Origin of the sequence: Acinetobacter bereziniae LMG 1003 = CIP 70.12, from assembly GCF_000368925.1 — a bacterium.
Classification (GTDB): domain Bacteria; phylum Pseudomonadota; class Gammaproteobacteria; order Pseudomonadales; family Moraxellaceae; genus Acinetobacter; species Acinetobacter bereziniae.
On record NZ_KB849755.1, the window covers coordinates 623667 to 713220 of the forward strand.

75 protein-coding genes and 1 pseudogene (1 of these 76 running past the window's edge) are annotated in these 89554 nt (G+C 37.9%); 27 read left to right on the forward strand and 49 right to left on the reverse strand.

Features of this window, described 5'->3' with window-relative positions:
* Window positions 1-168 carry the 3' portion of a response regulator transcription factor gene (locus tag F938_RS04795; RefSeq protein ID WP_005029890.1) on the forward strand. 531 nt of this gene lie to the left of the window's left edge, so only the last 168 of its 699 coding nucleotides appear in the window; its start codon lies off the left edge, out of view; the stop codon is at window positions 166-168.
* Here the strand turns inward: F938_RS04795 and F938_RS04800 are convergent.
* From F938_RS04800 to dctA, 8 genes are all read right to left on the reverse strand, one after another.
* Window positions 161-1483 (reverse strand): sensor histidine kinase, encoded by a 1323-nt coding sequence (locus F938_RS04800; RefSeq protein ID WP_005029894.1) that lies wholly within the window; start codon window positions 1481-1483, stop codon window positions 161-163. The genes F938_RS04795 and F938_RS04800 overlap by 8 nt on opposite strands.
* Window positions 1484-1530: 47 nt before the next feature.
* Window positions 1531-2580 carry an SAM-dependent methyltransferase gene (locus F938_RS04805; protein WP_004831335.1) on the reverse strand — a complete coding sequence of 350 codons (1050 nt, stop codon included), beginning with the start codon at window positions 2578-2580 and terminating at the stop codon, window positions 1531-1533.
* A gap of 8 nt (window positions 2581-2588) precedes the next feature.
* On the reverse strand, window positions 2589-3368 hold the full coding sequence (locus F938_RS04810; protein ID WP_005029896.1) for a DUF1295 domain-containing protein: 780 nt from the start codon (window positions 3366-3368) through the stop codon (window positions 2589-2591).
* A 38-nt stretch (window positions 3369-3406) separates the two neighbouring features.
* The gene (locus F938_RS04815) at window positions 3407-4603 is read right to left on the reverse strand and encodes an SAM-dependent methyltransferase (RefSeq protein WP_005029898.1); all 1197 of its coding nucleotides are present in this window, start codon (window positions 4601-4603) and stop codon (window positions 3407-3409) included.
* Window positions 4600-5394 (reverse strand): DUF1365 domain-containing protein, encoded by a 795-nt coding sequence (locus tag F938_RS04820; RefSeq protein WP_005029900.1) that lies wholly within the window; start codon window positions 5392-5394, stop codon window positions 4600-4602. The genes F938_RS04815 and F938_RS04820 overlap by 4 nt, the downstream gene beginning before the upstream one ends.
* A gap of 8 nt (window positions 5395-5402) precedes the next feature.
* Window positions 5403-6677, reverse strand: a complete 1275-nt coding sequence (locus F938_RS04825) for an NAD(P)/FAD-dependent oxidoreductase (RefSeq protein WP_005029902.1) — start codon at window positions 6675-6677, stop codon at window positions 5403-5405.
* Window positions 6674-7663, reverse strand: a complete 990-nt coding sequence (locus F938_RS04830; protein WP_005029905.1) for an acyl-CoA desaturase — start codon at window positions 7661-7663, stop codon at window positions 6674-6676. Before F938_RS04830 ends, F938_RS04825 begins: the two co-directional genes overlap by 4 nt.
* A 493-nt stretch (window positions 7664-8156) precedes the next feature.
* Window positions 8157-9485, reverse strand: coding sequence for a C4-dicarboxylate transporter DctA (gene dctA, locus F938_RS04835; protein ID WP_005029908.1), 1329 nt, complete (start codon window positions 9483-9485; stop codon window positions 8157-8159).
* Between the two features lie 451 nt (window positions 9486-9936).
* Here dctA and mutS point away from each other — a divergent pair, with 451 nt between their 5' ends.
* The 4 genes from mutS (at window position 9937) to F938_RS04855 (ending at window position 14792) form a co-directional block, all read left to right on the forward strand.
* Window positions 9937-12591 (forward strand): DNA mismatch repair protein MutS, encoded by a 2655-nt coding sequence (gene mutS / locus F938_RS04840; RefSeq protein ID WP_005029910.1) that lies wholly within the window; start codon window positions 9937-9939, stop codon window positions 12589-12591.
* A 141-nt stretch (window positions 12592-12732) separates the two neighbouring features.
* Window positions 12733-13269: a GNAT family N-acetyltransferase gene (locus F938_RS04845; RefSeq protein WP_042066225.1), complete on the forward strand. Its 537-nt coding sequence runs from the start codon at window positions 12733-12735 to the stop codon at window positions 13267-13269.
* A 339-nt stretch (window positions 13270-13608) separates the two neighbouring features.
* Window positions 13609-13932 (forward strand): ferredoxin FdxA, encoded by a 324-nt coding sequence (gene fdxA, locus F938_RS04850; RefSeq protein ID WP_004831407.1) that lies wholly within the window; start codon window positions 13609-13611, stop codon window positions 13930-13932.
* A gap of 140 nt (window positions 13933-14072) precedes the next feature.
* Complete coding sequence (locus F938_RS04855) at window positions 14073-14792, forward strand: D-Ala-D-Ala carboxypeptidase family metallohydrolase (RefSeq protein WP_005029915.1); 720 nt, start codon at window positions 14073-14075, stop codon at window positions 14790-14792.
* A 418-nt stretch (window positions 14793-15210) separates the two neighbouring features.
* Here F938_RS04855 and F938_RS04865 read toward each other — a convergent pair whose 3' ends face one another.
* Both F938_RS04865 and F938_RS04870 read right to left on the reverse strand, forming a co-directional pair.
* Window positions 15211-16743 (reverse strand): pyridoxal phosphate-dependent decarboxylase family protein, encoded by a 1533-nt coding sequence (locus F938_RS04865; RefSeq protein ID WP_005029918.1) that lies wholly within the window; start codon window positions 16741-16743, stop codon window positions 15211-15213.
* A gap of 3 nt (window positions 16744-16746) precedes the next feature.
* Complete coding sequence (locus F938_RS04870) at window positions 16747-18120, reverse strand: diaminobutyrate--2-oxoglutarate transaminase (protein WP_004831411.1); 1374 nt, start codon at window positions 18118-18120, stop codon at window positions 16747-16749.
* Window positions 18121-18622: 502 nt separating this feature from the next.
* Between F938_RS04870 and F938_RS04875 the strand changes: the two genes are divergently transcribed.
* From F938_RS04875 to F938_RS04885, 3 genes are all read left to right on the forward strand, one after another.
* Entirely contained in the window at window positions 18623-19327 is a 705-nt protein-coding gene (locus F938_RS04875; protein ID WP_004831412.1) for an SIMPL domain-containing protein, read from the forward strand.
* A gap of 217 nt (window positions 19328-19544) precedes the next feature.
* Window positions 19545-21749, forward strand: a complete 2205-nt coding sequence (locus F938_RS04880; RefSeq protein WP_005029921.1) for a TonB-dependent receptor family protein — start codon at window positions 19545-19547, stop codon at window positions 21747-21749.
* Window positions 21750-21891: 142 nt separating this feature from the next.
* The gene (locus tag F938_RS04885; protein WP_005029922.1) at window positions 21892-22659 is read left to right on the forward strand and encodes a sulfite exporter TauE/SafE family protein; all 768 of its coding nucleotides are present in this window, start codon (window positions 21892-21894) and stop codon (window positions 22657-22659) included.
* 26 nt (window positions 22660-22685) lie between these two features.
* Here F938_RS04885 and F938_RS04890 read toward each other — a convergent pair whose 3' ends face one another.
* The 4 genes from F938_RS04890 to F938_RS04905 all read right to left on the reverse strand — a co-directional run bounded on the left by F938_RS04890 (window position 22686) and on the right by F938_RS04905 (window position 26065).
* Window positions 22686-23114, reverse strand: coding sequence for a hypothetical protein (locus F938_RS04890; protein WP_005029923.1), 429 nt, complete (start codon window positions 23112-23114; stop codon window positions 22686-22688).
* A 36-nt stretch (window positions 23115-23150) separates the two neighbouring features.
* A complete protein-coding gene (locus tag F938_RS04895) occupies window positions 23151-23792 on the reverse strand; it encodes an SMI1/KNR4 family protein (protein WP_005029924.1) in 642 nt (213 codons plus the stop codon).
* Window positions 23793-23890: 98 nt separating this feature from the next.
* Window positions 23891-24985, reverse strand: a complete 1095-nt coding sequence (locus F938_RS04900; RefSeq protein ID WP_005029925.1) for a fatty acid desaturase family protein — start codon at window positions 24983-24985, stop codon at window positions 23891-23893.
* Window positions 24986-24997: 12 nt separating this feature from the next.
* Window positions 24998-26065, reverse strand: coding sequence for a ferredoxin reductase (locus tag F938_RS04905; protein ID WP_005029926.1), 1068 nt, complete (start codon window positions 26063-26065; stop codon window positions 24998-25000).
* A gap of 140 nt (window positions 26066-26205) precedes the next feature.
* Between F938_RS04905 and fabR the strand changes: the two genes are divergently transcribed.
* From fabR to F938_RS04920, 3 genes are all read left to right on the forward strand, one after another.
* Window positions 26206-26901, forward strand: a complete 696-nt coding sequence (gene fabR, locus F938_RS04910) for an HTH-type transcriptional repressor FabR (protein WP_005029927.1) — start codon at window positions 26206-26208, stop codon at window positions 26899-26901.
* 43 nt (window positions 26902-26944) lie between these two features.
* The gene (gene dapB / locus F938_RS04915) at window positions 26945-27769 is read left to right on the forward strand and encodes a 4-hydroxy-tetrahydrodipicolinate reductase (RefSeq protein WP_005029929.1); all 825 of its coding nucleotides are present in this window, start codon (window positions 26945-26947) and stop codon (window positions 27767-27769) included.
* A gap of 591 nt (window positions 27770-28360) precedes the next feature.
* Window positions 28361-29377 carry an AI-2E family transporter gene (locus F938_RS04920; RefSeq protein WP_004831423.1) on the forward strand — a complete coding sequence of 339 codons (1017 nt, stop codon included), beginning with the start codon at window positions 28361-28363 and terminating at the stop codon, window positions 29375-29377.
* Between the two features lie 85 nt (window positions 29378-29462).
* Here the strand turns inward: F938_RS04920 and F938_RS04925 are convergent, their stop codons facing one another.
* From F938_RS04925 to F938_RS04935, 3 genes are all read right to left on the reverse strand, one after another.
* Window positions 29463-31157 carry an AMP-binding protein gene (locus tag F938_RS04925; RefSeq protein ID WP_005029930.1) on the reverse strand — a complete coding sequence of 565 codons (1695 nt, stop codon included), beginning with the start codon at window positions 31155-31157 and terminating at the stop codon, window positions 29463-29465.
* 807 nt (window positions 31158-31964) lie between these two features.
* Window positions 31965-34802 (reverse strand): RNA polymerase-associated protein RapA, encoded by a 2838-nt coding sequence (gene rapA, locus F938_RS04930; RefSeq protein WP_005029931.1) that lies wholly within the window; start codon window positions 34800-34802, stop codon window positions 31965-31967.
* Window positions 34803-34941: 139 nt separating this feature from the next.
* Window positions 34942-35586, reverse strand: a complete 645-nt coding sequence (locus F938_RS04935; RefSeq protein ID WP_010590944.1) for an RluA family pseudouridine synthase — start codon at window positions 35584-35586, stop codon at window positions 34942-34944.
* A gap of 307 nt (window positions 35587-35893) precedes the next feature.
* Between F938_RS04935 and F938_RS04940 the strand changes: the two genes are divergently transcribed.
* From F938_RS04940 to F938_RS04950, 3 genes are all read left to right on the forward strand, one after another.
* Complete coding sequence (locus F938_RS04940) at window positions 35894-36595, forward strand: YidX family protein (protein ID WP_005029934.1); 702 nt, start codon at window positions 35894-35896, stop codon at window positions 36593-36595.
* 285 nt (window positions 36596-36880) lie between these two features.
* Entirely contained in the window at window positions 36881-37453 is a 573-nt protein-coding gene (locus tag F938_RS04945; RefSeq protein WP_005029935.1) for an SRPBCC domain-containing protein, read from the forward strand.
* A 1-nt stretch (window position 37454) separates the two neighbouring features.
* Complete coding sequence (locus F938_RS04950; RefSeq protein ID WP_004831433.1) at window positions 37455-37883, forward strand: MerR family transcriptional regulator; 429 nt, start codon at window positions 37455-37457, stop codon at window positions 37881-37883.
* Window positions 37884-38975: 1092 nt separating this feature from the next.
* Here F938_RS04950 and F938_RS04955 read toward each other — a convergent pair.
* On the reverse strand, window positions 38976-39545 hold the full coding sequence (locus F938_RS04955; protein WP_005029937.1) for a TetR/AcrR family transcriptional regulator: 570 nt from the start codon (window positions 39543-39545) through the stop codon (window positions 38976-38978).
* Between the two features lie 259 nt (window positions 39546-39804).
* Here F938_RS04955 and F938_RS04960 point away from each other — a divergent pair, with 259 nt between their 5' ends.
* Complete coding sequence (locus F938_RS04960) at window positions 39805-40653, forward strand: hypothetical protein (RefSeq protein ID WP_005029939.1); 849 nt, start codon at window positions 39805-39807, stop codon at window positions 40651-40653.
* A 345-nt stretch (window positions 40654-40998) separates the two neighbouring features.
* Here F938_RS04960 and F938_RS04965 read toward each other — a convergent pair whose 3' ends face one another.
* On the reverse strand, window positions 40999-41640 hold the full coding sequence (locus F938_RS04965; RefSeq protein ID WP_005029941.1) for a cation efflux transmembrane domain-containing protein: 642 nt from the start codon (window positions 41638-41640) through the stop codon (window positions 40999-41001).
* 172 nt (window positions 41641-41812) lie between these two features.
* On the opposite strand from F938_RS04965, the gene F938_RS04970 reads away from it, so the two are divergent.
* A complete protein-coding gene (locus tag F938_RS04970) occupies window positions 41813-42217 on the forward strand; it encodes a Cd(II)/Pb(II)-responsive transcriptional regulator (protein WP_004831437.1) in 405 nt (134 codons plus the stop codon).
* A 50-nt stretch (window positions 42218-42267) separates the two neighbouring features.
* Here F938_RS04970 and arsB read toward each other — a convergent pair whose 3' ends face one another.
* Together arsB and F938_RS04980 are read right to left on the reverse strand one after the other, a co-directional pair.
* Window positions 42268-43296 (reverse strand): ACR3 family arsenite efflux transporter, encoded by a 1029-nt coding sequence (gene arsB, locus F938_RS04975; protein ID WP_316249727.1) that lies wholly within the window; start codon window positions 43294-43296, stop codon window positions 42268-42270.
* A 33-nt stretch (window positions 43297-43329) separates the two neighbouring features.
* Window positions 43330-43653: an ArsR/SmtB family transcription factor gene (locus F938_RS04980; protein WP_004831439.1), complete on the reverse strand. Its 324-nt coding sequence runs from the start codon at window positions 43651-43653 to the stop codon at window positions 43330-43332.
* A 102-nt stretch (window positions 43654-43755) separates the two neighbouring features.
* On the opposite strand from F938_RS04980, the gene arsC reads away from it, so the two are divergent.
* The 3 genes from arsC to F938_RS04995 all read left to right on the forward strand — a co-directional run bounded on the left by arsC (window position 43756) and on the right by F938_RS04995 (window position 46010).
* Window positions 43756-44184: an arsenate reductase (glutaredoxin) gene (gene arsC, locus F938_RS04985; RefSeq protein WP_005029946.1), complete on the forward strand. Its 429-nt coding sequence runs from the start codon at window positions 43756-43758 to the stop codon at window positions 44182-44184.
* A 164-nt stretch (window positions 44185-44348) separates the two neighbouring features.
* On the forward strand, window positions 44349-45749 hold the full coding sequence (gene trhP / locus F938_RS04990; RefSeq protein WP_005029949.1) for a prephenate-dependent tRNA uridine(34) hydroxylase TrhP: 1401 nt from the start codon (window positions 44349-44351) through the stop codon (window positions 45747-45749).
* A gap of 9 nt (window positions 45750-45758) precedes the next feature.
* On the forward strand, window positions 45759-46010 hold the full coding sequence (locus F938_RS04995; RefSeq protein WP_004831442.1) for a YfhL family 4Fe-4S dicluster ferredoxin: 252 nt from the start codon (window positions 45759-45761) through the stop codon (window positions 46008-46010).
* Between the two features lie 185 nt (window positions 46011-46195).
* Here the strand turns inward: F938_RS04995 and F938_RS05000 are convergent, their stop codons facing one another.
* A complete protein-coding gene (locus F938_RS05000) occupies window positions 46196-47080 on the reverse strand; it encodes a LysR substrate-binding domain-containing protein (protein ID WP_005029950.1) in 885 nt (294 codons plus the stop codon).
* Window positions 47081-47194: 114 nt separating this feature from the next.
* Here F938_RS05000 and F938_RS05005 point away from each other — a divergent pair, with 114 nt between their 5' ends.
* The gene (locus tag F938_RS05005) at window positions 47195-47863 is read left to right on the forward strand and encodes an FMN-dependent NADH-azoreductase (protein WP_005029952.1); all 669 of its coding nucleotides are present in this window, start codon (window positions 47195-47197) and stop codon (window positions 47861-47863) included.
* A gap of 143 nt (window positions 47864-48006) precedes the next feature.
* Here F938_RS05005 and ahpF read toward each other — a convergent pair whose 3' ends face one another.
* Window positions 48007-49572 (reverse strand): alkyl hydroperoxide reductase subunit F, encoded by a 1566-nt coding sequence (gene ahpF, locus F938_RS05010; protein ID WP_005029953.1) that lies wholly within the window; start codon window positions 49570-49572, stop codon window positions 48007-48009.
* 407 nt (window positions 49573-49979) lie between these two features.
* On the opposite strand from ahpF, the gene F938_RS05015 reads away from it, so the two are divergent.
* Window positions 49980-50600 (forward strand): DsbA family oxidoreductase, encoded by a 621-nt coding sequence (locus tag F938_RS05015; RefSeq protein ID WP_005029955.1) that lies wholly within the window; start codon window positions 49980-49982, stop codon window positions 50598-50600.
* Between the two features lie 92 nt (window positions 50601-50692).
* On the opposite strand, the gene F938_RS05020 is transcribed toward F938_RS05015, so the two are convergent.
* From F938_RS05020 to cxpE, 7 genes are all read right to left on the reverse strand, one after another.
* Complete coding sequence (locus tag F938_RS05020; RefSeq protein ID WP_004831449.1) at window positions 50693-51610, reverse strand: hypothetical protein; 918 nt, start codon at window positions 51608-51610, stop codon at window positions 50693-50695.
* Window positions 51611-51658: 48 nt separating this feature from the next.
* Window positions 51659-52768: a toxic anion resistance protein gene (locus F938_RS05025; protein ID WP_085944247.1), complete on the reverse strand. Its 1110-nt coding sequence runs from the start codon at window positions 52766-52768 to the stop codon at window positions 51659-51661.
* Window positions 52769-52822: 54 nt separating this feature from the next.
* Entirely contained in the window at window positions 52823-53605 is a 783-nt protein-coding gene (locus F938_RS05030; protein ID WP_004831452.1) for a hypothetical protein, read from the reverse strand.
* A 169-nt stretch (window positions 53606-53774) separates the two neighbouring features.
* On the reverse strand, window positions 53775-56213 hold the full coding sequence (locus F938_RS05035) for a CSLREA domain-containing protein (RefSeq protein WP_005029958.1): 2439 nt from the start codon (window positions 56211-56213) through the stop codon (window positions 53775-53777).
* A 10-nt stretch (window positions 56214-56223) separates the two neighbouring features.
* Complete coding sequence (gene rbtA / locus F938_RS05040) at window positions 56224-58032, reverse strand: rhombotarget A (RefSeq protein ID WP_005029960.1); 1809 nt, start codon at window positions 58030-58032, stop codon at window positions 56224-56226.
* A 176-nt stretch (window positions 58033-58208) separates the two neighbouring features.
* Window positions 58209-58916 carry a DnaA regulatory inactivator Hda gene (gene hda / locus F938_RS05045; RefSeq protein ID WP_004831456.1) on the reverse strand — a complete coding sequence of 236 codons (708 nt, stop codon included), beginning with the start codon at window positions 58914-58916 and terminating at the stop codon, window positions 58209-58211.
* 15 nt (window positions 58917-58931) lie between these two features.
* Window positions 58932-60134 carry a chloramphenicol efflux transporter CxpE gene (gene cxpE, locus F938_RS05050; RefSeq protein ID WP_004831457.1) on the reverse strand — a complete coding sequence of 401 codons (1203 nt, stop codon included), beginning with the start codon at window positions 60132-60134 and terminating at the stop codon, window positions 58932-58934.
* A gap of 135 nt (window positions 60135-60269) precedes the next feature.
* Here cxpE and purM point away from each other — a divergent pair, with 135 nt between their 5' ends.
* Together purM and purN are read left to right on the forward strand one after the other, a co-directional pair.
* Window positions 60270-61340, forward strand: a complete 1071-nt coding sequence (purM, locus tag F938_RS05055) for a phosphoribosylformylglycinamidine cyclo-ligase (RefSeq protein ID WP_004831458.1) — start codon at window positions 60270-60272, stop codon at window positions 61338-61340.
* An 8-nt stretch (window positions 61341-61348) separates the two neighbouring features.
* Window positions 61349-61981: a phosphoribosylglycinamide formyltransferase gene (gene purN / locus F938_RS05060; RefSeq protein WP_005029963.1), complete on the forward strand. Its 633-nt coding sequence runs from the start codon at window positions 61349-61351 to the stop codon at window positions 61979-61981.
* Between the two features lie 135 nt (window positions 61982-62116).
* Here purN and F938_RS05065 read toward each other — a convergent pair whose 3' ends face one another.
* Both F938_RS05065 and sppA read right to left on the reverse strand, forming a co-directional pair.
* Window positions 62117-62932 carry an alpha/beta hydrolase gene (locus F938_RS05065; RefSeq protein ID WP_026040298.1) on the reverse strand — a complete coding sequence of 272 codons (816 nt, stop codon included), beginning with the start codon at window positions 62930-62932 and terminating at the stop codon, window positions 62117-62119.
* A gap of 381 nt (window positions 62933-63313) precedes the next feature.
* Window positions 63314-64345: a signal peptide peptidase SppA gene (sppA, locus tag F938_RS05070; RefSeq protein WP_005029966.1), complete on the reverse strand. Its 1032-nt coding sequence runs from the start codon at window positions 64343-64345 to the stop codon at window positions 63314-63316.
* Window positions 64346-64540: 195 nt separating this feature from the next.
* On the opposite strand from sppA, the gene F938_RS05075 reads away from it, so the two are divergent.
* Entirely contained in the window at window positions 64541-65500 is a 960-nt protein-coding gene (locus F938_RS05075) for a lysophospholipid acyltransferase family protein (RefSeq protein WP_005029968.1), read from the forward strand.
* On the opposite strand, the gene F938_RS05080 is transcribed toward F938_RS05075, so the two are convergent.
* The 3 genes from F938_RS05080 to F938_RS05090 form a co-directional block, all read right to left on the reverse strand.
* Window positions 65471-67927 (reverse strand): DNA internalization-related competence protein ComEC/Rec2, encoded by a 2457-nt coding sequence (locus tag F938_RS05080; RefSeq protein WP_005029971.1) that lies wholly within the window; start codon window positions 67925-67927, stop codon window positions 65471-65473. The two genes, F938_RS05075 and F938_RS05080, sit on opposite strands and share 30 nt — an antisense overlap.
* Before the next feature lie 117 nt (window positions 67928-68044).
* Window positions 68045-68740: a lipoprotein-releasing ABC transporter ATP-binding protein LolD gene (lolD, locus tag F938_RS05085; RefSeq protein ID WP_005029973.1), complete on the reverse strand. Its 696-nt coding sequence runs from the start codon at window positions 68738-68740 to the stop codon at window positions 68045-68047.
* Window positions 68733-69968, reverse strand: a complete 1236-nt coding sequence (locus F938_RS05090; RefSeq protein WP_004831465.1) for a lipoprotein-releasing ABC transporter permease subunit — start codon at window positions 69966-69968, stop codon at window positions 68733-68735. The genes lolD and F938_RS05090 overlap by 8 nt, the downstream gene beginning before the upstream one ends.
* A gap of 22 nt (window positions 69969-69990) precedes the next feature.
* On the opposite strand from F938_RS05090, the gene F938_RS05095 reads away from it, so the two are divergent.
* Window positions 69991-70566, forward strand: coding sequence for a PilZ domain-containing protein (locus F938_RS05095; RefSeq protein WP_005029975.1), 576 nt, complete (start codon window positions 69991-69993; stop codon window positions 70564-70566).
* A gap of 22 nt (window positions 70567-70588) precedes the next feature.
* Window positions 70589-71212, forward strand: coding sequence for a LysE family translocator (locus F938_RS05100; RefSeq protein ID WP_005029977.1), 624 nt, complete (start codon window positions 70589-70591; stop codon window positions 71210-71212).
* A 349-nt stretch (window positions 71213-71561) separates the two neighbouring features.
* Here the strand turns inward: F938_RS05100 and F938_RS05105 are convergent, their stop codons facing one another.
* Window positions 71562-72398 carry an SDR family oxidoreductase gene (locus F938_RS05105; protein ID WP_005029979.1) on the reverse strand — a complete coding sequence of 279 codons (837 nt, stop codon included), beginning with the start codon at window positions 72396-72398 and terminating at the stop codon, window positions 71562-71564.
* Between the two features lie 80 nt (window positions 72399-72478).
* On the reverse strand, window positions 72479-73981 hold the full coding sequence (locus tag F938_RS05110; protein ID WP_005029981.1) for a flavin-containing monooxygenase: 1503 nt from the start codon (window positions 73979-73981) through the stop codon (window positions 72479-72481).
* A 109-nt stretch (window positions 73982-74090) separates the two neighbouring features.
* On the opposite strand from F938_RS05110, the gene F938_RS05115 reads away from it, so the two are divergent.
* Window positions 74091-74726, forward strand: a complete 636-nt coding sequence (locus F938_RS05115) for a TetR/AcrR family transcriptional regulator (protein ID WP_005029984.1) — start codon at window positions 74091-74093, stop codon at window positions 74724-74726.
* A gap of 111 nt (window positions 74727-74837) precedes the next feature.
* Here F938_RS05115 and F938_RS05120 read toward each other — a convergent pair whose 3' ends face one another.
* From F938_RS05120 to F938_RS05175, 12 genes and pseudogenes are all read right to left on the reverse strand, one after another.
* Window positions 74838-75353, reverse strand: coding sequence for a hypothetical protein (locus tag F938_RS05120; RefSeq protein WP_005029988.1), 516 nt, complete (start codon window positions 75351-75353; stop codon window positions 74838-74840).
* Window positions 75354-75474: 121 nt separating this feature from the next.
* Window positions 75475-75933, reverse strand: a complete 459-nt coding sequence (locus tag F938_RS05125; protein ID WP_005029990.1) for a lysozyme inhibitor LprI family protein — start codon at window positions 75931-75933, stop codon at window positions 75475-75477.
* A gap of 326 nt (window positions 75934-76259) precedes the next feature.
* Window positions 76260-77531: pseudogene (locus F938_RS05130) on the reverse strand (Glu/Leu/Phe/Val family dehydrogenase).
* A 36-nt stretch (window positions 77532-77567) separates the two neighbouring features.
* Window positions 77568-78488 (reverse strand): formimidoylglutamase, encoded by a 921-nt coding sequence (gene hutG, locus F938_RS05135; protein ID WP_005029997.1) that lies wholly within the window; start codon window positions 78486-78488, stop codon window positions 77568-77570.
* A 33-nt stretch (window positions 78489-78521) separates the two neighbouring features.
* The gene (gene hutI, locus F938_RS05140) at window positions 78522-79727 is read right to left on the reverse strand and encodes an imidazolonepropionase (protein ID WP_005029999.1); all 1206 of its coding nucleotides are present in this window, start codon (window positions 79725-79727) and stop codon (window positions 78522-78524) included.
* Between the two features lie 51 nt (window positions 79728-79778).
* Window positions 79779-81191 carry an amino acid permease gene (locus F938_RS05145; RefSeq protein WP_004831478.1) on the reverse strand — a complete coding sequence of 471 codons (1413 nt, stop codon included), beginning with the start codon at window positions 81189-81191 and terminating at the stop codon, window positions 79779-79781.
* Window positions 81192-81255: 64 nt separating this feature from the next.
* Window positions 81256-82794: a histidine ammonia-lyase gene (gene hutH, locus F938_RS05150; RefSeq protein ID WP_005030001.1), complete on the reverse strand. Its 1539-nt coding sequence runs from the start codon at window positions 82792-82794 to the stop codon at window positions 81256-81258.
* 90 nt (window positions 82795-82884) lie between these two features.
* Window positions 82885-84561 (reverse strand): urocanate hydratase, encoded by a 1677-nt coding sequence (gene hutU, locus F938_RS05155; RefSeq protein WP_005030003.1) that lies wholly within the window; start codon window positions 84559-84561, stop codon window positions 82885-82887.
* Window positions 84562-84799: 238 nt separating this feature from the next.
* Window positions 84800-85381, reverse strand: a complete 582-nt coding sequence (locus tag F938_RS05160) for a HutD/Ves family protein (RefSeq protein WP_005030005.1) — start codon at window positions 85379-85381, stop codon at window positions 84800-84802.
* Entirely contained in the window at window positions 85378-86130 is a 753-nt protein-coding gene (gene hutC, locus F938_RS05165; protein ID WP_005030007.1) for a histidine utilization repressor, read from the reverse strand. The genes F938_RS05160 and hutC overlap by 4 nt, the downstream gene beginning before the upstream one ends.
* A gap of 328 nt (window positions 86131-86458) precedes the next feature.
* Window positions 86459-88144, reverse strand: a complete 1686-nt coding sequence (locus F938_RS05170) for a ShlB/FhaC/HecB family hemolysin secretion/activation protein (protein WP_005030008.1) — start codon at window positions 88142-88144, stop codon at window positions 86459-86461.
* Between the two features lie 3 nt (window positions 88145-88147).
* A partial coding sequence (locus F938_RS05175; protein ID WP_005030010.1) for a YDG domain-containing protein occupies window positions 88148-89554 on the reverse strand: 1407 nt, incomplete at its 5' end.

The window sequence follows — 89554 nt, forward strand, 5'->3', positions numbered from 1 at the left end:
GAAATTATCATAGAACTTTGGGGAGATGCAGAACCTGAAAGTGATGCACTACGTAGCCATATTTATAACTTACGAAAAATGGTGGATAAGCCCTTTAATCAAAAATTAATTCATACCGTGTCAGGTGTTGGCTTAAAAATTTCTCTTGAACCTGATTCATTTAATTAAGATAAACCACAACGACCAGTCCTGTCGATGGTATTAACGCTATATCATTGTGAATACTCAAATAATAGAGGCGATCAAATAACTCTACACGCCAGCCTAATTGTTTACACAGCTTTTGCACCAGTTGGAGTCCAATACCGTGTCCTTTAGTTTGTAACCTTAATTGAGGGCTAGATAAATCCTGTACTTTATTATCATTGAGTAAATGAATACCTATACCGTTATCAGCAATCAGAACTTTGTTTTTTTGTATGATGATATCGATTTCTGATCCTTGGGAATAATTTAAGGCATTCCGTAAAATATTGCCGAAAACCATTTTTGTCATAGAGGGATACAACTGTCGTGTCTGTTCTGCTATCCCCTGATGAAGATTAATTTGTATTCCTTTCACTTGCCCCACACTTTCAAGATCAGTTTGTAATTCTTGTAAGATTTTAAATATTGAGCTGTGTTCTGGTGTAAGTGTGTTTGTCGTATTACGCGCAATTGCCAATAAAGTATCAACCAGTAACTGCATATCCTCTATGGTATTGCTCAAACGAACAAAGACTTTATTATCTCCATAACGAGCTTGGCAAAGCTGAACATTACCTTTAAGGACAGTTAAAGGTGTTCGTAATTCATGACTAACATCACGACTAAATTCACGCTCACGATGAATAAATTCACTCAAAACTTGATGGTATTTCTCTAACGCTTGTTTTAAATATTCTGCTTCCATATTTGCATCAGTACTAATATCCTTAAATGGTGATGCCCCTTTGTTCTGGTGATCCCAGTCAATATTTTCTAAAGCATTTGCAAGTCTAGTGATTGGAGAAAAATAACGACGTGCACGACGGTTCCACCACCAAAGTACGCTATAAAGCACAAACAAACTTAACATGAGAGGTGCCAATCCAAACAACCAAATCAGTTTATTGACATTACTTTCACCAAAAACTAAAAGGACATGCTGTCCATTACGCTCACCATAAACAGTCATACGCTCCTTGCCATCCACAAAATGACGGCCAACGCCTGGTGTTAAATGCATGTTCTGAAAACTATTTGGCGCTACCTTAGTCCAGCGATATCCATATAAATTTTTAGTATCAGGCAAATCTGCATTTGGATTACGCTCTACACGCATCCAATAATGTTCCATTTCCTGTTCTAGTGCAGTTTTCAACAAAGTGCCTTTAATCACCCACGCACTACATGTAATACCAATCACGATCGATAAAGCAATCAATCCGATTTGTAACCAGTAATATCGATTAAAGACTTCACCCAAGGGATGGGCACGCTTGCCCTTAAATAGTCTCAGCATAAATATGCTCCCTTGTGTGCCCCAATAAACAACACATTCAATTCAGATTATAAGACTTTCTTGCAAAACAAAAAATGACCAATAACCCATTCTTGTCCCTGTTCAAAACCAAAAAGTTCAGCACAAGCCATAAAAAAGATTCGCCAACGTTGCCACCATATTGCTGCATCTTTACCATAGGTTTGTTCGAATAATGGTTTTAAACTTTGATGTTGTCGGTCCATATTTTCAAGCCAAGCATTTGCTGTTCTTTCATATTGTTTACCTGACCATTGCCAATGCTGTTCTAATTGTAAGTGATCTTGAAAATGTAAGAAAGTCGATGCAGATGGCATAAGTCCACCACTAAAAAAGTATTTCGACATCCAATCATATTCATTTTTAATTTCAAATGGATAATGTAAAAACCGATGACAAAAAATGTGACACCACAATAATCCATCAGGTTTAAGCCAGAGATTTATTTTTTCAAATAACTTTTGGTAATTACGCACATGCTCAAACATTTCCACCGATACCACACGATCATATGCACTGGATTCAAGTTCTAATACATTGACATCACAGGTGATCACTTTTAAATGATTGTACTGCCGTAATTTAGCTTGTTCCTGAATATATTCACGTTGCGTTGCTGAGTTTGATACCACCGTAATGGAGGCATTCGGATAATGCTCAGCCATCCATAAACTTAAGGATCCCCAACCACAACCGATTTCCAAAATGTGTTGACCATCTTTTAATTTTGCTCGCTCGCAATAACATGCTAAAGCCAACGCTTCAGCTTCGTCTAGACTGGTTTGTGCATCTGTAAATAGACTCGCACTATATTTTAAGTGCTTTCCCAGTACAGACTGAAAAAATGCAGTGGGAAGTTCATAATGCTGCTCGTTAGCTTTGTCAGTTTCAATCGCAATTTCACTACGTTTAAGCATGTTCACAACATCCATGTAACGCTGACTACCCAATTCAGGATCATAACGTCCTTCTTGAATCAAACGCTTTTTACTTAAACTTCGGATCACCGCACGTATAGCTTGATCTGGGATCAGCCCACTTTCGACCAGCTTTAAAGATTGTTGAATAATATAATCCATATTTTGATCTACTCTTTAGGTTGCCACGGAATAAACATTGAGGTTCGTTTTTGATAATCCCGATAATTTTGACCACGATGACGTAATGCTTGCTGTTCGCTAAACGGAATACCCGTGATGTAATATAAAAATACCCACATCAGTAATGGATAAATCCATAGCAGATAAAGCCCAGCCGCTAATCCTAGAATAGGATAGGCAAACCAATGTAACCATTCAAAAAAATAATTCGGATGACGCGAATATTTCCATAATCCTTGATCCATGGTTTGACCATGATTATTTGGATTCTGTTTAAAACGATATAGCTGCTGATCGGCAGTGCTTTCACCAATAAAAGCCAGTAACATCACCAGTGCGGCTGCAATCTGTGCCCAATAGATCCATTCATTCCACTGTGTATTTGGGGAACTGAGTAAAGATAGCATGGGATAAGAAAACAAAAGCGCGAGTCCTGCTTGAAACATAAAAAAAGCCAAGAATCCCAAATGTTTGAATTGCCCCATAGCACGGCGCATATTGGCATAACGACGGTCTTCTTCTGTTTCATGCCAGTAACGGCGAAATAAATGCCACGTCAGGCGTAAAAACCAAATGCTGCTTGAAAGTCCAATAAAGATACGTACACTTAGAGGTGCAAGATCCAGCAAAAAAGCAGCTAACATCACATTCAATGCAATACAGAAACTCCATGCTACATCGACTAAACCCGCACGATTGTTATAGCTTACGATGAGCCAACAGGGCAGCATAATCACGACATCAAGTAAAAACAATTTCAAAAACATTTTGCTTACTCCTTGATATATCAATGAATGCTTAGAAGTTAATAAATATTTGCTTCAAACAACATATGTACATCACTGATTACGCCCTCTTTGAATCCTCCTTCGCAATAACATAAATAGAAGTCCCACATCCGAATAAAATTTTCATCAAATCCAAGTTCAAGAACTTGTTCACGAGCAGCTAAAAAATTTTTCCGCCAAAGATGCAATGTTTGTGCATAACTTTGACCAATATCTTCCAAATGTTTTAAACGTAATTTTTGTTCGGATGCCGTTTGCGTTAATACGCTGATACATGGAATAAAACTACCAGGGAAAATATACCGTTTAATATAATCAACAGTTTTTAAAGCTTTTTTATAGCGTGCGTCTTCAATGGTAATGGCTTGAATTAATCCCAATCCTTTTGGTTTCAATAAATTACGACATTGTTTAAAATAAGTGGATAAATATTGTTCACCTACCGCTTCAATCATTTCAATTGAAACCAATTTGTCGAATTTACCGTCAAGCAAGCGATAATCTTTTAGTTGCACCTCTACCCGATGTGCTAAGCCTGCTGCTTCAATACGGGTCACGGCTTCATCATATTGTGCTTGTGAAATCGTAATCGTTGTTACCTTACAGCCATAATTTTGTGCAGCATAAAGTGCAAAACCGCCCCATCCACTTCCAATTTCGACCAAATGATCCATGGGTTTGAGTTGTAGTTTTTGGCAGATCAAATCTTTTTTATACTCCGAGGCTTGCTCCAAAGTCATTTCAGCATCTTTAAACACGGCACTCGAATACATCATTGATGGATCAAGAAATAATTTAAAGAAATCATTACTCAGGTCATAATGATCTGCGATATTTTTACGACTCCCCTTGATCGAGTTTTTACGCTTTTTATACCAAGCTTTTAAAAAAAATTGGCTCGCTTGAGCAATAATATTTTGATTTAATTGATCCAAAAGATCACGGTTACGTGCCAAAATTTGGATCAATTCAACCAAATGATTGGTACTCCAATAACCACGAATATAGCCTTCAGCTGCGCCTAGCACACCATACTTGAAGATCAAGTCCACCAATTTTTTATCATGAACCTGAACTACTGCTACTAACTCAATACTGTCACCGACAAAACCATTCCACACCCCGCTAAATATAATTTGACCATGACGGAGTTTTAACAAACTTTGTAAAATCAAAGGTAGAGAATCTTGTTCACTGGAAATAAGTGCTTTCATCGCTTTGTTTTTCCTTTTTGTTTATTCGGATGCCGATAAAATGGGACCTTTTTCTTCCATAAACGAAAAGCATTTAGATAAATTCCCGCCATCATTTTGAAAGGTTCAAAGACACTATGAATAGCATATCGATGCTGTTGTGAAGAAACTGTGATGGGGGTTAGTAAAAATCGCATAGTTGCATCAAATTGCAGTACATCTTGTTGAAAAAGCTGCATATGAATCACATTTTGTTGCGCAGAGAAATTAAAACTCCATTTGTAATTGATGTCCATTGGCATAAAAGGAGAAACATGAAATGATTTTTTAAACTCGAATTTATAGCTGTTAAATTGAGAATGTTGTACAGCTTTGTCACGACAGTCGTGTACATATACTTTACGTTCTTCCCATGGCGTGTTGGTGATTTCACTTAGAATAAATAGCGGCTTTTCACTGGCATCAAAAATAAAAAAGAATACCACTGAGTTAAATCGATAACCTAAAGTTCTCGGCAAGGCTAAAACTCGAATCTGTGTATCTAAACCTAGTAGACTATTGGCTTGTTTTAATAATATTTTTTCAATTTTTTGCCGAATTGTTCCATATTCTTCTATTAAAAAATCATTCGGATCAAGTTTGAGTAAATTCCAACGTTGTGATGACCATAAATAAGACTGCTCGGTAAAATAGTGGATTTGATCTGGGTCAAACCATAAATAATTTAACTTTGCTTCAAATTGATGGGACTTGGGTAAATAGCGTCGATGCCGGATCGAGGCTGGAGCTATAGCTAATTCAGTCAGCAACATGAGAACTCCTAGATTAGCTTTTCTATATGCTTCACAACTTGAGCTGCACTACGTACACCATCCTCGTGAAACCCCCATCCCCAATAGGCACCACAAAATGAGGTTCGATTTTGTCCATTAATCTCAGACCAGCGTCCTTGCGCTCCTATGGCTGATACATCAAATACAGGATGACGATACTCGCGCTCAACTAAAATCAGCTCTGGTTTAATGTCAAAATTTGGATTCAATGTAGCGAAAATTTGTGTTTGGCAGGACAAGTTCTGTAGTTTGTTCATCCAGTAGCTAAATGTGTAATGAACTCTTGGCTTGATATTTTGCGTATCAAAATTTGATTGATCTTGAGTAATATGTACATGCCAACTCGCCCATTGAGATTTCGACTTGGGCATAATTGTCAGATCATGATGTACCACCATTTTATTGTCTTGATAGGAAAATTTGGACAACACCTCCTGCTCTAATTCAGATGGATCATTTAATAACTTTAGACTGTCATCTGCATGACTTGCAAAAACCACCCAATCAAATTTTTGTGTCTCATACTCTGTTTGAACAATCACTTGATCCGTCAAACGAGATACACTGATTACTGCTTGTTTTTTAAACTCAATATTTGCAGACTGCTGTTGAATGGCTTCGACATAACGAGCTGAACCACCAATTATAGTTTGCCATTGAGGGCGATCTTTAAGCTGAAGCATTCGATGGTGTTGAAAAAAACTCACCACAAATTTATAAGGAATTTTTCCTACTTGATCAATCGGACATGACCATAATGCGCCACACATTGGATATAAATGCTCTTGGCGAAAAGCCTCGGAATATCCATTTTGATTTAGATAATCTTCAATACTTAAATTGATCTCAAGATCATTCACCACGACAGTTTTATTTTCTGAATAAAATTTAAAAAGATCAGAAAGCATGACTCTAAATTTTGATTTAAAAAAATTTTGTGGTCTACTTAGTAAAGAAATTTTTTTTGAAGGGTTATATTGTAAACCCGTAATTAGATTATTGACCGAAAAACTCATATCACTGTTTTGTGCTTTTACACCTAACTCAGCGATCATCTGGCTAAATAATGGATAATTATAATGATTGAATACGATAAAACCACTATCAATAGCGAGTTTTTGCTCATCAATAATCAAATCATGTGTATCAGTATGCCCACCAAAATACGTATTTTTCTCAAATATAGTGACCTGATGATGTTTTGAAAGTTTCCATGCAGCATACAGTCCAGAAATTCCTGACCCAATAATCGCAATTTTCATGAAGATTCCCCAGTTGAACTTTTATTGGTGTTTGTTTTAATGAAGATATTTACTTTAGTTGATGATTGAGCAATTTTACTGAATTCATAGACTCGTGCTGGTATTGGTTTCAATCCCCAGACTAAACCGATCCAAGACATCATTTTTAAAAGATAGTAAGTGATATCAATTTGCCACCAATAAAAACCTTGCCTAGCGCTCTCAGCATAATAATGATGGTTATTATGCCATCCCTCACCTAAAGTAATGATCGATAAAAATAAATTGTTTCGACTTTGATCTTCTGTTTCAAAATCTCGACTGCCATATAAATGTGCGAGTGAATTAATACATAAAGTGGCATGAATTAATAAAACTGTTGAAACAACAAAGCCCCAGACCAATAGTTGTAGACCTGATGTAGCAAGTGATGGATAGACAACGGCAAGCCACTCACCCAAAGCATAAATTGACACTGCGGTTAGCAGCACAATGATCAAGCTAAAACGATCTAACCACACCATTTCAGGATATTTCAGCCAATCTTTGACCACTTCTTTACGCGTGGCAAAATTATAATCATTTAAAAACCAGCCTAAATGGCTATACCAAAAACCATAGGTCGATGAATGTGGATCATGTTCTGTATCCGTAAACCGATGATGATAACGATGATGCGCAGCCCACCACAAAGGTCCACGTTGAGCACTCATCGTTCCAATCAACACAAAAACAAATTGAACTATTCGCGAGGTTTGGAACGTTTTATGTGACAAATATCGATGGAAAAATGCAGTAATTGAAAACATTCTTATCAGATAAAATAGCAACATGAAAGTGACAGCAAACCAAGATACCCCGACGTAAAATATACCGAGACAGGCAACATGCAGAATGATAAAAGGAATAATGCGTACCCATTGAATTTTCTTGCTTTCTGAAGAACTGGTCTGTACCTGAATCGGACGGGACCAACTGTCTATCCACTGCCTAACACGATTCAACATAGAGGTATCCTAATTTTCTAATCATTGGATTTTATATAAAGAAGTTTAATCAACCCGAAATGAAATTTATGTGAAGTAAATATTTTTTTTCATGACACTAAAACGTTAATGTAGATGACTATATCGGTCAATAACCCCATTTATTTTCATTCTATTGTTATAGCAATATCTTAATTAGTTTGCACATAAGGTTGCCATGCCCATACTTGGCTTATATAAAGTATTTAAAAATGTATTGTCTGATTCTCATCACTAAAGTCAAAGGTTATCTCCCCTCAAAATAATCGATTTATGTGCTAAACAGATCGTTAAGGTCAACCAACGTCAAAGTTAAGGTTCAATTAAATTGGGTGAGTGAAATCAAACATAGAAAGATAATTTTGAATAAATATTCAGAAAAAATAAGAAATGATCAGGAAATGGCTTTTACCTAAAGTAATTTGCTATTTCAAGAATGCCAATCAACTTTATTGGCATTCTTTTCATCGAATCATCAATATATTATGGATTTTTCATCAATAGGTTTTAATTGGGGTGGTGTTTGAACTAGCTCAGACTTAGCCCAATTAGGATCATTTAGCATACGTTGTACCTGTTGAACATCTACATCTTTTTCCCAAGAGCCAATGACTAAGGTAGCAACACAGTTGCCAATTAAGTTACTGACTGCTCGAATAATTCCGATCACCCAATCTATTGAAAGAATCAGCACTAAACCAATTGCAGGTATAATTGGAAAGCTGGATAACGTAGCAGCTAAAACAACAATTGCTGATGCAGGAATACCATGGGCACCTTTTGAAGTAAACAAAGTTATAAGCAAAATGATGAGTAAGTCTGAAATTGATAGATGAACGCCAGTAGCCTGAGCAATAAAAACAACAGCAAGTGTCAGGTAGATTGAAAATCCATCAAGATTAAAAGAGTATCCAGATGGAATAACAAGACTTACAGTTGTGTCTTTAATACCGAGTTTTTTTAATTTATACATGACTTGTGGTAACACCGAATCAGATGAAGATGTCCCACAGACAATCAAAATTTCTTCTTTAAAGTATCTTATGAATTTAAAAATGTTATACCCTAATAATTTTAATATGAGTCCAAGTATAACAACGACAAAGAAAATAACGGTCATATAGTAAATGAGTATCAAATAGCCTAGATTAACAAGCGTTGCAATTCCGAATTGAGCTACAGTAAAAGCGATTGCACCAAAAACGCCTATAGGTGCCAATTTCACAATAAGCGCCATTATTTTAAAAATAACTTGAGAAATCTTATCAATCAAAGATGCCACTGGATCCTTAGTATCTTTAGGAAGCATTGATAATGCAACACCGAACAGAATAGCGAAAACAACAACTTGAAGAACATCATTCCCTGTAAATGCTCCTACAGCAGTTTGAGGAATCATGTTTAAGAAAAAATCTGATACTCCAGTAACAGCATGAATATTCTCATTATATTTTTCCAACTGTGATGCATCTAATGTTGATAAATCTACATTCATTCCATGACCAGGTTTAAAAATATATGCAACAATGAGCCCTAGTACAAGTGCAATTGAGGTCATGACCTCGAAATAAATTAAAGTCTTTGCACCAACCTTACCTGCTTTCTTTAAATCGCCAGCACCATATATACCTAAAACAATCACGCAAAATATAAGTGGAGCAATAAGCATTTTAACTAATTTGACAAATCCTGTACCTAAAACTTGGAAATTCTTAGCAATTTCTGGAGAAAAATACCCAAATAAACATCCCAAAAATAAAGCAATAATGACTTGGGTAAATAAAGAATTTCTAATTAATTTCATAAATTAGCTCAATGATAGGACTAAATTAAGAAAAGCAAAATGGATGCCAACTCAAATAAGCCCTTTTGAGTTCTTTCAAATTTAGATTACAAATTACCAAAAATAGCCAACTTTTTAACTTGACTAATATTCTTCCCCCTTGTTTACAGCATCTTCTTTCTCATTTTATTAATGACCCGTGCAGATAGCGCCATCTTTCTTTTTGCTGTTTATTTCCTCACTCATCTCAGGATTATTTTTTATTAATCCTCCTCAATTTGCTAAGATGGAGCTTAGAGAAATTGAGCTAATCGTCTCCCCTTTGTTGATTTAATTTCAACAATCACAAGTACACTTCAAGGTATACTTCCGCTTTGATTAGTTCACATTCACTCAGAAAAATTGGATTCGGTTAGACGGCCAGGCTTTTTTAGATTTATATTTTTTGCTTAAATTCAGGGATTTCATGTACATGAATAACACAGAAATAACGGCTGACTTATCTTCTCACACGCCAATGATGCAGCAATATTTAAAAGTAAAAATGCAGCATCCACATTCATTAATGTTCTATCGCATGGGCGACTTTTACGAACTGTTCTTTGATGATGCAAAAAAAGCAGCCAAACTGCTTGGAATTACGCTCACGCACCGTGGAAAAGCCAACGGCGAACCTATTCCAATGGCGGGTGTACCTTATCATGCAGCTGAAGGCTACTTGGCTCGTCTAGTCAAAAAAGGCGAAGCGGTGGTGATCTGTGAGCAAATTGGTGAAGTCACAGGAAAAGGACCTGTTGATCGCGGCGTAGTCAGAATCATTACACCAGGAACGTTAACTGATGATGCCTTATTGACGGCAACACAATCCTCCAATCTTGTTGCCTTATGCTTTCAGCAAAATCAAATCGGTATCGCCTTACTTGACCTAAGTGCAGGTATTTTTAAAGTACAGCAGCAAGATTTTAAATCTGAAAATTTAGCGATTGAACTGGCACGATTAATGCCAAGTGAAATTCTAGTCGATGAAGACATTGTCGACCCGAATATTATTGAGCAAATAAAAAAACAAATTGAGTGTCCAATCACCAAACGTCCAAATGTTGATTTTAATTTAAATAATGCACAAAAAACCTTATGTGATCAGTTTGCCGTTTCCACACTTTCTGGCTTTGGGATTGATCATTTACCGCTGGCTAAAGCAGCAGCCGCTGCCTTGCTTCATTATGCGAAGGAAACTCAAAAAACAGCTTTACCGCATATTCGTTCAATTAAGTTAGAACAAAGTTCTGATTTCATTGCGCTCGATCCTGTCACACGTCGTAATTTAGAAATTATTGATCCACTCTTTGAACATGGAACATCATTATTTAGTTTGATCAATGATTGCCAAACTGCAATGGGCAGCAGATTGCTTGCACGTACGCTAATGCAACCTATACGCGATACACAAATACTCGATGAGCGTCTAGACGCCACAGATACATTGCTCAAAGGTTATCATGAAGCGCCTGTACGTTTAGTGCTTAAAGAAATTGGAGATATTGAGCGTGTTTTAAGTCGAGTCGCTCTTGGAAGTGCTCGTCCACGTGATTTGGTACAACTGCGTCAGGCATGCGCCCAAATCCCATTTTTAAGGCATGCCCTGCAACCCATTCTCAATACTCAACAATCTAAATTAATTGGACAATTAAATGAAGAATTGGGTGATTTTAATGGATTGCACCAACGTTTAATGTCAGCCATTGTTGAAAACCCTCCTGTTTTATTGCGTGATGGCAATGTCATTGCAGAAGGCTTTGATACTGAATTAGATGAACTTCGTAAAATCCGTGATCATGCAGGGCAATTTTTAATTGATCTGGAAATTAAAGAACGTGAAACAACGGGTATCAATACCTTAAAAATTGGCTATAACCGTGTGAGTGGCTACTATATTGAACTCACCCGTGCTCAGGCAGAACAAGCACCTGAACATTATATACGTCGCCAAACCTTGAAAAATGCTGAGCGTTACATTACGCCAGAGTTAAAATCCTTTGAAGACAAAGTGCTTTCCAGTGAATCTCGAGCATTGGCTAGAGAAAAGCTACTCTTTGAAATGTTGTTAGATGAATTAAGAGCAGACATTGCCAATTTGCAAATGATGAGTGCATCCATTGCACATATTGACCTATTGGCTAACTTTGCGCATCAAGCACGTTTAAACAATTGGAATCGACCAGAATATAGCCCCGAGATCGGCATTAAAATTACTGCTGGTCGTCATCCTGTGGTTGAATCATTAAGTAAAACGCCATTTACACCGAACGATACTCAACTCGATTTTAATCATCGTATGGCAATCATTACTGGACCGAATATGGGAGGTAAATCGACCTTTATGCGTCAAACCGCATTGATCAGTCTACTTGCCTATTGCGGTAGTTTCGTTCCTGCAAAAGCTGCAAAACTAGGTCCTATAGATCGTATCTTTACCCGTATTGGTTCTGCAGATGATTTGTCTACAGGTAAATCTACCTTCATGGTTGAAATGACTGAGACCTCTCAAATTTTGCACCATGCCACCAATCAGTCTTTAGTGCTGATGGATGAGGTTGGTCGGGGTACAAGTACTTATGATGGTTTGTCACTGGCTTGGGCATGTGTACTCGACTTAACTAAACGCATCAAATGCTTATGTTTATTCGCAACCCATTATTTTGAATTAACCGAATTATCAAAAGAAGTCGCAATTGATAATTATCACGTCACTGCTAAAGAATTGAATGGTAATTTGATTTTATTGCATAAAGTACAGCAAGGTCCTGCCAGTCAAAGCCATGGTTTACAAGTTGCAAAACTTGCAGGGATTCCTGCTGGAGTGATTAAAGAAGCACAAAAACGCTTAAAAATTTTAGAGAAGCAACAACAGCAACAATTGCAATCCGTTGTACAAAATGATCTATTTGCCAATGTTGACCAACCTGAACCTGAAACACAGGAGCAGATTATTGAAATTGAAAAAGTCATTGAAATTATTAAACCTTCTCCAGTGCTCGATACTTTGGCAAATATCGACCTAGATGATTTAACTCCTCGCCAAGCACTTGAACAATTGTATGCTCTGAAAGCTGCTTTAAAGTCATAGACCAATATCCCAGGACCTGTTTATTGTTTAAGCGGGTTCTGGAAAAATGTATTACAAGTAAACCGATTATCTAAATTCAAAAACATAAAGGTTTGATGTATAAAAAGTCATTAAAACCGATTTGAGGGCTGTAAAATTAAGATTTCCTTTAGACCATTACAATACGCTGAGATTGATTTAATTTGGCAACAGATTGATCGAAAAGAGTTAATCACACATATATATCTACAACACAGCCAACAACTTCAGCGTATTGACTGCTTTTATGATGTTCAGTGTTGGGATCAGTATCATCTAGAAAATGACCCACCTTTGATCAAACATCTTTGCCAACAAGGTGCAATTTGCATAGGTGGCTTTACTCCGTCAAATCAACTCATCGCAGTTCAGGTCGTATCAAATCAAAAAATTACTGATTATCCTCAAGCGAAGCTACTGCAATATTTTTATGTAGATGCCCATCATCAAAGTCATGGCATTGGCAGTCAGTTAATGCAAACAGCCATCACATCAGCAAAAAAATTAGGTGCAAAACAACTCTATATTTCAGCAACTCCCACTCAACGTACAGTCGATTTTTATCTCAAGCAAGGCGCAAAGCTTTTAGAAAAGCCTGATCATCAACTCTGGTCTTTAGAACCTGAGGATATCCATTTAATCTACAATCTCAGCGAATAATCCATATAGAGAAATATAGTCAACGATCATTCAGTCTAAACAGACAGCAGGTTCGGTTTATTTTTCAAGCAATAAAATGATTTTTAGGTTTTTTCAATATTACAGTTATGCCCTATTTTTAATATGCTTAGCATTTTTTTAACTATACTTTCTCTATAATTATTACTCATACTCACATAAATGAGAAATACATCACAAAATAAACCTTCTTACTATAAAAAAAATTGATTCAGCAGGTTCTTCTATATTAAATATCAATAAAAGCAATTGTTACTTTGTCGCGTTTTCCCTAAAATACACCATTATTAATTAGAACCATATTTTTAGGTAGCTGACGCCATGACCTTTGTTGTCACTGAAAATTGTATTAAGTGTAAATATCAAGACTGCGTAGAAGTATGTCCAGTAGACTGTTTTTATGAAGGTCCGAATTTCCTTGTGATTAGCCCAGACGAATGTATTGACTGTGCATTATGTGAACCTGAGTGCCCTGCAAATGCAATTTTCTCAGAAGATGAATTACCTGAAGGTCAAGAAGTCTTTATTGAATTAAACGCTGAACTTGCACAAAAATGGCCGAACATTACCCAAATTGGCGATCAACCCGAAGATCGTGAAGAATGGAATGGTAAGCCAGACAAATTACAGTATTTAGAAAAATAAGTATTGTTCTAAAAGATCAGCTTAGGCTGATCTTTTTTGCATTTAAATATGTAATTTATACATTTATTTGCAATTTATTCATAATACCCAACCTAAACTAGACTAGAATACTCCGTTACTTGCTTTAGCTAATATTGAGAATGAAATTTATTTTGAAAGGTCTACTTGCTGTCGGTGTTACTACAATGATTCTGGCCGGATGTACATCTTCCCCTCAAAAGAATCCAACAATTAGCACACCGCATGGTCAACGTATTTATATTCCTGAAGAAAAAATTACGATTGAACGACCCATCCCACAAAAAACCATGCCCGCCTCTTATCGTCAATGGTTAATGTATGGTGACAACCAGTCTCGTGCGCGTGGTTATGAACGTTTTCTTGAACAAAACAATGCAGGAAATATTATTCCAAGTTTTGAATTATTTAAAACTGCACGGGATTGGGAAAAATGCGGTAAATCAGAATATATGATTCCAAGTCGAGAGCTATGGAATAATCAATTACCGACATTGAAAGTGTTCAAATATCTGGTTGCATCTAAAGTTTTAACAGACTTTACGGTTACTTCAGTTTATCGTGACCTACCATTGAATCAATGTGCGGGTGGCGCTGGCTCTTCACGTCATTTATTTAATTCAGCCATCGACTTTCGTATAGGTCCTGAAAACCCTCAACCTGAAGATTATGCTTATATTGAACACACCAAGTTTAAACTGTGTCAATTTTGGGCACAGTATGGTCAGAACTTAAACATGGGCTTAGGTCTATATGCTTCAGGACAAATCCATATTGATACTCAAGGTTATCGTACTTGGGGACCTGACTTGACCCGTAATAGCTCAATGTGTAATTTTTAAGTCAAAGTTCAATTTAAAAGAGATCGATAAGATCTCTTTTTTTATGACCAAGTATTTGATCATAAATGAAGCTTATGTTTCTATATGAACTTTAAAAACTAGGTGATCAATTCGTTTTTGTGCTTTTAGGTTCTAGATGGTTACCCTACCGTGGGGTGACATGGATGTCACCGTTGGGTGGAGGTATTTAAACTTTGAATGCAAGGTGTAGCATTGCAAGCTTCTTTACAAGCAAATAATTTATTCTTACAGGAAATTAATTTAATCAAAAGAGATTATATTCTTGCGTCTGAGTTCTTTGACAGGTTGACTATATTTTTGATCAAAACACCTTTAAATAAAAAACGCCCAATGAAATTCATCGGGCGTTTTTTGAAATAAACAAAGTCTATTTCATTTCAATCAACATAGTTTAAACCTAGTCAATTGCAGGCGTATATGTACCATCAGCGATTGCTGCTTTAATACGATCGGCTTCTTCCAATACCAAAGCAAGAAGATTCTTCACGTTGTCTAAAGTCGCAACTGGGCTTAAAGTGGTCATTTTCAAAGATTGAACCTGCCCCACTTTAGTCACACCAATATTGGCTTCACCACGTGCAAATAATTCATCTGCAACGTTTTGATTCAATGTATCCAGTAATTCCACAGGGTAATTCTCTGGAACGACACGGAACAACACCGATGCAAATTGTGGATCAACCAGCATTTCCAAACCAGCAGTAGCATTGATGTAATCTGCCACTTCGCGAGTAAGTTTAACGCCATGATCAATCATTGAACCATAAAGCTCTTCACCTAGGTTTTCGATGGTCATCCACAATTTTAACGCATCGAAACGACGCGTTGTTTGTAGAGACTTCGAAACAAGGTTTGGTACGCCATGTTCTTCATCATAAGCCGAATTTAAATATTCAGCTTCATAATGCATGAAACGATAGTTCGCTTCATCTTTCAACAAGAACGCACCACATGAAATACTTTGGAAATAGTGCTTATGGAAGTCTAAGGTGATCGAATCAGACAATTCAATACCATCAAGCATTGATCGATAGTCATTTGATAAGATCAGTGCACCACCCCATGCTGCGTCGATATGCATCCACGAGCCATATTTATTGGTGATTTCACGGATTTTTTTCAATGGATCAATCGCACCAGCATCGGTTGTCCCAGCAGTCGCAACAACACAAGCAACAATTTTGCCTTCAGCCTGTAAATGCGCCATGGTTTTTTCTAGCGCATCGACATCCATCTGTGCATTTTCATTGACCGGTACAGTCACAACCGACTGAAAGCCCATACCCATCATCGCCATGTTCTTTTGAACAGAGAAATGTGCATTTTCAGAGCAAATCACTTTGACATTACGCATCGCTTCGTTTGGAACACCGTCACGTTGAACAGACCAAGGACGACCATCCTCATCTTTCCAATTCTTGGCAATGCACCAGTCACGCGCCAACAGTACACCCATCAAATTAGACTGTGTACCGCCAGAAGTGAACACCCCTGCTTGACCTGCACCATAACCTACTTTTTGACGCAACCAATCGATTAATTGAACTTCCATCAATGAGCCTGCTGGGCTTTGATCCCAAGAGTCCATTGACTGGTTTGTGGCATTAATCAGCACTTCAGCAATTTGACTGGTCACCATCGTTGGACAGTGCAAATGTGCTAAAGAATGTGGGTGATGTACTTTTAAACTTTTATTGAGGAAAAGTTCAACCATACGCTCAAGCGACTGGTGAAGTCCTAAACCTTGTTTAGACGGCGCAAAAGAAATCGCTTCACGAAGTTCTTTGATACTTCCGCCTGTGTACATTTTATCGTTTTGCAACCATGCTGCGACTGCTTTAGTCGCCTCAGCCATTGCTGACTCATAGTCAGCAATAGATTGAGCATCATTGCAGAGTAACGCTTTACGATGTTCTGCAAAATCTACCATAAATCAAGCGCCTCGAACTGCAACAAGAGCTTCTGCAACAGCTTTCTTAAAGCGCGCAATTGCATCTTCACACTCTTCTTGAGTAATGATCAACGGACAAAGTAGACGGATCACCGTACCACTGCGACCGCCTTTTTCTAACAATAGTTTATTGTTAAAACATGCTGTTTGAATTGCAGCTGCCAATTGTGAATCAGCAGGAAGCGAACCCATATGATCTGCTTGCTTACGCTCATCCACAATTTCAACACCGATCATCAAACCGCGACCACGAACATTACCAATACATGGGAATTCTTGGGCTAATTTTTTCAATTCAGCTTGTAAGAAATCACCACGTTCTTGTGCATTTTTCGCCAGATTTTGCTCTTTGATTGTTTTAATCGTTGCAAGACCAGTACCCATAGCAAGTTGGTTACCACGGAAAGTCCCCGTGTGACCTGCTGGCTGCCAAGCATCAAACTTACGTTTAATCCCTAATACAGCCAATGGTAGGCTACCACCGACTGCTTTTGACATCACCACAACATCAGGTTCAATACCTGCATGTTCAAAGGCAAACATTTTACCTGAACGTGCAAAGCCTGCTTGAACTTCGTCTAAAATCAATACGATATTATGACGTTCAGTCACTTCACGGATTTTTTGCAACCATTTTGCAGGTGCAGACACAACACCACCTTCACCTTGAATCGCTTCAAGGATTACAGCAGCAGGTTTGGTCACACCGCTTTCGACATCTTCAATGAAGTTCTCGAAATAATAGGTAAGGGCATCTACACCTGCTTCACCGCCAATCCCCAATGGGCAACGATATTCATGCGGATATGGCATAAATTGTACGCCTGGCATCAAGCCATTCACCGCATTTTTAGCAGATAAGTTACCTGTCATCGCTAGTGCACCATGTGTCATACCATGGTAACCACCAGAGAAACTGATCACAGTACTACGACCAGTATATGTTTTTGCCAACTTAATCGCTGCTTCTGTACCATCTGCACCAGATGGACCACAGAACTGTAGACAATACTCTTCTTTTCCACCTGGGAGTTGTTCAAGTAGTGCTTCAGTAAAAGCATCTTTTAAAGGCGTTGTTAAATCTAAAGTATGTAAAGGTAAACCACTTGCTAAAGTGTCTTGAATACTTTTAATCACCGCAGGATGGTTATGGCCTAAAGCCAATGTTCCTGCCCCAGCTAAACAATCGAGGTACTTTGTACCTTCAACATCGGTAACCCAACAACCATGTGCTTCCGCTATCGCTAACGGTAATTTACGTGGATAACTACGAACATTCGATTCCATCTGACTTTGGCGAGTCAAGTAGTATTCGTTTGTGGAAGTGGCAGCAGGATTTACAGAAGTAACGCTCATATCGAATTACCATCTCTGATATGGGTTGAAAGAAATAAGTCGGGTGACTTGTGGTCCTTTGACTCGGTGCTTTATAGAAATCTAGTTAGAGAGCTTTTAATATTCATAACTAGGAGCGCGATAATACAGTTTTTTACAAGAAAATAAATAACTTTTATGTACTTATCTACTCTCCATTTATCGAAAAAAACATTTAGCTCAATCCAGTTCAAGTATTATTATCATACTATGTGACAAAGCAAAGAAAAGTAGACAATTAAAATCACGTTACCTATAAGACACGATCTTATACAAATCCAATAGTCTATAAGTGCGTAAACAATTCATTTTAAAAAATTTTTAAATAAAACATTATTGCAATTTCTATGTAAATTATTACAAATGCACCACAAAATCCGCCATAGTTTTTCCACAAACTACCATTATCATCAAAAACAGATTCAATTTATACAATATATCTTTTGGTCATAAAATTTAATCAAACAATTTTTAAGGATAACTTATGCGTTACTTAGCTTTAACCACTTTACTTCTGGGAACTACACTGAGCACAATGACAATGGCAGCTGATAATGATCCGCTAAACTACAACATCGTAAATGTTCAAGCAGATGCGACACGTCAAGTGTCTAATGATGAAATGCATGCCGTACTGTTTATTGAAAAGACCAACAAACAGCCTGCCGAGCTTTCCGCACAAATCACTCAATTAATGAATCAAGCCATTGCGATCTCTAAAAAATATCCACAAGTTAAAGTCGAAACAGGTTCACAAACCACCTATCCTGTATATGACAATGACAATCAAAAGTTAAAAGATTGGCGTGGTCGTGCTGAAATCCAAATCGAAAGTAAAGACTTTAAAGCAGCAAGCCAACTAATCAATGAATTGCAAAACAGCTTCCAAACCCAGTCTATCAACTTCACAGTGTCTGATGAACAACGTAAAAAAGTTGAAAATGAATTAATGGTTGAAGCTTCGAAAAACTTCCAGCAACGTGCGCAAATTTTAACGCAAGCATGGAACAAATCGTCTTATAACTTGGTGAATATCAACATCAATACCAGCAACTCTTATCCACAACCGATTTATGCCGCACGTGCATCTATGGCTAAGTTTGAAGCTGCTGATGCTGGTGGACAAAATATGGCTGCTGGTGAGTCGAAGATCACAGTAAATGCCAATGGTTCTATCCAGTTTAAATAATCTCGTTGATTTAACTTTAAATCAGATTCATAGAAAAATCAGATTTATAGAAACCGTGCTTAGGCACGGTTTTTAAGTCTTTATGCCTAACAATTTGATTGTTTATTACAAATTCCACTTATTTTAACCAAACCATAGTTTTAAATGATAATCATCATGATTTAAAAATAACATTGAACAGATTAAGATACGCACAATTCCAAATTTTTAAGCGCATATGAATATTTCGATTCACAACACACGCTGTCACTCAGCGTTCAAACCAAGCCCTCTGAGTCTTGCGATTGCAGTTTCATTCAGTTTTATATCCGTAGCATCTTATGCAGAGGATATCCAAGAAGATACGCCTAAAGCACTTAAAACAATTACCGTCCAAGCTGAAGGAAATTGGCTTGAAGAGGCCAATGCTGAAAAAGTGCATAAACATGCTGGTGCACGTAGCATTGTTGATCGTAAAAAAATGGATGAATCTGCGGTGACCTCCATTCGTGATGCACTCAAGCAAGTTCCTGGTGTGCAAGTTCAAGACAGTAATGGTACTGGTGGAAGTGATGTATCACTCAATTTAGGTGTACGCGGTCTCACCTCTCGTCTCTCGCCACGCTCTACAGTTTTGATGGATGGTGTTCCATTATCCTTTGCACCTTATGGACAACCACAATTATCTATGGCACCTGTGTCAATGGGTAATATTGAATCTATTGATGTCGTTCGTGGTGCAGGTACAGTTCGCTTCGGACCTCAAAATGTCGGAGGCATCATCAACTTCAATACGCGTGCAATTCCTGAGAAATTATCAGGTTCAGTTGGCTTAACAACTGAGTTTGCTACAGGGACAGACCAACTGAAGTACAGTCCAAACCTATTTGTTGGCGGAACAATGGAGAATGGTTTAGGGCTTGCCTTACTCTATTCTGGAACCAAAGGGAATGGTTATCGTGAAGCCAATAATGACATTGATATTGATGATGTGATGTTGAAATCTTCATATCAGTTTAATGACCAAGATGCTTTGGCGGTCAATCTGCATCATTATGAAGGTCGCGGTGAAATGCCTGAGGGTTTAACCACCGCTGACTATGCAAAAAATCCTTACCAATCCAATCAATTTCGAAATTATTTTGCAGGTCGACGTTCTGATGTTTCTGTGAAATATAGCCATAAAGACAAACTGAATAATTTTGAAATCTTAGGCTACTATGTCGATTCTTTCCGTACCAGTGATCTAGAGTCTGCCATTGAAGGTACTGCAAATAGTCGAATTAGCAACTCTCCACGTGATTATAAATACTTTGGAATTGAGCCACGTTATTCACGTGCCTATAGCTTGGGTAATATGAACAATGAAGTGACTGTAGGCTATCGTTATTTACAAGAAGACAGTTCTGAATTTTCAGGCCGTACAACACCATATAACACGACAACAGGCATACCAGGCGAACGTTTAGCCAATACAATCAGCGAAGGTGGAACCAAAGCTCATGCGCTCTATATAGATAACCGTTTTGGATTAGGCGCGTTTACCATTACCCCGGGTGTACGTTTTGAATCGATTAAAACACATAATGATTATAGCGCTTATCAAAGTGGAAAATTCATCAATACAGTACATCCAAAAATTAAATCGGATGAATTTCTACCAAGCTTAGCATTGCAATACAATTTCAATGATCAATGGAATATCTTTGCCAATGCTGCTGTTTCCTTTGGTCCCCAACAATATAATCAGTTAGCAAAAGTTGATGCAGGACAAGCCGTTACGACACTAGATGGATTACACCCTGAAAAATCTAATAACTATGAAATTGGTACCAAATACCTTGGCAATGGTTTAAACGCAGAACTCACTGTATTCTACTTGGACTTTGACAAAGAACTGATATTAGAACGTCCTGATAATATTGGTACAGGGATCTGGACCAATCTAGGTGCAACCAGTCATAAAGGTATAGAGTTGGGCTTAAATTACGATTTTGGGCATCTCTATGACATGCTTGAAGGTCTGAAAGTCTATAGTAATTATACCTATACCAAAGCTGTCTCAGAGGCTGGAAAATTTGAGGGCAAAGATCTCCCTTACTATTCACGCCATGTGGGGAATTTAGGTCTGAGCTATACATTTGACAAATGGTCGGTCAATGCTGATATGTTTGCTCAATCTAAACAACATGCACCTGGCTCAGGTAATATTTATCAAACTGTAGAAAGTGCAGATGGTCGTATCGGGGACATACCTGGATATTCGACTTTTGCTGTGCGTACAGGCTATGATTTTGGTGAAGATTTTTATGGTTTAAAAATCGCAGCTGGTATTAAAAATGTATTTGATAAAGAATATTTTACTCGTTCCTCTGATTCAACAGGTGGAAAGTATGTAGGGCAACCACGCACTTTCTATTTGCAAACTTCAGTTAATTTCTAATCAGGTTGGCAAATCAGTTTAGAATTTCAAATTGTTTTTAATTTAAGCACAAATCTCAAAACATGAGATTTGTGCTTTTTTAATTACTTTTATTCGAATATCTTTTATGATTGTTTTCTTAAAATAAGTTAGAACTTCTGTAATGGAATACGAAACAATACTGCTGAGTTTGGGGTTCTTTGCGTTTTGCGCGGGTTTAATTGATGCTGCCGTGGGTGGTGGTGGATTAGTACTCCTACCTGCGTTAATGCATGCTTTTCCGACTCGAAGTTTAGCCACTGTTTTTGGAACCAATAAAATTATTGCTATGGCAGGTACAGTGTCATCTGCATTTGCTTACTTTAAGAAAGTGACTATCAATTGGAAACTTATCTTGCCGACCATGTTGGCAGCATTTATATTTTCATTCTTCGGTGCGATGTCTGTTTCCTTAATTCCAAAAGAATTGATGCGCTATATCGTATTCTTTTTGCTTATCTTGATTGCAATCTACACTTTTGCCAAAAAAGATTTAGGTAAGATACACACAGTTTTACAAACTGGAAAAAAAGAAATTGCACTTGGTCTATTTTTTGGTGCATTGATTGGTTTTTATGATGGAATTTTTGGACCAGGTACAGGTAGCTTCTTGCTGTTTTTGTTTGTTAAAGTATTTGCTTTTGATTTTCTAAATGCCTCAGCTTCTGCAAAATTGGTCAATGTTGCCACCAATATTTCCGCAATGTTTTTCTTTATTCCCGCAGGGCATATTTTATGGATGGCAGGAATTATTTTAGCCGTATGTAATGTACTCGGCTCTCTCGCAGGAACCGCCCTCGCCTTTAAATATGGGAGTGGTTTTATTCGAATTTTCTTTCTGATTCTTTTGATCTTTCTAATTGGACGTATGGGATATGATTTATTTTTCTAATCCAAATCAACCCTTCAGATCTGCGTTTAGATCGGTTCCCGATGTAAAATAATAGCGTTATAGCCATAATCTAAACTTGAACACTCGACATCAAGCCTATCCCCCCTTTGAGGGTTTTGTTCAAAGGCGACACTCCATAAAAAATTTGGATCTTGTTCAAAGATATAACAAAGTTCAATACAAGAGATATGATTAAATGCATGATATCGGATTGAGTTTAATTCACCATTGCTTAAATCCAAGGCAGAAAATTGCTGAATATACTGTTCTCCAAATTGCACCAAATCTGTAACCAAAGGTTCAGCAAGTTTTAAAAAGTCAAACTGTTGCTCAGGAAATATCTCGGCATATTCATTTGGAATCAATACATCAACCCATTGATTTTCAATGCTGGCAAACCAATGCTGGAATTCAGAGACATACTGGAAATCTTGAAGTTTAGGAAATTTAATCATTCACCTCTCACACAGTGCTTACAACACAATTAAAACTTACTCAAAATCAGGGCGTGCCCATCGTTCACTCATATGCCAATTAATGATATCAATCGTTGGATCAGTTTCTAGAAATTCATTTTCATCTTCTAATGCCTCTTCATTCAACTGATATAAGTCAGCTTGTAAATCCTGACAAAACTGTTGGAGTAAGTCATCAATCGAATTGGCAACCAAAATCCCCACGTTATAATCATGATCAATAAAAATGACCTGCCCACTGACACCTAAAGCTGTCGGTGCTAAGTCCAAATATAAACCAGTTCTTCCACCGTCATGTGCAAACTGAATCCAATCTCGATGATAAGCATTACTTGGGTTAATTTGCGGATCGGCATGTTCTAACACAAAAAGCTCATCCACAAGATCTGCAAGCTCTAGTCGTCTATTTTCAATTGTGGCAAGAGATAAAAACGCCATACCATAAAACAAACTTCCAAGGTTCTCTTCTTCATTCATACCATTATGCCAACGGTAGAGTGCTTTAAAATCTTCTGGCAATGTTCTTGAAATCTGATGTTCAAAGCCTTCAATCTCGACACTGTTTGCCGCAGGATTCAATGACTGCTTGGCAATTTGTGGCGCATGCTGTTCTAACCAGCTTTGTATATCTTCTAATTGTTTTTGAATCATTTTCATTATTCGCGGAAATAACCTTTGACTAGAGTTTACTCAAAAAAATCAAACAATGACAATAAAAAAGCCACTCAAAAGTGGCTTTCATATTAAAGCATTCATTATTTTTTAAATGGAAAAGCATATTTCACAATACGTCCGAGTACCTGACCATACTGCTTAAACAAACTGGCATTGTTGTAGTTCAAACCATATTTTTTACATACAGCTTCCACTTTAGGTGCCATTTTACGATAACGGCGCGCAGGTACTTCTGGAAATAAATGATGCTCAATCTGATGGCTCAAATGCCCTGTTAAAATATGGAATGCTTCAGACCCTGTGAGATTTGAAGAACCCCGAATCTGACGCATATACCAATGACCACGGCTTTCATCCTGTAAAACAGTTTTAGGAAAAACTTCAACATCTTTGGTAAAGTGACCACAAAAAATGATACTAAATGTCCAAATATTACGAATACCATTTGCCACTAAATTACCAGTAAATACTGGCAAAGCAGCTGGACCAGCAATCAAAGGAAAAAATAGGTAATCTTTAAAAAACTGCTTACCGATTTTTTTCTGTGTTGGTTTCCATTCTTCTTTAAATTGCACCCATGTTTTTCGCTTATAGATTAATCTTCCGATTTCAAGGTTTTGGATCGCAACCCCCCACTGAAACAATAAGCAGAAAGGAATTGCGTATAAAGGCTGAAGCAGAAAACCCGGCTTCCAACGTTGTTCTGGAAACAGGCGTAGCAAGCCATAACCAATGTCATCATCCATGCCTTTAATATTGGTATAGGTATGATGTTTATAGTTATGGGTTTGACGCCAATTGTCAGACGTCCCCACAATATCCCATTCGTAAGTTGTTCCTTTAAAACGTGGATCATTCATCCAATCATATTGCCCATGCATGACATTATGACCAAGTTCCATATTTTCCATGATCTTTGCAAAGCTGAGTAAACCTGTCCCTAATAACCACGCGGGTGGAAACCAACCTGCAAACAAACAGGCACGTCCTAAAATACTGCTATAGCGAATAGCGGCATATACTTTTTTAATGTATTTGGCATCTTTCTCGCCAATATCATCCAGGACTTCTTGCTTAATCGCATCCAACTCTCGTGCAAGTTCATCCAACTCAGTCTGACTCAGTTCACGATTTTTGGTATTTTTAAAATATTGAATTTTAACTGGCATATTCATGGTAAAACTCGCTTAAATATCAATCACTAAATCAGTCTGAGCTGTATTTACACAGATTCTCAGTAAATTATTTGGTTCCGCATTCTCTTGACCATTTACCAAGTTTTGCGTTGCGCCCTGTACTTTATTGCATGCACATTTATTGCAGATTCCCATTCGACAGCCATGTTCTGGTTTAACATTTTGCTGTTCTAGACCGACTAAAATTGCCTGCCCTTTTGGAATTGCTATCACTTTATTGGATTTGGTTAAAGTAACATTTACAAAGCCTGTATCATCTGATTTTACAGGGCTTAAACTAAATGCCTCACTTCTAAATTGTTTGGCATTTTCAAACAACTGTTCTGCTGTTGCGACAAAACCTGATGGTCCACAGGCATAGACTGTACTCAGTTCTAAGTTTTTAATCAGGTAGAGATACTCTGTATTCAAACGTGTATCCGCTGGTGCTTCTTGTGTATAAAATACATCGAATTTAAATTGCGGATATTGCTGTGACAATTGTTCAAAATATTGCTGAAACACCACATCACTTTGCTTTTTAACCCAATACAGTAGATGTACAGGCTGTTGATCCATTTGATGTTTCGATAATAAAGCCTGAATCAAACTGTACATCGGTGTGATGCCACTGCCCGCTGCCAATAAAATCAGTGGATGTACCGTTTCAGGAAGCAGCATATCGCCATAAGGTTGACCAAACTCAATGATGTCACCGATTTGGATATGATCAATCAACCATTGACTAACAACACCTTTTTCAACTTTTTTTACAGTAAGCAAGACATGTTGTTGATCCAGTTGTGTCAGACTATATGTACGCTCATAGCGTCGACCGTTGACTTCAACCACGACTGGATGATGTTGACCTGCCTGCCCCATTTTAAAATGACGATTCGTTTTAATTTTTAGACTTACAGTGTCTGCAGCTGATTGTTTCTTTTCAACAATTTCCCCTAATGCTTGTTGAACAGACCACAAAGGATTAATTTTTTGTAGCCAAAAATTGGCAGTATCATTCCCCAATACCATATCAAATATAGACGTTACAGGAGATTTTTGCTTTTCAATAGCGTGCATGTTGAGCTCACCATCTGAGTGAATTTTAATTATTATACACATGTATATATATTTGTATATATAACCGTATTGTATCTAGACATTTCACTTATGTAATCGCAACCGCTATAATGAAAAATATTTTAAAGATTTGATAATTTATGAATCCAACGTCAGCATTACCTCAGAACGCCTCTTCTGTTCAAGATCAAATTCATGAGCTTGAAAAAGTTTCTGTACGTACCGTTGGACGCAAAGCAACCATTACCAAAGAAGAATTATTCCAAGCAGCATTAAATTTAATTGGTCCACAAAAAAGTATTTCTTCACTGAGCTTAAGAGAAGTTGCTCGTGAAGCCGGGATTGCGCCGAATAGCTTTTATCGACACTTTAAAGACATCGATGAATTGGCGATTGAATTAATTGATCGTTCAGGTGTGGTATTGCGTCAAATTTTGCATGAAGCACGCATCAAGGCCGTAAGACAAAGCAGTATTATTCGTAGTTCTGTAGAAGTTTTTATTGAACAATTAGATGCCGATGAAGGTAATCTAAGCTTATTACTGCGTGAAGGCTATACTGGATCAAAACAATATAAATTGGCTGTTGAAAAACAGTTAAATTACTTTCAACAAGAATTACAGGAAGACTTGATTCGAATTGAGCGAATTAATCACAGTAAACTGACTCATCCTGATTTAGTGGCTAAAGCCATTACACAGTTGGTCTTTAATATGGGTGCGAATGTGATTGATTTGCCAGCCGCTGAACGCAAGGAAGTTGCGGAGCAAACCATGATTATGATTCGGATGTTACTTGAAGGCTCTCGTCATCTGGATGAAGCACAAATTAAATAATCCCTTTACTTCAACGACCTCATACCATTATAAGCATCCAATAATGAGCAAAAATCAACAGAATATCCGCGTAGGTATACTTGGTGTGACAGGTAGAATGGGACAAATGCTTGTTCAAGCATCTATTCAAGCTGGATTACACATTACGGTTGCGACAGGCAGAGCCGGAAGTCCATCTATTGGTCAAGAACTCGGTACATATTTCAATCGAGACTCCTTAGATGTCATCATTTATGAAGACTTAGCAGCAGTTATTCAAAATTGTGATGTGGTGATTGATTTCACCACAGCTGAAGCTTTGTCTCATCACCTTGAAACCTGTCAACAAGCAAACAAACCAATCATTATTGGTATTACAGGTCTATCTAAAGCATTGAATCAGCGTATTGTAGAAGCAGCTCAAACAATCACTGTTGTACATTCAGGTAATTATTCCATAGGCGTCAATTTATCAGTCGACTTGGTACGTGTAGCAGCACAATTACTCGGGCGTGATTTTGAAACTGAGATAATTGAAGCCCACCACCGCCATAAAATAGATGCCCCATCAGGGACAGCCTTGATGTACGCTGATGCAATTTCCGAAGTAAGGCAGACATCTCTCTCTGATTTCGCTGTTTATCAGCGCTTGGGCAATCAAGCTGAACGAGATCCACAAAGTATTGGATTACAAGCAATTCGGGGAGGAGATATCGTGGGTGAACACAGCACGATTTTTTTTGGTCATGGTGAGCAAGTTGAAATCAAACATATTGCAACCAATCGTATGAATTTTGCTACGGGCGCTGTTCGCGCAGCAGTGTGGAGCATGACTCAACCATCTGGTTTATATGATATGCAAGATGTCATCCATTTTCATCCAGATTAGCATTTCAATGCCAACTCACTTTTAAATTTCCATCTAGAGCTTCCATTGAGAACTCAAGCCATTTAAATCTTTATGCCGGAATAACTTTAATAACTTAACGTGAGTTCGACGCAAGCACACCTTTAACTTATTGAAAAACAATAAATTTATGCGGAGTCTTGCTGAGTTTTCATCCATTTTTTGGATCAGCCTGCGGCTCGCCATACTTGTATCTTTTGTTTTGGCATGAGGAGCGAAGCTCCGCAAGGGCAACCATCTTGCGCAGCGGTATCGCTGCTCACCGCAAAACTCGTCAACCACCAGCAATACATATAATCAGTCGCAGAAACAATATCTTATAAAAGTAGTCCTGCCTCGAACAGTTGCGGATGACGTTTCTGAGTATCATATTTCATCAAGGATTTTTATCGAACTCAGGTTAACTTAGCAATAGTGAAAGAATATATTTCATTCAATATTGATGCAAAATATTTCACATAGAATTAAGATTCATATATAAAAATAGTTGTTGTCGTCCAAAGCTAGAGCGGTTTAAATTTAGTTGCGGTTTTTATGACCCATACATCAATTGTATAATTGAGCCAAATTCACATGAAAATGTTAAATGATCGTCAAAGCATTATTGCAAGTTATTTGCTTATGCTGATCTTTTTGTCTTTACTCATTCCACTACATTTACTCGCATCTTTTTTTGCAGGATTTGTTGTTTTTGAAATCATTAACAGTCTAGGCACGGTCACGGAAAAATATATTGATGGTCAACGAGCACGACTGACCATCAGTATTGTACTCGCGATCATTATTATTTCTCTGATTGTATTGAGCATCACTGGTCTTATCAGTTTTGTGCAACATGATTTGCAAGGTGCTGGAATCCATGCCATTAGCGATCAAGTAGATCAAACACTACAAAAACTGCAACTTGAAGTTGCCCAGTATTTCCCAAGTTTTATTCCCTATTCTTTAACTGAATTAAAAGACCAAACCTTTGATCTAATTAAAGATAATTTATCAACTTTAAAAAATACTGGAACTGGTTTTTTACATAACTTAGCCACGATGCTCATCGGGATGATTGTCGGAATACTGGTTTCATTAAATCGCCTACATCCGCAACCTGACCAACCTGCATTTAAACGAGCCATGATCACTCGGATTGAAAATCTTTCCAGCTCTTTTAAGAATGTAGTTTTTGCTCAATTTAAAATCTCATTGATTAATACTTTCTTATTTTTGCTGTTCTCACACCTACTGCTCCCTGCTTTTGGTGTACAGTTGCCCTTTGCCAATACATTAGTGATTCTGACATTTATTTTTGGGCTTATTCCAATCGTTGGGAACTTACTCTCCAATACGATTATTGTGATTGCAGGCTTGACCATTTCAGTATCCACAGCCGGTATTGCACTGCTCTATTTGATCTTTATTCATAAACTTGAATATTTTATCAATGCAAAAATTATTGGAACCAAAATCCATGCAGCATCGTGGGAAGTATTATTGGCAATGCTGGTTTTTGAATCTCTTTTCGGACTTGCAGGCTTAATTATTGCACCTGTTTTCTATGCTTATCTCAAACTTGAGCTTAAACAAGCTGAAATGATTTAAGTAGAATGCAAAGTAAAACCTCATTCATTCAAAAGACGCTTTAAAGCGTCTTTTTTACAGGTTTGATTTGGTCGTTTTCAAGCAATTATTCCCAAACAATCTCTTGCTTTTGTTGCGCCCAATTATCCAGAAATGGTGCATAACGGCTTTCAATCTTATTACGTTTAATCTTCATTGTCGGTGTGAGCAAATCATTTTCCATAGTCCATGGCTCATTGACAATCACAAAGAAACTCAGCTTTTCATGTGGCTCAAGCTCTTCGTTGATTGTCGTCCTTAAAGTTTTTAGTGTATTTTCAATATCATCTTTTTGTCCATTCTGCTTTAAATGAAGCCGTATATCCTCTGCCAACATGATAAAAGCAACAGGCTGTGGTTGGCTCGAACCACCCACACATACAGACTCAATTAAAGCATTGTTCCCCAATTTCTGTTCTGTCGGAACAGGCATGACATATTTTCCTTTAGAGGTTTTAAAAATGTCTTTAATCCGCCCTGTGATTTTTAAACGCCCTTGTTGATCAATTTCACCTAGATCACCAGTACGTAAAAATCCATCTGCAGTGATATCTTCTGCTGTCTTTTCTGGATTTTTATAATACCCCAACATGGTTCCTGGGCTTTTTACTAAAATTTCGCCATTTTCATCGATTTTACATTCTACCTTCGGTTGCACATGCCCAACATAGCCCATGGCAAACTGTCCTACTCGTGTGACATGCGAATAGCCACAGTTTTCAGTCATTCCATAGACTTCGAGCAATTCCAAGCCTAAATTCCTGTACCACATTAAGATATCAATCGGTAAAGGTGCTGCTGCTGTAAAAGCATAACGCACATGATTTAATCCCAATTTAGTTAATAATTTCTTTTTGAGTAAATTGCCTACAAGCGGAATTTTGAACAAAACTTTTTGGACATGTAGAGGAATTTTTTCATTAATTCCTAAATAAAATTTTGTCCAAAGCCGTGGAACTGAAAAGAATAAGGTAGGTTTAGCACGATTTAAATCTTCTATAAACGTTTCTAGCGAATTTGCAAAATAAACAGTGAATCCACACACCATCAACGAGGTTTCAATAAAAATACGTTCAGCCACATGAGCCAGTGGTAAATAAGATAATGCTCGGTCATTCTCATTGACTTGATAGATGGTTTTAAGTTCCCGTGCACCTGCCAAAATCGTTCCAAAGCTTTGCATTACCCCCTTGGGTGCACCGGTACTTCCCGAGGTATAGACGATGGTTGCCAATGTATTTTTATCTGGTAAAGCAGGGTCTTGCAGCGGTTCAGTCGTCTGAACAATCTCATTCCATGAGGGTGCATCATATTCAGGTGATAAATTTAGCGTGATACATGGCAAATCTTGTGGAATGACGGGTTTGACTTCATTCCAACTGTCTGCTTTGCCGTCAAGCTTTCCAATAAACAATAATTTTGCTTCGCTGTGATTAAGTACATAGGTCGCACCTTCAGCATTTAATGTCGGATAAAGTGGTACAGAAACATAGCCAGCCATCCAAATCGCTAAATCTGCCATGATCCAATTTGCGCTATTTTTTCCATAAATCGCAATCGCACTTTGTTCAGGTAATCCCAAGGATTGCAGGTAAGCAGCCATTCGTCGAACTTGTGATGCAACTTCAGACCATGTATAAGACACCACCTCCCCATTGGCAAGCGGCTGAACAAATGCCTGTTTTTGCGGTAAATGTTTTTCCCAGTGAAGTAAATAATGCACATGGGTATCATGAAACTCAACAAAATCCTTGTTTTCCATATCGTTTCTTCCATTTATTGTAAGTTTTTATCTCTGGTAGAGGCTTTCAGCTTTAAATCTGATTGATGAATATGTGAAAAAAATATTGGATGAAAAAGTGACAATGTACAAACAAACTTCAATCCATATTCAATCCTTGAAACGGAAAGCACTTTATTTTAATAGCATAAAATGAATTGAGATGTATATATAAATTCGCTAATTATTTACGGTTGATACTGGCTCAATCATAGCCCCCTACTCAAACATGATATCTCACTGATAAAATATCAGGTGCTACAATTAAGCTAGCACATTGTGTTTTAATTTTTTAGTCACAATCATACCAATCAATATGATTCACTTAATATAAATGAAATAAGCTTTGCTTTTTCTATCAGCCAATTTTACTTATCGTCGCTATCGCGGTTGGCGACATGGATGTCGCCGTCGGTCAAGGGCGATATGGATATCCCCTTTGACTGACGAAAGATTTTTGTTACTTTTCATCTCTGAAAAGTAAAGTATCGCCTACGCGAATCAATTTAAACTTTAGATGTAAAGCGTGGCATTGCAAACTTTATATCATCAAGCAATATATTGATTTTATCGGTCTAAAAATTATATTTACTGTATGATTTTTTAATAGACTCACTATATTATGCAAGTTTTCTTTAATGGTATCACTCAAAACAAAAACAGAATGTATTTACTTAAAACTTATTCACCAGCAAACAATTCATCAATGCATTGATCCTATAAATCTCCATGAATAGATACAAAAAAGCTCCCGAAGGAGCTTTTTTAATACAACAATTAGAAATCGAATTAAGGTTTAACCACGACCAATACTTGAATGGCTTCTGGTGTTACGGACAAGCCATCCAATAAAGCTAAACCTTCTTTCTGAAATTTCTGTAAACGTTGAATTTCATCAGTACGAATACTTGGATTAAATTGTTTTAAATAGCTCAAGCGATCAATTTCATATTGCCATTTACTACCGTAAATCTCTTTCGCTTGTTCTTTAAGTTGTGGTAATGCACCTTTTGCAATATCAAGCGCTTGAGCATAACGCTGCTCAATCACTTCACGACGAGCTTTAACCACTTGGCGACAGCTATTACTATCTAAATGATGCAAATACGGCTTAATGATTTCTGGATCAAGCTTCGCGGTAATGTCCTGACCTGTTTCAGTCAATAGAACACGAATCAATTGCGTCGGTAAACTTGATGGAAGATTCAAAGCTTTTGGTGCAATCACATCTACTTTAAACCAAACCTCTAACAAGATCGTCCCTTGTTTAAGCGCATTGGTTTTAAGAATTGCAACATTGGTACTGCCAAAAGATTGAGTACGAATGATTTCCATCACACTTTCAGTGAAAGGATGCTCCAGTGTTAAATATTGTGCATCTTCACGAATCTGTGCCTGATCACGATAGAATGTCGCAGTCATGCCTTCTTCATCAATATCCAAACCTTGCACTTGCATCTGGTCTGTCGGTTTGATGATGACAGTACCGTTACTTTGCTCATCGAAATCAATATTGGTCGATGCCATAAAACGCTTCATGAACATCGGCAATAAAGTGTTGTCATCATAGTCTTCTAATGCAGTGACAATCTCCTGCGCCACGATCGGACGGCATGAATTGTACTCTAACAGACGGTCACGACCATCTTGCAACTCTGCTTCAAGCGCTTGACGCTGTACATTGACCGCTTCAAGCAAGTCTTCGAAAGCCTGTCCTTTATCTGCCAATAAACATTCTTTTAAATCAACAATAAAGTTTTCTTGCAGCGTTTGCGCTGTTGGCGAAATATTACTGAAAATGTTGAGTGCTTCATTATACCAACGGAACATACGCTCTTGTGCAGTACCAATCAGATAAGGCACATGAATCTGAATACGATTTTCTTGTCCAATACGATCCAAACGTCCAATACGCTGCTCTAATACATCAGGATTTGCAGGCAAGTCGAAAAGTACCAGATCCGAAGCAAACTGGAAATTACGTCCTTCCGAACCAATTTCAGAACACAGTAAAATCTGTGCACCATAGGAATCTTCAGCAAAGTAAGCCGCAGCTTGGTCACGTTCCAACAAGGTCATACCTTCATGGAACATTGCTGTACGAATCCCTGCATGGATACGTAACGCATTTTCAAGCGCTTCAACGACTGGACCACTACGTGCAATCAACAACACTTTTTTATGCTTTAAATCTGAACGCAAACGCTCCATGAGCCATGTCACACGTGGATCAGTTTCCATCCACGCGCCATCAAGCTGTCCTTCTTCCGGCCACATTTGCTCACGTAATTTACCATCTTTAGACCAGTTCTCTGGTGCAGGCAAAGCTGCTGGCTGGCAATCACGTCCAGGAAAACCTTGAATCGCTTCTCGTGTATTACGGAATAAAATACGACCTGTACCATGACGATCTAAAAGTTCATGAATGGCACGGAAACGGTGTTCAGGTTGATCTTCAATTGGATGACCCAATAGTTTTTCAACTGCTGCCAAATGTTCAGCTTCAAGAGGCAAATCAGACATCAATACTTCAGCGATTTTCGCAGTATGATGATATTGCTCTTCTTCATCCAAGAAGCGATCAAGTGAACTAAAACGTTGTGGATCAAGTAAACGTAAACGCGCAAAATGGCTTTCTACACCTAACTGCTCAGGTGTTGCAGTAAGAAGCAATACACCTTCTGTCTTTTCAGCAAGCTCTTCAACCAAATCGTAACGATCGTTGCCACCCTCTTCCTCACTCCACATCAAGTGATGAGCTTCATCGACAACCAGCAAATCAAAACCTGCTTCAATCGCTTGTTCACGCAAGTCATCATGGTCGATCATCAAGTCTACAGAAGCAATAATACATTGTTCAGTCAAGAATGGATTGAGTTCAGGATCGTGTTCTTTGATCGAAGCTGTACGAGTCAAATCAAACAGTGAGAAATTTAAATTGAAACGGCGACGCATCTCAATCATCCACTGATATTGCAGTGAATCTGGCACCAAAATCAAAATACGTTCAGAACGACCTGTTTTAAGCTGTTGATGAATGATCAATCCCGCTTCAATAGTTTTTCCTAGACCAACTTCATCAGCCAATAACACACGTGGGGCAAAGCGTTTACCCACTTCATGTGCAATATAGAGTTGGTGAGGAATCAATCCAACTCGTGCGCCAACCAAGCCACGTAAAGGAGAGGTTTGCATATTGGCTTGCATCTGCATTGCCTCAATACGCAAGTCATACCATTCCTTATAATCAATTTGGCTTGCGAGTAAGCGCTCTAAAGGTTTTGATAGTTGAATTTGCGCACCAATACGCGTTTCATTCAATGCCTTTTTCTCTTGCTCACCATTGTCCAAGGTACGAATCACGTTATAACGAATCACACCATTGCGGTCATCAAAGGATTCGACAATCCATTTAATCCCTTCTTGATCTTGAACTTCATCATTAACATTGAAAACAATACGAGATAGAGGTGCATTATTACGTGCATAGACACGAGTTTCGTCACTTTTCGGAAAAAGAATACTGATTGAACGTTCATCGACATCAATCAATACACCTAAACCTAACTCAGTTTCTGTGTCCGATAACCAACGTTGACCTATAGCAAATTGTTGCAATTTTTCCACCTTTATCTCATGTTAGGGCTGAAACATGGTTGCTCAAATCAGGAGAATATTTGAACAAAGTTTACACCCATTACGCAATACTTTTTGACATAAAGCTCATTAAATTTTGAGCGACTTAATTTCAACTTAAAAATTTTGACTAAAACGGAACTGGACAATCAAATTGTACAAGCTCCTCTGTTTTAGGATGATGAAAACTGAGTTGTTGTGCATGTAGACATAATCTTGGCGTAAGCTGCTGCTGTTCTACGGTTGCATATAAAGTATCACCAATAATGGGATGACCTAAATATTGCATATGTACACGTAACTGATGTGACCGTCCTGTAATCGGTGTTAATTGCACCCGAGTTACAGCCTGTTCTTGAATATGAAAATGCTCGATTGCTTTCCAGTGTGTTAAAGCTGGCTTGTTATGTGCTGGATCTACAATATGTAAAGGAGGATGTTCGGGATCATACACCACAGGAACATCTACAGTACCCTCACCTGCTAAGGTTCCTGCAACAACGGCTTGATAAATTTTAGCGGTTTGGCGCTCTTGAAACTGCCGCGAAATGGTTTTCTGTCCCCATTTGCTTAACCCAAAAACTAAAATACCAGAAGTATCACGATCTAAACGATGAATGAGTAAAGTCTTGGCTTCGATTTCTAATAATCTATTGATCACACAATCTTGTAAATCTGCTGTTTTTCCAGGAACAGTGAGTATGCCTGCTGGCTTATCAATCACCATAAAATCATCATCAAGATGTATCAGGTGTTCGGTTAGAAAATTACTCAAAGTTCAGTTCCAATGATCACGCAAACAAGCAGGCAATTCTAAGAATCTTGGACTAAAAATACAATCAAAATTATCTGATTTATTCGATTATTCTAAAGAAACAATAATAAATCGTACAATTATGCAAAAATCATCTGAAATTCTTTAAAGCAATCATGCGTCAAGATACTTTTTGCCAATCTATTTGTCTCAAATACAGTAAAATCATTAAAAAAATAATTTTTAGCTTATTTTTTGGTAGCTTAAAATCTTAACACTGATTTTCTTAAATGCTATAAACAGAAGCATCGTTAGAAAAGAGTAAAGCATGAATAAATTCAATAATAAGTTTACATTGTCAATTTGCCTATTTTCTGCATTTGTAATGACAGGTTGTGCGACCTCTACCCTTCTAAAAAAAGATAATGGAGTTCGGACGCACAGTGTCAAACATGTTTTAACTTCGGACAATGTAGTCGCCTTTGGTAAACCCGCTTCTGGTCTTTCAGATCTCCCTGCTGACAGTATCGTCATTGCTGGGCAAAAAAATAATTATGTATTAACTCAAGGTGGTACACGATTTGCCAAAGTCATTACAGGGCTTGACCCAAAACTGATCCAAATTGATAGAGAACTTACCTTTTATTCAGCAAAGAATGATGGTGAGTTTGCAGGAACGCTTCCGTTGCGCTATATCAAACTTTCTGAAGATGTGACCAAGCAAGACCGTGAGTTTTTCATTGAAAATGGTGCGGAAGAATGTACAACCTCAAGTGACCAACGATTAAAAGCACAACGTTTCTGCTTTAATATTGCCTTGTCAGGTCGTATTTATCCACCTGCTTCAAACATTGCATCCCTAAAAGCATTAAGCAAACCCTATCAAGTCAGTATTTATACAACTGAACAGGTAACAGATTACTCAAAAGCAGGAAGTAAAACAGCAGATAAATTGGTGCTTTTCCCATTCGCAGTCGCTTTTGATGTCGTCACTTTACCGTTCCAAGCGATACATAAAATTTTTGATTGAACTTTATCATAAACCATAACTTTGATCGTGTTCTTGTAAGTGATAGGTCTGATAAAAAACTAAATTTTCGTTCTCAGTGAAAATTTAGTTTTTTGTGGCTGGCAAAATTCTATAAAAACCACACTAAAATTTGAGCTTTACACATAGCAATCCAGATGCACTCCCCCCCAATTTAATATATTTTTCAAAACGTGGCTGGCTCAAATAAACCAATTTAACACTTGAGCTTCGAGTCAACTCCAATCTTAGAATCAAATTTAACTCAATCAACAAAGAGGTTGTTTTATGCAGATTCTATATAGCAAAGGGTACATGCGATTAAGCATAAGTTTTATTTTATTGGCGCTGTTAATCACGACTTCCATCATGCCCACTAAACATGTTCGTATAGAAACCAAAATCGTGATCAATAAGCCCATTGAACAGGTGTGGGCACAATTTAAATGTGTTGATGCTTATTCAAAATGGAATACTTTATTCAATATAGAAAAATTCCCAACACAAGTTGGACAACAGATCAAGGTTGATTTATACGATGAGAATGGAAAAGTAAAAATTCAAATGCAACCCGTTGTGCTCAGCTTAGAAAACTATCATCTTGAATGGGAAGGAAAATTGTATGTCAATGGATTGTTTAATGGTCGTCATCAATTCATTTTTCAGTCATTGGATGAGAATACAACTGAACTTATTCAAGCTGAAGATTTCAAAGGGCTGCTTATTCCATTTTTAAATCGAGCGGTCATTCAACCAACATTACTCAATTTCAGAAAAATGAATGTATCATTTAAGACTTATGTTGAAACTTATAACTTAGATTCAAATCCATGTTCAGACACTGTTAACGAGAAAAAATAAAATGAATATTAGTCAATTTTCAAAAAAGCATGGCGTATCTCCGGATACGCTACGCTTTTACGAGGAATTAAAAATACTTGTCCCAGATCGATTGAAAAATGGTTATAGAAACTATCAAGCGCATCATGAACAGCAGATCAAATCTATTATTGCGCTAAAAAGTATTGGTTTTAGCTTAATAGAAATCAAACATATCCTTGAGTTAAGTCAACAGCCAGCATCTGAAAACTGCAATATACTTTCCAACCAACTCATTGATGAAAAACAAGCTTTGATTCACCAACAAATACAATTGCTCGAATATGGAAAAAACACCTTGGATCATCTCAAACAATATATCAAGGAGAATAGCTTTATTGAAAATCAGCACAATATTGAAGAAATGATCGAAAACTTATATCAGTTGAGTAAACAGGCGAAAGCGCAATAATGTCATCATGTAAACACTTAACTTTTGCTAAAAACAAAGCATCAGTTAAAAGATTGACTATATTTACAGTCAAACCGCCTGATTATTCATACACGTGATTCGATTTCAATCATACATATCCGATACGCTTTATACTTTTATACAAATTATTAGAAGCTTTTAGAGATTCATTTATTTTTACTTTTGAATAGTCGATGATCTTTCTATCATGAGATGAAATGGATGTTGTCATGTTAAGCGGGTGTATATGAGCAAAAACCAAGCACCGCTTTGGTTGCAGCGCAAGACTACCGTTAAACAAAAATTGCTTGAGCAAAGTAAAGCATCGCATCGTATCGCCTACGTAAAACGATTTAAACTTTAGAAGCAAACGGTGGCAATGAAAGTTTTTATAGGATTAAACAATAAATTCATCGCATTGATTCTATTGATTAAGAGAAATATATTTTACCCTATGAATTTCTTAACAGATTGAATATATGACTATCCATCTAGATTGAATGATGAAATCTACATAACAACCGCAACTCATCTCAGTTTTATTGAAAATGTGGATTCATGCTATTTGCAACAATTAATTACAACGCTTTGGATACTTTGCTTTGGCAAAAAATTAAATACGTTTCTATCCATTAAAGATAAATATTTGTTTCAATATGGATTAAAGTCAGTAAATAATTTTTGAAGAAGCATAAAATCAGAGACAAAACTGATTGAAATCGGATATATTTTCACCAAACCTGAGCCATTTGGTAAAAGTTTAAACAAATTCACAAAGTACCTGTTGTAAAAAACAACAGATTCTTTATAATTCACTCAAACAGACAAGTCTGTCTATTTAGCTGAAATAAAACCGAATGACATGTGCATTCAGAGGGTAAAAGAAATAAATATAAGAAGACGCTTAAGCATCTCATCATCTTAACGTTGATTGTGAATGCAATAAGCGTTAAGTACATAAGAAACTTATCAGCAAAGCGCGATAGCATAAAGTTATCGCGCTTTTTTATTTTAATATTCGACAGTGAAGCTTGAACATAAATTTATGCATAAGCTTCAATTCGACATAAACTGTCCTGCGAATATTCAATATTAAGAAGCGACTGCCAATTCCATTTGGATCAAAGTTTCTACTCTTTTCCAATAATCATCTAAACTCACTTGCTTGGGATCAATCTGAGCTTGAATCGTCATTCCATCAAGGATACTCGACAAAAAACCTGCCATTTGAACATCTTGTTTTATGCCTAAATGACGTAGAGCATGACTCAAATGCCCTTTTAACCATTCCTTATAATCAATTGCTGGTTGCAATGATGAAGGATATATTTTTGAAATTTCTTCAACCGCTTTTTGGAACATACAACCATTAAAATCTGCTGAATGAAACCAAGCGTTGTACCACACAAAAATAGCTCTAATATGAGATAAATAATCGTCAGGATCACACTCGGCTATTGCAGCACCTAGGGATTGTTGCAAATTATGATTTCTAGTCACTAAACACTCTTCAATCAATTTCGCTTTAGATGGGAAATACTTATAAAACGTCATTTTTGCAACGCCAGACTCACTAATAATCCGGTCTATACCAATAGAATTATAGCTATAAGAATTAAAGAGTTTCAGCGCTGTATTAATGATGTCCTCTTTTTTTGACATTTATTTTTACCCAACGTATAAAAATTTAAGATTAAAATTAAGGCATTAGCTTATAAGAGCAGCACATATATAGGCGTTACTTCACGATATGATAGGAATTATATCTTAAATTTGCAACAACATAGATTTTTTGCACAAAACAATCTTGAACAAAGGACAAGTGTCTGAAATATAAAATATTAAAATTGAGTTAATACTAGCAAATTAATTTATTTTTGACTATGATAAAAACGGTAAAATTAAAATTTCAATGCAGCATATGAACATATTCTCTTTTACGCAATCAGAACATACTCGTCTTGAGTTGCTGCAGTTCATCCAAAATTCTTTAAAACCTGAAATATGGCAACAAAATACTCAAGCTGTAAATCATCTCAAGCGACTGACACAACAACATCCTCTATTTAAACATCCAATATTAGAGCAACTTCATCAATGCCAATTTAGTTTGGATCAATTAAAATTTATCCATATCAATTATTTTACTGCTATCGTTAAAAATTTTACTGATGCTTTGAGCATGGTAATCTACCAAGCGTACAAGTTGGAACAAAACTCAAATATCTTAGAAGAAAATAGAATCGCATCAAAAATTTATGCACGTTACTTGCTGTCGCTCAACTTAATTGATGAATTGGGTTTCAATACCCATCAACTTGAACAAAGTTCAGCTGCTAAATCTCATCTGGTGTATTTCTTAAAATTAATGCAGCAGTTAGACCTAGAACCATTAGATCAAAGTAAAACTCAAATCGAAGCATATGCACTCGCCGAGTATATACAAAAACATTTGTCCTCTTATGCTGACCTTCTGCTGATTTTGGCGTGCACAGAACTACAGGTGATCAAATTTAGTGAAGCATTGCGAAACAATATGGCGATTTATAATAGCATCTATATCGAGGGCTACTATGCATGTCATGGTCTGGCTGACCAGGAGGCTTCAACACTCGCCAATGATGACAATCATCAAGATGATATTTGGACATTGCTTGCACAATGCTACTCATCAGAAAATCAACAACATCTACAGCAAATTCAGTCTGAATATTTAGCTCTGTGGAATAATTTTTGGAGCAAAATGAAAATTTGTACTGCAACAATTTAATGTTTTTCATCAGCCAAATTTTATCTAACATGTTTAATTGGCATCATTTGCTGGCACTGCGATCATATTTTGCGGTATGGCGCCATGAATACCAACGATATTAAGGATGAGCAGGATATTTCTTTAAAACGACAGCAGTAAAATCAAAGTGAGGCTTTATTAGCAAAACTTGCACTATTACGATTGAGTAAAAATTTCTCAGTCGATATTCCTTCAGAATCCCACCTCAACCAAAACAAAAATCATCAATATTTTTCACTTCGATCCACGTTTCTCAATCAAGATGCGCTTTTCATACATATCCGAGTCGAAGTTCTTATATCCCCCATCCCCCTATACTTTAATTTAACGCGACTCTAAAGCTGGTTGTGAGGCAGTATTTTGTTTACGTTCTTGATTCGCTTTTTTAATCACCTGATATCCACCTGTTAACCCTAAAGTTGCCATAATCACTGCGACAATCAAATCAGGGAACATACTTCCCGTACCAAATACACCGATTGCAGCAAAAATTACCGCGACATTCCCAATCGCATCATTGCGGCTACACAACCAAACAGATTGCATGTTTGAGTCCCCATCTCTAAATGCATAAAGCACAACTGCTGAAATCACATTGGCAATAAGTGCAAGGACACCAATAACGCCCATTGTGATTGCTTCGGGCGGAATCCCCTGTATATATGCATAAATAGTTTTTGCAATTACCACAAATCCAAAAATTGCCATGATTGCGCCTTTAAATAATGCAACCGTTGCCCGCCAATACAAACTTGCCCCTAAAACAGCCAAAGAAACTGCATAATTGACAGCATCACCAAAGAAGTCGAGTGAATCAGCCCATAGTGCTGAAGAGTGTGCATAAGCACCACCAATCAGCTCGACAAAAAACATGGCAAGATTGATAAATAAAGCAATCCACAAAGCCGTTCTAAACTTACTATTCGGTTTTTGTGGTGCAGGTTCATGACTACATGTACATGCCATGACAGATCTCCTGAGTGAAATATCAGTTGTTGATTTGTCTTTGCACAAGCAACCTCATGATCTTTTTTTAATGTAATTGCAAGAGCGGTATAGACAATAATCAAATTAAGCTATACTGCTATTTAAAACTATGGAGTAAGTCCAAGGTCAAGCAAAAAATAGAGGAATAATCATGCAGCAGTATTTAATCAGTGATCTTGCAAAAAAAACTCAGCTTTCAACTGATACTGTACGTTTTTATGAAAAAAAACAGCTCATTCAGTCCAGCTATCGCGCAGAAAACAATTATAAATACTATGATGAAGATTGCTTAAAACGACTGATTTTTATCAAACGCTGTCGTTCATTGGACATGACCTTACATGAAATTACCCAACTTTTAGAACAAATTCAGCATCCTGAACAGGATTGTAAAGTGATCGATCAGTTGATCGAAGAACATATTCAACATGTCGAAACGCGTATTCATGAATTGCAAAATTTTAAATCTCAATTACAACAATTACGTCAGTCCTGCTCATTAAATACCACCATTGATCACTGTCAAATCATCAAAAAACTAGAAGCCTCAGAATAATTGATTTACTCCGATTATTCGCTCAGTCCCATGTTTCATTGAGTTCTGGTTTATTGAATTTTTTGAAATACTGTTTTATGTAATTTCAACGATACCCCGACCAATAAAATCAGAACTGGAACTTCTACCAATGGACCAATGATCGTTGTAAAGGCAACAGGCGATGCCAAACCAAAGGTGGCAATCGCAACCGCTAGCGCTAATTCAAAATTATTGCCTGCAGCCGTAAATGAAATAGCCGTTGTTTTGGCATAATCATTTCCTATCCATTTACTCATAAAAAAGCTTAGGAAAAACATCAGTACAAAATACAGAACCAATGGAATCGCAATCCGCAATACATCTAAAGGAAGACTAATCACATCAGCGCCTTTTAAGCTGAACATTGCCACAATGGTAAACAATAATGCCAGTAAACTGATTGGGCTGATTTTAGGGATGAAAATATTTGTATACCAATCCAACCCCTTCATTTTGACCAGTATCGCACGGCTCAAAAAACCCAAAAGAAATGGAATGCCCAAATAGACTAAAACAGCATGAGTAATGGTCCAAAAACCGACGTCAATGAATTTAGCTTCTACACCAAAATACGGAGGTAAAATACCTAGAAACAACCAAGCATAGCTACTAAAAAAAAGAATTTGAAAAATGCTATTGAAAGCAACCAAAGCCGCAACGTACTGATTATCACCGCCAGCCAAATTATTCCATACCAACACCATGGCAATACAGCGCGCCAGTCCAATCAGGATCAAACCCGTCATATATTCAGGATACTGATGTAAAAAAATAATGGCTAAAACAAACATCAAACACGGTGCAATCAACCAATTTTGCAATAAAGATAAAAGCAGTGTTCGCTTGTCCTTAAATACCTGTGGTAGCGTTTTATAATCCACTTTGGCAAGTGGTGGGTACATCATTAAAATGAGACCCATCGCAATCGGAATATTGACTGAATCTAAACTTAAATGATTTAAATTTGTCGATACCTGCGGGAAAAATATGCCAATAGCAATTCCGAATGCCATAGCCATAAAAATCCATAATGTCAGATGTCGATCAAGAAAAGACATTTTCGAAGTCTGCTGGGTAAAACGCATCATGATTTACTCACAACAATGACTAATATTCATCAGACCTGAATGTTTTTCTATCAGGTTGTGATTTGCCAAGGTGATAATATTTAATATTTCATTCGCCCAATCAGGAAGTTCAGGATTCAATCGGTAATACACCCATTGCCCTTTTCGTTGATCCAATACAATTGATAGATTTCTCAACAAAGCCAAGTGTCTTGAAATCTTAGGTTGACTTAAATTCAAGACCTCTGTGATTTCACATACACAAACACTGTCTTTTGCCACCAACATTTTTAAAATATCTAGACGTGTCGGGTCAGATAAGCATTTAAAGAAATCTGTTTGATGCATAACGATTGCTCAATTTATTCATTCACCATATTCAGTATTGCGAATATACGCATATCCATATATAAATACAAGATCACAAATCACTATGGCGCCTTAAAATCTATGTCATCTCAAATTAAAATTTATCACAATCCTGACTGTGGGACTTCCCGCAATACTCTTGCACTGATTCGAAATGCGGGAATAGAGCCAGAAATCATTGAGTATTTAAATCATCCACCCAGCAAACAACAGTTGATTCAGCTCATCCAACAATCGGGTTTATCTATCAAAGATGTACTACGTAAAAATGTTGAAGTTTACACAGTTTTAAATTTAGAACGGCAACAATACAATGATGATCAGCTCATAGAGCTCATGCTGCAACACCCTATTCTGATTAATCGTCCTTTCGTCGTCACTGAATTAGGTGTTCGTTTATGCCGTCCTTCTGAAATGGTTTTAGATATATTATCTGCTCCACAATTACATCCATTTTCTAAAGAAGATGGTGAAATTATTATCAATCAAGCATTAAAAAGAGTGAAATAATTCTTATCGACGTGCATAAAAGAAATATAAATTAAACATAAATCATTGAATTAATTTATTTTTAACTGTAAATCAACCTAATAATCCTGAGTGTTTTACTAGGTTGAATCTTATTTTTAAACCCTTACAATAAAACCATATTTTTAGTATGCCTTTAGATTTTTATGCGCATCTCTCACATTACAGAACTTCTCTCTCCAGCAGGTTCACTGAAAAATATGCGTTATGCATTTGCCTACGGTGCAGATGCTGTATATGCAGGTCAACCTCGCTATAGTTTAAGAGTTCGTAATAATGAATTTGATCATGCCAATTTAAAAATTGGAATTTCCGAAGCACATGCGTTGGGTAAAAAATTTTATGTTGTGGTCAATATCCAACCGCATAATGCTAAATTAAAAAACTTCATTCGCGACCTTACACCTGTCATTGAAATGCAACCTGACGCGCTCATCATGTCGGATCCAGGCTTGATTATGATGGTTCGAGAGAACTTTCCACAGATGCCGATTCATCTATCTGTACAAGCAAATGCAGTCAATTGGGCAACAGTGAAGTTTTGGAAAAATATGGGACTCACTCGTGTGATTTTGTCACGTGAGTTATCTATCGAAGAAATTGAGGAAATTAAGCAGAATGTACCCGATATGGAAATTGAAGTTTTCGTACATGGTGCACTCTGTATGGCTTATTCCGGTCGTTGCTTACTTTCAGGCTATATGAATAAACGTGATGCAAATCAAGGCGCTTGCACCAATGCATGTCGCTGGGAGTACAATATTCACGAAGCAGCAGAAGATGCATCTGGGGATGTCATTCCAGTCCAATCACTGGAGACAGCATCAGTATGTTGCAACAATAAAGATGCCGACGAGCAACACGCCATACAACAACATCAATTTGGCGAGCCGGTTTTATTACAACGTCATGAAGAAGATATGTTTGCTGCTGAAGAAGATCAGCATGGCACCTACTTCATGAATTCTAAAGACTTACGTGCCGTTCAACATGTAGATCGCTTAACCAAGATGGGCATCCATTCTTTAAAAATTGAAGGACGCACCAAATCTTACTTTTATTGCGCAAGAACGGCGCAAATCTATCGTAAAGCGATTGATGATGCACAACTGGGTAAACCGTTTGACTGGGCGTTGATGACACAACTCGAAGGTTTAGCAAATCGTGGTTATACCGAAGGTTTTTTACGCCGACATGTGCATGCTGAATATCAAAATTATGAAACGGGCTCATCTCGTTTTAACCATCAACAATTTGTGGGCGAAGTGCTAGAAAGAAATGAGGATTACATCAAAATTGATGTAAAAAATCGCTTTGTAGTCGGAGACTCGCTGGAGCTGATGACAACATCGGGCAATATCACCTTTACCCTTAATCAGATATTGGACAAAAAGAGACAGCCTATTGTGGATGCAAAAGGATCTGGGCATATTGTCGAAATCCCAATCCCTGCGGATGTTGATATGCAATATGCTTTATTAATTAGAAACTTACCTAATTCAACTGCTGATATTTCAGCATCATCATTGGCTTACCAAGCAGTATAGGATATCAAAATGGCTTTAATGATTACTGATAAATGCATCAATTGTGATATGTGTGTTGCAGAGTGTCCCAATCAAGCAATTTTTGAAGGTCAGGATATTTATGAAATCGATAGCGAACGTTGTACAGAATGCGTTGGATTTTATGATCGCCAAACTTGTGTAGATGTTTGTCCTATTGAATGCATCGTTCAAAATCCTGAGCACATTGAAAGCCAAGCGCAATTGTTAAATCGTTTTCATTATCTAAGTTTCTTTGGATAGAAAGTTTTTTTAACAAGTGCTGATCTTGGAACGTATTTTGCTTTATTAATATATCAGCAAATAACAAAAACAATAAACAACATGGAATTGGGCAGTGGCAGCGCAGCTCATTAACAGGGTAAAACAATAAAATTAAGGAGAAGCCAAAGTGTATTTGGGGAACACTTTGGCTTTTTCTTATTGAATTAGTCCAAATAATCCTGTGAAAATTTCTCTCTGCACCATCTTTTGACCTCTTCAACAACAAAATCTGCGTTAGGCAATGTCAATAAATAATAGTTCCATGCTGTTTCAATATGTTCAGAAACAATTTTCATACGTCCGTGCTTTAAGTCATTGGCAATTGCGGTACGACTTAATAATGCCACACCCTGCCCTGACAATACCGCCTGAATTGCATGGCTTTCCTGCGTATAAAACACTTGTGGTTGTCCTGCATGTATATGCAAACCTTGTTTTTCAAACCATTTTTGCCAATTAACACGATTGGGGCAATATTCATCTCCCCAAGTGAAGTGAATCAATGGTACGCTTGACCAATCCATTGATTCTATATCTAAAGAAGCATACCCAACAGCAACATATTCATCCGTTGCAAGAAATTCAGCATTAACATGTTGATAGCCTCCAGAACCATAACGAATCGCTAAATCATATAAACCAGAAGCCATATTGACCAAATCATAACTTGCATGCACCCGAAACATAATATTGGGGAAACGCTGTTGCAATTCGGGCAAATGCGGAATGATCCACTCACTTGCAAAAGATGGTGTCGTTGTGATGGTGAAAAGTCGTTGTTTATGCTGTTCAAGTTGATGTAAAGCAAATTGAATCTGTTCAAATCCAGACCGCACATGCTTCAACAAATAAGCCCCTTCAGGTGTCAGCGTAATTGATCTTGTACGTCGTTCAAACAATTGTAAATTCAATTGCTGTTCTAGCTTTTTGATGCGATGGCTTAAAGCCGTTGGCGTTAAAAAGAGCTGATCTGCTGCTTTCTTAAAGCTCAGTTCTTCTGCGACATATTGAAAAGCCAACAATTGTTCGAGTGTATTGTGTAAAGCCATGAAATCACATGCATGGATGAATTAAATTCATTTATAACATGTATTTTTATCGTTTGTCGTTTTTTTCAAATTAAATAAAAATCATAATGAATACATCAACAACAGCGTATTAATATGACGAATATACTTAAAATAGACACCAGTTTAAGAAGTGGTATTTCTGGAACACACCCACATGGTTCTTTAAGCAGACGTTTGACGGAATTATTTATTCAACAATGGCGTGAAAATGATTCATCTATTGATGTTAAGTATCGTGATTTAGGACAAAATCCCATACCTTATATTGATGAAGAATGGATCATTTCAGAATTCGGCTATGCAGAATCCGAAGAAAAAGCACAACAACGCTTAAAACTCAGTGATGAACTGATTGAAGAAATACAATGGGCGGATGTAATTGTACTGGGCGTACCCATGTATAACTTTGGACCTCCTGCTCATCTAAAAGCCTATATTGATCATCTTGTGCGTATGAATAAAACCTATTCTTTTGATATCACCCAAGCACAGCCATATTCAGGTCTGATTGATGATCAAAAAAATCTAGTACTTCTTTCTGCTCGTGGTGGACATGATTTTGATTCAGCTGATGCGCCTTTTGCCAACCATGTAGAGCCTGCTATAAAAACTGCATTTAATTTTATCGGGATCAAAAAAATTCATGAAATCGCCATTGAACATCAGGAAACTGGTGGCACGTTGCTAGAAAACTCTATCCTTGCTGCTGAAGAAAAAACCCGAACACTCGTTAGAAATCTACAGACAAAAACAACCCCATAAATTCATTCAACATTTATGACAAAAAAAGGAATTGAGCTGTTAGCAACTCAATTCCTATCAAGGGTAAAGCCATCAGTTTAACAGTGCTAAAGTCAGTATCATCGAGACTATGCTGACTTTACACTTCAACAGTGTTCAAGTCATTATTGACCTGAACGAATAATATAATCAAATGCAGATAAAGAAGCTTTTGCACCTTCACCAGCGGCAATGATGATTTGTTTATAAGGTACGGTTGTACAGTCACCTGCAGCAAAGACACCTTTCACATTGGTTTCATTGCGATCATTCACCACAATTTCATTTCGATTAGAAAGTTCTACAGCAGTTTCTTTTAGGAAATCTGTATTTGGTAATAAGCCAATTTGTACAAAGATTCCTGCAAGTTCAAGGGTATGAAGTTCATCAGTGGCACGATCTTTATATTTCAAGCCTGTCACGACAGAACCATCACCAATCACCTCCGTAGAAAGTGCATTCATGATCACTGTAGTATTTGGCAAGCTATTGAGCTTATCTTGAAGTACTTGGTCAGCACGTAGTTTAGTATCAAACTCGATCAAGGTAACATGCTCAACAATACCAGCAAGGTCAATCGCTGCTTCCACACCAGAGTTACCACCACCAATCACAGCAACTTTTTTGCCTTTAAATAACGGGCCATCACAATGTGGGCAGTATGCAACACCGCGTGTTTTATACTCTTTCTCGCCAGGTACATTCATTTCTCTCCAACGTGCACCTGTTGACAAGATGACTGTTTTTGATTCAAGTTTTGCACCATTTTCCAGTTCAACTTCAACCAAACCATTGGTTGTTTGATCCGCACCTACAATGTTTTTTACTTTTTGTAAGTTCATAATGTCCACACCGTACTCACGTACATGTGCTTCCATATCAGAACCAAACTTTGGACCTTGAGTTTTCTGTACAGAGATAAAGTTCTCAATATCCATGGTATCCATCACTTGACCGCCAAAACGCTCAGAGACAATACCTGTACGAATCCCTTTACGTGCAGCATATACCGCAGATGTTGCACCAGCAGGTCCACCACCAATCACCAATACATCAAACGCGTCTTTAGCATTCAGCTTTTCAGCATCTTTAGCCGCAGCACCGCTGTCTAATTTCGCAACGATTTCTTCCAAAGTCATACGACCTTGACCAATATGTTCGCCATTTTGGAAAACCATCGGGACAGCTAAAATTTTGCGTTCTTCAACTTCATCTTGGAAGAATGCACCATCAATCATGGTTGCAGTCGTACCAGGGTTATTAATCGCGATTAAGTTCAATGCTTGAACAACATCTGGACAGTTATGGCAACTTAAAGAAACAAACACTTCAAAGTTTGCTGTAAGGTTCAAGCCTTTCACTTGCGCCAAAACTTCATCAGAAACTTTTGGTGCATAACCAGAAACTTGTAACAAAGCCAAGATCAGTGAAGTGAACTCATGTCCCATTGGCAAACCAGCGAAGAATACACGTGGTTGCTCACCTACTTTTGCGATACCAAAGCTAGGTTTACGCTCATTTTGACCATCAAAACGTGCTGTGACTTGATCTGAAAGTGCCGCAATTTCTGTTACCAACTCTTTAATTTTATCTGATTTCTCAGAACCATTTAAAGAAGCAACAATTTCAATTGGGCTTTCAAGACGCTCTAACAAAGTTTTTAATTGAGCAGAAGTATTTGTATCTAACATGCTAACAATCTCCAAGGGAGTAAATTTCTTTCGTTGAATGTATATTACGTCTATTTAAAAAATAGATAAAACAGTTTGTTTTCATTAAATCAATCGGTTTTTTAGTTTAACCTTTCTCTGTTTAATATGCATCATTGCTTCCCCCCCTTATCATACTTAAATTTTTAAATTCCTTTTCTATATCGGGGCATTGTCGATAAAATCAATCGAAATCATTGCAACCTTGAAACTTAAAATTAAATTAATTTTCAATAAAAATAATATTTCTTCGACCATCTTTCTACAAAAAAACGTGCGCGACGATTGCACAAAGTTTTAAGCTAAATTGATGTTGTCGTTTCTCCTATTAAGTACAACAACGTGTACTTAATCACAATTTCTAAATACATCAGTGATGAGGTAAAACAATGAAAATAGAGTTCGTATTCGATATCGTCTATCCAATGAGCTATGTTGCGTTTGAAAAACTTAAACAGCATTGGAATCAGCCTACGGCGAAAAAAATCGAATTATTACCTGTGCAAGTTTTACCAGAAATTCCTGAACAAGGCCTCGATATTTACCAATATTTGACTGAAAAATACGGAACTAAAGAGGCAAATCGTAAACTCGATATGGCAAAATTTGCAGCATATAGTCAAGACTTAACCGTTGATATTGAACATATGAAACGTATGCCCAATAGTCGCTTGGCGCATCAGGCAATTTTAGCTTTGGATAATGTCTTTGATCAGTTTGCTTTAACCCAAGCTTTATTTCACGCTATTTTTGCGCATGGTAAAGACATTGCTAATCCTGAAGTGCTGAAACAAGTCATTGAAGGTATGGGGCTGGAGGGCAATAAAGTACTACGTTCAATTCAGCATAAAGAAGTTGCGGATAAACAGGCTGAAATTACCCATTATGTACAGAGCTTTGGTAAGCACCCAACCCCTTACTATTTAGTTGATGGTGAAATTTGGGATAAAACTTTCGATACACTTGAACTCAAGGAACTCATTACCCAACGAGCAAAAGACGTAGCTTAGTCAATATTCCAATCAAATCATAAAAAGCACTTTTCATCAAAGTAAAAAGTGCTTTTTATTCACTTGAAATCCGGGATATCACAGTTACAACATTAACTCATCCGATGACCGATCCGCTGTAAACGTTTGCTCATCCGGTAAGCAATCAAATAGAAGAATAACCCTAACACTAAGCCAATTGCACCAATTCCCCATAACATCTTTTCGACAATATTAGACCAAAAATTTGCACGATTCACTTGAACTTCAACGCCTTTGGCAAGTGGTGAAACCGCTTGATCAAATACTTGATGTTGAATCGTCCATAACTGTTCTGGCTTAAATCCATATTCTAAGAATTGAGGATCGCCTTGCTCTGCTTTGATGAGCTTTTCTGCATAGACTGTTGCAACCACTTGATCTACAGGTTTGTGCATTAATGCTGTCTGTGCCAATAAATAATTTTGTACAGGCTCTGGCAATTCAGATTTATTGAGATATCGGTAAATATTACTGTGTTGAATATTTTGATCATAACGAACAAAAGCTTTAAGTTCTTTGTCACCCTCATCTTTTAGATCATATTGTACATAGGTCAAACCTGACCATATCACAATAAAAGCGATGAGCCATGCAACAAATTTGAGTATAAATGACTGAAAACGAACCAAGAAAAATCGTAACTTTTTAAGTAATTTAATGACAAAAAATGCCCCAATAAAAGAAACGATCAATTTTAAAATTAACCAACCCAACCATGAAAAAGCGTTCATCAAATAATCAGGTTGATAAATTGCGTCTCTTAATTGCTGATCAACCATATAAGGCAAATGCAATTGATGCACATGTTGAGCCACCCCAAACATGTTAAAGACCCATTCCTGCTGAAAAAATAAAGAAATCAAACTTGCTACACCAACAGCAGACAGTACCACTGCTGCTGCCGTGAGATTCCACTTACGGCGTTGCAACATTTTTAATCCATGTTCTATTTGCTGAATATCTACAGCATGTTGATTTTTTTCAGTCAAGTATTACACCTTTATTCAAGACATCAATGAGCACATTTAAGATTGATTTCAAGATTGCTGCGCAGTATTGTCCAAGACTAACTGCTGTAAGTTCGACTGCAAAGCTTTGATTCGGGTTGAAGCCTCTTCACGCTTTTGCATGCCCTCTTTTTGGATCTGAATCACATCATTCACTGTTTTAATGAGGGTATTTTGAACATGTTCAAGTGTTTCAATATCAATCACTGAACGTTGATTGGCTTTGGCTGTATCTACTGAATTTTGATGGAGCAAATCGGCATTGCGTTTTAACAGCTCATTGGTCGCGTCATCAATCGTATTGGCAAGTTGTACGCTGTTGCGTTGTTCATTTAAAGAAATCGCTAAACTAATTTGGTTTTTCCATGCTGGTAATGTGATGTTTTTAATGGCATAGAATTTATCAACCAACATCATATTATTTGACTGAATGATTCGAATCATTGGCAAAGTTTGCATCGCAGATTGTTGCAAAACTTGCAAATCACTGACTCTTTTTTCTAAATTATTGGCTAAATGATTGAGGTCATAAACACGTTGATTGGTTTTTTGATCTTGTTCTTGTGCAGATAAAGAAGCAATCTCTTGTTGTACCTCTTGTTGCTTAATCCGCCCAGCTGCAATATAAATCCCCAATTGACGATATTCTTCCTGTACACCGTTAAACATACGGTCCAAGGTATCTACACGTGCTTTTAAACCCGTTTGCGAAGTTTCAATTTCTTTAACCAGTGAATCAATTTGTTCTTTGGTGGTATTAAAATGTTGGTCAAAACTTTGTTTTGCGCCTTTAAACTTATTTAAAAGACTGCCAATAAATCCTGAACTTTTTGATTGGTTCAAAATACTCGATGTGTTGAGCTGTTGTGCAACTTGTACCACTTCATTCAACTTTTGCCCAGTCACATCGAGGTCTTTATTTTTAACCAGATTCAATAATTCATCAGTATAAGAGGAGGTCTTGCTTGCAATATTTTTTCCATACTCAGCAACTGCTGCATGGTTAATATTTGCCAAGTCTTTATGGGCATTAACAACCTCATTAAAATCCTCTGTATTTAAACCAATCTCTTTGAGATTCAATTGTTCAAATTTTTGGATTTCTAGTGGAGAATTTGATTCTGTTGTTTTTGCTGTCATAGAATCTGCTTGTGTTGTTAATGGTTGCTGATTCGAATCGCTCATAGATCTACCCTATTTATTTTCTAATGATTTCTTTAAAGATTGAATTAATTTATCACGACTTTTATCAAGTTCTTCAGTCGTCACCAAAGAATTTTGTGCACTGCTCTGTTTTACATGATACTGCCATGCAGGAATTAAGACGTGTTGCGCTTCATTAAAACGATCCAATAATGTTAAGGAAAGTTGTTGCGTTAACTGCATCTGTGCCAATGCAATATCATTACTGGCTTGTAAAGTCTGTAAAGTGTTGATCTTTTTTGACAAACGCTCGGAAAAATTATCCAAAGGATGACGTTGTTGCACAAACACAGGATATTCATCTAAAAATTCCTGTGCTGCACGAATATATTTTGCCATTTGCTCTCTTAGACCATTGGCTTGTTGAAAACGAGATTCTGACTTTTGAATTTCAACTTGCAATCGTTGGCTTAATTGTTTGGCTTCATCAATTGAGCTCTCTAAATCTCTTAAATACTTTACTTGACCAACACTAAACTCTAAATCTAAGCCCAACCATTTTTGTATGGCATTGAATTTTCTTTGGTTCAACTTTTTCTTTGATGCTGATAACTGTTCAATAATTTGCGCAATAATTTGACTTAACTTTTGTGTCAAACTCGGATCAATACTTTTTAACAGTACCGACTGTGCTTGGATTAATTGATCCGCATACAAATTGAGTCGGGTTTGATTATCCAACAATGGAACGAGGTCATTACGTTTAATTGAAAGCAATTCATCAGCATTACAAGAAATCTGTTCAAGTGGAGTCAGTACAGTAAATTGTTTCATATCAGTTCAAAATGAATAATTTTTCAATGATTTAAGGGCAATCATCAGACTCACCCTGTCTAATTAAAACTTATAATACAAATTCAGCTTAAAGCCTAACTAAATAGCAAAAAATATACAGATATAAAAAAAACCAGCTTCGAAAAGCTGGTTTTATAAACCTCAATTGTTATTTCGCTTGTTTATACATCTGATAGCGACGATACCCAACCAATCCAAACAAACCAAATAAACTCACCCATCCAAACGCCCCACCACCACTGACACGTGGACTGCCTGGTGCTGTTCCTGAGTTTTGCAATTTCACTGTCGCTGAATTTGAAATTTTCCCATCAGCATCATACACATAGTAAGTAAAATTATAACTGAATGGATCAAGTGTACTTCTGAGTTGAATATGGACCTTACCGCTATAACAGGTATATTTACCGTCATCGCCAGGACATGGTCCACTACGGTCTGATGTAATCACTAAAGGGTCAATAGTATTTGCAATTCGAATAGGCAGCTCAATCCCTTCTGGATTGACATAGAATTTTGGTTTATTCGGTTTTGCTGTTAAGGCTGCAACATTTCCATCACCGTCATCATTGGCATATTGCAGTAAATCAACATCCAATGGTTTGGTTGAACCATATTCAATATTCAATGTTGCGTCTTTAGCGATTGGTGCAATATTGGTAAAGCTTCCAATGATATATGCAGAAGATTTTATGCTTGGATCTGCAATTAATTGCAACTGATAACTACAGAATTCATTATCACCTGATGGTGTAACATTATCATTGATACGCCATAACATGATTCTCTTCAGATTTGGATTCCATTCACATTTAAAGTTTGGATCTTCTTTACCTACAAATACCTTTTTATCATTCAATGTGCCCACACCAAGCGCTTTTACAGTTACTGTATAGTTATCCGTATTTAAATGTTTTACCAGACGTGTATCTTGACCATTTGCATCTTTTGTTACGATCTCGGCAGGCAGATTCGCAGCAAAAGGATCCACAAATATTGTCCGATATTTCTGCTCAGATTTGGTGTATTTGATTAAGTTACTGTACGTCTCAGACTGTATTTTATAAAAAGGAATATAATCTTTATTGGTCGCTGGATCTTCCAATAACTTATTATAATTATCCAGTACAGTTTGATAAGAGTTCAACATTTCTACGACAGAACTATTGGTTGCGCTAAGATTATTTGCCGTTAAGCGTAAAACTTCAGTTGAGCCAATATCACAAGAGTTGGCAACATCATTTTCACCATTCGAATTTTCGGCAATGACACGAGTTACACCACGCTGATCTTTACCACTACAGCCTGTATAACCGATATCCACCAGATCTTTGTCTGTCCCTAAGTTTTTAGGAAAATACATTGGCATAAAACCAGTAGATTCACTAGGTGGCTCAAGCTCATTTAAAAGTGTTGAGAAGTTAATATTGCTGACATCAAAGGTATTGTCTTTGTCGTCTTTCCTGACTTCTTCTGCAACTTCGCATTGATCATTTCCAGCAGACATTGTCAAAGCATTATAGTTCAATACAACACTTGTTTTTTCAACCTTGCTGACATCACCATCTGCATAACGACAAGACTTGCCAGTATTGTAGGCCAAAATATTATTACTTAATGCTTTTACACCATTAAAACCATATAACAATGTTGACCAAGCTGTGTTTTTGACAATCGTATTGCTGGTTAAAGACAACGTTGCGTAGTTACCTAAACTCACATTACCTTGAGGCGTCTTCTGCGTAAATTGAATAATGCTGCCTTGATTTGAATTTGCTATATTATCAGTAATGGTATTTGCGGTGAGTGTAATAGCAGGTTGTCCACAAAAGCTAAACATACTTAGGCTATTTTCGGATCCATTTCTCAGAAAACTGGCATAGTTAATTCCAATGGTACGTGTCGTAAATCCCAAATTATCTGAGCACGTCATCCCAAGTACACTGCCTTGATCCGCACTATTCCCATCAAAAACGCCATAATTTATATTGAGTGAACTGGTCACATCATTTAAATAAATCGCACCACCTACTTTTGCCTTGGAATTCAGGATAGTGACATTATTTAAAGTCAGTGCTCCACCTGCATAAATTGCCCCACCAACACTGTGATTACTGTCACCTAAACTTGAACCATCCTTTAAAATTAAATCATTGAGCACTAAGCCTGGCTTATTTTCATAGATGGTATTAAAAATACGTGAATTGCCTTGACCAGAAATTGTGGTTTTGATTGGCGTTGCCGCAGGAAATTGATTGGTGAGTACATCAGGGCGACTGTAGTCTCCTGGTTCTTTCCCAACGATAGAGACATCAGAATTTGGTCTTAACTCTTTGTTTAACTTATACTCACCTGCTTCTAACTGAATCACGTTCGGCACTGTTGAATATATTTGCCCAGCACTACAGCCACCATAAGCTTTGTGTATGGCAGCAGCGTGTAATGCTTCTCTCAAAGAACACTTGTCAGGATTTGTCCCATCTTCATCATCAAAAGTCGTGACATAAATCGTTTTATCTTCTGCCGCCATTAATGACATGGTCGACAATATAACAAGTGTCAGAAATCCTTTTTTATAGTTTTTCATCGTCAATCCCTTACTTATTTTTTAAACGTCTATAACCAGCTAATCCAATAAGACCTACGATAGAGAAAAACCCTAAACTTCCGCCAGATGTTTTGACTTTATAATCTTTAAAATCATCAGGTTTTCTTTGTACAACTCGTGCAGGTATCGTGATATAAGGGTTATCTGATTTATTAAAACTTGTTGTGGATGTCACTACACTAATTTTAAATTCATCTGAACCTTGCCAATTCCCATTCGGGGTATAAACCAGATCACCCGCTTGATCAATCACTAAGCTACCCTTAGACGGTGTATTGGTTTGCACTGTTTTAAGACAACCGATTTGCCATGGTTTACCATTGTCATCCACATCTCGATTGAAGATCTGTTTACATTTTTCAGGGCTCACCAACTCCCCATCTTGCAACTGATCAGCAATGGAAAATTTAGCTTTTTCACCATACAAAATGTCTTGTCCAACTAGAGATATATTACTCGTGTCAATCACCAATTCAACTGAACCACGATCACACAATTCAGCATTTATGTCTCTATTCTTGCCACGCTGGTCAGTTGCTGAGCATGACAATATTTTATCTTGTACAGCAGGTCCATGATTAATAATCAACGAGTCTTCTGCTGAATTATAGCTCGGTAAAATTCTTGGTAAAAAATATCCTAAGGCAATCGTAGGAGACTCTGCAAAAGGACATAAAATACCATTGCTACTATAGTCACATTTACCTTCAGTTGTTGCGCCTGCAATCAGTTGAGCATTCCCCATTGCAGTCGATTTAAACCCAGTACAGCCTGATGAGTAGAGGTTATTACTGATTTGCTCAGCTTCTCCACCAGCCACCACAGTACAATCTTGTGCACCATTTTGCGCAATAATACTATTGGCAACATAACCCTTCTTCTGCGGTGCATTCACAATCAAACCCATACTATTTAAAATCATGGTGATGTTATTAACTTGCATCGCATCATAAATTTTAATCACATAGCCTTTATTGTTAAAAATCGTACTGTTTACGACTCCAAACAAAACAGAAGCACCTATCGCTTTTAATGCATCTTCAGAGAATTGATTTTGTGTTTCAAAATTTGAACTGCTACTGTTGCTTGTTTCATTGTCTCGAATCAATGATTGAGAAATAACAAATGATGGCAGTTCAGTATAAATGACGCCTCCCTCTGCTGCCTTATTGCCTTTAATTAAAGTTTTTGACAATACCACAGAACTGAGCGCGGTATTTGCGCTATATATACCCGCATTATAAATTGCGCCACCTTGTCGGGCAGAACCATCTAAAAGCTGACCGTTACTGATACCCAACGATTCTTTGTTATAAATCAAACCACCTTGATCCGCACAAATCGACTGCCCGCATCCTTTTAAAGTGATCTCATCAAAAGCAACACTAAGCATTGCAGGAGGAGTGGTTGCGTTTGGATCAACTGCTTTTTCAATTTGAAATAAACGGTCTTTACCTACCATTTTAATGATGGCATTTCTTCGTCCAACAATAGACTCAGTATCATTAACATTGGTTTGATAATCGGAGCCAAATGCCACATCTTTTAAAATATGAATTTGCTTTGTCAGTGAATATTCTTTATTTGCCTGCAACATGATTTTTGCTGTTGCATCTTTACCACCGCATCCGTTATAGCCAGCTTCAGGCATGCCCTGATTGACGTATTCAACTGCTTCCCTTAATGAACACTGATCGTCTGCTTTTACAATATCATCTGTTGTAGTGACAGTAATATTTGCACTGAATGCATGACCAGTAATACATAATAATCCTAAGCCTATGCCCCGTTTGAGCATTATAGTCTCCTTGATTTCTTTTAATTATTTCTTATTAGCCAGCATAATGCTTTGCTATCAGTCCTTTTTGCGTACTTTGTCACAGCTAATAAAAATTCTCAAGAATTTTTATTTATACGCTGTCGATCACATATCAGATTAAATATAGATCAAAAATCACTATAAAATACAAATAATTATTGTCTATACTCATCAATCAATGCATAGAGTTGTCTTAGTGTCGCATGAGATAATTTAGTTTTCTCACCCTTCAATAATTTTTCTAGTTGATCAACAGATTGCAGTAGTGTACTCGTTTGATGTGGTCCATGTAATAGCAAATATTCCGTTATTTGCGGGTCAAAATGTACACCCCGACGTTCCAGAACAGAATGTAATAATGCATGACGATCTGCATAAGACTGCCCACTCGGTACTTTTACACTTACTGCTTGGGTTAAACGTGATTGTAAATCAGGAAGTTCGAGCTTTAATTCAATCGGCGCAAATCTCGATGAGAATACCAACTGCCCGCCATCTTCATTATTATTATTGATTAAATGGAAAACTGCTTTTTGCCAATGTGGCACACCACTGATCGCCTCAATATCATCTAAGGCAACCAGATCATAACTTTCAAGGGAAGTAATTGCTTCTATGGGAGCGTCCAACAACTCCAGTAAAGATACTTTTATTGCAGACTTACCAATTTCTAAATAAGAATCACAAATTGCAGAGAGTAAATGGCTTTTTCCAGTTCCAGCACCACCATAGATATAGAAACGATTCATCAAGCCCGCATGAAGCTGACGCACAGCATCAATTACAGGTCCCCAACCCGGTCCAGAAAAATCACTAATTCTGGCATCCAGTTGTGGTTCTATATCCAACTGTAATTGACGCATATATTCAAATCATTCCTAAAGTGGATTTTGATCAGTTTTAATCGATTCATCAGTATCTTGCGTGTTTTTTACTTCAATATCAAGATCAACTTGATCGCTTTCAACCGAAATTGTCTCAGAACTTCCAGTATTTTGTATGGTGACCAGTGTACTTTCTGACTTATAGAATTGACTGCGTTGATATAACTCTTTGAGATGTTTCAGTAAAACGACGATCACCGCAGCAACAGGAAGCGCAATCAACATCCCAACAAAGCCGCCTAATTGCGCACCAGCAAGTACCGCAAAAACCACAGCGACTGGTGATAAACCAATTTTATCCCCAAGAAGGAAAGGTTGCAGGATGTATCCTTCGATCAATTGCCCAACACCAAATACCGCTAAAACCATCAATAAATGTTTTACATCAAGACCAAATTGGAAGAAACAGGCAATAATGGCGGCAATAATACCTACACCAAAACCCAAATACGGAATAATGCTGCATAGACCTGCAATCATCCCAATAATCAATCCGACTTCCAATCCAACCAACTGTAAGCCAACGGCATATACGATGCCCAACAAGACCATGACTAAAAATTGACCTTTGACAAAAGCTCCCAAAACACTATGACATTCAGCAACGATGTTAAGAACACTGTTTTCATATTGGCGCGGAATAAATCCCTTCATGCTTTCTAACATGCGGTTCCAATCGAGCAAGAAATAAAATGCGATAATTGGAATTAAAACAATCGTACCGCCAATCGAAATAAAACTTAATCCAGACTGCGCGATTTTTAACGCCATCGATTGAATACTGTCTGCACTATAGTTAGTTTGTACATAGTCCATGACCACTTTAGAAATCTGGTCTGTATCAAGCTCCATGTGCTCTACATTAAAATTATTGGATAACCACGGTAAAAAAGTCGCATTCACCCAATGAATTCCAGCAGGAATACTGTCTCGCGCATAGATTAATTGTTTCCAAACCAAAGGCACCACAAACCAAATTGCCCAAGTCAGCAATACACCTATTCCGATAAATACCACTGAAATAGACAGCCAGCGTGGTAAAAATTTAGTCAGCTTTTCAACTACTGGGCTAAACAGATAAGCGACCAGAAATGCAGCGACAAATGGAATCACGACTGGTTTCAGTAAGTACAAAATCCATAGAACAAAAGCGATTGCAGCAAGAATAAAAATTCGTTTTAAAGTCCGATCATGCATCGAATCACGCCTTTTTCAAATTTAATCATTATTGAGAGTAAAATATTTTAATAAAGATAACATTTTGGCGCATAAATAACATAAGAGTTTCGTATATTCAGGTATAATCCTCGCGCGAATGCGGAGACTTCAATTATGAGCAACTCAACTTCTACCCCAAACACTGGTTTAAGCTATAAAGACGCTGGTGTCGATATTGAAGCGGGCGACGCACTTGTCGATCGAATCAAATCAGTCGCTAAACGCACAACACGCCCTGAAGTAATGGGTGGTTTAGGCGGCTTCGGTGCACTTTGCAAAATTCCTAAAGGTTATGAAGAACCAGTTCTTGTATCAGGTACAGATGGTGTCGGTACAAAACTACGTTTAGCATTAAACTTAAACCGTCATGACACAATTGGTCAAGACTTGGTTGCAATGTGTGTAAACGACCTTTTAGTGTGTGGTGCAGAACCTTTATTCTTCCTTGATTATTATGCAACAGGTCATCTCAATGTCGATGTTGCTGCAAATGTAGTGACTGGTATTGGTCAAGGCTGTGAACTTGCAGGCTGTGCTTTAGTCGGCGGTGAAACTGCTGAAATGCCAGGAATGTATGAAGGCGAAGACTATGATCTTGCAGGTTTTTCTGTAGGTGTTGTTGAAGCAAGCAAAATTATTGATGGCTCTAAAGTTAAAGCAGGTGACGTTTTGATTGGTTTAGCATCTTCTGGTGCGCACTCAAATGGTTACTCTTTGCTTCGTAAAATTCTGGATGTGAAAAACGTTGATTTAACACAAATCATTGATGGTCGCCCACTTGCAGATGTTGCAATGGAACCAACGCGTATTTATGTTAAGCCAGTTCTTGAACTTTGCAAGCAAGTTGATGTACATGCCATGGCTCATATTACCGGTGGTGGCTTACCGGGTAACTTACCACGTGTACTTCCAAACGGTGCTCAGGCTGTAATCAATGAGTCTTCATGGGAATGGCCTGAACTGTTCAAACTTTTACAACGTGAAGGTGGTGTTGAACAATTTGAGATGTACCGCACTTTCAACTGTGGCGTGGGCATGGTGATTGCCGTTGATGCGAATGATGCAGATAAAACCATTGAAGTGTTGACCGCTCAAGGCGAAAAAGCTTGGAAAATTGGTCATATTCAGGAAAATCCAGCTTCTGTTGAAGGCGCTGACGAAAAAATTCGTGTCATTTTTGCCTAAGTTTTCGCATGATTAAAATTGCTGTACTTGTTTCAGGCAGTGGAAGTAATCTACAAGCCTTGATTGATGCCAATCTTTCAGGGCAAATTGTCGGGGTAATTTCCAATAAACCTGAAGCATATGCTTTAGAGCGCGCGACAAAAGCAGGTATTGCGACTCGTGTAATTGAACATAAAAATTATCCTAATCGTGAAACATTTGATGATGTTATGCATCAACAATTAAAAGATTGGGATGTTGATTTGGTCATTCTCGCGGGTTTTATGCGCATTTTGAGTGCCCCATTTGTAAATGCTTGGCAAGGTAAAATGGTGAATATCCACCCTTCTTTATTGCCAAACTACAAAGGCATGCATACCCATGAACGTGTTTTAAAAACTGGGGATGTGTGGCATGGTTGTACTGTGCATTATGTCACCGCTGAATTGGATGCAGGTCAGGCGTTAACACAAGGCATTTTAAAAGTTGATTTGCATGACAATGTACAATCTCTTGCAGCACGTGTACATGTTCTTGAACATTTAATTTATCCTCAAGCCGTTGAGTGGATCTGTAATGGCACTCTTCAACATTTGGATAATGGCCAAGTGTTATATAAAGGGCAAATGCTTGAAAAACCAATTCAGTTCTGTCAGTTTTAAACAACTTGTATGTTGAAATATGCTCCAAAAATGCATCTTAGGATGCATTTTTTATTGCTCAACATCATTCAATTCAAAATTATAAATTTCCAAATCAAATTCAATACGCATGTAATCGTCTGTCTACAGAAAAATCTATATCCCCTTAAAGCAATTATTTTTTCGTATCAATTGCTTGACTAGTCCAACTGTTTCAACTGGATGCTCCAAAGGAAACATATGTCCCCCTGATGTGATTGTAAAAGGAATATTAAATTTCTTTTTCACGATTTGAGGAAATTTACGTTTTAAAAATGGACTCTCTGAACCAATCACTAAATCAACGGGTACTTTGGGTTGTGGATGCGGCAACCACCAATAAGATGGACCACTTCTAAAAATTGCAACTTCCACATCTTTAGGAATGGTTAAAGTGACTCCACCTCGTACATGATCTTCCGTTAAGGCATGATCAATATATGCTTGAAAACAATCTCCATCAAAATGCTGATAAAAACCTTTGGGTCTCAGTAGCTCTGCTGCTTGTTGACGTGATTCCCAATGATCTCGTCGACGTAAGCTCAAATGCGCTGGGGTAATTTGATCGACTTTTTTTGGAAAAAAAGTTTTTGCAAGATTAAAAAATAATGAGGCTTTCCCCATAATTAAAGGGGGATCTAGCAAAATCGCTTGCTCAAATAAATCTGGTCGCTTAAACGAAGCTAAAAATGTCGCAACAGAGCCTAAAGAATGCCCTAGCCCAATGACTTTACGACCATTGGATTGCTGCACAATGCTATCAATCACTTGATCAGCAAAGTTCGACCAATTGTTATCGATCGGATAACGTTGATCAGTTCCCAGTAACGATACATATATGACATCATATTGATCTTTTAACAAATCAAACAGTTTTGTATATACCTTTGAAGGTACACCATTGGCATGGGCAAAGTGAATAACAGGTTTCATCTCAGATAAGCGAGTCATGTGTTCCTTTTACATTCAAAAATCTAGGCAATTGAAAACACTGTATAGGATAACTTGGCTTGCGTTAAACACTTTTTTTAGACTGTTTAGATTATTCTTTTGAATTCAGTTTGAATCTACTGATAATAAATGAAGATAGTAAGACTTTGATTTTTCTGACTTTTCTTTCATTAACTGGTTGTATTGATTATTGAGGGACTATTCAGTATTTGTATATTTTTAACTATTGATCAAACATGGTTGGTTTTTCTCTGATCGCATTAAATTTGTATAAACACGAAAGATTAGCTTTTTATAGTATGGTTTTCATGCTGTAAAGCGTGATCAATTACAGATCACGCTTTACGTATCAAGTGTTTAAAACTATTGCATTTTAACATCTTGGTTGGTAAACAGTTTTTGGTTGATTGCCTCACCGAGACCATGCCCCATTTCTGAACCCATACGTCCGATAATCGAATCAAATGGACTCCGTTCAACTGTGTAATTCACTGTTTTTTTGACTTTTAACTCACGTTTTAAACTTTCAATATTGCCGGCTTTATCGGCGATACCTAGTTTGATTGCTTGCTCACCTGTCCAGAATAAGCCAGAAAAAATTGCAGGGTCTTGCGACTTCAACTTAGTACCACGACCTTGTTTTACAGCATCAATAAAATGATCATGGACATTGTCTAATAATGCTTGAATATGTGCACGTTGTTCAGGGTTAATTGGCTTGGTCATACTCAAAATGTCTTTATTATTACCAGACGTCATCGTACGATCTTCAACGCCTAACTTCTGCGCTAAACCACTGACCCCGTAGTTAGGCATAATGACCCCAATAGAGCCAACCAAACTTGATGGATTTACCCAAATCTCATCAGCAGCAGAAGCAATATAGTAAGCACCTGAAGCCCCCATATCACCAATCACCGCATAGACTTTTTTATCAGGATTCTGCTTTTTAAGATACTGAATTTCCTGCCAAATATCATCAGATTGAACAGGAGAACCACCAGGTGAGTTCACATTCAATACCACAGCTTTTGCTGATTTTGCTTCAAATGCTTTCTTTAACGATTTGATCGTATCAGTACTATTAACACCCTGACTACTTGAGTCAATTGTGCCCACAATATTGACCACGCCTAAATGATTTTCAGAGGTCATTGAAGCATCATCCGCACTGGATAAAGAACAACTTTTTACTAATGCAATCAAAACAAAGAGAATATAAAGAAAAGTCAGAATTTTGAAGAAAATTCCCCAACGTCGACTACGGCGCTGTTCCTCTACGGAGGCAAGAACTGCTTTTTCTAGGATCTTCCACTCTTGCCCTGTAGGTTGCTGACCTACATTCGAGTTTAAATTTGTATTGTCATTTTGAGGTTTAGGTGGCCAATCGGACATTTATACCATCCAAATTAATTATTCATGCTTCATTATATACACGGAATCCGTATAATCTATTTAATCATTACGATTTAACTTATAATATTTCGCTAAATCTTAAAATTAGGGCTTATTGATATAGTGTAGTGGCTTGCAAAAGCCTGCTAAAACCAAGCTTACCCTATTCACCTCAGTAATAAATTCTTGATCCAGATGACTGATAAACATAAAACCATAACCACGCGATTGCTCAACTTCTTTAGCCAGCTCCCTATTCCTGTGGCTCGTTTTATTGCCCGAATTTTAGCTGGATTGGTCAATTTGTTACGCATCACCAAGACATCTGAAACCATTCGTCTCAATGTTGAAATATGCTTTCCGGAATTAGACAAAGCGCAACGCGAAAGAATTACAGAACACGCCATTCGCAATGAATTACAGTCTTATATGGAGTTTTTTACCGTTTGGGGTGGATCAAATCAAAAAAATATTGATCGTATTCATCATATACAAGGTGAGCACTATTTTCATGATGCCATTGCAGCAGGTAAAGGCTTAGTGCTAATCGTGCCACATTTTGGAACTTGGGAAGTTATGAATGCTTGGTTTGCACAATACACTCAAATGACCATCATGTATGAACCGATCAAAGATGTCAGTGCCGATGATTTTGTACGTGCTGCACGAAGTCGTGAAAATGCCACCCTTGTACCCACGGATGAATCAGGTGTACGTCAAATTTTTAGAGCCTTGAAACAAGGTGGAACAACCGTAATTCTGCCTGATCATACTCCTCATCAGGGAGGTGAACTGATTGAGTACTTTGGTATTCCTCTTTCTTCAAGCAATTTAAGTGCTAAATTGATTCAAAAAACTAAAGCCAAAGCACTGTTCTTATATGCCATCAGAAATGACAATCAAGGTTTTGACATGGTCATTCAACCTATTGATGAAGAAATCTATCAAGTCGATGCCAACCAAGGCACACGAATGATTTATCAATTATTGGAACAGCTTATTTGCCGATATCCCGAACATTATCATTGGAGTTATAAACGCTTTAAGGCCCATCCACTGCTTAAACAGATTTATAATGTTCCGAGTAAAGAAGCAATGGAAATGGCAAAGCTCATCCGCAATGGCTCAACTTTCAGCCCTGCCCAGCCATTTTAGTCTGTCACGAAAACTGTTTATTTTCATTTCTCCATGGCGATCAAGATCAATTTGAATAGTGCCCTGTTGACTGGTAGATTTTAGTGGAATATTCAAATGAGCCAGACGTTTTAATACGATCGGATGTGGGTGCCCATAACGATTGTTGTATCCTGACGATACGATAGCAAGTTTAGGCTGTAGTTGTTTTAAAAAGGCATAAGAGGAACTGTTCTGACTACCATGATGTCCCAATACAAGCACATCTACGTTCAACTCAGGATATTGTTGTAATAAATTAAATTCAGTTTCCCAACCTGCATCACCCATCAACAAAAAGTTTTTAAAGGATTTTGATTGTGGTACTTGAATATAGACCACACAGGACTGTTCATTTTTATTATATGCCACCTGACTGAGTTTATTCTGGGCAGGCGATAATATCGAAATACGAATCTCACCATATTGCCAGACTTGTCCTTGCTGACAATATTCAAATGAGTACGGTTTAAAACCTTCATGCTGTTCATTGGAAAAAACTTTATCAATCTTGATCTGCTTTGCAATCTGTGTAAATGCCCCACTATGATCTTGATCTAGATGGGTTAAAATCACTTGATCAAGCTGGCTAACCCCTTGTCGCATCAGATAAGGTAACATCACCTGTTGCCCGATGCTCAATTGAGTTTCATCCCATGAACCGCCAGTATCAATCAGCATGTTATGTTGGGGTAATCTGATAAGCACGGCCTGTCCCTGTCCAACATCTAGAACATTCAACTGAAAAATTGAAGCGCTTTGTTGAGGTAAAAATAACGGGCTTAAGCATAACAAAGCCCAAAATTTAGGAACTGTTCCTTGAGGAAGAAATACAATAAATATGGCAAATGCGATACATAAAATCTCGAGTTGGCTCAATGCCCACCAGCTCAACTCTCCCCCTAAAGATTGATCGAATAGTTCTAATACTGTGACCAAAATCGAAAGAAGCAGATCAGAAAACTGAAATATCCATAATCCAAAAGACTCAGAAAAAAAACTCAAAGAGGCTGCGATTATTTCAACAGGTACAATCAACGCCATCATTGGAATTGCAATCAAATTACTCAGGGGTGCAAGCCAAGAGAATTGTTGAAAGACCCATAAAACCAATGGCATAAGTGCAATAAAAATTTTCCATTGAGATTCGATCAAGAGATAAATAAAACGTTTGCTTTGTGTTTTCCATGTATCAATCAATTGTTGATCTTGTTGCTGAATCGTTTGATAAATTCGAATCAAAATAAAACATGTTCCAAAAGACAAGGCAAATGCTGCTGAAAGAATGCTAAAAGGATCGAACAATAATAAAATGCTGGCAGCCAACAATAGATGTTTAAGCGGTTGAATTTTTTGTTTTAACAAAATGATTGAACTTAAAATGATGATCGTCAGCATGGTTCGAAGTGCTGGAATTTCAAAACCGACAAAAGCGGTATAAAACACCACACAGATTAAAAATGGGTAAACCAGTAAATACGGTCGTGGCACTTTTAAAAAGATAGCAGGGAAAAGTTGCTTGATGACCACATTGAATAAAAAGCAAAAAAGTGTCGCAAAAATCAATACATGAGGACCCGAGATTGCCAATAGATGGGAAATTCCCATTTTTTTAAATAAATCTTGGGTCGCACTGGGTAATAAACTTTCATCACCTGTTAATAGTGCTAGTAATAATCCTTTATGCTGTAAAGATGAATGAGCAATTAAGTTCCTAAAATCGAATCTTAATTTTTCTATTTTCAATTGTGCTTGTTTCCACCATATGTGTTGATGGTCAACAAATGCAGCATACCCCATCTGTTTAACCTCATCAGGATCAATGAGATCAATTGACTTGGGTTGCAATATACCCAAAATATTTTCTTGAATACTCCATTTTTCTTTATCGAATGTGCCGTCTACCGCATAGCCGTGGATGGGCTTAATTTGTCCAGTCACCCGATAGTACTGCCCTAGTTGTAAAAGATCTGCTTGGGATGGATTGGCATATAGTATGAGTTGTGTGGTCTGTTTAGGTGCTAAAAGCTGAACTTTTTGTTGAATCGTAGCAGTATTTGAAAATTTTTCGCTAGACATCGACGATTTCTGTCTAACTTTATTGATATGAGCAATATAGATAATTTGATCAATTTGATGGTGTGGTGTATATCTTAACGTCAGTCGCTGCGACAATGCACTATCTGCATAATGCCAGCCAAGTAAACCACTGACTAAAGTGATTAAAGCTGTTTGAAGAAGCTTAAAATATATAGAGGCAATGATTTTATAGTTAAAATAATGACTTACAATCAGCAGAAGATTTGCTCCGATACCTAAACAAAGTAACAGATTAATATGTTGCGGCAACGGATATCCCATCAATGAAACACCCAATATCCATCCGATCAAGAGGCAATATAGAGACATATAATTGTTCGATTTTATTGTTTTCAGTATGTTGGTGTTGATTAAGCTCAATTTTTGAACTTAATCATGGATTATCAATATACACTTAAGATTCAATCATGAAAATGACTAAAAGCTTTATTCACCTACCCAGATACCATCTTGCATATGCAAAATACGATCTGCAGATTTTGCCAATTGCTCATCATGGGTCACGATTAACATTGCCATATTGAATTCCTCACGTAAATCACGCAGTAACTCAAAAATAGATTTTGCTGTTTTTCGATCAAGATTACCTGTTGGCTCGTCCGCAAGCATCAACTTCGGCTGGGTCACCAAGGCACGCGCCAAAGCCACACGTTGACGTTCACCACCGGATAGCTCCCCAGGTTGATGCGTTAATCGGTGTGATAGCCCAACTCTTTCAAGCAAATACTCAGCGCGAGCTTTGACCTGTTTAAACTCGGCATCCTTTCTTAACATCAACGGCATCGCAACATTTTCAAGCGCAGTAAATTCTGGCAATAAATGATGAAATTGATAAACAAAACCTAAGTTTTCGTTGCGCAGAAAACCACGCTCGGCTTCACCTAAGTTGTCAAAACGTTTGCCATTGAGGTTGACCATGCCCTGAGTTGGACGATCTAAGCCCCCTAAAATATGCAATAAGGTACTTTTACCAGAACCACTTGAACCAACGATAGAAACAAATTCACCTTGATGGACCTGTAGGGACAAGTCTTTAATCACCTCTACATGTGATTTCCCATCTGTAAACGATCTATAAATATTTTCCGCTTCGAGTACCACGGGTTGTACTGCACTATTCATAACGAAGCGCCTCCGCAGGTTGAATTTTGGCAGCACGCAATGCTGGATAAATAGTGGCAATAAAGCTTAGACCCAGTGATAGCGTCACAATAATCACAACATCTTGCCATCTTAAATATGATGGTAAATAGTTAATGAAGTAAGCATCAAAAAGATGTAAGCCAAATGCTGTATTAAGCCAACCGATAAAATTACTAATACCTAAAGCTGAGATTACCCCTAAAATTGCTCCAGTAACTGTACCAACAACACCAATCACTGTTCCCTGAACCATAAAAATTCGAGTAATAGTTGCTGGTGAAGCCCCCAGTGTTCTAAGAATCGCAATATCAGATTTCTTATCAGTCACCACCATCACCAATGAGGAAACGATATTGAATGCAGCCACCAAGACAATCAGAAAGAGCAATAAACTGACCATTGCCTTTTCCATTTGAATTGCACTAAACAAATTCCCATGTGTATACGTCCAGTCAGAAGCATAAAAACCACTTGGCAAATCACGCACAATTTCATTGGCAACTTGAGGTGCTTGGAAAATATCATCAAGCTTCATTCGAATCCCTTGCGCACCATCTGGAAGACGTAGCAAAGTCGAAGCATCATTTAATGCGATGTAACCCAAGCTAGAATCAACCTCTGCACCAATACTAAAAATTCCTACAATTTTAAAACGCTTAAAACGCGGAACAACGCCTGCTGGAGAGGGTGTTGCTTCAGGTAAAACCAAGGTGACATTGTCATTGAGACTTAAACCAAGTGCATCTGTCATTTGTTTACCTAAAACAATGCCATATTCACCTTTTTTCAGTTGATCTATGCTGCCTTCCACCATATGATTTTGAATAATTGAAACCTTTTTCTCATACTGAGGTTCAATCCCAGTCACCATGATGCCTGCAACTTGCCCTTGGGCAGTGAGCATGCCTTGTAATTGGGTAAATGGCGCAACACCAGTCACGTGTTGATGTTTTTCAATTTTTTTCGCAAGAACTGGCCAGTCTGTTAAAATTTGTGTTGAAGAAACAGTAGCTTGAGGTATCATACCTAAGACACGGTTCTTAAGCTCTCGGTCAAAACCATTCATAACAGATAAAACTGTAATCAGTACAGCAACCCCTAGGGTTAGACCGATCATGGAAACCAGAGCGATAAAAGAAATAAAGTGATTACTACGCCGCGCGCGAGTGTATCTCAACCCTATATACAGCGAGATTGGTTTAAACATACCATCTAGTCCGAGGTGTTTTATGGAAGCGTTACAGCAGCAAAATGAAATGATTGAACGTCGTGTTATGTCTCGAATTGATGCTGCATTGAGAATCAACTATCAAATCATTTCTGAAGAAGTTGCGCTGAACGATCCATATGATCCTAATTTTGTATTACCGCGCTATTTTCTACTACTTGCAGAATTAGATCAATTTGATCATGCACTTCACTACGAATTAGAACAATTAAATGAAAAAGATCAACAAATTGCTCGAATCTTATCCTTATTCAACCAAAAGTTAAACCTTATTACAGGGTCTCTTTACGATTCTATTGTACAAACCATGTTACCAACGCCACAAAACGTGAATTTTTCAGAAAGTGGCTTTAGTTTTATTAGTCAGCAATATCTTAAACAGGGCAGTTATATTCATGTGACCTTAAGTCACCCTGAAAATTTCTTTCATATTGCTGCCACAGCACAAATTGCATATTCGGAAACCGTTGAAAATGAACAGTATCGTGTAGGTGCTTATTTCATTACCTTACATCCGCAAGATAAAGTCAAACTTGCTGAATGTATTCAACAAAATACGATTTCATCCAGTGATTAATCTTTAAAATCGAGATTTGAATATGGATACCTCATTATTTGCGTTTTCACTCATTGCTTTGGGTATGGCACTCACGCCAGGTCCAAATATGATTTATCTTATTTCAAGATCATTGTGTCAGGGTCGTACAGCAGGTTTGGTTTCCTTGGCAGGTACTGCCCTTGGTTTTGTGTTCTATATGTTTTGTGCAGCGTTTGGAATTACTGCGCTATTGATGACAATTCCACTTGCTTATGATGTATTGAAAATAGCAGGCGCACTTTATCTGATTTATTTGGGTTGGAAAGCCATTAGCTCACCGCAATCGCCGTTTGAAGTACACAGTGTACAGTCTTACTCCAATTCAAAACTGTTTTTAATGGGTTTTCTAACCAATATACTGAATCCTAAAATTGCCATGATGTATTTGGCTTTACTTCCTCAATTTATCCAACCGCATGAAGATGCTGTACTTGTACAGACCTTGAAATTAGGTTTTGTACAGATTACTGTAAGCTTACTCACCAATGCCTTTTTTATTTTCTCAGCCAGTTCATTTACACAATTTCTAAATCGCCATGTACTTTGGTTAAAAGCACAGAAATGGTTTATGGGAACTGTGTTTTTTGGCTTAGCCACACAAATCATCCTGAGTTCAAAAAAGTAAAACTGTTAAATAGTCACAAGATACTAGAGTCAAGCTATTGAAAACTTATAAGGTAGAATATAATTTTTCTTGATCAAATAAATACAATGTGATGAAGCTATTGCTTAATGATATAAAGCTTTCATTGACACACTTTATACCTAAAGTTTAAATAGATTTGCATAAGTAATACCTCACTTTGTACAAGCACTGTTTTATTTAAGCGCACTCTTACGCTACAAACAAATTAGTGTTTTGTTTTGTCTCATACACTTACGCTCAAGATGGCGACATCCATGTCAACTCAAGATACAAAGACCACCTATGATTCAAAACTGCAAAAATAAATGAATCACTTAAGTTAAAACACTTATTTGGCTAACTTATTAATTCGCTTGGCATAACTCGAATGTGCAGAATGGTCAAGTTTAGTCAGTATTCCATCATCACCTAAAACACGGCGTGCCCCTCTTTGTAACCATTGGGGCAATAAACCATAAGCGCCATGCACAGTTTGTAAATAATCAGGAACTGCGATGAATAAACGTGGCTTAATTAAAGCACTTACGACAGCATTGGCAACTTGCTGTGGGCTCACGGCTGGGATCGTTTTTGCCGCATTTTCAGTTCCCAAGGTCAGTTCAGTCAGCACCTTACTGGGAAGAATTGCAGTAAATTGAATATTTGAATCACGAAACTCGCCTGCAACTGCTTCAGTCAAACCAATCACCGCAAATTTGGTTCCAGAATAAACAGCTGAACCCGGTAAGGCAAAACGCCCTGCAAGTGACGCAATATTAACAATATGTCCTTGTTGTTGTTTGATCAGTTCAGGGAGGGCCAATTGCATTCCAATGACTACACCACGAAAATTAATATCAATTTGCGCATCTGCCAATGCTGGATCTTCATCAATAAATGCCCCCATTGGCATAATGCCCGCATTATTCACCAATGAATATAAACTGCCATAATGATCAATTGTGTCTTGAATAAATTGCGAAAAAGATGCTCGATCTCTTACATCAACTTGAAAAGCTTTAGCACCAATACGTTTTGCCTCTTTTTCAGCAAGTGCCAAATCAAGATCACCGATGCTGACTTTTGCACCCAGTGCGATCAAAGCTTCTGCAGTAGCCAAACCTATACCACGTGCTGCACCTGTAATCGCAATCACTTTGCCTTTTAATTGTTGTTTTTTAAACATAGATTTGTCCTTTATCTTATCAGCAATTTAAGTTGCTTATTTTAGTGAATTAGCACTCTATATCTTGATCTTGTAAAAAATCATGATGCTGATTTTGTCTCTGGTTTATAATCAACACGATATTCTCGGAGATTAAAACGTTTCATTTTTTCACGCAGTTTAAATGTGGTCCATGGCCAGACTGTACTGTTTCGACCATTTCGATCAATGAAATAGCTCTGACATCCACCTTTATTCCAGACTGTGGTTTGCAATGCAGCTTGAACTTCCTCATTGAACATTTTGGTCTTTTCTGGATGAGGCTCGATGGTTTGAATCCCCAAACGGATCGCCTGCTTTAAAGCATCTATGATATAACCCAATTGCGCTTCAATAATGATAAAAGCAGAAGAACTCACCGCGATATTCGGTCCAAACATTAAAAAACCATTCGGGCAGTTTTCTACCATTGTTCCCATATAACCTTCCGGACTACCTTGCCAAACATCCGACATCCGTTGTCCAAAACGGTTATATACCCGTTTGGCAATCGGTGGTTCAGCAATTTCAAAGCCTGTTCCAAGAATGATTATATCTGCTTCACAACTTTCACCATTTGAAGCAATTAAAGTATTGCCTTTAATTTCAGTTAAACCACTGGCAATAACCTCTACATTGTCTTGTGCCAATGCTGGATACCAATTGTTGGATTGTAAAATACGCTTACAGCCAATGATAAAATCAGGAGTGAGCTTTTGGCGTAATTGCGGATTTTTAATATGATAGTTCAAATGCCATCGTGCTAGTTTTTGAAATTGCTTCATGGCTGCTGGACTTTGAATTCCACCATTAATGGTTTCAAAAATTCCATACACAGATCCACGCATGAGTTGTTGCGTCATCGGCAATAACTTAAACATGGCACGTACTGGAGCCAGTAAAGGCATATCAGATTTTGGCAATACCCATTGTGCAGTTCGTTGAAACACCGTTAATTGTTGCACCATCGGCTGTATTTGCGGTACAAACTGTAGTGCAGATGCCCCTGTTCCAATTACAGCAACTTGTTTTCCTGTTAAATCAATATCGTGACGCCACTGTGAAGAATGGAAAATCTCGCCTTTAAAATGTTCAATCCCTTTGACATTTGGTAATACAGGTTCATGCATAGGACCACAAGCAAGAATAGCAAATTGTGATCTCAATTCACCTTGATTGGTTTGGATGATCCAACAATCTTCTGCATCAGACCATTGTGCTTCAAGTGCCTCACGATTTAAATGCACATGTGGCATCACGTTGTATTTATCAACAACATCAAACAAATACTGTTTAATTTCCTTTTGTTGGGCAAAAACTCGAGACCAAGCTGGATTTTGTTCAAAAGAATAAGAATACAATGCCGAAGGAACATCACAAGCACAGCCCGGATAAGTGTTTTCTCGCCATACACCGCCCATTTCAGCCGCTTTTTCCAACAAAATAAAATCTTCAATGCCCGCTTCTTTCAATTTGATCGCTGCGCCCAGACCTGCAAAACCACCACCGACGATAATCACTCGATAAAAGTTTTGATCCTTTACATTATTTTTCTTTTGTTCCATATTAAAAATCGCTTAGAATGTGATCGACTGGAATAAAATGTCAAAAACGGAATGACTTGTCAATTTCTATTGTTTAACAATATTAAAGATTATTTGGTATTTTTTGCCTATGCGTGAACAATTCAGTTTAAGCCGTGCTGAACGGCAACGATTACAGTTACAAGCAGAAATTTTAGAAGCAGCTTTTTTAGAATTTTCTGAACGCGGCTATCACCAAACAGCCATTTCAGATATTGCTAAACGTCTGGGTATTGGACATGGGACCTTTTATCGTCATTTTGAAAATAAACGCGATATTCTCCAACATGTCATTTCAGACACAATGCAAAAAATTATGGCGCTGTTGACTGGTGAGAATGCGCCTCAAGCTGTAAAAAATATTGAGGAATATCGGGAACAATGTCAGCGTATTTCTGAACGTTTAAGGGCTTTTGCTCAAGGAAACCCACTCACCTTAAAACTAGTATTGCTCGAAGCAACATCGATTGATGCTGAAATGACACAGTTTATTCAAAATTTAATGCACATGGCTGGCATGCTTACAGCTGATTATCTTGAACATGGTGTGGAACAGGGCTTTTTTAGAGAAAATTTAGATTGTGAAAATACAGGACATAACATCATCGGTATGATCATGAATGGTGCCTTACGCTTTTTAGCCAATCCTGATGACTTAATTGGTTTAGAAAATTATGGAAATTCAATTATTGATTTAATTATCGGAGGCGTTGCTAAGGCTTCCTGAATAGCAATATTAAAAAACATTTCCAAATTAGACATTGCTTGATACGAGTCTGACAGCGCGCCATCATTGAATGTTGCTGTCAGATCTCTGTCCTCTGTCAGTATTTGAAGCTCATAAACCATCTTTAGTCTGTTTACAGCCAATCACCATAATATTGGTAATAATGTCACCTGGACCAGTTAATGCCGTGATATTGCATAGATATTGAGCACGCTCTTGTACAGCGTTTTGATAGTATCCAGTAGGTCGATATTGGTTTTCATAAATCGCACCCACAACACCTTGCCCTCCAGTTTGTCCAACAACTCGCTGACCTGCATATTCAGAGCCAGTTTGCACAAACTGTTGTACCACATGTTGAGAAACAATAGAATTTTCCCACATTGCTGAACCGCCTAATTTGCTAGCAGGAACTCGGTAAGTCGGTGAACCAAAAATATCAATGGCTTTGTTTACATGTTGCCCAACCAATTTATCAGCAGCTTGTTTTACTGGATTAGGTGTAGTTACACAACCAGTGAGTGACAACCCCAATGTCAATGCAGCCAAAAGACCGATCAGATTGGGTTTCAATCGACTCAGTAACTGTTGAGGAACATGGTTTAGCGTTTGTTGTTTTATCCACATAAGAATTTCCTTTTATTCGCTTTTGATTTTACTTTATTGATCTGTATTCAAGATCACCCAATGGATTTTCAGAAAATATTGCTTCGTTTTTAGATAGAATTTAAAAGTCAGAAGCTCAATTTTATGGATCTAAATAATATTCAGCTCTCACCTTGCCTTGCTCTAACTCAATCGCTCGTTCAGTCACTCGTTCAAGAAATTGCTGATCACACTCTAAACCAGTCATTTTTTTACTAGATGTCGTTGGCGCATTTTCATCATCAAATGCAGTCTGATTACACTGATTATCTTTAAAGCTATGAATTGCTTGCCACTCTTTTTGTGCATCTAACAATCTTTTTTTTTCATTGGCTGTAAGTGTTACCGACAGTTTTTGCTCAGCATTTTTTAACCTTTGATTCTGACGTTGGTACTCTGCACTGATACATTTTTGCTTGTTGGTTCCTGTTTTAGCAGCATGCGTACATTCATCATATGTTTTTGAGTATTGTAATGTCGGTGTAGCCGATAGTGCAGTTGCAACACTAGATAAACTCACAAATCCCCAAATATATAGCCATTTTGAAAAGATATTGTTCATACAATTCACTCATTGATCTAAAAATTTTATTGAAGACATTTAAATGTATTGTTCATAGATTGGTTTATTTATACGCTAAATTTTAATTCATGTGAAATTGAAACTATAATTAAGGGAATCGGCATTCAATAAAATTAAAAAAATTGAATCTTAGCTCAATATTTTTTGCGATGATTTGGATAATTTGCAGCCTCAAAAATACGATTGTGTCTAACCCATCAGTTCAATAATTTAGGGGCATTAAGACTATTCCTGATGGCTTTATCTTCTTCAAAAAAAGAACTTCCATGTAAATACATAAAAGTTCTTTTTGATTGTGAATATGATTAGCCAGGGAAAATACCACGTTCCATACGTGCTTTTAAGATCCGTTCACAACCCAAAATAAATGCTGCCGTTCTTAAACTACATATTTTTTCATTTGAGGTATGCCACACATCATTAATCGCCTGAACCATTAACTTATCCAAGCGTTGGTTAATTTCTTCTTCAGACCAAAAATAGCTCGACATATCTTGTACCCATTCGAAATAACTGACGGTGACACCACCAGCATTACAAATCACATCAGGTACAACCGTCACACCACGCTGAATTAAAATATCATCTGCTTCTGGATAAGTTGGACCATTTGCACCTTCTAAAACTAATTTTGCTGTTAATTTCTGTGCTCGCTCAACTGTGATTTGTCCTTCCAATGCAGCAGGAATTAAAATGTCCATCTCGACTTCCCAAAAGTCCTCATCTGCAATTAACTGGCTATCGGTAAAATCTGCGACCCCTTGGTGAGTTTCCAAATGTTTTTTTAAACTTTCTAAATCAATACCTTCTGGGTTAAAAATGGTTCCAGTATGATCTTGGATTGCCACGATAAGTGATTGTGATTCTGCAAAAAGATAAGCTGCTTCACTACCTACATTACCAAAGCCTTGTACTGCAACTTTTGCACCTTTGAGTGGCAGCTTAATTTTTTCAGCGACCTCTCGACCAGTGACAAAAACACCACGACCTGTAGCTTTAATACGACCGAGAGATCCGCCCAAATGAATCGGTTTACCTGTCACAACGCCTGTGACAGTGTGTCCCTGTCCAGATGAATAGGTATCCATAATCCAGCCCATTACATTGGGGTTAGTACCCACATCAGGTGCTGGAATATCTTTTTGTGGACCAATAATATGACTGATCTCACTGGTATAACGTCGAGTTAAACGTTCTAACTCACGCGGAGAAAGTTGGCGTGGGTCGACTCAAACACCACCTTTAGCACCACCAAAAGGTAGATTTAACACAGCAGTTTTAATGGTCATCCATGCTGAAAGTGCCATAACTTCATTTAAATCGACATCTGGATGATAGCGAATCCCCCCTTTTCCCGGTCCACGTGACAAATTATGTTGTACACGGTACCCCTCAAAATGCTGAATCGTTCCATCATCCATCACGATTGGTACATCAACAATCAACGCGCGTTTGGGACGTTTTAATGTATCAATATAACCCTTGAGATGTTCTAAATAAGGCGTCACCCGTTCGATTTGTTCAAGATAAGTCGACCATGGACCATGATTTTGAGCAATATAAGATAAATTCGACATGTATTTTTTGTCCTTTTAATGCGTTGTGTTCAGGCATCAATCAAAAAGATAATTAAAAATAATATAAGCCGCTAATTTGGCAGTTCTGTTGTCCAAATCAAATTTTGGATTACACTCAGCCACATCAAAAACTTTAATTTTTCCAGAATTTTTAATGGCTTGAAATAAAGGATCAAATACTGATAAATCAATTCCTTTCACCGCAGGAGCACTCACACCTGGTGCGATACTGGCACTAAAGACATCTAAATCAACCGTGACATAAAGCACATCAACCTTTTCAATAAATTGATTTATTTTCAGTGTGATTGCATCCAAATTGCTTTCTCGTAATGCTTGATCATAAATATAGCGACAATTCAAACGATCTGCTGTTTCAAATAACACTTGAGTATTTGCATGTTTGGCAACACCAATACATAAATAATGAAATTCTTGCTGATATTGTGCTAATAAATGGGCAGCATTTAAAAAAGGTGTTCCTGAGCTTACGTGATCAGCTTCACGCAAATCAAAATGTGCATCAAAGTTGATAATGCCAATTGTTTGATTGGGTTGATGCTTCTGTACATATTGAAATAATCCAGAAAAACTTCCAAATGCCACTTCATGCCCACCACCTAAAACGATGGTTTGGCTTCCAGAGGAAAGACAAACTTCAACCTGATCAGCCAATTCCGCCTGTGCCTTTTCAAGATCACCATCTACACATATTACTGTGCCCAAATCCGCGATTGAAAGCGCTTGATGTACGGGTAAATTTGCCAATTGGGCACGTATTGCATCAGGCGCATCTGCCGCACCCAAACGACCTTTATTGCGCTTCACACCTTCATCTGAACTAAAGCCAATCAATGCATAAGATGCATGAGCTTGAGTATTGATCACTTGATGGATACGCAAATGTGCTTCACCCTCACCATCGTTGCGTCCTTGCCATATAAATGAATGCTTCATAATAAATACAACTCTGTGAAAGTGAGCTTAGGGCTAAAATGAAACTTCTGTGCCATGTCGAATAATCCGCTTAGATAAATCACCACCCAGCCAGTAAACAATTTCAGAGGGATGCTCAATATCCCAAGCTATAAAATCGGCGAACTTACCTTGCTCTAAACTGCCGTGTGTATCTTGCAAGCCAAGTGCAAAAGCGGCATTGATGGTGACTGCCGCCAAAGCTTGTTCAGGTGTCAATCGAAATAAAGTACTGCCCATATTCAACATTAAACGTAGGGACAGTGTTGGAGAAGTTCCCGGGTTTAAATCACTCGATAGTGCAATACGCACACCATGTTTATGTAAGCTATCTAATGGTGGATACTGGGTTTCTCTAAGAAAATAAAATGCGCCAGGCAAGAGCACTGCAACAGTTCCCGAAGCGGCCATCGCTTTGGCATCATCTTCGGTCATAAACTCCAAATGATCAGCCGAAAGTGCGTGGTAACGTGCAGCAAGGCTTGAACCACCCAAAGATGAAAGCTGTTCAGCATGTAATTTCACAGGAAGATTTAAGTGCTGTGCAGTTTTAAAAACACGCTCAACTTGAGCAGGTGAAAATGCCAAATGCTCACAAAAGGCATCGACGGCATCAACCAAACCTTCCTGCGCTAATTTCGGCAACATCTCATTGCAAATGTACTCAATATAAGCATCACTTCGCCCCTGATACTCTGGAGCTAAGGCATGCGCAGCCAAACAAGTACTACGTACTGTCATTGGCAAAGCATCCGCGATTTGACGAATAACGCGAAGCATTTTTCGTTCATTTTCATAGTCCAGACCATAACCTGATTTAATTTCAATCGTGGTTACGCCATCTTTGAGCAAACATAGAACTCGTTTCAAGGCTGCATTCAAAAGCTCTGCTTCACTTGCTTCCCGCGTGGCACGAACCGTACTGGCAATTCCACCACCGCTGGCGGCTATTTCTGCATAACTTATCCCTTGCAAACGTTTTTCAAACTCAACGCTGCGATTCCCCCCAAATACACTATGTGTATGGCAGTCAATCAGACCAGGGGTTACCCATGCAGCATTGAGATCAATTGTCTCAGCATAATCATCTACAGGAACATTCTTTTGAGGACCAATCCAGTGAATATGTGGTCCTAAAGTCACGATTGCAGCATTTTCAATTATGGAATAATCCCCATTTTGCATGGTAGCGATATGACAGTTCGTCCAAAGTTTTTTCATTCACATTTCCTCATACTGCCTATGCAATGCCATGTATAAGCAGTTTCAGTATTAGCTTTCCATTTCAATGTTTTGTGCTAAGTTTGATTTTTCTTTGGCATTATTTCGCTTTGGCTTTACCCAGATCGTGTAAGCAATCCAAAGAATCAACAGCCAACTTGCACCGACATAGATTGCGGGTCTGGAGTCTGGAAAATACCCCATCATCAGTAAAATGAAGACCATGAATACAATCGCAAATGCAGGTGCATACGGCCAACCAATCACTGGAAAATCTAGAGCTTTAATTTCTGCTTTAGATAACTTGCGACGCATTGCAACTTGAGAAAGTAAGATCATCAACCACACCCAAACCGTTGCAAAGGTTGCAATCGACGCAATGATGATGAAGACATTTTCGGGAATCATATAGTTCAGTACCACACCGACAAGTAATACCCCTGCCATCACCACAACCGTCATCCAAGGCACACCATTTTTGGAAATTTTTTGAAAAACCTGAGGTGCTTGACCACGATTCGACATACCAAACAGCATACGACCTGCACCAAACACATCACTGTTGATTGCAGAAATCGCAGCAGTAATCACCACTATATTTAAAATCGTTGCTGCTGATTGAATCCCTAGATTTTCAAAGATTTGGACAAATGGGCTGCCTTTGCTGCCAATTTGATTCCATGGGAAAATTGACATCAATACAAAAATAGTTAAAACATAAAATAATAAGATACGTACTGGGACAGCATTGATTGCACGTGGAATCGACTTTTTAGGATCTTCAGATTCACCTGCTGTGATTCCAATGATTTCAATACCACCAAATGCAAACACCACTACAGATAAACAAGCAATTAATCCTGCGATGCCATTAGGCATAAACCCCTCATGAACCCATAGATTTTGGATACCTGTGGTAAAACCGCTATGTTCAGCATGAAAACCATAGAACATCAGACCAAAACCACCAAGAATCATGGCAACAATTGCACTGACTTTAACGATGGATAACCAAAACTCAAGCTCACCAAAAACTTTGACATGAATCAGATTAATTGCACCTAAAAACATGATCAGTGACAGAATCCAGATCCAACGTGGTACATCGGGATACCAAAATCCCATATAAATACCAAATGCAGTGACGTCTGCCAAAGCAACAATGATCATCTCAAAGACATAGGTCCAACCTGTGGTAAATCCTGCAAGCGGACCAATATAATTAGATGCATATTCACTAAATGAACCAGATACTGGATTATGTACTGCCATCTCACCCAATGCTCGCATCACGATATAGATCGCAATCCCGGCAACCATATATGCAAGCAGTACTGATGGACCAGCCATTTTAATGGCTGTTGCAGACCCGTAGAACAATCCAGTTCCAATGGCTGAACCTAATGCTAAAAAACGGATATGACGGGTGTTTAACCCCCGCTGTAATGTGGAGTGCTGTGACATTATAATCTCCAATCCTTGAGAAAATTTAGATAGATGCGGCCACTCCATGTGGCCGTTTTATTGATCACACTTTAGACAAACTCGGTAATAGCTTTGGAATGATTAATTGGTTTAAGCAACCACTGGCAAGCAATTCACTCGCTTGTTCGATATCTGGAGCAAAGAAACGATCTTCACTGTAGTAAGGCACTTGATCACGTAGTACTTTGCGTGCTTGCTCAAGTTTTGGTGAACTTTTTAATCCTTCACGGAAATCAAGTCCTTGACATGCACCTAACCATTCAACTGCTAAGATACCGCGAACATTGTCCGCCATATACCACAAGCGTTTACCAGCATTTGGTGCCATAGATACATGGTCTTCCTGATTGGCAGAAGTCGGTAAGCTATCAACACTTGCAGGATGTGCAAGTGCTTTGTTGTCACTTGCCAATGCCGCGGCAGTCACTTGTGCAATCATAAAGCCAGAGTTAACACCACCATTGGCAACTAAAAATGGTGGTAGTTGAGACATATGACGATCCATCATCATTGAAATGCGGCGTTCAGACAATGAACCAATTTCAGCTATTGCAAGGGCTAAATTATCAGCCGCCATTGCAACGGGTTCAGCGTGGAAATTGCCTCCCGAAATCACATCACCTTCTGCGGCAAATACCAAAGGATTATCAGATACAGCATTTGCTTCGATCTCGAGTACTTCTGCGGCTTGACGTATTTGAGTTAAACAAGCCCCCATAACTTGCGGTTGGCAACGTAATGAATACGGGTCTTGAACCTTGCTACAATCTTCATGTGAATGGGCAATTTCACTCGAATCAGTTAATAAGTCACGATAAGCTGCGGCAACATCAATTTGACCACGTTGACCACGGACTTCATGGATGCGCGCATCAAATGGTGCCCGTGAACCCAACATTGCTTCGACACTTAAACCACCACATACAGTCGCTGCTGCAAATAGATCTTCTGCTTCAAATAAGCCTCTTAATGCATAAGCAGTCGAAACTTGTGTGCCATTTAACAACGCCAAACCTTCTTTGGCTGCTAAAGAAATCGGTTCTAAGCCTGCTTTTTTCAGTGCTTCAACCGCAGGTAACCACTCTCCTTGGTAACGTGCCTTACTTTCACCAAGTAAAACCAAAGACATGTGTGCCAATGGTGCCAAGTCACCTGAAGCGCCAACCGAACCTTTTAACGGAATATGTGGATATACTTCAGCATTGATCAAAGCCAGAATTGCATCGATCACCTTAGGACGAATACCTGAAAAACCACGTGCCAAGCTATTGGCTTTCAACAGCATGATTAAACGCACCATCGCATCATCTAAAGCTTCGCCAACACCCGCAGCATGAGAAAGTACTAAAGAACGCTGTAATTGTTCTAAGTCTTCAGGCGCAATTTTTGTTGAAGCAAGTAAGCCAAAACCTGTATTGATACCGTAAGCTGTACGCCCTTCATTGACAATTTTTTCGACACAAGCAACGCTCGCATTGATGCCTTCATAAGCACTGTCATCGAGTTTAACTTTGATTGGATTTAAATAAGTTTGACGGAGATCTGCAAGCGTAAGTTTGCCAGGTTGAATTAAAAGTTCCATTATTGACGTCCTGTTTTGCACTATATTGTTCGCTTACAATGCCTTTTGCTCAATTGCAAAAAGCATCGTAATCGGTATCCTTGTATTTTTTTATTGCGTAATCATTGGCAAGTTCAAACCTTGCTCTTTCGCACAATCAATAGCAATCTCATAACCAGCATCTGCATGGCGCATCACTCCTGTTGCAGGGTCATTGGTCAGTACACGAGCAATACGTGCTGCTGCTTCATCCGTACCGTCACACACAATCACCACACCTGAATGTTGAGAGAATCCCATACCCACACCACCACCATGATGCAATGACACCCAAGTTGCGCCACCCGCAGTGTTTAACAATGCGTTGAGTAATGGCCAATCAGATACCGCATCTGAACCATCTTTCATGGCTTCAGTTTCACGGTTAGGACTAGACACTGAACCTGAGTCTAAGTGATCACGACCAATCACGATCGGTGCAGAAAGTTCTCCACTGCGAACCATTTCGTTAAATGCTAAACCCAATTTTGCACGTAAGCCCAAACCTACCCAACAGATACGTGCAGGCAAACCTTGGAAGCTAATACGTTCACGAGCCATATCTAACCAACGATGTAAATGCTCATCATCTGGAATCAATTCTTTGACTTTGGCATCTGTTTTATAGATATCTTCTGGATCACCTGAAAGTGCAGCCCAGCGGAAAGGACCAATACCACGACAGAATAGCGGACGGATATATGCTGGAACAAACCCAGGGAAATCGAAGGCATTTTCTACACCTTCATCTTGCGCCATTTGACGAATATTGTTGCCATAATCAAATGTAGGAACGCCCATTTTTTGGAAATCCAACATTGCTTGCACATGCTTCGCCATCGATTGTTTTGCCGCTTTTACGACAAACTCTGGTTCAGTCTGAGCACGTTGACGATACTCTTCCCATGTCCAACCAATCGGTAAATAACCATTTAATGGATCATGAGCGCTGGTTTGATCTGTCACCATGTCAGGATGCACACCACGACGAACCAATTCAGGTAAAATTTCAGCAGCATTACCATGTAATGCAATTGAAATTGCTTTACCTTCTTGCGTGTATTTTTGGATACGAGCTAAAGCGTCGTCCAAGTCGGTCGCTTGCTCATCAACATAACGTGTGCGCAAACGAAAATCGATGCTGGCTTGTTGACATTCGATATTCAGTGAACACGCTCCTGCCAATGTTGCAGCTAAAGGTTGTGCGCCGCCCATACCGCCTAAACCTGCAGTCAGTACCCAACGCCCTTTCAAATCGCCGTTGTAATGTTGGCGTCCTGCTTCAACAAAAGTCTCATATGTACCTTGTACAATGCCTTGACTACCAATATAAATCCAAGAACCAGCCGTCATTTGCCCATACATTGCTAAGCCTTTGGCATCCATTTCATTGAAATGCTTCCAATTTGCCCAATGAGGAACTAGGTTTGAGTTTGCAATCAATACACGTGGTGCATCTTGATGAGTTTTAAATACACCAACGGGTTTACCTGACTGTACCAATAGTGTTTCATCAATTTCTAAATTTTTAAGTGTTTCAACAATCTTGTCAAAACATTCCCAGTTGCGCGCGGCACGACCAATACCACCATACACAACCAATTCTTTCGGGTTCTCTGCGACATCAGGATCAAGATTGTTCATCAACATTCGAAGTGGAGCTTCAGTCAACCAGCTTTTTGTATTGAGCTTTGTACCACGAGGTGCGCGAATCTCTACATCACGAAATTTTGTTGTCGTTGTTGTCACAATAGGACTCCTTCCTTTGAGTTTAAAACAGTGAATGAAATCACTTTCACTGTATAGCAATGTATCAACTTGTATATACATCTATATACTACACAAATCTCTAAACTTGAAAAGATGATTTTTAAAATATTTTGCAAAAAAAGATTTAATTGACTGAATTTATTAAAAATTATTTTTTAATAAAAATAAAAACGCATACAACTTCAAGTTGAATGCGTTAAAACAACATCAATAAAATTTAAATTTTTGTGAGTTGTATTAGACAAGTTTGAGGCGAAAACTGTGGATTCAAAATCATTATTTTTGCTAAATTTTCATTTTGTATTTTTAGACAATTCTGATGCTGTAAATAAAAAATCTTTTCATCAATCGTGACTTCTAATGGTTTGATTGACTGATTAAAAACAAATATAAAATCTGAAAAAATGGGAATTTCCAATCGTTCTTGAGTAAAAATCCATTGATATTGTGCCGATATTTTTTTGGGATCGTAGATCAAATTAAAATCTCGAATTTGACCTGCAAATAACTCACAATACACCTCACTTTCACCACTAAACGAAACACTTTGAAGCGTATGCAAATATTTGAGTTCACTATCAATATTCAGCGAAATTCCTTGACCTTCCAATACTGTTAAAAAACGCTGCATTCCATTGAATTTAGAAAATTCTCCAGCACTTTTGACATCTGCCATCGAAATGCGCCACTCAAACTCATCCAAGCTTTCTCCTACACTACGGGCAATTTCTAGCGTATAACCTTCACCGTTTTTCCAGCGCATTTTTTTATAGTGCGGTATTTCTAACAGCTCAATCATTGAGTAAATTTACCCTCAAGATAATAACGACTTCCCGGATAGATTAAACGGGCACTTGAAATCAACTGTTTATTTGACCATGTTCTACGACGAATCAGTAAACATGGTTCTGTTTTATTAATTTTCAACCACTTACATTCTTGTGCAGATGCCAAAATCGCAGTTACCACATGCTCACCTTCTGTAACAGGTGCTTTTGACATTAAATACGCATTCGGGGTAATCGCTTTGAAGTCTTGTGCAAGATAATCAGGAATCAGAATAGGATCAACCAAACGATCTTCAATTTGCACAGGGATGTCATTTTCATAATGTACGATGATAGAGTGGAATAACTTTTGTCCCTCACGAATTTGCATCAAACGACTTTGCTCTGTATTGGCTTGTATCTGTTCGAGCACCAAGACCTCCGCATGGTGTTTATGATTTCTTGCAATAATTTCTTCGGCGATATTATTGACATGAAATAAAGCAGTACGCCCCTGACCTTCAGCAACAAAAGATCCAACACCTTGTATACGTACCAATAAACCTTCGCTGGTGAGTTCACGCAAGGCACGGTTCACAGTCATACGGCTACAACCGAGTAAATTGACCAATTCACTTTCAGAAGGAATTTTTTTATTGACTGTCCATGTTCCTTCATAAATTTTTTGTGAAATCATTTGTTTCACACGCAAATACAATGGAACAGGACTATCTTCTTCTAGTGATAAGTCTAAATCCTTGTGCTTTGACACTCTTGACATTGACTAAAACTCATACAAAATATATTAAATCATTGTATATGGTCACAACCTTGTTTGTATATACAAGCCTATACAAATAATTATGATAAAAATATCTATGTCTAAATGAAGATTCTGATTTTTACATGTCATTGCTATCGCGTGGCAACATGGATGCCGTCCAATGAGGGGCTACAGAGGTACATGAGCAAGAAACAAAGCATTGCTTTGTTTGCAATGCCAGAGTGAGACATCGTCTATGAAAAGCGATTTAAACTTTATATGTATCGTGTGATATTCAAGCTTTATCGGCAAAGGAGGCTTTTGCCTCCTTATTTATCCAATCAAATTAAAAGGTCTTTCTTAAACTCAACCAATATTGTTGATTATCTCGATTCTTGAGTTGTTCAGGTGTGCTCCCTATTGGAAATGCAACTTCGGCATTGGCTTGGATATTCCATAAACTGTTCCAGTTTAAGCCTAATCCAGCACTGCTGATTTGTACTTGATTGTCGCCTGTGACTCCTGCCCAACGTTGCGCATTTAAGGTTACTTCTGCTGTATCCACAAAAACTTTACCAGTAAGCTGATGTTTGGCATTTGCAAATAAGCTTTGTCGCAGTTCTGCTGTGGCTAAATATCCAGTAGACCCTGCGAATTGGCTGGATTCATAACCGCGAACATTAAATGGACCGCCTCCTAAATATTGTTCTGCACTATCTAGATTATAAGGGCTATATTGACCATAAATCCCCAAATAACCTTGTGTACCCTTACCACCCAGATTTTGTAGACGTGAAAGATTGAGAGTTGCAGTGTAGTAACCTCCTGCTGTTTTTGCTGTCTGGTTATCTAAGGCAGCAGCATCATCATTTTTAAATTTCACACGACCATAACTCGTTGAAGCACCATATTGGGTTAAGCCTCCCCCCATGAATTGATCAAACTGAGAGCCATCCAATCGAGCAGTCACCACATCAATATTGCGATGTTTATCGTATTGGTTCAGTTGAATATCATCTTTCAGTTGTTTATGGTCATATTGTAAGCTCAGTAATACTTCTGCTGTATTGGTCAGTAAAGCAGGTTGGCTGATAAATACACTGCTTTGTGCTGCACTTCCTTCTGCCCCAATACTTTTTAAATCTTTACCCAGTTCGTAATCAAGATAGGAGTAGCTTGCGCCTGCACGTGTCCCCATTCCTATAAAGGTAAAGGCGTATCCGATACGTCCGTAGTTCATCCGTTTTCCAGCAGTCATCAGATCTAAGCTCAGTTCATCCCCTAAACCTGCTAAATTATTGACGGAGACGCCGGCGGTACCTCGTACTCGACTGGTGTATTTATTGCCAAAGTTATCTGCACCGATATAACCATTGATTAGGGATGCATTTTGTACTTCTACATTGAGTTGGCTACTGCCCACTGTAGTTCCTGGACTTAGGACATTGCGGGTGTTCACTCCTTTTAATCGATTGAGCAATTTAAGCTGTTGCTGCATTTGATCGCTGTTGATTCGCTCGCCTTGTTTCAAGGATGCGACTGTTTGCTCTATAAGCCAGTTTTGAGTTCGGCTTTGATTGTCAATCTGAGTTTTATCGTAATACGCTTCAAGTACATTGATTCGTACGATACCTTGACTTAAGTTTTGTTGTGGAAGATAAGCACGACTATAGCCATAACCATGTTGTTGATAGTAAGTGCTAATCTTTTGTGCAACCTGCCAAAGTTGATTTAGTGTCAGTTGCTGACCTTCGGCATCAACAACCAGTTGATGAAGTTGTTGGGTGCTAAAACGACTATTCCCGATTATTTCAATTTTTCGTACAGGAATTTGTACATCTATTGCCGTAGGAGCTATTGGGTTTGCGGTATTTTCAATCTGTACTGCAGGTTGTGGCTCAAGAATTTGCCTTTGTTGCTGTTGTTGTAACAGTTGCCCAGCATTCGGGGCAGGTGCTGCATGGTTTGTGTTGCTGAAGAGCATGAAACAAGCACTTACAGATGCTGCCAATATATGTTGTTGTGATTTCATTGTTTAGTGCTCCCCTGCCAAGATTTGAATGCCTGTGGTGTTCACACCACCTTGGCGTACGTCAAGATTGACGGTATTTAATGCATTTTGTGTTTCAGGCAAATAGTGCGGTCGTTTGAATTGAATGGCCTGTAAGTAAGCCGTCGGTGTCAACATATAGATATCTGCTGTAGTTTTCGCGGTCGTATCTAACAATGTGTAATTTTGGGCATCTAAACCACCAAGACTTAAACCTGTAATCAATACATTTTTGCTTTGCCCTGTGGTCGCATTGTCAAATTGACCTGTTGCTGTTGCTACATTCAGATTATCCCCTGCATAGATGCCACTGAACTCGGCATGACTAAGATCTAAATCAGCAATTGTTAATCCATTATAGGTGCGATTATTTGCGCGAATGCCTGTAATATATTGAATCTTAGCTTGACTAATATCAGCTGTAGTTTGTGCAGTGTTATTCACTAACTCGTAGTTATGTGCATCTGCACCACTTAGGCTAATTCCTTGAATGCTTACTTGTTTGGCATTACCCACATTTTTATCACTGAATTGTCCTGTTGCTGATACGACTTTCAGTTCATCACCTGCGATCTGACCTGTAAATTGTGCTGCTGCTGTATTCAACGTTGCTTGTGTACTGGCATCATAAACACGATTATTTGCTGTGATTCCTGTGACTTGGTTAATTTTGGCTTTAGCAATATCCAATGCACCATCAACAAAGCTCAGATCGTAGTTTTTATCAACACCATTGGCTTTGTTCGTATAACTGCCTGCGTCTTTAGCGGTTATGGATGCTGTGACACCAGAAAGTACAGATTCGGTTTCACCATTGACCAAACCTGTTGCACTAAAGCCTGATGCTGTTTGGTTTTTACCGTTATAGGTCGTATTTAAACTATTCGCTGTCACCGTCGCTTTGGCTTTGGCAATATCTAAAGCCCCATCGACAAAGGTCAAATCGTAGTTTTTATCAACGCCATTGGCTTTATTCGTATAACTACCTGCATCTTTAGCCGTTACAGATGCCGTCACACCAGAAAGTACAGATTCGGTTTCACCATTGACCAAACCTGTTGCACTAAAGCCTGACGCTGTTTGATTTTGTCCGTTATAAACAGTTGATACGCTATTCGCCGTTACAGTCGCTTTGGCTTTGGCAATATCCAATGCTCCATCAACAAAGGTCAGATCGTAGTTTTTATCAACACCATTGGCTTTGTTTGTATAACTGCCTGCGTCTTTAGCCGTTACAGAGGCTGTGACACCTGTCAATACAGAACTATCTTCGCCATTCACCAAACCAGTAGCACTAAAACCTGATGCAGTTTGATTTTGTCCGTTATAAACAGTTGATACGCTATTCGCTGTCACCGTCGCTTTGGCTTTGGCAATATCCAAAGCGCCATC

Excerpts from the sequence above, each read along its gene's own strand:
- F938_RS04800 (WP_005029894.1), bottom strand. The coding sequence starts at position 1,483 with ATGCTGAGACTATTTAAGGGCAAGCGTGCCCATCCCTTGGGTGAAGTC.
- F938_RS04805 (WP_004831335.1), bottom strand. The coding sequence starts at position 2,580 with ATGGATTATATTATTCAACAATCTTTAAAGCTGGTCGAAAGTGGGCTG.
- F938_RS04810 (WP_005029896.1), bottom strand. The coding sequence starts at position 3,368 with ATGTTTTTGAAATTGTTTTTACTTGATGTCGTGATTATGCTGCCCTGT.
- F938_RS04815 (WP_005029898.1), bottom strand. The coding sequence starts at position 4,603 with ATGAAAGCACTTATTTCCAGTGAACAAGATTCTCTACCTTTGATTTTA.
- F938_RS04820 (WP_005029900.1), bottom strand. The coding sequence starts at position 5,394 with ATGTTGCTGACTGAATTAGCTATAGCTCCAGCCTCGATCCGGCATCGA.
- F938_RS04825 (WP_005029902.1), bottom strand. The coding sequence starts at position 6,677 with ATGAAAATTGCGATTATTGGGTCAGGAATTTCTGGACTGTATGCTGCA.
- F938_RS04830 (WP_005029905.1), bottom strand. The coding sequence starts at position 7,663 with ATGTTGAATCGTGTTAGGCAGTGGATAGACAGTTGGTCCCGTCCGATT.
- dctA (WP_005029908.1), bottom strand. The coding sequence starts at position 9,485 with ATGAAATTAATTAGAAATTCTTTATTTACCCAAGTCATTATTGCTTTA.
- mutS (WP_005029910.1), top strand. The coding sequence starts at position 9,937 with ATGAATAACACAGAAATAACGGCTGACTTATCTTCTCACACGCCAATG.
- fdxA (WP_004831407.1), top strand. The coding sequence starts at position 13,609 with ATGACCTTTGTTGTCACTGAAAATTGTATTAAGTGTAAATATCAAGAC.
- F938_RS04855 (WP_005029915.1), top strand. The coding sequence starts at position 14,073 with ATGAAATTTATTTTGAAAGGTCTACTTGCTGTCGGTGTTACTACAATG.
- F938_RS04865 (WP_005029918.1), bottom strand. The coding sequence starts at position 16,743 with ATGGTAGATTTTGCAGAACATCGTAAAGCGTTACTCTGCAATGATGCT.
- F938_RS04870 (WP_004831411.1), bottom strand. The coding sequence starts at position 18,120 with ATGAGCGTTACTTCTGTAAATCCTGCTGCCACTTCCACAAACGAATAC.
- F938_RS04875 (WP_004831412.1), top strand. The coding sequence starts at position 18,623 with ATGCGTTACTTAGCTTTAACCACTTTACTTCTGGGAACTACACTGAGC.
- F938_RS04880 (WP_005029921.1), top strand. The coding sequence starts at position 19,545 with ATGAATATTTCGATTCACAACACACGCTGTCACTCAGCGTTCAAACCA.
- F938_RS04885 (WP_005029922.1), top strand. The coding sequence starts at position 21,892 with ATGGAATACGAAACAATACTGCTGAGTTTGGGGTTCTTTGCGTTTTGC.
- F938_RS04890 (WP_005029923.1), bottom strand. The coding sequence starts at position 23,114 with ATGATTAAATTTCCTAAACTTCAAGATTTCCAGTATGTCTCTGAATTC.
- F938_RS04895 (WP_005029924.1), bottom strand. The coding sequence starts at position 23,792 with ATGAAAATGATTCAAAAACAATTAGAAGATATACAAAGCTGGTTAGAA.
- F938_RS04900 (WP_005029925.1), bottom strand. The coding sequence starts at position 24,985 with ATGAATATGCCAGTTAAAATTCAATATTTTAAAAATACCAAAAATCGT.
- F938_RS04905 (WP_005029926.1), bottom strand. The coding sequence starts at position 26,065 with ATGCACGCTATTGAAAAGCAAAAATCTCCTGTAACGTCTATATTTGAT.
- fabR (WP_005029927.1), top strand. The coding sequence starts at position 26,206 with ATGAATCCAACGTCAGCATTACCTCAGAACGCCTCTTCTGTTCAAGAT.
- dapB (WP_005029929.1), top strand. The coding sequence starts at position 26,945 with ATGAGCAAAAATCAACAGAATATCCGCGTAGGTATACTTGGTGTGACA.
- F938_RS04920 (WP_004831423.1), top strand. The coding sequence starts at position 28,361 with ATGAAAATGTTAAATGATCGTCAAAGCATTATTGCAAGTTATTTGCTT.
- F938_RS04925 (WP_005029930.1), bottom strand. The coding sequence starts at position 31,157 with ATGGAAAACAAGGATTTTGTTGAGTTTCATGATACCCATGTGCATTAT.
- F938_RS04940 (WP_005029934.1), top strand. The coding sequence starts at position 35,894 with ATGAATAAATTCAATAATAAGTTTACATTGTCAATTTGCCTATTTTCT.
- F938_RS04945 (WP_005029935.1), top strand. The coding sequence starts at position 36,881 with ATGCAGATTCTATATAGCAAAGGGTACATGCGATTAAGCATAAGTTTT.
- F938_RS04950 (WP_004831433.1), top strand. The coding sequence starts at position 37,455 with ATGAATATTAGTCAATTTTCAAAAAAGCATGGCGTATCTCCGGATACG.
- F938_RS04955 (WP_005029937.1), bottom strand. The coding sequence starts at position 39,545 with ATGTCAAAAAAAGAGGACATCATTAATACAGCGCTGAAACTCTTTAAT.
- F938_RS04960 (WP_005029939.1), top strand. The coding sequence starts at position 39,805 with ATGAACATATTCTCTTTTACGCAATCAGAACATACTCGTCTTGAGTTG.
- F938_RS04965 (WP_005029941.1), bottom strand. The coding sequence starts at position 41,640 with ATGGCATGTACATGTAGTCATGAACCTGCACCACAAAAACCGAATAGT.
- F938_RS04970 (WP_004831437.1), top strand. The coding sequence starts at position 41,813 with ATGCAGCAGTATTTAATCAGTGATCTTGCAAAAAAAACTCAGCTTTCA.
- arsB (WP_316249727.1), bottom strand. The coding sequence starts at position 43,296 with ATGTCTTTTCTTGATCGACATCTGACATTATGGATTTTTATGGCTATG.
- F938_RS04980 (WP_004831439.1), bottom strand. The coding sequence starts at position 43,653 with ATGCATCAAACAGATTTCTTTAAATGCTTATCTGACCCGACACGTCTA.
- arsC (WP_005029946.1), top strand. The coding sequence starts at position 43,756 with ATGTCATCTCAAATTAAAATTTATCACAATCCTGACTGTGGGACTTCC.
- trhP (WP_005029949.1), top strand. The coding sequence starts at position 44,349 with ATGCGCATCTCTCACATTACAGAACTTCTCTCTCCAGCAGGTTCACTG.
- F938_RS04995 (WP_004831442.1), top strand. The coding sequence starts at position 45,759 with ATGGCTTTAATGATTACTGATAAATGCATCAATTGTGATATGTGTGTT.
- F938_RS05000 (WP_005029950.1), bottom strand. The coding sequence starts at position 47,080 with ATGGCTTTACACAATACACTCGAACAATTGTTGGCTTTTCAATATGTC.
- F938_RS05005 (WP_005029952.1), top strand. The coding sequence starts at position 47,195 with ATGACGAATATACTTAAAATAGACACCAGTTTAAGAAGTGGTATTTCT.
- ahpF (WP_005029953.1), bottom strand. The coding sequence starts at position 49,572 with ATGTTAGATACAAATACTTCTGCTCAATTAAAAACTTTGTTAGAGCGT.
- F938_RS05015 (WP_005029955.1), top strand. The coding sequence starts at position 49,980 with ATGAAAATAGAGTTCGTATTCGATATCGTCTATCCAATGAGCTATGTT.
- F938_RS05025 (WP_085944247.1), bottom strand. The coding sequence starts at position 52,768 with ATGACAGCAAAAACAACAGAATCAAATTCTCCACTAGAAATCCAAAAA.
- F938_RS05030 (WP_004831452.1), bottom strand. The coding sequence starts at position 53,605 with ATGAAACAATTTACTGTACTGACTCCACTTGAACAGATTTCTTGTAAT.
- F938_RS05035 (WP_005029958.1), bottom strand. The coding sequence starts at position 56,213 with ATGAAAAACTATAAAAAAGGATTTCTGACACTTGTTATATTGTCGACC.
- rbtA (WP_005029960.1), bottom strand. The coding sequence starts at position 58,032 with ATGCTCAAACGGGGCATAGGCTTAGGATTATTATGTATTACTGGTCAT.
- hda (WP_004831456.1), bottom strand. The coding sequence starts at position 58,916 with ATGCGTCAATTACAGTTGGATATAGAACCACAACTGGATGCCAGAATT.
- cxpE (WP_004831457.1), bottom strand. The coding sequence starts at position 60,134 with ATGCATGATCGGACTTTAAAACGAATTTTTATTCTTGCTGCAATCGCT.
- purM (WP_004831458.1), top strand. The coding sequence starts at position 60,270 with ATGAGCAACTCAACTTCTACCCCAAACACTGGTTTAAGCTATAAAGAC.
- purN (WP_005029963.1), top strand. The coding sequence starts at position 61,349 with ATGATTAAAATTGCTGTACTTGTTTCAGGCAGTGGAAGTAATCTACAA.
- F938_RS05065 (WP_026040298.1), bottom strand. The coding sequence starts at position 62,932 with ATGAAACCTGTTATTCACTTTGCCCATGCCAATGGTGTACCTTCAAAG.
- sppA (WP_005029966.1), bottom strand. The coding sequence starts at position 64,345 with ATGTCCGATTGGCCACCTAAACCTCAAAATGACAATACAAATTTAAAC.
- F938_RS05075 (WP_005029968.1), top strand. The coding sequence starts at position 64,541 with ATGACTGATAAACATAAAACCATAACCACGCGATTGCTCAACTTCTTT.
- F938_RS05080 (WP_005029971.1), bottom strand. The coding sequence starts at position 67,927 with ATGTCTCTATATTGCCTCTTGATCGGATGGATATTGGGTGTTTCATTG.
- lolD (WP_005029973.1), bottom strand. The coding sequence starts at position 68,740 with ATGAATAGTGCAGTACAACCCGTGGTACTCGAAGCGGAAAATATTTAT.
- F938_RS05090 (WP_004831465.1), bottom strand. The coding sequence starts at position 69,968 with ATGTTTAAACCAATCTCGCTGTATATAGGGTTGAGATACACTCGCGCG.
- F938_RS05095 (WP_005029975.1), top strand. The coding sequence starts at position 69,991 with ATGGAAGCGTTACAGCAGCAAAATGAAATGATTGAACGTCGTGTTATG.
- F938_RS05100 (WP_005029977.1), top strand. The coding sequence starts at position 70,589 with ATGGATACCTCATTATTTGCGTTTTCACTCATTGCTTTGGGTATGGCA.
- F938_RS05105 (WP_005029979.1), bottom strand. The coding sequence starts at position 72,398 with ATGTTTAAAAAACAACAATTAAAAGGCAAAGTGATTGCGATTACAGGT.
- F938_RS05110 (WP_005029981.1), bottom strand. The coding sequence starts at position 73,981 with ATGGAACAAAAGAAAAATAATGTAAAGGATCAAAACTTTTATCGAGTG.
- F938_RS05115 (WP_005029984.1), top strand. The coding sequence starts at position 74,091 with ATGCGTGAACAATTCAGTTTAAGCCGTGCTGAACGGCAACGATTACAG.
- F938_RS05120 (WP_005029988.1), bottom strand. The coding sequence starts at position 75,353 with ATGTGGATAAAACAACAAACGCTAAACCATGTTCCTCAACAGTTACTG.
- F938_RS05125 (WP_005029990.1), bottom strand. The coding sequence starts at position 75,933 with ATGAACAATATCTTTTCAAAATGGCTATATATTTGGGGATTTGTGAGT.
- hutG (WP_005029997.1), bottom strand. The coding sequence starts at position 78,488 with ATGAAGCATTCATTTATATGGCAAGGACGCAACGATGGTGAGGGTGAA.
- hutI (WP_005029999.1), bottom strand. The coding sequence starts at position 79,727 with ATGAAAAAACTTTGGACGAACTGTCATATCGCTACCATGCAAAATGGG.
- F938_RS05145 (WP_004831478.1), bottom strand. The coding sequence starts at position 81,191 with ATGTCACAGCACTCCACATTACAGCGGGGGTTAAACACCCGTCATATC.
- hutH (WP_005030001.1), bottom strand. The coding sequence starts at position 82,794 with ATGGAACTTTTAATTCAACCTGGCAAACTTACGCTTGCAGATCTCCGT.
- F938_RS05160 (WP_005030005.1), bottom strand. The coding sequence starts at position 85,381 with ATGATTGAGCTGTTAGAAATACCGCACTATAAAAAAATGCGCTGGAAA.
- hutC (WP_005030007.1), bottom strand. The coding sequence starts at position 86,130 with ATGTCAAGAGTGTCAAAGCACAAGGATTTAGACTTATCACTAGAAGAA.
- F938_RS05170 (WP_005030008.1), bottom strand. The coding sequence starts at position 88,144 with ATGAAATCACAACAACATATATTGGCAGCATCTGTAAGTGCTTGTTTC.